We start from the raw sequence: 114,153 nt of genomic DNA on the forward strand, positions 1-114,153 counted from the left end.
CGCGTCATGTCTAGGCTTGGCCGGGTGACGGACTCGGGGGTGGGCCGCGCGCTGCGGGCGCGCGGCAAGGGCTGGCTGCGGGCACTGCGTGACGACCTGTGGACCACCCGGGCCGATCCGCTGCCGCCCTCCGCCTGGCTGCGCTGGCTGCCGCACGGGCTGATGTGCCTGGCCGCATTCGGCATCACGGTCGGCGGCGCGGGCGACATGGGCGGCAACGGCCATCTGGTCCCCAGCCTGGCCTTCCTGATCGCGGTCGCACAGGGCGGAGCCGTGGTGCTGGGGCTGTGGCGGCCGGTCCTGGCGTGGTTGCTGACGATGGGCACCTTCGTCGTGGCCGCCGTCATCCTGCGCACCCGGCTGGGCTTCGACCCGGAGACCTACACCTGGCCGTGGACCGCGGCCGGGATCATCGGCCTGCTGTGCGTGCTGCTGCTGCTCGCTCTGCGGGTGCCCACCCGGGCGGCGGTGGCGGCACTGGCAGTGACCGCACTGGTCACCTTCGCCCTCGAGAGCCTGGTCAGGGGGGTGGCCTACGACGACACGGGGATGATCGCGGTCCCGCTGTCCGCCGTCGTCGTGGTCGTCGGCACCGCCCTGCGCGGTCGCCGCGAGGCCCGCGCGCAACTCGTCGAGCAGACCACGCTCACCGCCGAGGAGCGCACCCGGCGCACCCTGCTGGAAGAGCGCAGCCGCATAGCGCGGGAGCTGCACGACGTGGTGGCCCACCACATGTCGGTCATCTCCATCCAGGCGCAGGTCGCCCCGCACCTGGTCGAGAACCCGCCCGACGAGCTCAAGGAGAACCTCGCGGGCATCCGGCAGAACGCGCTGGACGCGCTGACCGAGCTGCGCCGGGTGCTGGGCGTGCTGCGCTCGGAGCAGGGGCCGGGGGAGCCGTTCACCGACCACGCCCCGCAGCCCACCCTGGACCGGCTCGACGCGCTGGTGGAGAACACCCGGGCCGCCGGCCGCGAGGTCACCGTCGAGATCGACGGCGAGCGGCGCCCGCTGCCGTCCGGCGTGGAGCTGTCGGCGTACCGGATCGTGCAGGAGGCACTGAGCAACGTCCTGCGGCACGCGCCCGGCGCGAGCGCCAAGGTCCGTCTCACGTACCGGCGGGACGGACTGGAGGTGGAGATAGTCAACTCCCGGCCGACCGGCCCCGCACCGCCGTCCAAGGGCGCGGGACACGGACTGCTCGGGATGCGGGAGCGCGTCGCGATGCTCGGTGGCACCATGACGGCCCACCCGTGGCACTGGGACGGCTTCAAGGTCAGCGCCTTCCTCCCGGACACACCACCCGGTGACACACCGGCCGCCGGGACGCCATCGGCCGACGGGCCGGGCACCGACCGCACCACCCACCTCATCTCCTACGACTTCCCCGACTCCGACTTCACCGACCCCGAGGCAGGAACCCCATGACGAGCAGCTCCGGCCGGCCCATCCGGGTTCTCATCGTCGACGACCAGGCGATGGTCCGGCAGGGCTTCACCGTGCTGCTCGGCACCCAGCCCGGCATCGAGGTCGTCGGCGAGGCGAAGGACGGGGAGGGCGGCGTCGCGCGGGCCGCCGAACTCGCCCCGGACGTCGTCCTGATGGACATCCGCATGCCCGGGATGGGCGGCATCGAGGCCACCGAGCGCATCACGGCGGCGCACCCGGACATGAGGGTGCTGGTGCTCACCACCTTCGACCTCGACGAGTACGTGTACGACGCGCTGCGTGCCGGAGCCTCCGGGTTCCTGCTGAAGGACGCCTCCTCGGACCAGCTGGCCGAGGCGGTACGGGTGATCGCGGCGGGGGACGCGCTGCTCGCCCCGGGCATCACCCGCAAGCTGATCGCCGAGTTCTCCCGGCTGGACGACCGGCCCCGCAGCCCGCTCAAGGAACGCATCGGCGACCTGACCGAGCGGGAGACGGAGGTACTCGCCCTGATCGCGCAGGGCCTGTCGAACGCGGAGATCGCCCGGCACCTGTTCGTCGCCGAGCAGACGGTGAAGACCCACGTGGGCCGGATCCTGGTGAAGCTGGGCCTGCGGGACCGGACGCAGGCGGCGGTGTTCGCCTACGAGTCGGGGCTGGTACGTCCGTCGGGGTACTGACTCCGGGCCCCGGGGCCCGCCCCGTAGTACCTGAGAGGGACCCTGAGGGACCCCCCTCCAAGGGGACGACCGGGACCCGGGGGCCCGCTTACCGTTCTGTCCGTGACCGAGACGACTCACATCCAGACCACGCCGCCGGGGCCCGGGACCAAGCCGCGCAGCCCGGAGTACCGGGTGGCCGTGGACTCCCTGCGCCGACTGCGACAGGACCTGATCCACGACGCGTTCGCCTACCGGCCGCTGCCGCGCAGGAGCACGGACGGGCGGATCATCCGGCGGCTGCCCGGCCGCCTGCGGGAGTACGCGACCTGGACGCCGCACGCGCTGATAGCCGTGGCCGCCCTGATCACGCTGCTCATCACCGGCGCCGACACAGACGGCCACGTGCTCCTGGTCGGCCCCGTGACGGTGATCCCCGTCCTGCTGACCATGATCCGTCCGGTCGCGGCGTTCTGGGCGTCCATGGCTTCCACGCCGCTGGCGGTCATGCTCGGCAGCAACTGGGGCGAATGGCCGTGGGCCGCCGGCAGCTTCGTCTGCCATCTGACCGTGCTGACGGTCGTGGCCATGCGCACCAGGCCGCGTACGGCCGGGTGGATGTGGGCGCTGACGGCCCTGTACGCCCTGATCGCGGACAGCGGCGTCGGCCCGACCTACCTCTACGGCTCCAACTCCGCCCCCATGCTGGTCGTCTCGGCCATGATCCTGCTCTGCGTCACCGTCTGGCACATCCGCCGGGACGCCGTACAGGAGGTCACCGCCCAGCAGACGGTCACCGCGCACGAGCGCTCCCGCCGCACGCTGCTGGAGGAGCGCACCACGATCGCCCGCGAGCTGCACGACGTCGTCGCCCACCACATGTCGGTGGTCGCCATCCAGGCGGAGGCCGCGCCCTACCGGGTGGAGAACCCGCCGCCGGAGCTGGAGAAGGCCTTCGCCACCATCCGGGAGAACGCGGTGGCGGCCCTCACCGAGCTGCGCCGTGTGCTGGGCGTGGTCCGCGCCGAGGACTACGAGGTCCCGGACGCCCCGCAGCCGACGCTCGCCGACCTGGACGGGCTGCTGGCCAACGTGCGGGACGCGGGCCTGAGCGTCGAGAAGGTGGCGATCGGCGCGGTGCGTGAGCTGCCGCAGGGCGTGGAGCTGTCGGCGTACCGCATCGTGCAGGAGGCCCTGAGCAACACCCTGCGGCACGCACCGGGCGCGACCGCCCGGGTCGAGATCGGGTACGTGCTCGGCGGCCTGGGGCTGCGCATAGTCAACGGCCCGCCGCCCAACCCCGGCCTCGTCAAGCCCTCACCCGGCGCCGGACACGGCGTCACCGGCATGCGGGAGCGCGTGACGATGCTGAACGGCGAGATGACGGCGGGCCGTACGGACGACGGAGGCTACGAGGTGACGGTGTTCCTGCCGGTCCCCCTGCCGGACGAGGATGCCGCATGACCATTCGCGTACTGATCGCGGACGACCAGATGATGGTGCGCGAGGGCTTCTCGGTCCTGCTGAACGCGATGCCGGACATCGAGGTCGCCGGCGAGGCGGTGAACGGCCGGGAGGCCGTCGCCAAGGTCCGCGAACTCGCCCCGGACGTCGTGCTGATGGACATCCGGATGCCCGAGCTGAACGGCATCGAGGCGACCCGCGAGATCGTCGCCGCCGACGGGGCGGCGAAGGTGCTGGTGCTCACCACCTTCGACCTCGACGAGTACGTGTACCAGGCGCTGCGCGCGGGAGCCTCCGGCTTCCTCCTCAAGGACGCCTCGGCCCGCCAGCTCGCCGACGGCGTGCGCGTGGTGGCCTCCGGGGAGGCGCTCCTGGCGCCCTCGGTGACCAGACGCCTGATCACCGAGTTCTCCAAACTGTCCGAGACGCCGCGCATGATGCCCTCCGCGCAGGCGGCGTACGGCGATCTCACCGAGCGGGAGACGGAGGTGCTGGTCCTCATCGCGCAGGGCCTGTCGAACGCGGAGATCGCCGAGCGGCTGGTGGTCGCCGAGTCGACGATCAAGACGCATGTCAGCCGGATCCTGGTGAAGCTGGGGCTGCGGGACCGGACGCAGGCGGCGGTGTTCGCGTACGAGGCGCGGCTGGTGACACCGGGCTAGCGGGGACGCCCGCCCTCGCCGACCTGTCGTCACCCCTGGTCAGCGAGGGGGGTCTGCGGCTAGCGTCCCGCCATGGCTGCCGCATTCGACCCATGGGACCCGGCCTTCCTCGCCGACCCGTACCCCGCCTACGCCGAGCTGCGTGCCCAGGGCCGCGTGCACTGCTTCGAGCCCACGAACCAGTGGCTCGTCCCGCACCACGCGGACGTCTCGGCGCTGCTGCGCGACCGGCGCCTCGGACGCACCTACCAGCACCGCTTCACACACGAGGAGTTCGGCCGCACCGCGCCCCCGCCGGAGCACGAGCCGTTCCACACGCTCAACGACCACGGGATGCTCGACCTGGAGCCGCCGGACCACACCCGGATCCGCCGCCTGGTGTCCAAGGCGTTCACGCCGCGCACGGTGGAGCGGCTGAAGCCGTACGTGCGGGAGCTGGCGGACGAACTGGTGTCCAAGCTGGTCTCGGCCGGCGGCGGCGACCTGCTGAAGGACGTCGCCGAGCCCCTCCCCGTCGCGGTGATCGCCGAGATGCTCGGCATCCCGGAGTCCGACCGTGCCCCGCTGCGCCCCTGGTCGGCGGACATCTGCGGCATGTACGAGCTGAACCCGTCCGGGGAGACGGCGGCGAAGGCGGTCCGGGCCTCGGTCGAGTTCTCCGAGTACCTGCGCGAACTGATCGCGGCCCGCCGCGAGGAGCCGGGCGAGGACCTCATCTCGGGCCTCATCGCCGCCCACGACGAGGGCGACCGCCTCACCGAGCAGGAGATGATCTCGACGGCGGTCCTCCTGCTGAACGCCGGGCACGAGGCCACGGTGAACGCCACGGTCAACGGCTGGTACGCCCTGTTCCGCAACCCGTCCCAGCTGGACCTGCTGCGCGCGGACCACACGCTCGTCCCCTCCGCGATCGAGGAGCTGATGCGCTACGACACACCGCTGCAGCTCTTCGAGCGCTGGGTCCTTGACGAGATCGAGATCGCCGGAACGACGATCCCGCGCGGCGCGGAGGTCGCCCTGCTCTTCGGCTCCGCCAACCACGACCCGGAGGTCTTCACCGACCCGGACCGCCTCGACCTCACCCGCGTCGGCAACCCCCACATCTCCTTCAGCGCCGGCATCCACTACTGCATCGGCGCCCCCCTGGCCCGTATGGAACTGGCCGCTTCGATGGCGGCGTTGCTGGAGAGGGCGCCGACCCTGCGCCTCGCCGCAGAACCCGAGAGGAAACCGAACTTCGTGATCAGAGGACTGGAGGGACTGGCCGTCGAGGTGGGGTGAGCACTACCCGGACCGAGGTGCGGTCATGTGCCCAGTGCTGCCAGTGCTGCCAGTGCTGCCAGTGCTGTCATGTGCTCAGGTCCCTCCTGCGCAACCCCGCCAGCCCTCCGGCCACCAGCGCCACCGCGAGCCCCGACAGGACCAGCACCGGCCCCCACTCCATCTCCCCTCCGGGCAGCTTCGGCAGATGCCCGAACGGCGAGAGGTCCAGCACCGCCTGCGGAACGTCCAGCGCGGGACCCACCCACCCGATCAGCAGCACCGCCCCCGCGACAGCCCACGCCGCCACCGCCGCCCGGGGCAGGACGCCGTGCAGCAGCACCGCCACCCCGCCGATCACCCACACCGCCGGGAGCTGCACCAGGCAGGCCGCCAGGACCGGGCCGGTCTGCTCGCCGTAGCCGGCGGCGAGGCCCAGGCCGGCCAGCAGCATGATGAGCGCCGAGCCGCCGAAGGCGATCACCAGATGCCCGGCGGCCCACCGCAGCCGCCCCACCGCGCCCGCCAGGACCGGTTCCGCCCGGCCCGAGGTCTCCTCACCGTGCAGCCGGAGCACCGATGCCACGATGTACAGGGCCGCGACCAGGCCGAGCATGCCGGCCATCGACGCCAGGAACGCGTCCGTCAGGCCGGACCGGCCGCCCATGCGCTCGACGATCCGCCGTGCGCCCTCGTTGGCGCCGACCAGGTCGGCCGCGCCCTCCGCCATCCCGCCGTAGACGGCCCCGGCGAGGAGGAAGCCGGCGCTCCAGCCCAGCACACCGCCCCGCTGCAACCGCCAGGCCAGGGCGCCCGCGCCGCGCAGCCGGCCGGTCGCCGGGCCCGGCCGGGTGGGCAGGAAGCTCATGCCGATGTCCCGGTGGCCGGCCAGGGCGTACGCCACCGCGCTCTGGACGGCGACCGCCCCGGCGAGCGGCGTCAGCACCCACCAGCGCTCGTCCGCGTATGGCCGCAGGTTCTCCAGCCACCCCAGCGGGGACAGCCACGTCAGCGGCGACGACCCGTCGTCCGTCGCCGAGTCGCCCGCCGCGCGCAGCACGAACGCGGCGCCCAGCACCGCCGCCGTCAGACCACGGGCCAGCCGCGCGCTCTCCGTCAGCTGCGCGACGATCGCCGCCATCGTGGCGAAGACCATCCCGGTCCCGGCGATCCCGAGCCCCAGCGCCAGCGCCCCGGTCACGCCCTGCCCGGCCAGCCCCGCCGTCACCAGCAGCGCCAGCACCGCGTTCGCGACCGCCGCCGCCAGCAGGGCCGCAGTGAGCGAGGCCCTACGGCCCACCATCCCGGACGCCACCAGCTCCTGACGCCCGCTCTCCTCCTCGTCCCGGGTGTGCCGTACGACGACCAGCAGGCTCATCACGGCGGCCAGCGCGCCCGCGTAGACGCCGGTCCGCCACGCCGTCAGGGCGCCGATCGAGTCGCCGAAGACCGGGCCGACCATCGCGCGCAGCGAGGAGTTGGTCTCCATCTGCCGGATCAGGTCGGCGCGTTCGGCGGGAGAGCCGTACAGGCCCTCCAGGGCGCCCGGCATGGAGAGGACCATGAGCGCGTCGACCGCGATCCACACCGGGACCATCAAACGGTCCCGCCGCAGGGCGAACCGCAACAGCGTGCCGGTACCGGCCAGTGGGCGGGAGCTGCCGGGCCGCGCAGCGAAGGCCGTCATCGGGCCGCCGCCTCGGCGCTCTCGGCGGTGTCGGCGGTGTCATCCTGGTAGTGCCTCAGGAACAGCTCCTCCAGGGTCGGCGGCGTCGACGTCAGCGACCGTACGCCCGACTCGCTCAGCGACCGCAGGACGGCATCCAGCCGGTCGGTGTCGACCTGGAGCCGGACCCGGTGCCCCCGCACGTCGAGGTCGTGGACTCCCGGGAGCCCCGACAACCCGTCGGGCGGTCCGGCGAGTTCGGCGACGACGCTGGTGCGGGTCAGATGCCGCAGGTCGGCCAGTGATCCGCTCTCGACCGTACGGCCCTTGCGGATGATGCTCACCCGGTCGCAGAGTTCCTCGACCTCGCTGAGGATGTGGGAGGAGAGCAGGATGGTGCGGCCCCGGTCGCGTTCCTCGATGACGCAGCGCTGGAAGACCTCCTCCATCAGCGGGTCCAGGCCCGAGGTCGGCTCGTCCAGGATCAGCAGGTCGACGTCCGAGGCGAACGCGGCGACCAGGGCGACCTTCTGCCGGTTGCCCTTGGAATAGGTGCGGCCCTTCTTGGTGGGGTCGAGCTCGAACCGTTCGATCAGCTCCGCCCGGCGCCTCGCGTCGAGTCCTCCGCGCAGCCGGCCGTACAGGTCGATGACCTCGCCGCCGGAGAGGTTGCGCCACAGCGTCACGTCCCCGGGGACGTAGGCGATACGGCGGTGCACCTCCACGGCGTCGGACCAGGGGTCCCGGCCGAGCACCCGAGCGGCGCCCGAGTCGGCGCGCAGCAGGCCGAGCAGGACCCGGATGGCGGTGGACTTGCCGGCACCGTTGGGGCCGAGGAAGCCGTGGACCTCGCCGGTGGCGACCTCCAGAGCCAGCCCGTCGAGCGCGTGCGTCCGTCCGAAGGACTTGTGCAGTCCGGAGACGGTGATGGCCTTCGTCATGCCCGGAACGTACGCTCCTTTCAGAAATTTGTGAAGTTAAGGAAGCGTATAAATCGCGGATAGGATGAATCGCATGACGGAATCAGCCAGGAGCGCGCGGGACGCGGAGGCGGTGTCGAGGTTCGTCGAGTCCTTCGCGGCGCAGCTCGTCGAGGCCGGGATGCAGCGCATGCCCGCCCGGGTCTTCGCCGCGCTGCTCTCCTCCGACGAGGGGGCGATGACCTCCGCCGAACTGGGTGAACAACTGCGGATCAGTCCTGCCGCGGTCTCTGGCGCCGTCCGCTACCTGGCCCAGCAGCACATGGTCTCCCGGGAACGCGAGCCCGGCTCTCGCCGGGAGCGCTACCGGGTGCACAGCAACCAGTGGTACGAGGCCGTCACCAACCGCGAGGCGGTGCTGAAGCGCTGGGAAGGCGCCCTGCGCGAGGGTGTCACGAGCCTCGGCGCCGACACCCCGGCGGGGCGCCGGATGGCCGAGACGCTCGCCTTCTTCGAGTTCGTCGACGGCGAGCTCGCGGCCATGATGGAGCGCTGGCGGGCCCGCCGGGAGCAGCTCTTCGGGAGCACCGGATCCGAGTAAATCCGATTTGTCGGATTAGCTGCCCCTTTTGGTGGTTAGACGGGTGGGCTGTACGCCGAAAAAGTCAGAACGAAGGAGGGTGATCATGATCACCCGGGAGCAGATACCCGTCGTCCTGGACCATCCCGTCTACGACGATCACGGCAACAAGATCGGCGAGGCCAACCACGTCTTCTTCGACGACATCACCGGAGAGCCCGAGTGGGTCAGCGTCAGGACCGGCCTGTTCGGAACCAAGGAGTCGTTCGTCCCGATCCACGACGCGACCGTGGCGGGGGACCACCTCGAGGTTCCCTACGCCAAGGACCAGGTGAAGGACGCCCCGAACGTCGACGTCGATGCCGGCGGTCACCTCTCGGAGAACGAGGAGCACCGCCTCTACGAGCACTACGGCATCGACTGGGACACCGCCTGGCAGCAGGCCGGCGGGCCCACCACCGAGGCGGTGAGCACCGGTGACGACGCGATGACCCGTTCCGAGGAGCGGATGCACGTCGGTGTCGAGCGACGCGCGACCGGCCGGGCCCGGCTGCGCAAGTACGTGGTCACCGAGGAAGTCCAGCAGACCGTCCCCGTGCGCCACGAGGAGGTCGTGGTCGAGCGTGAGCCGATCACCGAGGAGAACCGGGACGAGGCGCTGTCCGGCCCGGACATCGCCGAGGCGGAGCACGAGGTGACCCTGCACGAGGAACGCCCCGTCACCACCACCGAGACCGTCCCGGTCGAACGCGTCCGGCTCGGCACCGAGGAGCGCGTGGAGGAGGCGTCGGTCGAGGGCGAGGTCCGCAAGGAGCGCATCGAGACCGAGATCTCCGGCGAGACGGGCGAGACGGGCGAGACCGGCGAACGCGACCGGTGACCGGGCTCGAGGCAGCCGCGGATCGGTGACCCGCCCCGCGGCTGCCGTGCCCGTCCGCCCTCGCCATCACGGACACGGAAACGGAGAGACCCATGGCCCAGGTAGCCCAGCCCCTCACCGATGACAGCATCAAGGTCCGGCAGCTCACCCACTACCAGTTCAGCTGGGTCGCCGGAGATCCCGGCGCCCCCGGCACCTTCACCCTCCAGTTGGTGCTCGACGAGGGCGCCTGGGAAGAGGTGCTGACCCTAGACGCCGACGACGCCGACGTCCTGCAGGACCTGCTGGCGAACACCGAGACCGTGCACTATGACGTGGGCCGCCGCACCCTGATGTTCGGCGTCACGCCCACCGGCAGCTGAAGAGCACCCCACTCGGCGGCGAGCGCGCGCGTCCCCGCTACGGTGCCGCCCCGGCCGCCCCCGGCGTCGGCACCGTCAGCCCCCACGCCCCTTCCCACACCGTCCAGGTCCGTCTGCGCACCGGCCCGGACACCACCGCGTCCGCCCGGTAGCGGAAGTCCGCGCCCGACACGGTGACGGTCCGGCCCTCCGCCCGCAGCGGCGACGCCTCCGCGCCCACCGACGCCGGTCGCACCTCGACCGCCGCGGCACCGGTGCCCTCCGCCGTCACCGACACCGCCGCCACCGGCTGGTCCAGATCCACCAGCGTCAACCCGTCCACCTCCACCCGCAGCCGGGAGGGCCCGGCACCGGCCACCGGGGCTTCCCGGGCGGGGTGCGGCACCAGCGTCCGCACCAGGGACTGGCAGGTCCGCAGCCAGGGCCGTGCCCAAGCCTCCGGGCCGACCGGCTCGGCCCTCTCCGCGTCCTCCTCCTCGTGCAGCGGCGGTATCCGCAGCGCGTCCAGCACCACCCCGTCGCTGTCGTCGACCATCAGGTCCATCCGCCGCTCGACCCCGTCGAGCACCGTCCGCGCCGCCGCCACCGTCCCCGTCGGCACGCCCAGCGACCGGGCGAGGGACAGCGCGCCCCCGACCGGCACCAGCGACAGCGCGCATCCGGCCAGCTCCCGATGCCGGTGCAGCAGCGACACCGCGCGGAGCAGAGCGCGGTCGTCACCCACCACCACCGGCCGCCGCGAGCCCCGCCGGGACAGTGCCCGCGCGAACTCCTCCGGTCCCTCCGGCAGGCACAGCTTCACGGCCGCACCCCCTCCGAGCACGTCTTTCGCTATCCGTACGGACTCGCCGTCCGACCGACGGGCGACCGGGTCTATGACCACCAGCAGCTGCTCGGACGTCGCGGAACTCGCCACCTCGGCCATGCCTCGCTTCCTCGGGTAGCATCTTTGTGCAAGAGCCCCTTGCGCTATTGCGCCAGGGGCTTCGTCTATTCCGGGGCATCCGGTCCGACGGTTGGCGGCCAACGGCGGTCGCGGTGCACGCGGCGGAGACCTCCGCGTTCGCCCTTGACCATGGACATGCCCCGCCCGGAAGGGGTGTACGCGCGTGCCCGCACTTGTGCTGCTCGGTGCTCAGTGGGGTGACGAAGGCAAGGGAAAGGCCACCGATCTGCTCGGTGGTTCGGTGGACTATGTAGTGCGCTACCAGGGCGGCAACAACGCCGGCCACACGGTGGTCGTGGGTGACCAGAAGTACGCCCTCCACCTGCTCCCTTCCGGAATCCTGTCTCCCGGCTGCACGCCGGTCATCGGTAACGGCGTCGTCGTCGACCCGTCGGTCCTGCTCTCCGAGCTGAGCGGTCTGAACGAGCGTGGTGTCGACACCTCCAAGCTCCTGCTCAGCGGGAACGCGCACATCATCACGCCTTACAACGTCACGGTCGACAAGGTGACCGAACGTTTCCTCGGCAAGCGCAAGATCGGCACGACCGGCCGCGGCATCGGCCCGACCTACGCCGACAAGATCAACCGCGTGGGCATCCGCGTGCAGGACCTGTACGACGAGTCGATCCTGACGCAGAAGGTCGAGGCGGCCCTCGACGTCAAGAACCAGATCCTCACCAAGCTCTACAACCGGCGCGCCATCGCCGTGGACCAGGTGGTCGAGGAACTGCTGGCCTACGCCGACAAGCTCGCGCCGTACGTCGCCGACACCGTCCTGGTCCTCAACCAGGCGCTGGAGGACGACAAGGTCGTCCTGTTCGAGGGCGGCCAGGGCACGCTGCTCGACATCGACCACGGCACGTACCCCTTCGTCACCTCGTCCAACCCGACCGCGGGCGGCGCCTGCACCGGCGCGGGTGTCGGCCCGACGAAGATCAGCCGCGTCATCGGCATCCTCAAGGCCTACACGACCCGCGTCGGCGCCGGCCCGTTCCCGACGGAGCTCTTCGACGAGGACGGCGAGGCGCTGCGCCGCATCGGTGGCGAGCGCGGTGTCACCACCGGCCGTGACCGCCGCTGCGGCTGGTTCGACGCGGTGATCGCCCGCTACGCGACCCGCGTGAACGGCCTGACCGACTTCTTCCTCACCAAGCTCGACGTGCTCACCGGCTGGGAGCAGATCCCGGTCTGCGTGGCGTACGAGATCGACGGCAAGCGCGTCGAGGAGCTCCCGTACTCCCAGACCGACTTCCACCACGCCAAGCCGGTCTACGAGATGCTGCCCGGCTGGAGCGAGGACATCAGCAAGGCCAAGTCCTTCGCCGACCTGCCGAAGAACGCCCAGGCGTACGTGAAGGCACTGGAGGAGATGTCCGGCGCCCCGATCTCCGCGATCGGCGTGGGCCCGGGCCGGGACGAGACGATCGAGATCAACTCGTTCCTGTAGGGCAAGCGTTCGCCGGTGCTCCGGCGGTCGGCCCGCCTCGGAAAACTCTGCCGCCCGACCTGTGTGGCGCCCCGGTCCGCTCGGCGGGCCGGGGCGCTGTCGTTGAGGTGCCGGCGAAACGGGTAAGGGGTGCTCGAGGGACGGGGCGACGGAGGGGAACGGGGAAACCGGGCGTGAACCGCGACGGGGGCGGCACATCGGTACGGAACGAGATCGGCGGGGGGACGTTCAACGGCCCCGTCGTCATGGCGGGCCGTGTCGACCGGCTCGTCCTCCAGGTGGGGGCGCCGCTGCGGATCGTCGGGTGCGGCGCGCTCGCCGTGCTCGGTCTGCTCTGCCTCCTGTACACACCGGATGTGCCGACCCTGCGGCGGCTGGGCATCGGGCCCGTGCCCGCGGGAACGGCCTTGCTGGTGCTGGCGGCCGGGGTGTACGTCGGGCTCAGCTTCCGGGAGGCGGCCGTCCGGCGCCGGGAGGCCGCCTGGCTGTCGGAGCAGAACCTCGCGCGGGCCACCGACGCGCTCGCCCGGGACCTCGCCCTGCTGTACGCCCAGGATGAGCGGCTCACACAGGTCAACGACCCTCATCCGCTCGACGTGGACTGGACGGCGGTCCACGGCGGCGGCCCCGGGCCGGACCGCCGGCTCTCCATCGCCGCGTACTTCACCCGGCTCCCCACCCGCCGCCTCGTGGTGCTCGGCGGGGCGGGCGCCGGAAAGTCCATCCTGGCCCTGCGCCTCGCCGAGGAACTGGTGCGCACCCGCCCGCCCGGCTCGGCCGCTCCGGTCGCCGTCGTCGTTCCGCTGGCCTCCTGGGACCCCCGGCAGGGTCTCGTCGGCTGGGTGGCGGCGCAGATCGCGGCGGCGCACCCCCGCGCCTGTACGCCGGTGCGCGGGGCGCCCGCCACCGACGTGGCCCGCCGCCTGATCGAGACCCAGCGGGTGCTGCCGGTCCTCGACGGCTTCGACGAACTCCCCGCCGAGCTGCGGGCCGACGCCTTCGAGCAGCTCCGGGCGAGTACGGCGGGCCGCCGCCCGTTCGTGCTGACCAGTCGGGAGCCGGAATACCGGCAGCACGTGCCGGACGGCAGCGTCTTCGAGCGCACGGAGATCACACTGCGGCCGCTGAGCACCCTCGCCCTGGACCGCTACCTGAACCCGGCGGGCTCCGCCGAGGCCAAGTGGGCCCCTGTCCTGCGGCGGCTGACGAGCTCCGACGACGACTCGCCCGAGGTACGGCGGTTACGCGGGGTGCTGAGCGTGCCGCTGATGGCGGGCCTGGCCCGGGAGGCGTACGGCGCGCCCGGCACCGACCCGGAGGAACTGCTGGAACGCGGCGCGTTCAGCACCCGGCGGGACATCGAGCGGCATCTGCTGGACGCCTACCTGAGCGTCGCCTACAGCGCCTCGCACGACGTACGGGACCGGCACGGAAGCTGGGACCCGGAGCGAGCGCGGGCCTGGCTGGGGTTCCTTGCGGCGCGGATGAAGGCGGCGGGCGAGCACGAGTTCGCGTGGTGGCGGCTGGTGGAGGACGTGCCGTGGCCGCTGCGGACGGCGACGCTGACACCGGCGTTCGCCCTGTGCTGTATGGCGGTGTCCCACGGGGAGTACGGGACGCCCTGGTGGGACCGGTGGGTGGGGTTGTCGTACGTCGGCGGCTACGTGGTGCTGACGCTGGTGCTGCTCGTCTTCGTCCACGTGTTCCGGCTGGTGCGGCACGACGGGCCGCGGCAGCTGGTACGGCCCGACGGGCAGGAGGTGCGGGCGGCGCTGGGGCGGCGCGGGAACCAGGTGCTCGCCTTCCTCGGCCTGGGCGGGGCCTTCGCCGTGTGGTGGCTCGCCTTGACCCGGGGCACGACGGGACACCGGCAGTTTCTCGCGGTGGTCACCGTGGCCGTCCTGTGGAGCAGGTGCCGGTTGGTGCTGAAACCGCTGTGGCGGCCCGTGGACCCGTCCGTCGCCACGTCCCCGCGGGCCGTGCTGCGGGCGGACCGGCGCGCCGCGATCGGGTTCGGCTGGCTCGCGTACCCCAGGCGCGGCAACTGGATCCAGCCCTCCTCGGCGCTGGCCCTCTCGGCGCCGTTGCTGCTCCTCATCTGGCACGAACACGGCGGCCAGGACATCCTCCGGTTCGAGAACTGGATCTGGACCCTCTCACTCGCGTACCTCGGCTGCGTTCTGGGTTCGCTGGCCGGGTCGGCGTGGGCCGGCTTCGCCTTGGCGAGGGGGTACGTGGCCATGAAGGGCGACCTGCCCCGGCGGCTGATGGCCTTCCTCGACGACGCGCACCGGCGGGGCGTCCTGCGTCAGAGCGGGGGCGTGTACCGGTTCCGCCACGTGGAGCTGCGAAACCGCCTCGCGGCACACGCCACGGCCGAGTCGGTCCGCGCACAGCCCGTGACGCCCGTGGGGGGCGCGTTGAGAGGGCGGGGGTGGGCGTGGTGGGCGGCCGCGGTGTACGTGGTGGTCATGCTGCTCGCCGTCAGCGGTGCCGTGGTGCGGGGGCCCTGGGTGATGGCGGCCCTCCCCGGGCCGAGGACCCGCCTGCCCGCGGTGTGCGACCTGCTGGCACCCGATTTGCCGCGGATCACCGTCGACGCCAGGAAACGGGCGCCCGACCCACAGAGCTGCCAGGCCGCCGAGCAGTCACCGTTCGCGCCGGACGTGCAGGTGGGCGTGTCGTCCGTGCTGCACACCCGTAAAGACCTATGGGGCGGCCGGGATCTGGCGGGGAGCGACTTCCGCAGGCAGGCCTCCCGGTTGCAGATCGAACACGCCGGCGACCAAAATGCGCTGCCGGCCCGCGACGCCGGACTGGGTGACCAGTCGCTCCGCATGGTGTGGCGTCTCGCCAAACCCCCCACGTTCATGGAAACCGCGCCGTACTCCGCCGCGTTCGTGGTGCGCGTGGACAACGTCGTCCTCGTCATCACCTACTCCGAGGAGTTCGCGACCCGGGACAGAACCGTGGAGGTCGCGCGGATCCTCACCCGCAACGCCCTGCGCCGGGCCGGACTGTCCGACGCGGTGCCGAAGACCGGCGAGCGGTCCCTGGCGGACGTGCCCCGCACGCGCGTCCCCAAGACCGACAACCGCTTCGCGGGCTATGCGCGGAACCAGGGCCGTTCCCTGCACGGCGCGGTCTGGGAGGCCGGGGAACGCTCCTATCTCTGGTATCTCCCGTACACGTACTTCGTCTTCCGCGCCCCCAAACACCTCGACTGCGAGCAACGGGTGCGGGGCGAGAAGGACCCCTTGGGCTACACCTGCCGGAGCGTGCCCGAGTTCGAGCGTTCCGGGTGGGTGCCGAAGACGCGTGTGGAGATCAGGTCCTGGTACTGCGGGTCCTCGTGCGACAGCCGTGAGACCGGCGACTTCCTGGCCCGCGTCCCGGACCACGGCCGCACCGAGTGGCGGGAGGCCGAGAAGGACCGCACCTACTACGCGATCGACTCCACCGCCGACGGGACCCGGTACCGGATGTCGATGAAACGGACCTGGGGCTTCAGGGAACTGGAAAAGGGAAAGGACCACGCGTTCCTGCTGTGGGTCCGGGCGGAGGTGCCCGATGACCACGCGTCGCTGGCACAGAAGATCGTGAACGACGTCTACGCCCAGAGCGGGCGGTACGAGTTGAAGGACTGACCGAGGCGCGCACGGTGCCCTACGCTCGGTCCACCGGGTGCACCGCTGGAGTACGGGGGAGCGTGGTTGTGGACCAGATCGCACCGGAACTGCTCATGGCCCTCGCCAGCGGCACGGTGGGTGCCGCCGGGCAGCAGATATGGACATCGCTGCGGGGCCTGGTCGCGCGTACGCCGTCGGGCGAGGAGCCGAGCGCCGAGAACGAGTTGTCGGCGCTCGACGAGGCCGCGGACGACGAGGAGCGGGCCAGGGAACTCGCCGAGGTGCTGGTACGGCGTGCCGAACAGGATCCGGCCTTCGCGCAGGCCCTCGAGACCTGGCGCCGCCGGGCCGAGGTGTGGGACGACGCTCGGACCGGTGCGGGCGACGCGCACAACGAGATCTCCGGGGGGACGTTCCACGGCCCGGTCGTCCAGGCCCGGGACATCACCGGGCCCATGCACTTCGGCGGATAGGCACCGGGCACCCCCCCCGCACGCGCCCGACACCGCCGTCGTCAGGCTCCGGCAACCGGGACACCAGGGCGCTGGCGTCCCGGTCCCGCCCCGGGATCAGCTGAACACGATCATCGACCCCTGCGCCAGACTCCGCGTCACCGCCGCGTGCAGCCCCAGCCACACGTGCCGTTCACGGGCGAAGGGGCTGGGGTCGTACGGGGCGGGGACGGCGGGTTCCTCCAGCTCCGTCGGGGCGAGCGGCGGCTGGGGGGCGGCCGGCGGGTTGGCCGGGTCGATGCCGATGGCGGGGGCGACCACCTCCAGCTCCCGCAGCAGCGCGTGCGAGGAGCCCAGGGGGCCGCCGCCCGCGAGGAGCGCTTCGTCGGCGAGCGGACTGGGGAAGTCGACGGGGACGTAGGCGCCCGCGTGGTCGTAGTGCCAGACCAGGTGCGACTGCTGGGCCGTCGACTCGAACATCTCCAGCAACTGCTCGTAGTCGCCGCCGAGTTCGTCCACGGGCGTCACCGGCAGGCCGCACACCTGGAGCAGGTAGGCGCGGCGCAGGAAGTGCAGCGCGTCGTAGTCGAAGCCGGCGACCGGGGCCACGTCGCCGGACAGGCCCGGCATGTACTGGTACACCGGCACCGGTGGCAGCCCGGCCTCGGCGAGCACCTTGTTGTATTGCGCGAGTTCCTCGGCGAACGGGTTGTCGGGCGTGTGGCACAACACGTCGACGAGCGGTACCAGCCACAGGTCACAGGCCAAAGAAGGCTCCTCGCTCAGCTCGAGTGGTCGGGTGGCACGGTGTCAGGAAGGGTATCGGTGCTCCACGGCGGGGGCTCCCGCCGTGCATGTCCCATACCCATACGGACGGATGCGACGCGGGTCAGCCGGAGGCGAGACGCTCGATCAGGGCGATCGAGTGGGCGTTGTAGCCGGCGATGATCGACCGGGCGGTGTCGGTGTCGCGAGCACCCAGGGCGTCGACCAGTGCGGTGTGGCCTGTCCACAGCTCGCCGCGCAGTTCGGAGAGCCGGCGCAGGTGCTGCACCGCGCACACCCAGGTCTGGACGCGCAGCCGGTGCAGGAAGTCACCCAGGTAGGCGTTGCCGAAGAGGGCGGCGAGTTCGCGCCAGTAGCGCAGGTCGTAGCCGATGAGCACGGTGAGGTCACCGGCCGCGGCGGCCCGCTGGGCCTCCTCGCCGCGCCGCCGGACCCCGGCGAGGGTCGCGGCGACCAGGGGATCGTCGGTGCGTATGGAGGCGCGCTGCCCGGTGATCAGGGCGTGGAACATCCCCTCGATGACCAGGTCGCGGGCCTCGATCATGCCTCGGAAGTCCTCGACGGAGTACTCGTGGACCCTGAAGCCCCGATGTTGGACGGAGTCGAGCAGCCCCTGCGCGGAGAGGTCGACCAGCGCCTCGCGCACCGGCGTGGCGGAGACCCCGTACTGCTCGGCGATCTCCTTGACCGTGAACTCCTGCCCCGGCTGGAGCCGCCCGGCCAGCACCTCGTCACGAAGGGCGTCCGCGATCTGCTGCCGGAGGGTGCTGCGCGTCACGGCGCCGTTGCCGGTGCTGCCGGGCATGGTCAGGGCGTCTCCCTCGTCGCGTTCGGGTGGCGTGCGCGAATGTTTCGCCGTGCACGCATATGTCTACGAGCACGTCACCTTACGCGTTCGAACGCGATGCGAGGGTGTCCGCTACTGACGGGTTTACAGGTGTTTACCGCGTGTATTCGTCCGCTACGGAGAGCGCGGCGTCGAGCACCGCGAGCCCCTCCTTCAGCTCCGCCTCGCCGATGTTGCACGGCGGCACGACGTGGGTCCGGTTCATGTTCACGAACGGCCACAGACCGCCGTCCTTCGCGGCGGCGGCGAAGGCGGCCATCGGCGCGTTCGCCTCCCCGGCCGCGTTGTACGGCACCAGCGGCTCCCGCGTCTCGCGGTCGCGGACCAGCTCCACCGCCCAGAACATGCCGGTGCCGCGCACCTCGCCCACACTCGGGTGCCGCTCGGCGAGCGCCCGCAGCTCCGGCCCGACGACGTCGGCGCCCAGCCGGGCCGCGTTCTCGACGACGCCCTCCTCCGCCATGACGTTGATCGTCGCCACGGCCGCCGCGCAGGCCAGCGGGTGCCCGGAGTACGTCAGACCGCCGGGGTAGGGCCGCTCGCCGAACGTCTGCGCTATCGCGCCCGAGATCGCCACGCCGCCCAGCGGCACGTACCCGCTGTTCACGCCCTTCGCGAAGGTCAGCAGGTCGGGCGTGACGCCGAACAGGTCGGCCGCGAACCACTCGCCGGTCCGGCCGAACCCGGCCATGACCTCGTCCAAGACGAAGACGATCCCGTACTTGTCGCACAGCTCGCGCACACCCGCCAGATAGCCGGGCGGCGGGACCATGATCCCGGCCGTTCCGGGGATGGTCTCCAGGATGATCGCCGCGACGGTCGAGGGCCCCTCGAAGCGGATCGTCGTCTCCAGGTGCTCCAGCGCCCGCGCGCACTCCTGCTCCTCGCTCTCGGCGTAGAAGCGGGAGCGGTACAGGTAGGGCGCCCAGAAGTGCACGACCCCGGCCGTGCCGCTGTCGGAGGCCCAGCGGCGCGGGTCGCCGGTGATGTTCACGGCCTGCTGCGTACCACCGTGGTACGAGCGGTACGCCGAGAGCACCTTGGGGCGGCCGGTGTGCAGGCGCGCCATGCGGATGGCGTGCTCGACGGCGTCGGCGCCGCCGTTGGTGAAGAAGATCTTGTCCAGGTCGCCGGGCGTCCGCTCGGCGATCAGCCGCGCCGCCTCCGACCGGGCCTCGACGGCGAACGCCGGCGCGAAGGTCGTCATCCGCGCGGCCTGCTCCTGGATCGCGGCGACGACCCTGGGGTGCTGGTAGCCGATGTTCGTGTAGACGAGACCGCTGGAGAAGTCGAGGTAGCGCCGGCCCTCGTAGTCCCAGAAGTACGACCCCTGCGCACCGGCGACGGCGAGCGGGTCGATGAGCTCCTGGGCGGACCAGGAGTGGAACACGTGGTCGCGGTCGGCGGCCTTCACGGCGGCACCGGCTTCGGGGTTCGGCTGAGGGGTCATGCCGGGGAGCGTAGGTGCGCGGTGGCGGGCGGTGAAATCGGCGGCCTGTCTGCGGTCGGGACGTTTCCGCGACAGGTTGTCCACGGCGCACACGCCCCATTGACAGCATCCTGTCTAAATGTCAGGCTGCTGTCATAAGCCGTCAGGGGTTCGAGGATTCCAGGAGGAGCCATGAACGCCACCGCAGACCGCAAGCCCGTCCATCTCGCCGTCTACGACACACTCGCCGACTGGGAGACCGGCCACGCCACGGCCCACCTCGCCCGCGCGGGTCACCGGATCCGGACCGTCGGGCCGTCCACGGCCCCGGTCGGCAGCATCGGCGGACTGCGCATCCAGCCCGACCTCGCCCTGGACGACGTACGTCCGCAGGACAGCGCGCTGCTGATCCTCCCGGGCGCCGATCTGTGGGACACCGGCGCGGACCTCGCGCCCTTCGCCCGCAAGGCCCGGGAATTCCTCGACGCGGGCGTGCCGGTCGCCGCGATCTGCGGGGCCACCGCCGGACTCGCCCGCGAGGGCCTGCTCGACGACCGCGACCACACCAGCGCGGTCTCCTTCTACCTGGCCGCGACCGGCTACGCGGGCGGCGCGCGCTACGTCGAGGCCGACGCCGTCACCGACGGCAACCTGGTCACCGCCGGCCCCACCGAGCCCGTCGCCTTCGCCCGGGAGATCCTCCGGCTGCTCGGCGTCCACCAGGGCGAGGTGCTGGACGCCTGGTACCGGCTGTTCCACGACTCCGACGCGGCGGCCTACGGGGTGCTGGAGAAGGCCGGCGCGCTGTGAGCCGGGAGCGTCAGGACCTGTTCAGCCGCAGCGCCCTCGGGACCTTCCGGCTGAACGGCCAGTTCCTCGCCGTGGCGGAGGAGCTGGCCCGGCCCGCCGGACTCACCGCCGCCTGGTGGCAGGTGCTCGGCGCGGTCCTCACAGAGCCGCTGCCCGTGTCCGGTATCGCCCGCGCCATGGGCATCACCCGGCAGAGCGTGCAGCGCATCGCCGATCTGCTGGTGGAGCGGCGGCTCGCGGAGTACCGGCCGAACCCCGCGCACCGCCGCGCCAAGCTCCTCGCGCCGACCGGCGAGGGCCGTGCGGCGATCGCCCGGATCGGCCCCGGGCACGCGGCCTTCGCGGACCGGCTGGCCGAGGCGTTCGGGGAGGCGGAGCTCGCCGAGGCGGTGGGCGTACTGGAACGGCTGTCCAAGGTGCTCGACCAGGTGGGGCCGCCCGCCACACCCCCGCCGCCTGTTACTGAACCGTAGAGATCGCCCGGGCCGCCCCGGCCCGGACCCGCACTATTCTCCATCTGTTGCTCACATGTGGGGGGAAGGCGGCTGAGCGATGGAGAAGCTGGGGCCGGGGGATCCGCAGCGGATCGGCGCGTACCGGCTGCTGGCGCGGCTCGGTGCGGGGGGCATGGGGCACGTCTATCTGGCCCGCTCGGAGCGGGGCCGTACGGTCGCCGTGAAACTCGTCCGGGAGGAACTCGCCGCGCGGGAGGAGTTCCGGGAGCGGTTCCGGCAGGAGGTGCGGGCCGCGCGGCGGGTCGGCGGGTACTGGACGGCGCCGGTGCTGGACGCGGACACCGAGGCGGCCGTGCCGTGGGTGGCCACGGGGTACGTGGCCGGGCCGAGTCTGCAGCAGGTCGTCGGGCACGATCACGGTGCCCTGCCCGAGCGGACGGTCCGCATCCTCGCGGCCGGGCTCGCGCACGCGCTCAAGGACGTCCACGCCGCCGGCATCGTCCACCGCGACCTCAAGCCGTCCAACGTGCTGGTCACCATCGACGGCCCGCGCGTCATCGACTTCGGCATCGCGCGGGCCCTGCAGACCGTGACGGACGGCGGGCTCACCCGCACCGGGGCGCTCGTCGGATCGCCCGGTTTCATGGCCCCCGAGCAGGTGCGGGGCGACCGCATCACCCCGGCGTGCGACGTCTTCTGCCTCGGCTCGGTCCTCGCCTACGCCGCCACCGGCGCCCTGCCCTTCGGCACCGCCGGCAGCGGCGTGCACGCCCTGATGTTCCGCATCGCCCAGGAGGAGCCGGACCTGGAGGGCGTCCCCGAGGGCATCGCCGACCTGGTCCGCGCGTGCCTGCGCAAGGACCCCGCCGCACGGCCGTCCCTCGACCGCGTCCTGCGACTCACCGGCGCCGACGACACCGTCTCCGACGGCCGCGCCCTCGACCCATGGCTCCCGAGCGCCCTGGTCGCCCAACTCGGGCGGCACGCGGTGCGGTTGCTGGACGCGGAGGATCCGGAGCGGGGGGAGCGGGCGGTCGCCGCAGGGCAGTGGTCCGCCGCCCAGGGGGCTTCCGGCCCGCCCGGCGCGGCGCAGGAGCGTGGCGTGGCCGAGAACCCCGCGCCCGGCCCCACCCCCGAACACGCACCCGCCGCCGACGAGTCGTCACCGGGCCCCGTGCCGCCGGCCGCAGCGCCCTCCGTGGTTCCCGGTCTGCCCTCGCCGGGCCAGCCGGGCGCGGCCGGAACACCGTTGAACCACCTGCCCGCCTGGCCCGCGGGCCAGGGCACCGCACCTCCGCCCGGTCCGAGCGCTCCGGCCCCAGCGAGGACGCCCCCGCCCCCGCACCCGGCGTACGGCTACCCCCGGCAGCCTCAGCAGCACCCCCAGCCCGGCACCCAGGGCGCCGCCCCGCCGTACCACCCCGCCCACGGCGGCCTCGGCTCCACCCCGCCCTACGGCTCATCCCCCTACGGCTCACCCCCGTACGGCACGACCCCGCCGTACGGCCCGCCTCAGGAACCGCCGCGCAGGGACGGCCGTTCCACCGCGCTGCTGGTGGCGATCGCTCTGGTCGTCGCGCTGGCCGCCGGCGGTTCGGTGTACGGGCTGATGCAGGGCGGCCACGGCGACCGGGCCGGCGACGACCCCACCCCCTCGCGGAGCACCAGCGCGCCCCCGGCCGCCGGTCCGTCCCCGGCACCATCACCGGAGGGCGACCCGGTCTCCCCGGCCGGCGGCGAGATCCCGGCGGCGTACCTCGGCACCTGGACCACGACCATCGACAGCGCCGACGGACGGCACACCCGACGGCTCACCATCCGGCAGGGCGGGACCGGCGACCCGGTTCTCTCCCTGGTGGCGGACGGCCCCACGGACGGGGGAGGCACCTACCACTGCGTCTTCGAGGGCGACCTGACCGACGCCGCAGGAGGCGACGGCCCGCTGAAGATCGGCCCGTCCACCGTGACCGTCGGGCAGCCCCGCACCGCCTGCACCCCGGGCGCGGCCACCGAGGTCACTCTCCTCCCGGACGGCACGCTGCAGAGAGTGAACACCAGCGGCGGGGAGCGGCTGACCTACACGAGACAGTGACCGACGCGCCGATGACGCCGATGACCAGCGGTGGTTGAACTTCGGGCGAATTCAGGCCGACGAATCACCGATACCCCTCCGCACGCCCGTACGGTGACCGCACGATCGATTTCGTCCGGGCGGCGGGGGCACCGACGATGGAATGGTTGAGCGCGGAGAACGTCGTGGCCGTCGCGACGGCCGCTCTCGGCATCATCGCCTCGGGCGTCATGGTCTGGTACGAGCGCCGGGTACCGCGCCGCAAACGTATCGGCTACCGCGTGCAGATGGACAACCCCATCGGCGACGACGTCCGCTCGGGCCGCGCCAACCGCCGCCTCGGCCTGTTCGACGAGGGCATGGCCGACGCGACCCTGGTCCTGCTGCGCATCGAGAACGACGGCTCGCAGGGCATCGACCGCGATGACTACACCGGGCCCGAAGTCCACGGCCTGACCGCGGTGTTCGCCGGCCGGACCGTACGCGGCGTGTCGGTCACGCAGCCGTCGGACACCGACCACCTCATGGACCACTTCACCGCGGAACGCGGCTTCGCATACGACGGCAACACCCTGCGCATCCCGCGCGTCCCGCTCAACCGCGGCGACCACTTCAAGCTGCTCGTACTGCTGTCCGGCGGCGACGTCGGCGACGAGATAAGGCTGGTCGGCGGAGTGCGCGACGGCGAGGTGCACCCCAACCGCAGTGCCACGCCGGACGACAAGACGCCGCTGTTCAGCCGGGCGGCGCGGCTGATCACCATCGCGCTCACCGCGAGCGTGGTCACTCTCGCCGCGATCGTCGTCGCCCAGGACGACACCCCGCCCCCGATCGGCTGCGCGAGCGGCACGCTCACCCTCACCGGCTCGACCGCCTTCGCGCCCGTTCTTCGCGAGGTGGCCCGGAAGTACGAGCGGGACTGCGGCGGCGACCCGGCCATCGAGGTGGACACGCACGGGTCGACGGCCGGGCTGAGGGAGCTCGCGTCCGCCGGCGCCCGGGCGTCACGGGACGGACAGGGCTCACCGCCGGTGCTGGCCCTGTCGGACGGCCCCAAGCCCGCCGGCCTGCCCCAACTCCGCGAGAACCGGGTGGCGGTGTCGGTCTTCACGCTCGTGGTCAACGACGACGTACGCCTGCGGAACCTGTCCACGGACGACGTACGGCGCCTCTACCGGGGCGAGATCCGCAACTGGCGGCAACTCGGCGGTCCGAACCTGCCCGTGCACCTGGTCAGCCGGGACGCCAACTCCGGGACCAGACAGGTGTTCCAGCGCCGGTTGCTGGGGCGGGGCGAGATCGCCAACTCATCGACCGACTGCGTCCACAAGGACGACCCGACGGCGGCCGTCATCCGCTGCGAGCTCGACTCGACGCAGCAGGTGCTGACCACGGTCGCCGGTCTCCCGGGTGCCATCGGTTACAGCGAACTCAACCTGGCCGCCCGCGCGAAGGGCCTGCACGCGCTGCGCCTGGACGGCGACCCCGCCTCTGTCGACGCCATCGAACACGGCACGAGCGACTATCCGTACCGCGAGATCGAGTACGCCTACACCTACGGCCGGCCTCCGGCCGACTCACTGGCGTCGAGCTTCCTCACGTACCTCTCCCGCGGCAACGGCCAGGACGTCATCCGCACGCACGGCCATGTCCCGTGCTGGACCCCGGAGGGTCTGACGCTCTGCGCGCAGGACGACGCGGACTGACCCCGCGTCACCTGGGCTCCGGCGGCCGCTGCCGGGGCATGTTCGGCCTCGCACCCCCCGGCGGCACGGAGAACCGCCCGTTCACAGCCCCGGCCTCGGCCCCTCGCGCACTCCCCGAGAACACCACCGTCTGCGTCCCCGCGGGCACGGCCCCACCGCGGAACTGGCCGGCCCATTCCGCGGTCTCCCCCCGCACCAGCTCACTCAGGTCCTCGGAGAACCGCCGCAGCACACCGAGACACCGCTCGGCCGCCTCGGCGGCCGTCCCCTCCGTCGGACCCAGAACCTCCCGCACGCTCTCCGCCGCCCAGTCGAACTGGAAGGCCTGCAGCCGCCGCTGCACGGCCTGCGCGGTGGCCATGTCCCGCATCCACCCCGACGTCACCCCGAAGTACCGGTCGACGGCCACACACGCGACCCCCAGCAGCAGCGCCAGACATCCCCAGGGCGCGAGGCCGCCCGCGACCCCGGTCAGATCCAGCAGGGGCAGCGCCACCCCCGTCACCGCCCCCACCGCGGCCCCGCAGCGCAGTGCCCGCGCGCACCGCCGCTTCCACACCCGGTCCACGAGATACCAGGCCGCCGTCCTGAGGGCCCCGTTCTCCACCCACCGGTACAACTCGTCCAGCCGCACCGCCGGCTCGCCCCAGTCCCCGAGCGGAAAGGCCCGCCCGGCCAGATCGCCCGGCCGCAGCCCGGCCGCCCGCTCGCCCCGTTCGTCCTGAGGCGGCCCCTCGGGCTGCATCTCCGGCTGACCCACCCGGCACTCCCAACTGACCACGCTGCGTGACAAACGACACACATGACGTACAGGACGCGTCCCGTGTCCTGCGCGCCGGACCCTTCCTACCCCCCGGCGAGTGGCGAAGATGTAGCTTTCGCCGCTTTTCCGCCCGGAAGTATCTCTTGATCAGATGCCGGGTGCGAGCGGAACTCACTCGAAAGAGTGCCGGGGCATGGGCAGGCGCGAGCACGTAGGCTCGTGCCGAACGGGAAAACCCGTACCGAGCAAGGAGCTGATCGTGATCCCCGGTGGTGGCCAGCCCAACATGCAAGAGCTGCTCCAGCAGGCCCAGAAGATGCAACAGGACCTGGCGCGGGCGCAGGAGGAACTGGCGCAGACGGAGGTCGACGGACAGGCGGGCGGCGGCCTGGTGACCGCGACCGTCACCGGCGCCGGCGAACTGCGCTCCCTGAAGATCGACCCGAAGGCGGTGGACCCGGAGGACACCGAGACCCTCGCCGATCTGGTCGTGGCGGCCGTCCAGGCGGCCAACGAGAACGCGCAGGCGCTCCAGCAGCAGAAGCTGGGCCCGCTCGCCCAGGGCCTGGGCGGGGGCGGCATCCCGGGACTGCCGTTCTGATACGCGTACCGCCTTCCTCCGGGAGGCGGCGGACAACTACCGTACGTACGGGGAGGCCGTACGCAGCGAACGACCTCGAGAAACCGGGAAGGGCAGTCCGTTGTACGAAGGCGTGGTCCAGGACCTGATCGACGAGCTGGGGCGGCTGCCCGGCGTCGGTCCGAAGAGCGCGCAGCGGATCGCCTTCCACATCCTGCAGGCCGAACCCACGGACGTGCGACGGCTCGCCCAGGCCCTCATGGAGGTCAAGGCGAAGGTCCGCTTCTGCGCGACGTGCGGCAACGTGGCGCAGGAGGAGCTGTGCAACATCTGCCGCGACACCCGCCGCGACCCCGCCGTCATCTGCGTGGTGGAGGAGCCGAAGGACGTCGTGGCGATCGAGCGCACCCGTGAATTCCGGGGCCGGTACCACGTGCTGGGCGGCGCGATCAGCCCGATCGACGGGGTGGGCCCGGACGACCTGCGGATCAGGGAACTCCTGGCCCGCCTGGCCGACGGCACGGTCACGGAACTCATTCTGGCCACGGACCCGAATCTCGAGGGCGAGGCGACAGCCACGTACCTCGCCCGCATGATCAAGCCCATGGGCCTGAAGGTCACCCGCCTGGCCAGCGGCCTCCCGGTGGGTGGGGACCTGGAATACGCGGACGAGGTCACGCTCGGCCGCGCCTTCGAGGGGAGACGACTCCTAGATGTCTGACGCCACGCTGCACGCGACCGACCAGAACCCGGACGACTTCGCGGTTCAGATCGCGGACCAGGTCGAGAGTTTCCTGGTCGCGGTCACGGAGGTCGCGAAGGGCGACGAGCCGGAATCGGCGGTTCCCTTCCTCCTCCTGGAGGTCTCCCAACTCCTCCTGGCCGGAGGCCGGCTGGGCGCACACGAGGACATCGTGCCGGATGAGCGCTACGAGCCCGACTCGGGCCCCGAGCCGGACGTCGACGAACTCCGCGAGAACCTGGCCCGCCTGCTCGACCCGATCGACGTCTACTCGGAGGTCTTCGACCCCTACGAGCCCCGCAAGGCCCCCGTCCCGGCCCGTATCTCCGACGACCTCACGGACGTCATCACGGACCTGCGCCACGGCATGTCCCACTACCGCGCCGGCCGTACCACGGAGGCGCTGTGGTGGTGGCAGTTCTCCTACTTCTCCAACTGGGGCTCCACCGCCTCCGCGACCCTCCGCGCTCTCCAGTCGGTCCTCGCCCACGTCCGCCTCAACCAGCCCCTGGCCGAACTCGACGGCCTGGACACGGACCAGGGCATGGGCGACGACACTCTCGAGTTCGAGGCGGGCAAGGTGATGGCCCAGGAGATCGCCGGCCCGCTGGGGATCCGCCCGGCCACGTAGTCGCCTGCGGCAGTCGGAGCGTTCGGGACGCGATCGGCCGGCGGATCGCGGCCGGGCGGGTCCCGGACGCTCCACTTCGCCCGCCCGGCTTGAGGTTGGGGCGGCGTCGGATGCGGCGCCTCTCAGATCCGTACGGCCGTCCCGGTCACGCCGATGCCCGTGTCCGGCTCCGCCGGTACCGTCACCGTGATCGTGCTCGGGCGGCCCATGTCCACTCCCTGGTGGACCGTCAGGGTGGCCGGGACCCGCACGAGGCCCAGTTCCCTCAGGTATCCGCCGAACGCGGCCGCCGCCGCCCCCGTGGCCGGGTCCTCGACCACACCGCCGGGCGGGAACGGGTTGCGGGCGTGGAAGACGGTGGGTGACTCGCGCCAGACCAGGTCGACCGTGGTCCAGTCCCTGCGGGCCATGAGCGCGGTGAGCGCCGGCATGTCGTAGTCCAGGCGGGCCAGCCGGTCCCGGCTCGCGGCGGCGATGACCGGGTGCCACGCTCCGGCGAAGGCCGCCCGGGGCGGCAGCGCCGGGTCCAGGTCCGCCGCGGACCAGCCCAGGATCGCCAGCAGCTCGGCCAGGTCGGCCTCCTCGACCGGGGCCGTACGCGGTGCGACGCTCACCAGGGTCGCCACCAGGGCGCCGTCCGCCGACCGGTCGGTGGTGACGGTGACCGGGCCCGCCGGCGTACGCAGCAGCAGGCGCCCGGTGCCGTGCCGCTCCGCGTGGGCCACGGCCGTCGCGATCGTCGCGTGGCCGCAGAACGGCACCTCGGCGAGCGGGCTGAAGTAGCGCACGTCCAGCCGGCCGTCGCCGGACCGCACCGCGAACGCCGTCTCGGAGTAGCCGACCGAGGCCGCCGTCGCCAGCATCGCCGCCTCGTCGGCACCGGCGGCGTCCAGCACCACACCCGCGGGGTTTCCGCCCGCCGGGTCCGTGCTGAACGCGACGTAGCGCAGGATCTCCATCGGAGGAACATACAGCGCCCCCGCGGCGTCATGACCAGGGAACGAGCGAGTGTGCGATTGTGACGCCGGGCACTTTCCCGCGTGGCCTGTTCCCAGATGGGCATGAGCAGCCTGAGCGAGTACCCCGGAAATCTCACCATGCGATATCTCGGAATTGGTTTTCGGACGCTCGCTAGACTGAGCCGACCGCAGTACGAAGGCGTATGAGCGGATAGAGACGGATTGAGCGAGGAGCGCACGTGGGCCTTGTCGTGCAGAAGTACGGAGGCTCCTCCGTAGCCGATGCCGAGGGCATCAAGCGCGTCGCCAAGCGGATCGTGGAAGCGAAGCAGAACGGCAACCAGGTGGTCGCCGTCGTTTCCGCGATGGGCGACACGACGGACGAGCTGATCGATCTCGCCGAGCAGGTTTCCCCGATGCCTGCCGGACGCGAGCTCGACATGCTGCTGACCGCCGGAGAGCGGATCTCCATGGCACTGCTGGCCATGGCGATCAAAAAGCTGGGCCACGAGGCCCAGTCGTTCACCGGCAGCCAGGCAGGTGTCATCACCGACTCGGTCCACAACAAGGCCCGGATCATCGACGTCACGCCGGGCCGGATCAAGACCTCGGTGGACGAGGGCAACATCGCGATCGTGGCGGGTTTCCAGGGCGTCAGCCAGGACACCAAGGACATCACCACCCTCGGCCGAGGCGGCTCCGACACCACCGCGGTGGCCCTCGCCGCCGCGCTCGACGCGGACGTCTGCGAGATCTACACCGACGTCGACGGCGTGTTCACCGCCGACCCGCGCGTGGTGAAGAAGGCCCGGAAGATCGACTGGATCTCCTTCGAGGACATGCTCGAACTGGCGGCGTCCGGGTCGAAGGTGCTGCTCCACCGCTGCGTGGAGTACGCCCGCCGGTACAACATCCCGATCCACGTCCGGTCCAGCTTCAGCGGACTTCAGGGCACCTGGGTCAGCAGCGAGCCGATCAAGCAAGGGGACAAGCAGGTGGAGCAGGCTCTCATCTCCGGTGTCGCGCACGACACCTCCGAGGCCAAGGTCACTGTCGTCGGTGTGCCGGACAAGCCGGGCGAGGCGGCCTCGATCTTCCGCGCGATCGCCAACGCCGAGATCAACATCGACATGGTCGTGCAGAACGTGTCCGCCGCCTCCACGGGCCTGACGGACATCTCCTTCACGCTGCCGAAGACCGAGGGCCGCAAGGCCATCGACGCGCTGGAGAAGAGCAAGGCGGCCATCGGCTTCGACTCACTGCGCTACGACGACCAGATCGGCAAGATCTCCCTGGTCGGCGCGGGTATGAAGACCAACCCGGGCGTCACGGCCGACTTCTTCACCGCCCTGTCCGACGCGGGCGTGAACATCGAGCTGATCTCGACCTCCGAGATCCGCATCTCGGTCGTCACGCGCGCCGACGACGTCCCCGAGGCCGTCCGCGCCGTGCACTCCGCGTTCGGGCTCGACTCCGACAGCGACGAGGCCGTCGTCTACGGAGGCACCGGCCGCTGATGGCCGACCTCCGACGGGGCGGCCGGACCGGCCGGTCGGACCGGCCCACGCTCGCCGTGGTGGGAGCGACCGGAGCCGTCGGCACGGTCATGCTCCAGATCCTGTCCCAGCGGGCGGACGTCTGGGGCGAGATCCGGCTGATCGCCTCCCCGCGCTCGGCCGGCCGCAAGCTGGCCGTGCGCGGCGAGGAGACCGAGGTCGTGGCGCTCACCGAGGAGGCCTTCGACGGGGTCGACGTCGCCATGTTCGACGTCCCCGACGAGGTCGCCGAGCGGTGGGCGCCCATCGCGGCCGCCAAGGGCGCGGTGGTGGTCGACAACTCCGGCGCGTTCCGGATGGACCCGGACGTGCCGCTCGTCGTGCCCGAGGTCAACCCGCACGCCGTGCGGATGCGGCCCCGCGGGATCATCGCCAACCCGAGCTGCACGACGCTCTGCATGATCGTGGCGCTCGGAGCCCTGCACGCCGAGTTCGGGCTGCGCGAGCTGGTCGTCTCCTCGTACCAGGCGGTCAGCGGCGCCGGCCGCGAGGGCGTGACCACGCTGCGGCAGCAGCTGTCCCTGGTCGCCGGCACGGAGCTGGGGACCAGCCCCGGTGACGTACGGCGGGCCGTGGGCGACAGCACCGGGCCGTTCCCGGAGCCCGTCGCGCTGAACGTCGTGCCGTGGACCGGAACGGCGTGCGAGGACGGCTGGTCCTCCGAGGAGCTGAAGATCCGGGACGAGACCCGCAAGATCCTCGGGCTGCCCGGCCTGCCGGTGGCCGTCACCTGCGTCCGGGTGCCCGTGATCACCACGCACTCGGTGACCGCGCACGCCCGTTTCGAGGGCGAGGTCACCGTCGAGGCGGCCCGTGAGATCCTCGCCACCGCGCCCGGGGTCGTGCTCTTCGACAACCCCGCCGCCGGGGAGTTCCCGACCCCGGCCGACGTGGTCGGCACCGACCCGACCTGGGTCGGGCGGGTGCGCCGCGCGCTGGACGACCCCACGGCCCTGGAACTCTTCGTGTGCGGGGACAACCTGCGCAAGGGCTCCGCGCTCAACACCGCACAGATCGCCGAAGTGGTGGCTTCCGAACTCTCGTGACGTCGTGAACCCTCGTGCAGCCGCAGCGCCGATAAGTCCCGACACGGTGTCGTAGGCGGTTTGTAAGATCTGTGTAGGACATGTGAGCCGATCGATGGCCTGACCACTTGTCCCAGGCGCTTCGGCAGCAAAGAATTGCCTCCCCGCCCTCCGCAACCATGCGGAGGGCGGGGAGCGTCTTTGCGGTCGCCCTTCGGCCGTGGGAGCGCTTCATCAGGCGTGGGGACGCCTGGAACCGGGCGTGGGGACGTCCGTTCACATTTGGATATAAGGGAAGAGCGGGACGCATGAGGGCCTTTGATGCACCATCGGTTGTGCTGCCTGACGCGGGTAGACCGGCGACGGCGACCTTCGGCGTGAAAGTGACGCCCGGCACGTACAACCCTGACGGGGGTAGGCGTGTCCAACAGGCGTGGCAGAGGTACTCGACTTCAGCGCGGCACGCGGCACGGTCCTGCGACCGCCCCGTCCGGCGGCTTTCCGACCCCGCGTGTCCGGTGCGCCCGGTGGCATGCCGGTGATCGCGCCCGTGCCCGCGGCGCGGCCGGCCCGCATACCGAACCAGCGTGACGGCGCCGAGGACGGCGTCGCGGCCGGTACCACCGTCGACCACCTCACCGAGACCTACCGCGTTCACTACCGCTCGCTGCTGGGTCTCGCCGCCCTCCTCCTCGACGACACGGCCTCCTGCGAGGACGTCGTCCAGGAGGCCTTCATCCGTGTCCACTCGGCCCGCAAGCGGGTCCGGGACCCCGAGAAGACCCTGGCGTACCTGCGCCAGACGGTCGTCAACCTCTCGCGCTCCGCGCTGCGCCGCCGCATCCTCGGCCTGAAGCTGCTGTCGAAGCCCATGCCCGACATGGCCAGCGCCGAGGAAGGGGCCTACGACCAGCTGGAACGCGACTCCCTCATCAAGGCGATGAAGGGCCTGCAGCGCCGCCAGCGCGAGGTGCTGGTGCTGCGCTACTTCGCGGACATGACCGAGGCGCAGGTCGCCGAGACGCTCGGCATATCGCTGGGCTCGGTCAAGGCCTACGGCTCCCGCGGCATCGCGGCGCTCCGGCTGGCCATGGAGGCGCCGGCATGAGCGTCGGCGGCGGCGCGGGCCGCGACGGACCCGACCGGCGCGAGCCCGTCGAGGGGCACGCGCCGAAGACACTGCACGCGCACCATCCGAAGCAATCGCACGCTGGGAACGGAACTGTGAACCACGGCCCAGACGACCAGGGCCCCACGGGGCTCGACTCGGACGAGCTGGACCTGCGCACGATGCTGCAGCAGGCGGTACAGGACGTGGAGCCGCGCGACGGCACCCTCGAGTACCTGCGGAAGGCGGTGCCCCAGCGGCGGGCACGCAAGCGGCAGGCCGTCGTCGGCATGGCCGCCGCCGCGTTGTTCATCGGCACCGCCGTCCCCGCTCTCGTACACGTCTCCAACGCCACCGGCCCCGACGCCAACCCGTCGGTCGCCGGCCACGCCTCGCAGACCCAGGGCTCCGTGGGCGAGGGCAAGGGCCCCGACGGTGGTGAGAGCACCTCGGGCGGCACCGCCGGCAAGCCGGAGGACAGCAAGAAGAGCGACAAGAAGGAGAAGGAGAAGGGCAGGAGCACGGGCGGCGCCGCCACCGGCACGTCCCAGGGCGCGGGCCCCTCCGCCAGCACGGCCACCGGCGACCAGGCGTGCACCGCGGCCCAGCTCGGCCCCGCCGCGGCGAGCAGCGCCGCGCCCGACTCCACCGGCGCGGTCTACGGCTCCTTCCGCGTCACCAACGTCTCCGGGGCGAGCTGCACGGTCAGCGCCCCCGGCTCGGTGACCGCGTCGCCGCAGGGCGCGGCCGACCCCACCAGGATCGGCACGGCCCGGCACGCCGCGGGGGACGCCGCGGCCGGCCTGCCCGACCCGTCCCTGGAGGTGGCCCAGCTGGTGCTCCAGCCCGGCGCCGCCTACGACGTGAAGTTCGCCTGGGTCCCCTCCGAGACCTGCCCCCCGGCCGGCGGCGGCAGCGTCGGCGGCACCGAACCCAGCCCCACCCCCACGCCCTCCGAGAACAGCACGGACACCGGCGGCACCACCACCACCGGCGGCGACACGGGCGCGGCCCCGCAGCTGGTCCGGGAGGACGGCACGGTCGACGGGAGCGTGGCGGTGACGTACACCCCGGCGACCGGCTCGGGCGCGGGCTCCGTGACCGTGCCCAACGCGTGCGCGGGGACGGTGTACTGGACGGGTGTACTGGCAGGCGCGTAGACGGCAGCGGGGCGCGGTCAGAGGGCCGGCGCCCGCTGCTCTTCCTCCTGCGGGACCAGGCCCAGTGCCGCGTCCCGCGCGAACTCCACCTCGCGGCGCAGCAACCGGAACCACATGAAGATCACGAAGCCGACGAAGGCGAACCACTCGGCGGTGTAACCGAGGTTCTGGAACGCCTTCAGGTCCAGCCCCGTGTCCGGCGGGGCGCTCGCGGGCACGGCCTTCATGCCCGAGTCGCCCTTGCCGAGCGTGACCCACGCGTCGTACACGTCGTACGGCACCAGGTTGACCAGCGACGCCGCGCTGATCGCCGCGGTCTGCCCGGACGGCAGGCCGCCCTGTGCGCTGACGCCGTTGTCACCCGGGGTCTCGGACGCCTGGAGCGCACCGGTGACGGTCACCTCACCGCCGGGCGGGGCGGGCGCCCGGTCCGCTTCGGCGGCCCCCGGCAGCCAGCCGCGTACCACCGGCAGAGCCTCGCCCGATCCGGTGCGCAGCAGCGTCAGGACGTAGAAGCCCCGCTTGCCGTCGAGTTCCCGGCCGGGCACCAGCAGCTGCTTGCCGTAGCGGCCGGTCGCGGTGACCTGCTTGCCCGACGTGGCCTTCGTCACCGGCAGGAGCTCGGCCAGCGGCCGGGGCGCCTCGTCACGGGCCGCGGAGACCTGCTCGGTCGCGGTGCGGTGGTCCTGCACACGGTCCTCGAACCGGCCCAGCTGCCAGGACCCCATGAAGATGCAGAAGGGGATGGACAACAGTACGAAGACGTTGATCCCCCACCATCGGGGCGTCAGCAGAAACCGGTACACACCCATACGGTACGGGGCCACCGGGCGGCCCCGGCCACGGGGTGGACCCGCCCGGCGGCCCGGGCGCCGTTTCAGTACGCGCTTTCAGCCCCTTCCGGCCCACTGGAAAGGGGGGACCGGTGGAGGTTGTCCACAGGCTGGGGACCTCGCCAGCGCAATGTCGGCCAGGGCGTGCAGACTGGGGCCATGACTGAGAGCAACGGGTCCGACGCACGGGATCTGCGGGACCAGGACGAGCGAGTGGTACAGGCGGGGCAGCAGGAGCGGATGCCGGACTGGGAGAAGCGCTTCCGGGCGCCCCGGGTCTCCCTGCCCGACTGGGCGGAGGACGCGCCCGACCGCTCCCTGTTCGTGTCGAACGCGACGGGGACGTACGAGCTGTACGCCTGGGACCGGTCGACGGGCGAGCAGCGCCAGGTGACCGACCGGCCGAACGGCACGACCGACGGCGTGCTGTCGCCGGACGGCGCCTGGATCTGGTGGTTCGACGACAAGGACGGCGACGAGTTCGGCGTCTGGCGCCGCCAGCCCTTCACGGGCGGCGCGGACGAACTCGCCGCCGAGGGGCTGAACGCCTCCTACCCGGCCGGCCTCGCCCTCGGCCGCGACGGCCGCACGGCGGTGGTGGGCCGCTCGACGGACGAGGACGGCACCACGATCCACCTCGTCCGCACCGGCGAGTCCCCGGTGGAGATCTACCGCCACCGCGAGTCGGCCGGCGTCGGCGACCTCTCCCACGACGGCTCGCTCATCGCCATCGAGCACACCGAGCACGGCGACGCGATGCACTCGGCCCTGCGCGTCCTGCGCCCCGACGGCACGCCGGTCGCCGACCTCGACGACACCGAGGGCGGCACGCGCGAGCTGGGACTCGAGGTGCTCGGCTTCGCCCCGGTCGACGGCGACACCCGCCTCCTCATCGGCCACCAGCGCCGGGGCCGCTGGGAGCCCCTCGTCTGGGACGTCGCCACCGGCGAGGAGTCGGACCTGGCGCTGGAGCTTCCCGGTGACGTCAGCGCCGAGTGGTACCCGGACGGCACCGGTCTGCTCATCGCCCACAGCTTCGAGGCCCGCAGCGAGCTGTTCCGCTACGACCTGGCGAGCCGTGCCCTGGTGGAGATCCCGACCCCGCCCGGCACGGTCTCCGGGGCGACGGCCCGGCCCGACGGCAGCGTGGAGTACCTGTGGTCCTCGGCGGCCGAGCCGTCGGCGGTGCGCTCCACGGCGGGCGGTGTCGTGCTCGACCCGCCCGGCCTGAAGTCACCCGGCTCGGTGCCGGTGGAGGACGTGTGGGTGGAGGGCCCCGGGGGCCGCATCCACGCACTCGTCCAGAAGCCCGCGGGCGCCACCGGCCCGCTCCCCACCGTGTTCGACATCCACGGCGGCCCGACCTGGCACGACAGCGACTCCTTCGCGGCCGGTCCGGCGGCCTGGGTCGACCACGGATACGCGGTGGTCCGCGTGAACTACCGCGGCTCGACGGGCTACGGCCGCGCCTGGACGGACGCCTTGAAACACCGCGTCGGCCTCATCGAACTGGAGGACATCGCCGCGGTCCGCGAATGGGCCGTCACCTCCGGCCTCGCCGACCCCGACCGCCTGGTCCTCACGGGCGGTTCCTGGGGCGGCTACCTGACCCTCCTCGGTCTCGGCGTCCAGCCCGACGCGTGGACGCTCGGCATCGCGGCGGTTCCGGTCGCCGACTACGTCACGGCGTATCACGACGAGATGGAAGCGCTGAAGGCGATGGACCGCACGCTGCTCGGCGGCACGCCCGAGGAGGTGCCCGACCGCTTCGAGGCGTCGTCCCCCATCACGTACGTCGACCAGGTCAAGGCCCCGGTGTACATCTCGGCCGGCATCAACGATCCCCGCTGCCCCATCCGGCAGATCGAGAACTACGTCAAACGCCTCGAGGCGAGGGGAGCGGTTCACGAGGTGTACCGCTACGACGCCGGGCACGGGTCACTGGTCGTGGACGAGCGGATCAAGCAGGTGCGGCTGGAACTGGAGTTCGCGGAGCGGCACCTCAGGGGGCGGGGGAGCGCCCAGTAGCTCGGGGGCCGGGGGTGGCGTGGCGGCTGCGGGCGCGTCGTGCCCGACCGCGCCGTTCCCCGCGCCCCCATCGGCGCTACGCGCCCACTGCCGCGGGCAGCCGTGCCGACGTCACCCGCGGGCGGTCGTGCCGCGTCATCCGCGGGCAGTCGTGCCGCTGGGGCGATGGGGGTCCCCCTGCTCGAGCGAAGCCGAGAGCTTGGGGGAGGGTGGGCGCGGGCTGCACCCCGTAGCGCCGGGTTGCGCGAACGCCCCGGCCTCAGCACCGACGCCGGGTGCCTGACCACGCCGCGGTACGACACCCACCGGCGTCACGCCCCCGCCCGCTCCCGCCCCCTCCGCCCCAGCAACTCCGCAAGCCCCCGCCGAGTCGCCGCCAGCACCACCCGGTCCCCAGCCCCCAGCACATACGTAGGAGGCAGATCCCACACCAGCCCCGCCGCCGCGCCGTCCTCCTCCGCGCTCTCCCCGTCCCCCCGCCGCCCCCCGGAGGGCGCCGTGTTGAGCGCCAGCACCCGCCACGCCCCGGCCCGGAAGGCCTCGCCCACCGTCCGTCCCTCCAACTGCGGATGCCCGGCCACATCCACCTCCGCGAACAGCAGCACCCGCCGCTCCACCGGTATCGCCCCGAGGATCTGCCGCCCCATCATCGCCCCGGCGAACGCCGGCGCGGCCAGGTGGGACACGCTCCGGCTCCGGGTCAGCGCGAACGGGTGCGCGGCCCGCAGCGTCCGGTACACGGCCGTAGCGAAGTCGTCGTCGTACAGCCGCAGCACCACCCGCAGATCGGGCCGTACGGACCTGGCGTACAGCGACGCCTCCAGGTTCGTGGTGTCCGCACTGGTCAGCGCCAGCAGCGCGTGCGCGCGATGGATCTTCGCGGCCTCCAGCACGCCTTCCTGCGTGACGTCCCCGATCACCACCGGCACCCGCAGCCGCCGGGCCGTGGCGATCCCCCGCGCCTCCGGATCGGCCTCCACGCACACCACGGGAGTGTTCAGTTCCCGCAACCGCGTCAGCACCCGCGTCCCGATCTTGCCGAGCCCGAGCAGCACCACGTGCCCGCCCAGCCCCCGGGGCGGCTTCCGCAGCGCCGACGCGCTGCGGAAGGTGCCCAGCGCCTCCAGCACCGCGGCCAGCAGCACCGGCAGCAACAGCAACCCGACCAGCCCGGACAGCAGTTGCAGCACCTGCTCACCCGTCGACTCGTGGAACGCGGGATCGTTGATGCCGAACAGATCGAGCAGTGTCACGTACGTCGCGTACAGCGGATGCTCGCCGGTCACGATCGTCAACGCGACGGCGAGCGCGAGCACACACCCCACCAGCCCCGCCAGCGACCATCGCAGCCGGCGCGAGAACAGCGAGGCGAACGGCGGCACACCGCCCCGCCCCGCGGGCTGGGACGGCCCGGAGTACGACACCTGCTCCAGGACCACCGTCCCGCGCCCGGTCGCCGCCGCCACCGCCGCCTCGTCCGGCAGCAGTCGCGGTCCGTGCTCCCCGCTGCCCTCGGAACCGTCCGCGCCCGCCGGGTCGTTGCTCGTCGCGGACAGCAGCGCCAGGGTGCAGAGCCCGGGGTCGGCCACCTCACCCGGCCGCGGCGGCTGCCGCTCCACGGCCCGCAGGACGAGCCCCTCGGTCTGCACGATCTTGCTGGTGCCGACCAGAGCCGTCGCGGCCAGCGCGGGCGCGGCCGTGTCGGCGTCGGACAGCACGGTCGTCGACGCGTCGAGACCCGAGCCGGGCCCGTCCCCGGCGGCCAACGCCGCCGTCTGGTCGAGCAGCTCCTCGATGTGCTGCCCCAACCGCCGGTTGTACAGCCGCAGTACGAGCCGCAGGCGGGGGTTGAGCCGACGGGCCGTGAGGGCGGCGCGGATGTTGGCCTCGTCGTCGTCGTACACGAGCGCCAGCGCCGCGGCCCGGTGGGCGCCCACGTCGGTGAGCACGGCCTCGGTGACCTCGGCGGCCTCCACCAGCTGCTCGGTCGAGACCGGTTCGGCACCGCCCGCCGCACCGGCCGCGCCCGCCCGGTTGACGGCCGCGCTGACCCGGTCGAGCAGGGCCGCCGAGGCGGCACGGGCCCTCCCCACCACCGGCTGCCGCACCCGGCGCCCCGAGGGCGGCACGACGAGCGTGACCTGTTCGCCGTAGACGCCACGCAGTTCGGCGGCCAGCCGGTGCGCGAGCCCGTCGTCACCGCACACGATCATGTGCGTGGCCGGACTCCCTGGCTGACCTTGGTTCGGAACGCTCCCCACGAGGGAGAAGACTGCCTCACCGGGACGGCCGGTGCCAGAAGGGAACCGCGGCGGCTGAACGCCCGGCGGTGCCAGGCCGTATGGAAGGGGAGGCAATACCCGTGCGCACGACCGGAGGTACCGGGCCCGTGGCCACCACGAAACCCGCCCCGCGGGAAACCGGCGAGACCCCCGGGGAGGAGACCCCCGGGAACGAGACCCCCAGGAATGAGACTCCTGGGAACGAGACCCCCGGGAACACGAAGCCCGCACCGGGCAACGGATTGGGCGCCGGACCGGGCGGCGGACCGGGCGCCGGTCCGGAAGACGGACCGGAAGACGGACCGGAAGACGGCCGGCACCTCAACCCTCCCCTCCTGCTCACCCTCCTGCTGCTCACCGCCGTGATGCTCCAGGACCCGGTCCGTGCCGCCCTGTCCGCACCGGTGATGCAGAGCTGGACTACGGTGTTCGTCGCGGTGATGGTCCAGGCGCTGCCGTTCCTGGTGCTCGGTGTGCTGCTGTCGGCGGCGATCGCGGTGTTCGTACCGCCGTCCTTCTTCGCCAGGGCCCTGCCGAAACGCCCGGCCCTGGCGGTCCCCGTCGCGGGCGCGGCCGGCGCGGTCCTGCCGGGCTGCGAGTGCGCCTCGGTGCCGGTCGCCGGAGCCCTGGTCCGCCGAGGGGTCACCCCCGCCGCGGCCCTGGCCTTCCTGCTCTCCGCACCGGCCATCAACCCGATCGTGCTGACGGCGACAGCCGTGGCCTTCCCCGGCGAGCCCACGATGGTCCTGGCCCGCTTCGTGGCGAGCCTGCTGGTGGCCTGCGCGATGGGCTGGCTCTGGCACCGCCTCGGCCGCATGGACTGGCTGCGGCCCCCGGCCGGCACGTCGTACGAAGGCCAGAGCAGGGCAGCCGCGTTCTGGGGCTCGGTGCGGCACGACGTCATGCACGCGGGCGGATTCCTGGTGGTCGGCGCGATGGCCGCGGCGACGCTGAAGGCGGTGGTACCGGCCGAGTGGCTGCGGGCGGCGGCCGGGAACCCGGTCCTCTCGGTACTGGCCCTCGCGGCGCTCGCCGTCCTGCTGTCGATCTGCTCGGAGGCGGACGCGTTCGTCGCCGCGTCCCTCACCCAGTTCTCCCTGACGGCCCGCCTCACGTTCCTCGTCGTCGGCCCGATGATCGACCTGAAGCTCTTCGCGATGCAGGCGGGCACCTTCGGCCGCGCCTTCGCCCTGCGCTTCGCCCCCGCCACCTTCGCCCTGGCCGTCGTCGTGTCGGCCCTGACCGGAACGGTCCTGCTGTGAACCGCGTGGCCCAGTCGGCCCTCCTGTTCCTGCTCGGCGCGACCCTCCTGCACGCCGGCACCACCGACCTCTACCTGCGCTACGTCAAGGCCGGCCTGCGCCCCCTGGTCCTGCTCGCGGGGGTCGTCCTGATCGCGACGGCCGCGGCGACGCTCTGGTACGACCACCGCCGACCAGGCCCACCACAACCGGAACACCACCACAACGAGCCCCGCATCTCCTGGCTCCTGGCCCTCCCCGTCCTCGCCCTGATCCTGGTCGCCCCGCCGGCCCTCGGCTCCTACAGCGCGTCCCACACGGGCACGGCCCTGACCAAACCCTTCGGCTTCCCCGACCTCCCCGACTCACCCGACGGCCCCCTCCGCCTCGGCGTGGCCGACTACGCCGGACGCGCCGTCTACGACGACGGCCGCTCCCTCCGCGACCGCGAGCTGCAGATCACCGGCTTCGTCACCCTGGACCGCTCCGGCGCCCCCTACCTGGTCCGTATGGGCCTCAACTGCTGCGCGGCCGACGCCCAGCCGGTCAAGATCGCCCTGACCGGCAGCCTCCCCCCGGTCCTCGCCCCGGACACCTGGCTGGAGATCACCGGCCGTTACACGCCCCGCCGCACCAAGGACCCGGTCAACGACGGCCCGATCCCGTACCTCGAGGTCACCAGGGCCAAGCCGGTTCCCGCGCCGCACGACCCGTACGACGAGACGTGGAACGCGTGAAGTCCGGCGTGACACAGCCCTTTTTGGGTACTCGGGAACGCCGCTGATCGGCGAGGAGGAGAGGCAGGGGACGCAATGACGACACTCGAAGGCGAGCGCACGGCGGCGGAACCGAACCGGACGCGCCTGACCGAGGCCCGCGCGGAACTCGCGAAGGCCGACAGCCGGGCCGGACTGACCCTGGCCGTCCTCGGCGCGGCCCTGACCGCCCTCCTCGGCGCGATCACCGTCGGCGTCATCACGCCCGCCCAGTACGCCGCGATCCCCCAGCTCCTCGTCTGGACCGGCTGCGCGGCCTGCGCCCCCTCCCTCGTCCTCCTGAGCCTGGCCGCGAGGCCCGGACCAGCCGCGGGCGACAACACCCGACCGGAGACCCTGTCCCGCACCGCCTGGCTCAAGCACCGCTCCATACGCCGTGCCATGGCCTGGGGCGCCCTCTTCCTCACCCTGACCCTGGCGGGCACACTGGCCGGGCTGCTGTCCTAGCCGCCGGCCAGCTATGGCACGGCGCACGGCCGGATAACCAGGAGCGACGACTCCTCCAACCTCCCCACCATGGCAAAGGGAAATCGGTCGAGCTCAAGACAAAGACCGACGTCATCAGGATGAACCCCTCGACGCACCCCCTCCGCCAGCTCGGCGGCGGCACGCGACCCGCCGGCCCGACGAAGGAACTCAGTCGCATCCACCTCTGCCTCGGTGACCCTCCGAGCGATGTACTGAGCACACGCCAGATCCTCTTCGGCCCGCCCGCCCTCGCCGGTCACCACGAACGTGACACTCTCGCACTCACGCGCCCGCAGGACCCGAGCCGTCGCCCCCGCCACCACGAAGCCGGCGCACAGCACCAGCGACGCCTCCTTCACCGCAAGGGCACCGACCGTCCCCGCCGTGGTCTTGTGCACAACGGTCCGCCCACCGAGGTCGACGGACCGCAGCATCCCCGGCGAGTTGACCATGTCGAACCCGGGCGCCGGCGGCCCGTCCTTCAGCGCCACCCACTCCGGGTGGCGAGCCTTCAGCTCCAGGGCCTCGTCCAGCGACCCAGCGAGAACGATCTCTTCCGCCCCCTGAGCGAAGGCCCAGGCGGCCACCGTGAAAGCACGCATGACATCGACCACGACCGCCACGGACGGGGCCTCGACCAGCTCACCGATGCCGAGGAAACGGGCCTCCATGTCAGAGGTCGTCGTCATCGACGGGTTCGGGCTCGCGGACGTACGCGAGGTCGAGGACGTAACGTTCGGTGACGGGGCAGTTGTCCCAGGCTTCGGTCAACTGGCCGGCCGGGGAGTCGTCGGTGAGCAGGTCGAGGGTCTTGTCGTAGTACTCGGCGGTCGCCTTGCGGCCTTCCCACCAGGTATGGCCTTCGTAGACGCCCGGTCGGGGCAGGGTCATTTCTCCGGCGGGCCCGTACTCAAGTTGGTTGACGACGAGGACGCCGGTCTCGGACTCGATACTCACCGGGGCATGACCTTCCGCTTCGACGGGAGGTGCGGGCGGAGCGTCCCAGACACGGATGGCGACCTCAACGTCTATGTCGGGTTGCAGGCTGAGGATGTACAGGTGGTAGCCGTTGCCGGCCACCACCTGCCTGCGGGCGGCTTCCATGGCGTCGTCGTCGCTGAGGAAGGCGTCGGCGTCGTAGACCTCCACGACGCGTCGGGCCGGTTTGGCCTTGCAGCTGTATTCGGCGAGGAGCGCCATGACTCCGCTGCCCTTCTGCTAGTTGGTGATCTACCTGTAGTAGCTGCCCCTACATGGCTGACGCCGACGCGGACGAGCCCGGTGGACACTCGCAACCGAGCCCGATGACGATCTTGCTGCCGCACTTGTCGCAGCGCTCTACTTCCACTGGCCTCGTACCATCCTCAGGCGGTGCCGGAGTCGACTCGGTAGACGATCTTCCCGTCGAACTCGGCGAAGCCGAGTGACTTGTAGAACGCCCGTGCCCCCGGGTTGTCGCTGTCGGTCATCCATTCCACGCGGCTGCACCCGGGGCGCGCCGCGGCGATGGCACGGAGTTCGTCCATGAGGCGGGCACCAATGCCCTGCCGTCGGACCGTGTCACGGACATACAGCTCTTTGAGGAACAGGGAGTGCGAGGAGCCGGCGGCCGGCCAGAGGAACGAGTAGGCGGCGAGTCCGGTGATGTCCCCGCTCTCATCCTCGACGAGCAGCGCGGAGGCCAGCGGCGGCGAGCCGAACAGCGCCTCTTCGACCTGGGTCCGGCGTTCTTCCAGCGGCTGGATACTCGTGTCGGTCGCGCCGTAGAACCGCTCGATCTCCTCGATCAGCTCGGCCACGGCCGGGACGTCCCGCTTCTCCGCAGGGCGGATCGTCACGCTCATCGGCGCCTCCTGTCGTTCCTCGGTAGCTTCGGTCGCTGCTGCACTCGTTCGTTCCAACGCGTGATCCCCGGTGGCGGTACGGCACACGCGTCTACGACGACGACTGCGCGTAGGGGTCCCAGCCGTGCTGCCGCACGGAGCTCTGGACGTGTCGGATGAGGTACTCCAGGTCCGCGCAGTAGACGGACGGATTCCGGTAGCCCTGAGCTTCGCTGAAGCGGTGTGGGAGGTAGCCACCGCCGCACACGTCCACCAGTGGGCAGGCGCGGCACTGCTCGGCGAGCGCTTCCCTGCCGTGTTGCCTGTGCAGCAGTTTCGGATGGGACAGAGCTTCGTCGAAGGAGTGGCGGAGGACGTCGAGTCCGAGCCAGGTGGCGCCCTCCTCGACCGACCGCAGGGTGTCCACGGCCTCGATGGAGCCGTCGGACTCGATCACGACGCTCGTCGGCGGGGCCAGGCCGAGCGTCTCCACCGAGCTCCGCACGCCAGAGCTGAGGGCCACGATGTCCTCCAGCATCCGGACGGTGTGTCCGTATTCGGGCCGGGCGAGCCAGGCGTCGTACACCCTGCTCATCCACAGCCCGTACTCGGGCACAGTCGGGTCGGAGCGGTGCGGCGGGTCGTCGTGGGTCGCGTGCGGGAGGCCGAAGTCGATCACCGGCGGTTCGAACACCGCCAGGTAGTCGTGGACCTCCACGGGGTCGTTGGCCAGGTCCACGACAGCGAGCAGCCCCGCGAACAGGTGTGGCCGCGACCGCAGGAGTTCGATGCCGCGCACGGCGGAGGCGGCGCTCGACCGCCCGGCGTGCGTCAGCCGGTGCCGGTCATTGGCATGCGGCGGCCCGTCGAGGCTGACGCCGACCGCAACCTCGTACCGTTCGAAGAGGTCCAGCCACGTATCGGAGAGAAGAGTCCCGTTGGTCTGGAGCTCGAAAAGGACCCGGGTCCCGGTCGGCACGCTGTCCCCGACGACCTGCAACAGACCAGCCATGTGTCCGACGCCGACGAGAAGCGGCTCTCCACCGTGCAGGACGACGTGGATGGTCCGAAGTCGGTGTGCGGAGGCGTGTTCACCGATCCGTCGGGCCGCAGCCTGGGCCACAGCGAGGTCCATTCGGGCGGGCAGGCGCCGCGCAGCCTGGTCCTTGGAGTTGAAGACGAAGCAGTAGTCGCAGTCGATGTTGCAGCGGTTGGCGACCTTGAGGATGAACGTCTGGAAAGGAACGGGGCCTTCGGGTTCTGTCATCGAGCGGACGTGCTCACAGCGGCCAGGGCCAGATGAGCGAGGCCGCGTGGGCGCCGTCGCCGACCCGGCTCGTCGCGCCCTCCTCGGCCTCCAGCCGCTGCCGGACACGGGCGGCCACGCGGTCCAGGACGGCCGTGCCGACCGCCGTCGGCTCCGCAGACGCCGGGCCGGCGGGCGTGATGATGCGTGGCTCGGTGACGGACGCGGGTGACGGCATTCAACGCTCCTCGTGAGGTACGTGCCGGAAGTGGCACGGTGCGATGGGGCTTAAGCGACAGATCACCCGGAAACGTAGCATCCTCAACGACCCAGCCAGCACAGGAAATTCGGCCACATGGTCGGCGTCAGCCGGACCGCGACACCAGCAACCGTTCGATGTCGTCCACGGACGCGCTCGCTCCCAACTGCCGGTACACGGTCACGGCGGCTCGCAGCGAGTCCACGCCGTTACCAGGTCCGTGGATCGTCCAGTCGCAGCGGCCGATGCCCTCCAGCGCCCGCGCCTCCTCCAGCGGGCAGCGGATGTCCCGCGCGAGCGTGAGCGCCTGACCAAAGTGCCCACGGGCGGCCGTCGCTTCATCGGAGGTGAGCAGCAGCATCCCCCAGTGGTTGAGTACCTCTGCCTCGCCGCACCGATCGCCCAGGCCCCGCATGATCTCCAAACCGCGCTGCAACGCCTGGACCGCGCCCTCGCGTTCACCGACGATGCCGCGCGCCAAGCCCAACTCGCTCAGCGAGGCGGCCTCACCCCCGCGACTGCCGAGTTCGCGGTAGGCGCCCAGGGCCTCCTCCAGAAGTCGGATCGACTCTGCCGCATCCCCGGTCACACGCTCCACGACGCCAAGGTGACGGATGCTGTTCGCGCGGCCGAACCGTTCACCGAGCTCGGTGAAGTGCGTCAGGGCCTGGCTGTGTGCCGTCCGCGCTCCCTCCGTATCCCCGGTCAGCCGTCGGACGACACCCAACTCGTTCAGCGCGTAAGCCTGGTGCACACGGTCGTCAAGCTCCAGGTAGATGCCGAAAGCTGCCTGGTGGTGCCGCGCGGCCAGGTCGTACGCGCCCATGAGGCAGTGCACGACACCCAGGTCCCGCAGGGAGTTCGCCTCCCCGTACCGGTCACCTAGTTCTCGGTAGATCGCCAGGGCCTCGCTCTGCGCCTCCACCGCCGCCTCGAACTGGCTCATCTGCCGGTGTGTCATGCCGAGATCCGCGAGCGCGTTCGCCTGCCCGAGCCGGTACCCCAGCTCACGGTAGAGGGCGAGGGCATCGGTTTGGGCGCGGGCCGCGTCCTCGTTGTCCGCGGTCAGGTACCAGACGATGCCGAGTTGGTTCAGTGCCTCGGCCTTGCCACGCCGGTCGTCGACCGCTTCGTACGCCGTCACGGCGTCGTTGAGGGCCTCGATCGCCTGTGGGTAGGCCGCCATGAAGCGGCGTACGACACCCAGCTCGGCGAGGGCATCGCCCCGCGCCCGCTGGTCGCCGGTGTGGCGGGCGGCCTCGGCGGCGGTCCGATGGAGCGCGACGGCCTGGTCCCAGGGGCCGGCCTGGCGCAGGAAGGGCGCCATGGCTGCGGCGAGTCGGACCACGAGGTCGTACAGGGCGAGGCCGTTCGCCCGACGGACGCAGGCCAGGATGTTGGCCCGCTCGGTCTCCAGCCAGCTCAGGGCATCCGCCCGCGACTCCAGGACCGGCGTCTCCACCCGCGAGGTGTCGTCCGGCGCCGGTGGCACCGCGGCTCCGCTGCGCACGGTGTGCCCGTTCGCGACGGCGAGAGCGGCCAGGTAGTAGGTGCACACGCGCCGGACGGCCTGTACATGGTCCATGCTGTCTCCCTCGGCGGCGAGACCGCGAGCGTAGTCGCGCAAGAGATCGTGCAGCCGGTAGCGACTTCCCGGTTGCTCGTCGATCAGGTGGTCGTCGTAGAGCGCCTCAAGGTGCCGACGGGCCACCACGACGGAGACCTCAGCAAGAGCCGCACCGACGTGCGGGTCGAGATCGGTGCCGGGGAAGACCCCGAGCTGTCGGAAGAAGCGCTGACGCTCCGGTGCGAGGTCCCGGTAGGAGAGGTCGAACGTCGCGGTGACGGCGCGTTCCCCGGCGCGCAGCTCCCCCAGGCGGTCCCGCGCCGCCACCAGCCGCCCGCGCAGGTCCTCGGCGGTCCAGGACGGATGGTGCCGCAGCCGTGCCGCGAGCAGCGACACCCCCAGCGGCAGACACCCGCACAGCCGCACCAACTCGTCCACCACATTCCGGCCGAGAGCGTCGGCCCGCCGCCCACTGAGCCGCACGAAGAGTTCGACCGCGTGATCCGGCGGCAGTGCGTCCACCGACATGACCACCTCCTCGTTCGCCACCAGCCGCTTGCGACTGGTCACCAACACCAGACACCCGCTCCCACCGGGGAGCAGTGGCTCCAACTGTCGGTAGCTGGCCGCGTTGTCGAGAATCAGCAGCGCCTTCTTGCCCGCGAGCCTGCTCCGCCACATGGCGGCCCGGGCCTCGGTGACCGCTCCGACGTCGTCACCGACGGGAATCTGCTGCGTCGGCACGCCGGCGGCCGCGAGAAGCGAGGCGAGCGCCTCGCCGGCCTGCACCGGAGTACGCCCCGGCGTGTGCCCGTTGAGGTTCACGAAAAGCTGTCCGTCGGGGAAACGCTCGGAGAGCAGGTGGCCTGCGTGCACGGCGAAGGTGGTCTTCCCAACTCCGGGCATGCCGTCGATCACGTGAACGGGCAGCCCCTCACCACGCTCCTGTGAGGCCCGCACCGAGCCCACCAGCCGCTCCAGCTCCGCGGCACGGTCGGTGAACGCGGCGCTGTCACGCGGCAACGAACGCAGCACCTGGGCGGCCCCCGGTGGCCCGGCTCCATCCTCCGGTCGCTCCGGAAGGGCGGGAGGCCGAGTCTCGGAGAGTCCCGCGAGCAGGGCCGTCAGCCCCGCCATCGTCACACCCAACACGACGAACGAGAACCACGCGTGCTCCTGTAACCACCCCAGCCAGCCCGGCCACCGCGACTCATCGGACACGGCGTTCGTGACGAGCCCGACCAGCATGGTGGTCACAGCGCCGCCTCCGGCGACGACGGCGATCGCGATCCCGCGCCGGAGCCTCATACAAAGGCTCCAGCAGCAGTCAGGGGAGCGGCCGATTCACCCCTGGTGCCGCTGACGAGACACCACGCACTGCCAACCGACCTGGTCACGAAGGCAACCCCCGAGTAGAACGCCCCAACTTCCCTAACGGAACAATCCTCGTAGACCTTGGTCAAGGGCGCGTCTGAGCCAGGAGGTGCGCCAGCTGCCGCAAGGCGCGCCCGCCCACGGCCACCGCACCATCAGAAGTCCACTCGGGACCTACTCGGCATCGCGGGTCGTGGCCTCCGATTCAGCCGGTTCGGTAGACCTCCTGCCAGTACTCTCGCCCTTCTCGCCCGCCTCGACGTGGGCGCAGCGCCGCCGTTGCAGCTCATCGCGTTCAACGTCCGGGATCGTCATCGACTCGGCAAGCACGGCGGCGAGCGCGTCCACTTGAGTGTTGTCTACATCGGCGTGGAAGAGCCACCGGATGTTCTCGTCGCGCGTGATGAGGTCGATCGCCAAGCGCGAACTTTTGTCGTGTGTGATCGTTGCTCGGACGTATCGCACGTGGTCAATCGAGATGTCCTGACGGATGTCGGCTTGCTCAAGCAATATATTCGTCTTGGCCGTGATGATGCGGCGATCCGTGACGGCGACCAGTGTCTTTGCCGCAGCCTTGTCCCTCGCTGCCGCCAACTTCTCCTTCGCTCCGCCGACGATCGCAGAAATTGGACCAAGGTCATCGAGCTGGTCGGGGAAGCCGAGGACACGTAGGGTCGTCGCCGTCGTCGAGTCGATGTCCGAGTCGGACGTCGGATCGTCCACAACAGGTAAGTCGGCGGTATTGCTCCGGCCGTTCTCCTCAGGCCCGGCGATCTCCGTCGAGTCCGAAGGGTCCTGCATGCGATCTCCTCCCCCGCGGGCGCGCACAACGGCCGGACCTCGCGTTGACCGCCGAGGTCTACGGCTCAACGCCCTGCGGTTCGGTCCGAATCCGCCGGGCTGATTCCGCACTGGCCGGTGCCGGCTGAGCGCTCCGGGGCTTCGCTCCGGATGAGTGGATCAGCGCAGTCCGGCGAAGAGATCGTTCTCGGGTACGGCGGCGCCGGTGGCGTCCTTGACACGTACGAAGGTCTCCACGCCCATCAGCTCGCCGAACCTCTCCTTGCCCATCCTGAGGAAGAAGATGTTCTCGCCCTGACTGGCGTGCGCGGCCAGCGCGTCGAACTTCTGGCCGCTGAACGCGGTGGTGTCCACCCACGTGGTGATCTCATCGTCAGGGAGGCCGATCTCGGCCATCGCGGCGGCCTCGGCAGGGTCCGGCTCCGGCATGTCCGGATGAAACTCACGGATGATCTCGCCGAACCGCTGCATCATCGAGCGGGGCGCCGTGGTCCAGTACACCTTCGGTGTCAGCGCGGTCATCTCCAGCGCCGCCATCGTGATGCGGTGGGCCTGGATGTGGTCGGGGTGGCCGTAGAAGCCGTTCTCGTCGTAGGTGACGACCACATCAGGTCGGTAGTGCCGCATGAGTTCCGCGAGTCGGGCCGCGCCTTCCTCGACGGGGGTCTGCCAGAACGATCCGGGGGCGTCGTTGCTCGGCCAGCCCATCATCCCGGAGTCGGCGTACTCCAGCATCTCCAGATCGCTGACCTTCAGGACGTCACAACTCGCCTTGAGTTCCTGACGGCGCATCAGTGCGACGGCCGCCGGATCGTGCCCGGGATCGCCCGGCTTGACACCCCCCGGTCCGTCACCGCAACCGCCGTCGGTACACGTCACGAGGACCGTGCGGATGCCTTCCGCCGCGTACCGCGCGAGGACCCCTCCGGTTCCGGTGGCCTCGTCGTCGGGATGAGCGTGCACCGCCATGAGCGTCAGGGGCCGGTCAGTCATCAAGCAGTCCTCCTGCAGAGATACGTCTGGTCCGGTGTGCGGCGTGCGTACCGCGATCTCGGGGCCGGACCCTGCCGGGGCAGACGACCTTGTGGTCCCCGAGTTCCCGCCCGTGCGGCGCCGGTCCCTCTGTCGATGTAACAGTGCCGGCCGGACCCGCTGTTCCCGCGCGCCGCATGTCTCAGCGCCTCTGCACAACGCGTCGACGGTCGTGACCGTGGGTATCGGGGTGCTCGTCTGCTGTGCGGGGTTGCTGGTCATCAACTTGGTGTGGGCGCTCTTCACCCTCAACGGCCAGGTGTACGCCTCCATGGCGAGACGAGGGGATCCGGGCAGCCGCGTATTCCAAGCGTGAACAGGAACGTCGTCGCATGCTTGAGGATGACGGTGATCAGCAGGTGATCAGCAGGTGATCAGAGCCGGAGGTGCCGTCTCTGATCGGTGCTCGCCCTGGCGGGAAATGTGGCTGATTCACACGATAAGCACCTGTTTGGGCTGTAGGTGGGCGGGGACCCGCACCGCACGCCGCCGGAGCACCGAGGTTCTGCCCGGCGGGCCGGGTGAAACGACCGTGAAGCGGCTCGCCTTCCATTCACCTCACCGGACGTGAGGAGCACTGATGACAACAGACACCCGCTCCACCTCCCGCCTGCGAGACGATCCGCTCGTACGTCGCCTCGGCTGGGCCAGTGCGCTCCTGGGCGTGCCCCAGGTCGTCGCCCCGGCGGGCTTCGCGAGGGCCCTGGGCGTGGGCGACGCCCCACGGCACCGATCGGCCACGACAGCCGTCGGTGTGCGCGAACTGGCGGCCGCGACCGGGCTGCTGGGACGGCCGCATCCCGTCTGGCTCTGGGGTCGCGTCGGTGGTGACCTGATGGATCTGACGATGCTCGCCCGGGCCTTGAAGAACCACAACGGTCGCGGCCTCGGACGCACCGTCGCCGCGACGGCCGCGGTCACCGCCGTCACCGCCACAGACGTCTACGCGGCCGTGACCCGCACTCGCAGGAGCACCCCCATGGAACTGACCGCGGCCACCACCGTCACCCGATCCCCGGACGAGGCGTACACCCTCTGGAAGGACCTGGAGCGACTGCCGGACTTCATGGTGCACCTGGACGAGGTGCACGTGACCGGCCCGCGCACCAGCCACTGGCAGGCCAGCGCACCGTTCGGCAGGACAGTCGAATGGGACGCCGAGATCACTCAGGACGTCCCGGGCCAGCTGATCGCGTGGCGGTCGGTGGACGGTGCCGACATCGACAACTCCGGCGAAGCCCGTTTCGTGCCGGCCCCAGGCGGCCAGGGCACGGAGATACGGGTGTCCCTGCGCTACGACCTGCCCGGGGGGCCGCTGGGCAAGGCGGCGGCGCGCTACTTCGGCGAGGAGCCGCACCAGCAGCTGGACGACGACCTACGCCGCTTCAAGCAGATCGCGGAAACCGGTGAGGTCGTCCGCTCCGAGGGCGCACCCGGCGGCAAACGGGCCCGCGGTGAGTTCCCGCAGCACCCGGCCCGGCCGCTGACCGTGGACGAACTGAAGGAGGCCCTGTCATGAAGGCCAACTGCTGGACGGGGCGCAACTCGGTCGAGGTGCAGGACGTCCCCGACCCCTCGATCCTGAACAGCCGCGACGCCATCGTGAAAATCACCTCGACGGCGATCTGCGGCTCCGACCTCCATCTGGTCGACGGCTACGTGCCCACCATGGAGAAGGGCGACATCCTGGGCCATGAGTTCATGGGAGAGGTCGTCGAGGTCGGCCCCGGTATCAGTGACGGCAGACTGCGCGTCGGCGACCGGGTCGTGGTGCCCTTCCCCATCGCCTGCGGCGCTTGTGCGTCCTGCCGCGCGGAGCTGTACTCGTGCTGCGAGAACAGCAACCCCAACGCCGGCATGTTCGGTCATCCCACCTGCGGCATCTACGGGTACTCACATCTCACCGGCGGCTTCGCCGGCGGCCAGGCCGAGTACGCGCGGGTGGTGCTCGCCGACACCAACGCCCTCAAGATCGAGTCGGACCTGACCGACGAGCAGGTGCTCTTCCTGTCCGACATCCTGCCCACCGGCTACATGGGCGCCGACATGTGCGACATCAAGCAAGGTGACGTCGTCGCCGTCTGGGGCGCCGGGCCGGTCGGCCAGTTCGCCATGGACAGCGCCCGGGTCCTGGGCGCGGAAAAGATCATCGCCATCGACAAGGAGACCTACCGCCTCGACATGGCCGCCGCCCAGGGCTACACCACCATCGACTTCGAGGACACCGACGTACGGTCCGCCCTGCTCGAACTCACCGGCGGCCGGGGCCCCGACAAGTGCATCGACGCGGTCGGCATGGAGGCCACACACGGCGCCTCCCACGTCGACCTCTACGACCGGGCCAAGCAGGCGGTCCGCTCCGAGACCGACCGGCCGCACGCCCTGCGCCAGGCCATCATGTCCTGCCGGAGCGGCGGCGTGGTCTCGGTCATCGGCGTCTACGGCGGGATGATCGACAAGTTCCCGGCGGGTGCCTGGATGAACAGGTCACTGACCCTGCGGACCGGCCAGTGCCATGTGCAGAGGTACATGCGACCGCTGCTGGGCATGATCGAGCAGGGCAAGATCGACCCCACCCGGATCATCACCCACCGGCTGCCCCTGACCGAGGCACCGACCGGCTACGACCTGTTCAAGAACAAGAAGGACCACTGCGAGAAGGTCGTCCTCACACCGTGAGGGAAGCGATCGTCGGTGCTGATCCGCAGCGGCCGTAGGGACGCGGGAACCAGTAGTCACGCAGATGGACACGCAGACGAAAAGCAGGTGAGGCACCAACCGAATTCGGTAGGTGCCTCACCTGGTGTTTCTGTCGGGGTGGCGGGATTTGAACCCACGACCTCTTCGTCCCGAACGAAGCGCGCTGCCAAGCTGCGCTACACCCCGATGTCGCTGCTGTCGCGGCGACGACGTTTACTTTAGCCCACCGGTGGCTGGAGACGAAATCCGGTTTTCCAGCGGTGACGGACGAGGTTCGGGCGGGCGTGGTCCAGGGCCACGAGGAGGACCGCCAGGGCGTAGCAGGCGAGGCCCAGGAGGAGGGCGTTGCCGAGGGTCTTCCGGTAGCCGTCATGGTCGACGTCCAGGAAGGGGTAGAGGTAGCGGTCGGGGGTGCCCGGGAGGAGCAGTTCGCCTCGGATGAGGGAGAAGGCCAGGTAGGCCAGGGGGTAGAGGAGCCAGGTGCTGGTCTGGCGCATGCGGAACCGGCCGGGAGTCGTGAGCAGGAGCCAGTCCAGTACGGCCGCGATCGGCGTCGCCGTGTGGAGCGTGTGGTGGGTCACGGCCCGCAGGCCCGCTGGGGCCGCGGCCTCGCCCGTGAGGGCGAAGGGGCTCCCCTGGTTCGCCAGGAGCAGGTGGTGCACGAGGGTCACGATGACGACGTAGAACAGGGTGGCGCCCAGTACGGCCGCTGGGAGAGGGCGACCGGCTGTCCAGGCGCGGCGGGCTGAGAGGGCCATGACCAGCGCGAGAAGGATGTTGGCCTGGATCGCGAAGTAGCCCAGGGCGCGGGACCAGTCACTCAGAAGCAGTTCGAGTGTCACGCCCAGTGCCGCCGCGAGGGCGATCAGCAGGCGGAAGGCCGCGGCCGCCGGGCGGCGGACCGGGGGGACGACGGCCGTGGCGGGGACAGGGGAGGGCTTCAGTGCGGGCTTGCCCGGAATCGCTGGGAGGTCCGGTATGTCCCTGGGTATCGGGGCGGTCATGCCACCCAAGCTGACAGAAGCGGACATACTGGGCTATGTGGGTGGGGCTGTGTGGGTTACTCCGAGGCGTTCCACCTGCCCCGACCCGCCCAGTGGCCCCCGTCGCCCGGGCGACCGCCGCCCCGATTACTCCCGGCCCACCAACGTCAGCAATGTCGCCTCCGGCGGGCACGCGAACCGTACCGGTGTGTAGCGGCTCGTCCCGCAGCCCGCCGACACGTGCAGGTACGACGTACGGCCCTCCGCCGTGTGTGTCGACAGGCCCTTGACGCGGTCCGTGTCCAGGTCGCAGTTGGTGACCAGGGCGCCGTAGAAGGGGATGCACAGCTGGCCGCCGTGGGTGTGACCGGCCAGGATCAGGGGATACGCGTCGGCCGTGAAGGCGTCCAGGGTGCGCAGGTACGGGGCGTGGACGACGCCCATCGAGAAGTCCGCCGAGTCCGACGGGCCGCCGGCCACCTGGTCGTAGCGGTCCCGCTTGATGTGCGGGTCGTCCAGGCCGGTCAGCTCCAGCGAGACGCCCTCGATCTTGAGCGTGCCGCGTGTGTTGGTCAGGTTGAGCCAGCCCGCCGCGTCGAAGGAGTCCCGGATGTCCTCCCACGGGTTGTGCACCGCGCCGACGACCGGCGGGTTGCCGTTCAGGCCGTGACGGCCCTGGACCTTCTCGAGCAGGTAGCGGGCGGGGTTGCGCAGAGTCGGACCGTAGTAGTCGTTCGAGCCGAAGACGTACGCGCCCGGGAACTCCATCAGCGGGCCGAGCGCGTCCAGGACCTCCGGGACGCCCTCCGGGTCGGAGAGGTTGTCGCCCGTGTTGATCACGAAGTCGGGGCGCAGGCCGGCCAGCGAGCGGAGCCAGCGCTGCTTCTTGCGCTGGCCGCTGACCATGTGGATGTCCGAGACCTGGAGCACGCGCAGGGGACGCATCCCCGACGGCAGGACCGGGACGGTCACCCGGCGGAGGCGGAACGAGCGGGCCTCGAAACCCGCCGAGTACAACAGACCGGCGGCGCCAGCCGCCGCGATTCCCAGGGGAACTCCGTATCGCGCGCGCATGCGTCCATCGTGTCAGACCCCGGGCGCTGCCCGTGCCGGGCGATGCCCGAAACTCCCTGCCCGCACCCGGTACCGGAGCCATCGCCCCGCAAATCACGGGCGCCCTTCCGCCCGCACCTGCGACAATCGACCCCATGACCACGCTCAAGTCGAAGCTGCAGGATGACCTCAACGCCGCGATCAAGGAGCGCGACGAGCTCCGCTCCTCGACGCTCCGGCTGACGCTCGCCGCGATCACCAAGGAGGAGGTCGCGGGCAAGGAGAAGCGCGAGCTCTCCGACGACGAGGTGCAGAAGGTGATCACCCGGGAGGCGAAGAAGCGGCGCGAGGCGGCCGAGGCCTTCGCGCAGGGTGGTCGTGCCGAGCAGGCCGAGCGGGAGAAGGCGGAGGGCGAGGTGCTCGCCGGCTACCTGCCCAAGCAGCTGTCGGACGAGGAGCTGCGGCAGATCGTGGCCCAGGCCGTCGAGGAGGCCAGGGCCGCAGGTGCCGAGGGGCCGCGGGCCATGGGTGCCGTCATGAAGATCGTGAACCCGAAGGTGGCCGGGCAGGCCGAGGGCGGCCGCGTCGCCGCGGTGGTGAAGAAGCTGCTGGCGGGCTGACCCAGTCAGCCGGACCAGGACCCAGTCGGCCGGACCAGGGCTGACCCAGTCAGCCGGACCAGCGCTGACCCAGTCAGTCCACCAAGGGCTGACCCAGTCAGCCATACAAGACTGACCCACTCAGTCATACAAGGGCGGCCCCCTCCTCTCCCCGGCCGGGAAGAAGAGGGGGCCGCCCTGTTCGTTCACACAGTCACACCGCCGGGCTCAGCCGAAGCGCCCGCCGCTCCCGTTCCCGCCCCCGTTGCCCTGCCCCCGGAAGAAGCCTTCCGGGATGGAGAACGATGGCGTCGGGAAGGCCTCGCCGCCCCCGCCGCCGTTGTTGTTGCCGCCGACCAGGCCGCCGATGAAGCCGTCGTTGTCGTTGTCGTTGTCGCCCTCGTCGCCGCGGTCCTCGTCGTCGCGGTCCCGGTCGATGCCGTCGGGGATGTGGACGTCGTTGAACTGTTCGACGGGCTTGCCCTCCAGCGCGCCGGACATCATGTCGCGCCAGATCGGGCCGGGGACCTCACCACCGAAGACCTTGCCGTACGGCCGACCGCCGATGGTGATGCCGGACATCTTCCGCTTGTGCGCCGGGTCGCCGACCCACACCGCGCCGGCCATGTTCGGCGTGTAGCCCACGAACCAGGCGGCGTAGCGCTCGTCCGTCGTACCGGTCTTGCCCGCGCTGGGACGGCCGCTGAGGCCCGCCTTCGAACCCGTGCCGTCCTCGACGACGCCCTTCAGCAGCGCGTTGATCGTGTCGGCGGTCTTCTCGGACATGGCGCGCGAGCAGGTCGACTTCGGCACCTCGAGGGACTTCTTCTGGTCGCCGACGCGCTGGCTGACCGACTCGATGGCGACCGGGGTGCAGTACATGCCGCGCGAGGCGAAGGTAGCGTACGCGTTCGCCATGGTCAGCGGGGACATCTCCTGGGTGCCGAGGGCGATGGACGGCGCCTGGTCCATCTTGCGGCCGTCGGCCCGCTCGACGCCCATCTTCTTCGCCATCGTCGTCACCGGGCAGATGCCGATGTCGCTGATCATCTGGACGTAGTAGGTGTTGACCGACTTGGCGGTCGCCTCCTTCATGTCGTACGGGCCGACCTCCGAGTCGTTCTCGTTCTCGAGCTTGGCCGGGTTGGAGCGGTCGTTCACCCACCGCTTGCCGTCACAGGCCGAGACCGGGCTCGGGTAGGCCATCTGATAGGGCGAGGAGTAGACCTTGTTCGCCGGCATGCCGTCCTCGAGGGCCGCGGCGGCCACGATCGGCTTGAACGTCGAACCGGGCTGGTAGCCCATGCCGCCGCCCATCGAGCCGTTGACGGAGAGGTTGAGCTGCGTCTCGTTCTTGCCGAAGCCGTACGGACGCGACTGGCCCATGGCGACGATCTTGCCGGTGCCGGGCTGGACGATGGTCGCGGCGGTCGCCACCTCGTCGCTCTTGTAGACGTGGTTCTTGATGGAGCGCTGTGCCGACCTCTGGGCCTGCGGGTCCATGGTGGTGCGGACGGTGAGGCCGCCCTGGTTCCAGAGCTTGGCCCGCTCCTCCTTGGTCTTGCCGAAGACCGGGTCGGTCAGGAAGACCTCGCGCACGTAGTCACAGAAGAAGCCCGCGCCCTTGACCGCCGTGATGCAGCCGTTCTTGGGCTTCTTGACCTTCAGGCCCAGGGGCGCCTTCATCGCCTCGGCCGCCTGCGCCCGGGAGATGTCTCCGACGTCGGCCATGCGCTGCAGCACGATGTTGCGGCGCTTGGTGGCCTCAGCCTCGTCGTTGACCGGGTCGTACCGGCTGGGCGACTGGACGATGCCGGCCAGGAGGGCCGCCTCCTGCACGTTCAGGTCCTTGGCGGACTTGGAGAAGTAGCGCTGGGCCGCGGCCTCGACGCCGTAGGCCTGCTGACCGAAGAACGTGATGTTCAGGTAGTTCTCGAGGATCTTCTTCTTCCCGAGCTCCTCCTCGACCTGGATCGCGTACTTGAGCTCGCGGATCTTGCGGCCGATGGTCTGCTGGGTGGCCTGCGCGACCTTCGTCGGGTCGTCGCCGGCCTCCTCGACGAAGACGTTCTTCACGTACTGCTGCGTCAGGGTCGAGGCGCCCTCGGAGACCCCGCCGGTCTGCGCGTTCTTGTTGAGGGCGCGCAGGACGCCCTTCAGGTCGACGGCGCCGTGCTGGTAGAAGCGCGAGTCCTCGATCGCGACGATCGCCTTCTGCATGTACGGCGAGACGTCCTTGAGGGGGACCACCGTGCGGTCACGCGAGTAGACCGTGGCGATCCGGCCGCCGTCGGCGTCGAGGATCGAGGTGCGCTGGCTCAGCGGCGGGGTCTTCATGGTGGCCGGGAGCTCGTCGAAGCTCTCGACCGATCCCTTCGCCGCCAGCCCCAGCGCGCCCACCGCGGGCAGCGCGATGCCGGCCAGCACGGCCCCCGCCAGGACACTGACACCGAGGAACTTGGCGGCCTGCTGCGTGGGTGACAGGCCACCGCCCGAGCGCTTCTTTGGCATGAGGGCAGCCTACGTTCTCATTCGCCGGACAGGCGTATAGGCATTGGCCTAAGCTGCTCTCAACTGTCACAGCAGTGAGGCCACGTATCAATACGTCCGGCGACCCCGAATCGTTCTGGGTGTTCCCCAACTTTTTTGTTGGGGTCGTGTCCGAATCCGCCTTGTGTGTCATACGGCGTCCGTTGTGACGCAACTGAACTGCCCCGGTTTGCCGGGAAGGTTACGTATGCCGCCAGCTCACTCCCCCGGGTGATCTGCCGCTTACCCATAGTCCGTTCGGGCCATTCAAGATTGGGCCCGCTGGGGGTGTTGCGCTGTGCCCACCTTCCGTAACGTCCTCAACTGGCAGCGGTGAATATGCCGCTGCCGCCGTGGGGGAGCCTCGATTCGGGAGAGGACGGCGCCGGTATGGGCTGGGTAACCGACTGGAGTGCGCAGGCGGCCTGCCGCACTACCGATCCGGATGAACTGTTCGTTCAAGGAGCAGCGCAGAACAGGGCCAAGGCGGTGTGCACCGGATGCCCGGTGCGCACGGAGTGCCTGGCCGACGCGCTGGACAACCGCGTCGAGTTCGGCGTGTGGGGAGGCATGACGGAGAGGGAGCGCCGCGCACTGCTGCGCAGGCGGCCCACAGTGACCTCCTGGCGCCGGCTGCTGGAGACCGCGCGCTCGGAGTACGAGCGCGGCACGGGCGTCCTGCCCCTCGACGACGACGCGGTCTACGAGAGCTACGCGGCGGTGAGCTGAGGGCTCCCCTCCGGGAGCCCACGGCTGCGAGGGCCTTGCCGGGCCCTTCGTCATCGCCTCGCCGTGGCCGGACTGCCCTCAGGCACTCGCCTCGGGCAGGTCGGGTTCTTCGGCGGGGTCGGGAAGCTCGCGCTCGTTGGCCGCGAGCCGGTCGCCGATGTCGCGCAGTCCCGCGAGGTCGTGCACGTCGCCGGGCAGTGCGGCCACTTCTGTCACGGCCACCTCGGGGTGGAGCGCGGTGAAGCGGTCACGCGTGCGCTGCTCGCGGGAGAGCAGCTGCATACGTTCGGCGTGCAGCCTCAACAGGCCTGCCGTGAGCTGGTCGATGGACCGCTCGGCGTCCGCTGTGTCCGCTGTGTCCGCCGTGTCCAGGGTGTCCTCGATGTCGTCAGCGTCCTCGGCGGGGGAGCCACCATCGGAAGCCGGAGCAGAGGCACGAGCTGGCCTTTCTGGTGTGGGAGAGTCTGAACTGTCGTATACATCGGGGGAGTTACGAAGTCCTTCTTTCCCGCCCTCCTGATCCACAATGCCGGGCTCTTCAAGATTTTCCGCGGCGGCGAGCGCCCGCTCGGCCGACAGGCCGTCGGCGCCGCTGCCATGGACCCGGTTGAGGACCAGCCCGGCGAGCGGCATGTCCTCCGCGGCCAGGCGTTCCACGAAGTAGGCGGCCTCGCGCAGCGCGTCCCGCTCCGGGGCCGCGACCACGAGGAACGCCGTCCCGGGCGCCTGGAGCAGCTTGTACGTCGCGTCCGCCCGCGTACGGAACCCGCCGAAGGTGGTGTCCATCGCGGACACGAACGTCTGGACGTCCTTGAGGAGCTGACCGCCGAGCAGCTTGCCCAGGGTGCCGGTCATCATCGACATCCCGGCGTTCAGGAACTTCATCCCGGCCCGGCCGCCCAGCTTCGCCGGTGCCGTCAGCAGGCGGATCAGCCGGCCGTCCAGGAACGACCCGAGCCGCTTGGGCGCGTCCAGGAAGTCCAGCGCCGAGCGTGAGGGCGGGGTGTCGACGACGATCAGGTCCCACTCGTCCCTGGCCCGCAACTGCCCGAGCTTCTCCATCGCCATGTACTCCTGCGTGCCCGCGAAGCCCGCCGAGAGCGACTGGTAGAAGGGGTTGCCCAGGATGGCCGCCGCCCGCTCGCCGTCCGCGTGCGCCTCGACGATCTCGTCGAAGGTGCGCTTCATGTCGAGCATCATCGCGTGCAGCTCGCCGCCCGCGGAGTCGTCGATGCCCTTCACCCGGCGCGGGGTGTTGTCGAGGGAGTCGATGCCCATGGACTGGGCGAGCCGGCGGGCCGGGTCGATGGTGAGGACCACGACCTTGCGGCCCCGCTCGGCCGCGCGCAGCCCCAGGGCGGCGGCCGTCGTGGTCTTGCCGACGCCGCCGGAGCCGCAGCAGACCACGATCCGGGTCTTCGGGTCCGCCAGCAGCGGATCGACGTCGAGCACCCGCGCGGGGGCCAGACGGCGGGCCGGGTCGTGGGTGTGGGCCGGGTCCGGACGACTCATGACATCCCCTGCTTCCGACTCATGACGGGCCTTGCCTGTGTGCGGTGCCGCGGCCCACGGCGGGCCGGGCTCACGACACGCCCTGCTCGCGCAGCTCACGGGCCAGTTCGTACAGTCCCGCCAGGTCCATGCCCTCGGCGAACAGCGGCAGTTCGTGCAGCGGCAGGCCCAGTTCGGCGAGGACCGCACGCTGATCGTGCTCCAGCCTGTACCGCTCGGCGTACTCCTCGGCCTGGGTGAGCAGCGGGTCCACCAACCGCTCCGCGTGCCCGCCGCGCCGCGCCCCGCCGAGCCCGGCCGACGACAGCGACTTCGCAACCGTGGAACGCGGGACCGACCGCAGGAGTTCCAGGTCGGCCGCGTCCAGCATCTCCGGCCGCACCATGTTCACGATGATCCGCCCCACCGGCAGCCGGGCCGAGCGCAGCTCGGCGATGCCGTCCACGGTCTCCTGGACGGGCATCTCCTCCAGCAGCGTCACCAGGTGCACGGCCGTCTCCGGCGACTTGAGCACCCGCATCACGGCCTGCGCCTGATTGTGTATCGGGCCGATCTTGGCGAGACCGGCGACCTCGTCGTTGACGTTCAGGAACCGCGTGATGCGCCCGGTGGGCGGGGCGTCCATGACGACGTAGTCGTAGGTGAACCGCCCGCTGCGTTCCTTGCGTCGCACCGCCTCGCAGGCCTTGCCGGTGAGGAGTACGTCCCGCAGACCGGGCGCGATGGTGGTGGCGAAGTCGATCGCGCCGAGCTTCTTCAGGGCCCGTCCGGCGCCTCCCAGCTTGTAGAACATCTGGAGATAGTCCAGAAGGGCCAGTTCGGGGTCGATGGCGAGGGCATACACCTCCCCGCCCCCTGGAGCGACGGCGATCTTCCGCTCCTCATAAGGCAACGCTTCCGTCTCGAAGAGCTGCGCGATGCCCTGCCGGCCCTCGACCTCGACGAGAAGCGTCCGCTTCCCCTCCGTGGCGAGGGCCAGCGCTAGGGCGGCGGCCACCGTGGTCTTACCGGTACCGCCCTTGCCGCTGACGACCTGGAGCCTGCTCACGTATTCGAGCCTAACCAGTCCGCGCCCGGGCTACGCGGGAGGCTGTGGACAACCGGGGCCGCGGCCCGCCCGCGGCCGGGCCGTGGTCGGCCGCGAGGCCCCCTGCGGCAGGGGCTAGAGTCGGCCACATGACCAAGTGGGAATACGCAACCGTGCCGCTGCTCGTCCACGCCACGAAGCAGATTCTGGACACCTGGGGCGAGGACGGCTGGGAGCTCGTCCAGGTCGTGCCCGGGCCGAACAACCCCGAGCAGCTCGTGGCCTACCTGAAGCGGGAGAAGCAGTAGTGGGCGCCGTCGAGGCGAAGCTGGCCGAGCTCGGCCTGGCCCTGCCCGACGTGGTCCCGCCGCTCGCGGCCTACCAGCCGGCCGTGCAGTCCGGGCCGTACGTCTACACCGCCGGCCAGCTCCCGATGGTGGACGGCAAGCTTCCGCTCACCGGCAAGGTCGGTGCGGAGGTCACCCCGGAGGAGGCCAGGGAGCTGGCGCGCACCTGTGCGCTGAACGCCCTGGCCGCCGTCAAGTCGGTCGCCGGTGACCTGGACCGCGTCGCGCGTGTCGTGAAGGTCGTGGGCTTCGTCGCGTCGGCCCCGGACTTCACGGGCCAGCCCGCGGTGCTGAACGGCGCGAGCGAGCTGCTCGGGGAGGTCCTCGGCGACAAGGGCGTGCACGCACGCAGCGCGGTGGGCGTCGCGGTGCTGCCGCTGGACGCGCCGGTGGAGGTCGAGATCCAGGTCGAGCTCGCGTAGGTCCCTTCCGGCAGTCCCGGCTGCGGAGTCAGCCCACCGGAGCCACTCGAACATCCGCCCGTCAGCAGATAGCCTCGCGACCATGGCGAACGGTCAGTGGTATCCCCCGGAGTGGCCGGACCGCATCCGCGCACTCGCGGACGGCACGCTCAGCCCGGTCACCCCGAAGCGCGCGGCCACCGTCATGCTCCTGAAGGACACCCGTACCGGTCCCGCCGTCCACATGCTGCGCAGACGCGCCTCCATGGCCTTCGCCGGAGGCGCGTACGCGTACCCGGGCGGCGGCGTCGACCCCCGGGACGACGACCGCCACGTCCGCTGGGCGGGCCCCACGCGCGTGTGGTGGGCGGACCGGCTCGGCGTGGACGAGACGGCCGCCCAGGCGATCGTCTGCGCGGCCGTGCGGGAGACGTACGAGGAGGCGGGCGTACTGCTCGCCGGCGAGACACCCGACTCGGTCGTCGGCGACACCACCGGCGCCGACTGGGAGGCCGACCGCGCCGCCCTGGTCGCCCGGGACCTGTCCTTCGCCGAGTTCCTGGACCGCCGCGGCCTGGTCCTGCGCTCCGACCTGCTCGGCGCCTGGACCCGCTGGATCACCCCGGAGTTCGAGGCCCGCCGCTACGACACCTGGTTCTTCGTGGCCGCCCTCCCCGAGGGGCAGCGCACCCGCAACGCCTCGACGGAGGCGGACCGCACGGTGTGGATCGACCCGGGCGAGGCCGCGGCCGGGTACGACAGGGGCGAGCTGCTGATGATGCCGCCGACCATCGCGACCCTGCGCCAGCTGACCGCGTACGGCAGCGCCGCCCAGGCGCTCGCGGACGCCCCGGGGCGCGACCTCACGCCCGTGCTGGCCACCGCCCGCCTGGTGGACGGCGAGATCGTGCTCTCCTGGCCGGGCCACGACGAGTTCACCAAGCACATCCCGACCGCCCCGACCGGTGGAGCCCCCGCATGACGGACGCAAGCGCCCTTCCCGGCCAGCCCCGTGGCGGGGTCCTGTCGGGTCCCGCCACCGCGCGGGCCGTCAACGTCCTGGCGCCCAACCCGTCGGCGATGACCCTGGACGGCACCAACACCTGGATCGTGGCCGAGCCGGACTCGGACCTGGCCGTCGTGGTCGACCCGGGCCCGCTGGACGACGGGCACCTGCGCCGTGTCGTCGCCACGGCCGAGCAGTCCGGCAGGCGGGTCGCCCTCACCCTGCTGACCCACGGCCATCCGGACCACGCGGCGGGGGCCGCCCGCTTCGCCGAACTGACCGGCACGCGCGTGCGCGCCCTCGATCCGGCGCTGCGGCTGGGCGACGAGGGCCTGGCCGCCGGGGACGTCATCACCACCGGGGGCCTGGAGCTGAGGGTCGTACCGACCCCCGGCCACACCGCCGACTCGCTCTCCTTCCACCTGCCGGCGGACCGGGCGGTCCTGACCGGCGACACGATCCTCGGCCGCGGCACGACGGTCGTGGCCCACCCCGACGGCCGCCTCGGCGACTACCTGGACACCCTGCGGCGCCTGCGCTCCCTCACGGTCGACGACGGTGTCCACACGGTGCTCCCGGGCCACGGCCCGGTCCTGGAGGACGCCCAGGGCGCCGTCGAGTTCTACCTCGCCCACCGCGCCCACCGCCTGGCCCAGGTGGAGACGGCCGTCGAGGACGGTTACCGCACCCCCGCCGACGTCGTGTCCCACGTCTACGCCGACGTGGACCGCTCCCTGTGGCCGGCGGCGGAGCTGTCGGTCCGGGCGCAGCTGGACTATCTGAAGGAGCACGGGCTCATCTGACCGTGTCCGGGTACGACGTCGGGCCCCGTCTCGTGAGGAGACGGGGCCCGACGACGTACGGCAGGGCGTGTGCCCCTCAGCGGGAGCGCTTGGCGAGGCGTTCGACGTCCAGGAGGATCACCGCGCGGGCCTCCAGACGCAGCCAGCCGCGCTGGGCGAAGTCCGCCAGGGCCTTGTTGACCGTTTCACGGGACGCGCCGACCAGCTGGGCCAGCTCCTCCTGCGTGAGGTCGTGGACGACGTGGATGCCCTCCTCGGACTGCACGCCGAAGCGGCGGGAGAGGTCCAGCAGGGCGCGGGCGACACGGCCCGGGACGTCCGAGAAGACGAGATCGGACATCGCGTCGTTGGTCTTGCGCAGCCGGCGGGCGACGGCACGCAGGAGCGCCGTGGCCACCTCGGGGCGGGCGCTCAGCCAGGGCTGGAGGTCGCCGTGGCCGAGGCCGAGCAGCTTGACCTCGGTCAGTGCGGTGGCGGTCGCGGTGCGCGGGCCCGGGTCGAACAGCGACAGCTCGCCGATGAGCTCGCTGGGGCCGACCACGGCCAGCATGTTCTCGCGGCCGTCGGGGGATGTGCGGTGGAGCTTGACCTTGCCCTCGGTGACCACGTACAGGCGGTCGCCGGGGTCGCCCTCATGGAACAGTGAGTCGCCGCGGGCCAGGGTCACCTCACTCATGGAGGCGCGGAGCTCCGCGGCCTGCTCGTCGTCGAGCGCCGCGAAGAGCGGATTGCGCCGCAGAACGTCGTCCACGAGTTTTCTCCTTGTCGACCTGCTCAGGGGATGTTGCTCCCCCGCGTACCAAGGCACCGTGGTGCCCATTCTGCCGGACGGACCAAACAGTGTGATCTGTCACAAGGATGCCGCACACATGTCCCGGGGTACGCGGCAGGGGTCCAATTGGGCGCCGATCTTCAGGGGCCGGGGCGGATGTCGGTGCCTGGGCTTAGGCTGGCCGGGTGTCCAAATCGCCGGTGAGAGCACAGGCCGAGGGGGCTGCGCGGGTGGTTGTACGTCGCGATTCCGCTGTGGGCGAACAGAGCCCTGGCGGTGGCAGGAAAACGGCGAAAGCGACAACGGGGGAGGCGGCTCCCACGCAGACGCCGGAGGCCGGGAAACCGGCCGCCGCGAAGAAGCCGGCCACTGCCAGGAAGGCCGCGTCCGCCACCGGGAAGGCGCCCGGCAGGAAGGCGGCGTCCTCGAAGCGGCCGGGGGCCGCCGCCAAGAAGACGGCGTCCGCCAAGAAGACGGCGTCGTCGAAGCGGGTGGCGTCCGCTGCCGAGGAGGCTTCGGCGCCGGTGCGGAAGGCCGCCGCCGCCAAGAAGGTCACCGTGGCACCCAAGAAGGCCGTCGCCGGTGTCAAAGGAGCCGCCCCGGCCAGGGCCGTCGTCCATCCGCCGGGTGACGAGTCGCGTACCGCGCTGGTCCGCCGCGCCCGCCGTATCAACCGCGAGCTCGCCGAGGTCTACCCGTACGCCCACCCCGAGCTGGACTTCACCAACCCCTTCCAGCTGGTCGTCGCAACGGTCCTGTCCGCCCAGACCACCGACCTGCGCGTGAACCAGACGACACCGGCCCTCTTCGCCAGGTACCCGACCCCCGAGGACCTGGCCGCCGCCAACCCGGAGGAGGTGGAGGAGATCCTCCGCCCGTGCGGCTTCTTCCGGGCCAAGACGAAGTCGGTCATAGGGCTGTCCAAGGCACTGGTGGAGGACTTCGGCGGTGAGGTCCCCGGCCGGCTGGAGGACCTGGTCAAGCTGCCCGGCGTCGGCCGCAAGACCGCGTTCGTCGTGCTCGGCAACGCCTTCGGCCGCCCCGGCATCACGGTGGACACGCACTTCCAGCGCCTGGTGCGCCGCTGGCGGTGGACCGGCGAGACCGACCCCGACAAGATCGAGGCCGCCGTCGGCGCGCTCTTCCCCAAGAGCGACTGGACGGACCTCTCGCACCACGTGATCTGGCACGGCCGCCGCATCTGCCATGCCCGCAAGCCCGCGTGCGGCGCCTGCCCCGTCGCCCCGCTCTGTCCGGCGTACGGCGAGGGCGAGACCGACCCGGAGAAGGCGAAGAAGCTCCTCAAGTACGAGAAGGGCGGCTTCCCCGGCCAGCGCCTGAACCCCCCGCAGGCGTACCTGGACGCGGGCGGCAAGCCGGCGCCGCCGCTGGGGGCCGGATGACCCACGGCGACGGCCGGGCCACTCGCAAGGAGGACCGGATGGGCTTCGGACACAGCAGGACTCGCCTGGCGGAGGGCTCTGTCGACCGTGTGGAGGGCCGGGCCGGTCGTCGGGACCGGCGGGCCGGCGGTCCGGGTGGCCGGGCCGGTGGTGCGCAGGCCCGGGGCGGTGGCCACGACCACCGGACCGGCTGCCGTACCGGCTGGACGACGAGCCGGCACGGCGGGGCGGGCCGCGGGAGCGGCCGGACGACCTGCCGGGGTGGCGGGGCCGGTTGCTGGGACGGCCGGGATGACCGCTCGATCGGTGGATCATCGCGGGTGCCGGAACGATCCCGGACCCCTCGGGCGTTGGAAGCGGCAGGACGACGGGGGTGGCGATGAGGCGGGCGAGCGACACGCGGGGCGGCGGCCGGGTGACCGTGAGCAAGGAGGGGCTGCCCGCCTGGCTGGACCCGGTCGTGCGCGCCGTCGAGACGGTGCGGCCGACGCAGCTGAGCCGCTTCCTGCCGCCGGAGGACGGCGCCGGGCGCCAGTCCGCCGTGCTGGTCCTGTTCGGCGAGGGCGAGCGGGGGCCGGAGCTGCTGCTCATGGAGCGCGCGAGCTCACTGCGCTCACATGCCGGCCAGCCCTCGTTCCCCGGTGGCGCCCTCGACCCGGAGGACGGCGACCCGCGCGGCGACGGCCCGCTGCGGGCCGCCCTGCGGGAGGCGGAGGAGGAGACCGGACTCGATCCCTCGGGCGTGCAGCTCTTCGGCGTCCTGCCCCGGCTGTACATCCCGGTCAGCGGCTTCGTCGTCACCCCGGTACTGGGCTGGTGGCGTGAACCCAGCCCGGTCGGAGTCGTCGATCCGAACGAAACCGCCAGGGTCTTCACCGTCCCCGTGGTGGATCTCACGGATCCCGCCAACCGCGCCACCACCGTCCACCCCAGAGGTCACCGAGGCCCGGCATTTCTGGTCGAATCGGCCCTTGTCTGGGGTTTCACGGCCGGAGTCATCGACCGGTTGCTGTACTACGCGGGCTGGGAGCGGCCCTGGGACCGCGAGAAGCAGGTCCCGCTCGACTGGCGTGCATGACAGGGTGGCCTCCGTGAACGTGCTGGACATCTTGTTGCTGGTCGCCGCCGTGTGGTTCGCGGTCGTCGGGTACCGCCAGGGGTTCGTCGTCGGCATCCTGTCGGTGATCGGCTTCCTGGGCGGTGGCCTCGTCGCGGTCTACGCGCTGCCCGTCATCTGGGACACGCTCACGGACAACGCGGAGGTGAACACGACCGCAGCCGTCGTCGCCGTCGTGGTCGTCATCGTCTGCGCCTCCGTAGGTCAGGCCCTCACCACGCACCTCGGCAACAAGCTGCGCAGGTACATCACTTGGTCCCCGGCCCGGGCCCTCGACGCCACCGGGGGTGCCCTGGTCAACGTCGTGGCGATGCTCCTGGTCGCCTGGCTGATCGGCTCGGCCCTCGCGGGCACCACACTGCCGACGCTCGGCAAGGAGGTCCGCAACTCCAAGGTGCTGCAGGGCGTCTCCCAGACGCTGCCCGACCAGGCCGCCACATGGTTCGCGGACTTCTCCTCCGTTCTCGCGCAGAACGGTTTCCCGCAGGTCTTCAGCCCGTTCGACAACGAGCCGATCACCGACGTCCGGCCCCCGGACCCGGCCCTGGCCGGCAGCCCGGTGGCCACCCGCGCCCAGCGCTCCATCGTCAAGGTCATGGGCACGGCCCCGAGCTGCGGCAAGGTCCTCGAAGGCACCGGCTTCGTCTTCGACGACCGCCGTGTGATGACCAACGCGCACGTGGTGGGCGGCGTCGACGAGCCGACCGTGCAGATAGGCGGCGAAGGCAGGAAGTACGACGCCAGGGTGGTGCTCTACGACTGGCGGCGCGACATCGCCGTACTCGACGTGCCGGATCTCAAGGCGCCCGTGCTGCGGTTCACCACCGAGGACGCGAACAGCGGCGACGGCGCGATCGTCGCGGGCTTCCCGGAGAACGGGGCGTACGACGTGCGTGCCGCACGCGTGCGTGGCCGCATCACGGCCAACGGCCCGGACATCTACCACCGCGGCACGGTCCGCCGCGACGTCTACTCCCTCTACGCGACCGTCCGCCAGGGCAACTCCGGCGGCCCGCTGCTCACGCCGGAGGGCAGGGTCTACGGCGTGGTGTTCGCCAAGTCCCTCGACGACGCCGAGACGGGATACGCGCTCACCGTGGACGAGATCCGGGACGACATCACCAGGGGCCGCACCGCCAACCAGCAGGTGCCCAGCGACAGCTGCGCCCTCTGAGGACCCCTAAGGCCACTTCCGCGGCAGGCCCTTGGAGCGGCCGGGCGGGCAGGTGGTCGGGGCGTCACTCACACGAGTGGCGCCTCAGTCACGTGTGGGGCGCAGACGTACGGAAACCCAGCGGGCCCGGCGGCGGAGGATGCGCGGAATCCCGACCCTGGGATCCGCGGTCACCATCTGCGGTGCGCCGCTTCGCTGGTGGAGGTTCGCACCGCCCGCCGAGCGGCGATTGCGGCTTGCGTCACTGTAGTCGTGCGTCCAGCCCATACCCCGACGTCTGCCCCGGGCCCATGGTCGATAACCGCCCCCGGTGCCTCCAATTGGCCTATGCGCCAGGCAATTGGCCGTTCGTCGGACAAGCGTTCACACGCCGGTACCGGGTGCGCTCACCCGGTCACCGATCGGGCTCGGGATCCTTCAGCCAGTTGATGAGTTCCGAGGAGAACGCGACCGGGTCCTCCTCGTGCGGGAAGTGGCCGAGACCGTCGAACAGGCGCCAGCGGTAGGGCGCTTCGACGTACTCGCCGGAGCCGGCCGCGCTGCGGGTGCGCATGACGGGGTCGAGCGACCCGTGCAGATGGAGCGTCGGCACGCGCACGGGCCGCTTCATCCGGCGGTTGAACTGGATGCCGTCCGGGCGGGCCAGGGAGCGCACCATCCAGCGGTACGGCTCGACCGCGCAGTGCGCCGCGGAGGGGATGCACATGGCGCGGCGGTAGTTCTCCAGCGCGTCATCCTCCGGCGGACGCGGCCCGGACCAGTCCTGGATCAGTTCGGCCACCAGCGCCCCGTCGTCGGCGGTGAGCTGCCGCTCGGGGATCCAGGGCCGCTGGAACCCCCAGATGTGTGAACCGGCGCGGGTCTGCTTGACGTCCCGGAGCATGGCCGAGCGCCAGCGCCGCGGATGCGGCATGGACGCGACCGCGAGCCGCCGCACCAGCTTGGGGCGCATCGCGGCCGCCGTCCACGCCAGGTATCCGCCCAGGTCATGGCCGACCAGTGCGGCGTCCGGCTCACCGAGCGAGCGGATGACGCCGGTGACGTCGAGCGCGAGGTTGGCCGGGTCGTAGCCGCGCGGCGTGCGGTCGCTGCCGCCGACGCCCCGCAGGTCCATGGCGACGGCCCGGAAGCCCGCGTCGGCGAGTGCCACCAGCTGGTGCCGCCAGGTCCACCAGAACTGCGGGAACCCGTGCAGCAGCAGCACCAGCGGCCCGTCGCCCAGCTCGGCGATGTGGAAGCGCGCGCCGTTGGCGGCGACGTCGCGGTGGTTCCACGGGCCGTCCAGGAGTACGGCCGAGGCCGGTTGTGCCGGGGAAGGGGCGGGGTCCGTCATGACGACGAGCGTGCCACAGCCTCGATGGCCTCGGGGACCCGGTCCTGGGCGAGCTCGGGGCGGGGGTGCGGTTTGGCCTTCTGAAGGACGTTCGCGGTCTCCTTCATCGAGGCGGCGACCTTCTGCGGGCCCTTGCTCTTCTTGGCCTTCTTGGCGAACGTCACGCCGATCAGCGCGAGCACGACCGCGACGAGCACGTTCGCCGCGAACGACAGCAGGAAGCAGATCGCCAGGTTCCAGTCGCTCCAGGTGCGGATGCCGTAGGCCAGCGCGAAGTTCAGCATCGGCAGGGAGAAGATCAGCACGGCGCCGGCCGCCGAGAAGGCGCCCCCGCTGGTCGCGCCGCGCTTGACGTCCTGCTTGAGCTGCGCCTTGGCCAGCGCGATCTCGTCGTGCACCAGTGCCGACATTTCCGCCGTCGCCGAGGCGAACAGCTGGCCGATGGTGCGTTCGGCGCCGGCCGGGCTGCCGTCGGGTGCGCTCATCGCGGTCTCCCTCTTCTGCGTACGGTCCGATTGTCCGCGTCTTCTGTCAGGTTCGTACACATTCGTCCCGCTGTGTACGGCCTGGTCGCGTACGGTCCCGTCTTTTGTACCGTCTCGTCAGATCATGCCGGACCGTCGCGGTCATCGCCTGCCCCGCCCGGCACTTCGGCAAGCCCGTGCCGCGCGTCTGCCTTCTCCTGGGCGATCCGGCGGTGCTCGGCGGCCTTGCGCTCGTAGATCTCGGCGAGGCGCAGGTGGTACGCGGGATCGTCCTCCTCGTAGATGTCCGGGACGCCGCTGAGGTCCTCGTCGCGCTCCTCTTCCTCCCACAGCCGGCGGTACTTGGCGTTCCGTACCTTCAGCAGGACCGTCGCGAGTGTCGCGGCGATGAGGGAGCCCAGCAGAACGGCGGCCTTGACCTCGTCCGTCATGGTCCGGTCGCCCTCGAAGGCGAGTTCGCCGATGAGCAGCGAGACGGTGAAGCCGATACCGGCGAGGCTCGCCACCGCGAACACGTCCGCCCAGGCGAGATCGTCACTGAGCGACGCCCTGGTGAAACGGGCCGTCAGCCACGTCCCGCCGAAGATGCCCACCGTCTTGCCGACGACGAGCCCGAGGACGACACCGAGGGTCTCCGGCTTGGTGAACACGTCGGCGAGCGCGCCGCCGGAGATGGTGACACCGGCGCTGAAGAGCGCGAACAGCGGTACGGCCAGGCCCGCCGACAGAGGGCGCACGAGGTGCTCGATGTGCTCGCCGGGGGAGTGGTCCTCGCCCTCGTTCCGGTGGCAGCGCAGCATCAGGCCCATGGCGACACCGGCGACGGTGGCGTGGACACCGCTGTTGTACATCAGCGCCCAGATGACCACGGCGAGCGGCACGTACACGTACCAGCCGCGTACGCCCTTGCGCAGCAGCAGCCAGAAGACGACGAGGCCCGCCGCGGCGCCGCCGAGCGCGGCGAAGTTCAGGTCGGCGGTGAAGAAGACGGCGATGATCAGGATCGCGAAGAGGTCGTCGACGACGGCCAGCGTGAGCAGGAAGGCCCGCAGCGCACTCGGCAGGGAGGTGCCGATGACCGCGAGTACGGCGAGCGCGAACGCGATGTCGGTGGCGGTCGGCACCGCCCAGCCGGCCAGGGAGCCGCCGCCCATGGCGTTCGTGACGGTGTAGACGAGCGCCGGTACCGCCATGCCGCACAGGGCGGCGACGACCGGGAGCGCGGCGGCTTTGGGGTCGCGCAGGTCGCCCGCCACGAGTTCGCGCTTGAGCTCGATCCCGGCGACGAAGAAGAAGATCGCCAGCAGGCCGTCGGCTGCCCAGTGCGCGACCGACAGGTCGAGGCCGAGGGCGGCGGGACCGAAGTGGAATTGGGAGACGCTCTCGTAGCTGTCGTGCAGCGCGGGGATGTTCGCCCAGAGCAGTGCGGCGACCGCGGCGGCGAGCAGCAGCACACCGCCGACGGTCTCGGTGCGCAGCGCGTCCGCCACGAAGGTCCGCTCGGGCAGTGACAGCCGGCCGAGGACCTTGCGGGGTGTGGACGAGGGGGGCGCGGTCACGGGGAGACCTCCGGTTCTGGGCAGGGGGCAGCTACCTGCCGACCAGACTTCCCGGCACCCCTATGAGCTTCGTTTTGTTTAGCCTACCTAAGGGTGCCGCGGGGTGCACCGCGGCGATCTCCACCGGCTGCGCGAAAGGGCACTCGGCGCGCATGGCCGCCGGGTGCCCTTCGTCCGTCGCGCTATGCCGTGCTCAGTCCTCGCTCGGCGCGGCCGGCAGCTTGGCCTGGATGAGGTCCATGACCGTGGAGTCGGTCAGCGTGGTGACGTCTCCGAGCTGGCGGTTCTCGGCGACGTCCCGCAGCAGCCGGCGCATGATCTTGCCGGAGCGGGTCTTGGGCAGCTCGGCCACCGGCAGGATCCGCTTGGGCTTGGCGATCGGGCCGAGGGTGTCGCCCACGTGCGTGCGCAGCTCGGCGACCAGATCCTCGGTCTCGGCGGCCGTACCGCGCAGGATCACGAAGGCGACGATCGCCTGCCCGGTCGTCTCGTCCGCCGCGCCGACCACGGCCGCCTCGGCGACCGACGGGTGGGACACGAGCGCCGACTCGACCTCCGTGGTCGAGATGTTGTGCCCGGAGACGAGCATGACGTCGTCGACCCGGCCGAGCAGCCAGATGTCGCCGTCGTCGTCCTTCTTGGCACCGTCACCGGCGAAGTACTTGCCTTCGAAACGCGACCAGTAGGTGTCGATGAACCGCTGGTCGTCGCCCCAGATGGTGCGCAGCATCGACGGCCACGGCTCGGTCAGCACCAGATAGCCGCCCCCGCCGTTGGGCACCTCGTTCGCCTCGTCGTCGACGACCGTCGCGGAGATGCCGGGCAGCGGCGTCTGCGCCGAGCCGGGCTTGGTGGCGGTCACGCCCGGCAGCGGGGTGATCATCATCGAGCCGGTCTCGGTCTGCCACCAGGTGTCGACGACCGGGGTGCGGTCGCCGCCGATGTTCTTGCGATACCAGATCCACGCCTCGGGGTTGATCGGCTCGCCCACCGAGCCCAGCACCCGCAGGCTGGACAGGTCGAACTTGGCGGGGATGTCGTCGCCCCACTTCATGAACGTACGGATCGCGGTCGGCGCGGTGTAGAGGATCGTCACGCCGTACTTCTGCACGATCTCCCAGAAGCGGCCCTGGTGCGGCGTGTCGGGCGTGCCCTCGTACATGACCTGCGTCGCGCCGTTGGCGAGCGGGCCGTAGACGATGTACGAGTGGCCGGTGACCCAGCCGACGTCGGCGGTGCACCAGTACACGTCGGTCTCCGGCTTGAGGTCGAAGACGGCGTGGTGGGTGTAGGCGGTCTGGGTGAGGTAGCCGCCGGAGGTGTGCAGGATGCCCTTCGGCTTACCCGTGGTGCCGGAGGTGTAGAGGATGAACAGCGGGTGCTCGGCGTTGAACGCCTTGGGGGTGTGCTCCGCGCTCTGCCGGTCCACCACGTCGTGCCACCACACGTCGCGGCCCTCGGTGAAGGCGACCTCCTGGCCCGTGCGGCGCACCACCAGGACGTGCTCGACGTTGCCCGCCTTCTCGACCGCCTCGTCCACGGCCGGCTTGAGCGCGGACGGCTTGCCGCGCCGGTAGCCGCCGTCGGAGGTGATGACCACGCGCGCGTCGGCGTCCTGGATGCGGGTGGCGAGCGCGTCGGAGGAGAAGCCGCCGAAGACGACCGAGTGGGCGGCCCCGATGCGGGCGCAGGCCAGCATCGCGATCGCCGTCTCGGGGATCATCGGCATGTAGACGGCGACCCGGTCTCCGGCCTGAACTCCCAGCTCCAGCAGGGCGTTGGCCGCCTTGGAGACCTCGTCCTTGAGCTCGGCGTAGGTGATGGCGCGGCTGTCGCCGGGCTCGCCCTCGAAGTGGATGGCGACCCGGTCGCCGTGCCCGGCCTCCACATGGCGGTCGACGCAGTTGTAGGCGACGTTGAGCTCGCCGTCCTGGAACCACTTGGCGAACGGCGGGTTCGACCAGTCGAGGGTCTCGGTGGGCTCCTTGGCCCAGGTCAGCCGACGGGCCTGCTCGGCCCAGAAGCCGAGCCTGTCAGCCTTGGCCTGTTCATACGCCTCCGCGGTGACGTTGGCGTTCGCGGCCAGGTCGGCGGGGGGTGCGAACCTGCGCTCTTCCTTGAGCAGGTTGGCCAGGCTTTCGTTGCTCACGGCATCTGCCTTTCCCAGGGTGTCCGTTGTGTCCCAGGCCACAGCTCATCAGACCCGGGGGTGCGATGACAAGGGCCGACCGTCAACTGGTTTAGACCTGTCGGGCGGTGCTGCCGGGGACCGGGGTCATCCGTACCCACGGACGCCGACCAGGGAAAGTTCAGCCTTGTGACCGATCATCGGCCATCACCCAAGGGGGGCCGCGAGCGCCAGGGTGGACACCGCGCCGCCGATCGGGGCGCCCACCCTGGCCGGGTGACCGGCTCACGCCGTGAGGTCCGCCTCCCGGACCCGGTCGAAGACCCGGTCGCCGTCCGCGTCGGTGAGCAGGTACGCCTCGGCCTCGCCCACGTCGAAGTACATGCCGTGCAGTTCCAGCGTGCCCTTCTCCAGGGCCCGGGCCACCGAGTCGTGGGCGCGCAGATGCTCCAGCTGCTGGACCACGTTGGTCAGGCAGAGCCGCTCGACCGCGTCCTCGGGCTCCCGCCCGGCGAGTCCGCCCCACGGCGGGCTGTCAGCGGTCATGCGCTCCAGGCTGGGCACCCCGTGCCGCAGCCACCGCTCCAGCGGTGTCCGGGCGTTGCCGGGCTCGGAGCCCAGCAGCGCCTGCATGGCGCCGCATCCCGAGTGTCCGCACACCGTGATGGACCGCACCCGCAGCACGTCCACGGCATATTCGATCGCGGCCGCCACCGAGTCGTCGCCGCTCTCCTCGCCGGGCCGCGGGACGAGGTTGCCCACGTTGCGCACCACGAACAGGTCGCCCGGACCACTGGAAGTGATCATCGAGGTGACCAGCCGGGAGTCGGCGCAGGTCAGGAAGAGCTGCGAGGGCCGCTGACCTTCGCGAGCCAGCCGGGCCAGCTCGCTGCGCACCAGGGGCGCGGTGTTGCGCTGGAACGCGCTGATGCCACGCGCCAGTTCCTGCCCGCTGGCTCCGCCGGCACCTGTCGGGTCCGGCTCGGAGCGGTCGGTCCCGTCCGGGTCGTTCTCGGGGTGGCGAGCGGACTGGGGGCGTTCGCACTGGTGGTTGCGCCAGGGCGTCCAGGGCCGGCAACGGCAGCCGGCGGAGGCCTGCGGCTCGGAGATGCGCGTGCCGGGGTGCCTGCCGGTGATCTCGACGGTGCCACCCTGCGCGGTGTGCGTCTTCTGCCAGTCCTGCAGGGTCTCGTACGCCGCGTGGTCCATGAACGAACCGTCCAGCTCGACCACCGTGTCGGCGCCGTGGGGTACGAGATGCAGGGCCCGGCTGAGGCGTGGCACCGCGAGGAACGTCAACTGCCCTCTGACGCGTACGTGGTGGACTCCTTTCCTCTCTTCGTGCGTGATGCGGGTGCGGGTGAGGCGGTGCAGGGCGACTGCGACGGCCGTGGCGATGCCGAGTGCCACGCCCTGGAGGACGCCGAGGAAGACGACGCCGAGGGTCGTGACGGCGTACACCCAGACCTCGCGGTGGCGCGTCACCGTGCGGATGTGGTGCAAGGACACCATCTGGATGCCGATGGCCATCACCAGGGCGGCGAGCGAGGCGAGCGGGATGAGCTCCAGGACCGGGACCATCAGCAGCGTGGCGATCACTACGAGAACGCCGTGCAGCATCGTGGAGTTCCGGCTCACCGCACCCGCGTTCACATTCGCCGAACTGCGCACGGCGACACCGGCGACGGGCAGTCCGCCGAGTGAGCCGGAGACGATGTTGGCGGCGCCCTGGCCCAGCAGTTCCCGGTCGAGGTCGGAGCGCCCGACGTGGGTGGACGCGCCCTCCCGGCGTGCGGCCAGCTTGTCCACCGCGACCGCGCCGAGCAGTGACTGCACGCTGCACACCAGGGTGATGGTGAGCACCGCCGCGGCGAGGCCGGGCAGGGAGCCCTCCGGCAGTCCGGCCAGGGCGTGGTTGCTCCAGGACGGCAGGTCGACCTTGGGCAGGCGCAGGCCGGTGAGGGCGGCGGCCGCGGTGGCTCCGGCGACGGCGACGAGCGCGGCCGGGACCCTGCGCAGCAGGCGGCCGGCCTGGCCCGGCACCCGCGGCCAGAGCAGCAGCACCGCCAGGGTCAGCACGCTCACCGACACGGCCTCGGGGCGCATGTGCGCCAACTGGGCGGGCAGGGCGCGCAGATTGTCGGGGACGGAGCTCTGGGGTGTGCCGCCGAGCACGATGTGCAGCTGGGCGACGGCGATGGTGACGCCGATCCCGGCGAGCATGCCGTGCACGATGGCGGGACTGACGGCGAGAGCGCCACGCGCCACACGCAGGCAGCCCAGGCCCAGTTGGGCGATGCCGGCGAGGATGGTGATGGCACAGGTGGCCCGCCAGCCGTAGCGCTGGATGAGGTCGGCGGTGACGACGGTGAGTCCCGCGGCCGGTCCGCTGACCTGGAGCGGGGAGCCGCCGATGCGTCCGGCCACGAGCCCGCCCACGGCGGCGGCCACGAGGCCGGCCTGGAGGGGTGCGCCGGTGGCGAGGGCGATGCCCAGGGACAGGGGCAGGGCGATCAGGAAGACCGCGATCGATGCCGATACATCGGCGCCCGCGATCCTGAACCGGCGGGGCCCGGTCGGCGGCGGGCTGTGGGGTGGGTGGGGGCGCTCGGTCCGGTGCGAATCGGCGGCGCGTGCTGGGACGCAGGCTGACATGGCTTTCCCGTCTCCTCCGGGGCTGCGCGGTCGCGTGAATTGGGGGCTCCCCGCTCGGGGCGGGGTTTTGGTCGCGGCCGTGACTCACGACGTGAATCGGCGGGATCAATCAACGTTCAGTAAACGGATCGTAATGCAGAGTAAAGGAGGGGCATGGACTTTGCGGGCAAATGGGTTAATGAATCACCAGTAAGAGTGAAGCGGCTCTTTGATCGGCTTGTCGTACTAATTCCTTCTTCATCTCGTGCGAACTTGGCGGCGCTGTCGGCACCCGAGACAAGGAAGAAGGTGGGCGACACATGGCCGCCACCCACAGGATCGCCGCAGGTTCCTTGATCGCCGCGATGTGCGCCGCATCGCTCGCCGGCTGCGCGACCGGCACACCCCCGGAAAGAGCCACCGAGCCGCGGAAACCGAAGCCGGCCCAGGCCCCGAAGAGCGCGGTCCGGCTGATCGGAGACGGCTCCACCGCCTACACCGGCGCACAGCCCCGCCTGCCCAGACCCGAGCGGCTGCGGCCCGGCCAGAAGCCGCCGCAGTTCGTCGTCTTCTCCTGGGACGGCGCGGGCGAGGACAGCCAGAAGCTGTTCTCCCACTTCCGCAAGGTCGCCAGGGAGAACGACGCCACCATGACGTACTTCCTGAGCGGCGTGTACATGCTGCCGGACGGCAAGCGCGACCTGTACCGGCCGCCGCAGCACTCTCCCGGGCGCTCCGACATCGGCTTCAACGACCGCCGGGGCGTCGCCGCCACCGCGGAGCAGCTACGCCTGGCCTGGCTGGAGGGCAACGAGATCGGAACCCACTTCAACGGCCACTTCTGCGGCAGCGGCGGCGGGGTCGGCGAGTGGTCCGTGAGGGAATGGAAGGACGAGATCGCCCAGGCCAAGCACTTCGTGAAGACCTGGAAGACCAACACCGGCCTGAAGGACGCGGCGCCGCTGCCGTTCGACTACGACAAGGAGCTCATCGGCGCCCGCACACCCTGCCTGGAGGGCCGGCGGAACTTCATGAGGGCGGCCCGCGACCTGGGTTTCCGCTACGACACCAGCGGCGTCAACGACCAGGTCTGGCCGGGCAGGAAGGGCGGCCTGTGGGACCTGTCGCTGCAGCTCGTGCCGTTCCCCGGCCACTCCTACGAGCAGCTCAGCATGGACTACAACTTCATGGTCAACCAGTCGGGCACCGACACCCAGGGCGACCCCGCCAAGCACGAGTTCTGGGGCGACCAGATGCGCGACGGCCTGCTCATGGGCTTCCGCCGGGCCTACCACGGCAATCGCGCGCCACTGATCATCGGCAACCACTTCGAGTCCTGGAACGGCGGCACCTACATGCGGGCCGTCGAGGAGGTCATCGAAGCGGTGTGCACCAAGGAGGAGGTGCGCTGCGTCTCCTTCCGGCAGCTGGCGGACTGGCTGGACGCCCAGGACCCCAGGACGCTGGAGAAGCTGCGGACGCTGAAGGTCGGCGAGGCGCCGAGGCAGGGGTGGGCGTCCTTCCTCGCGGATCGGCCCGTCCCGGCCCGGAAGGAGGCGCCCGAGGCTCCGGCGGCCAGGGGGTAGCCGCGTGAAGAAGGCCACTTGGCCGTCGTGCGGGCTCCTGGGATGCGTAGGGTCGTACTCATGAGTACAGCAGGCGCGACCGCCGACCCGCTCGCCTCCCTGGGCGAGCTGCCCGGCGTGGCCGAGTCCGTGGAGTCCGTACGCAAGGCCGTGGACCGGGTCTACGGCCACCGGATCATGCGCCGGCGCAGCAACGAGATCACCTCCGAGGCGGCCCTGCGCGGCGCCCGCGGCTCGGCGGCGCTGTCCGGCGCCGACTGGGCGCTCGAGGAAGTGCGCCGGCGTACGGACTTCAGCGGCGACGGCGAGGCCCGCACCGTGGGAGCGGCCCTGCGCCTGACCTCGGAGGCGGGGCAGCTGCTGTCGATCTGGCGGCAGTCCCCCTTGCGGGTGCTGGCCAGGCTGCACCTGGTGGCGGCGGCCGACAAGGCCGACCAGGTGGGGCGGCCCCGGCAGGCGGGCGAGCCGGTCGACGAGCCGCTCATAGGCCTGCCGCTGCCCAGCGCGGCGGAGGCGCACGGCCGGGTGGAGGGGCTGGGCGGGCTGATCATCGCGGGGAGTTCCGCGCCGGCCCTGGTGACGGCCGCCGTCGTGCACGGCGAGCTGCTCGCGCTGCGCCCCTTCACATCCCACAACGGCCTGGTCGCGCGCACGGCCGAACGCATCGTCCTGGTCGGCAGCGGCCTGGACCCGAAGTCGGTCTGTCCGGCCGAGGCAGGCCACGCGGAGCTCGGCCGCGAGGCCTACCTGGAGGCCCTGGACGGGTACGTCTCAGGCACCCCGGAAGGCATGGCCGCCTGGATCGCCCACTGCGGCAGGGCGGTGGAACTGGGGGCCCGCGAATCCACGGCGGTGTGCGAGGCGTTGCAGCGCGGAGCGGCGTGAGAGCCCACCGGAAAAGAGATGCGGCGGTACGAGAACTCGTACCGCCGCTGGCATGAGCACCGGGTTACCAAGCGTCCTCGATATATGCCCATCAGGCCGGGAGCTTTGCCCGTCACCTGGTGCGGCTGGCCCGTAATCGACGGGTCGACGTCGCGTGGGTGCCCGGTGTTCATGCGCGGTCCGTGGGGCCAAATGCGTATTTAAGGTGATCCTCTCGGATGTCCTTGGTCTCGCGGGCCGTTGAGTCCTTTGTACTCCTGACCCGCAGGTAGCGGAAGTCCGGGCCGCACTTCTTTACTTTTGGGTTCAATCGGGACTTCGGGGCGTCCCTGGTCAGGCGACTGCCGCCCGGCGCCGGTTCGCATACCAGACCAGACCGGCGGTGGCCGCGGCCGCGCCTATCGCGGCGACCGCGACCAGGGCCGGACGCGGTGGTACGGAGAAGGACGGGATGCGCTGCTTGAGCCGGACCGGACGGTGGAAGTCCAGGATCGGCCACCCGCGCGCGAGGGCCTCGCGGCGCAGCGCGCGGTCCGGGTTCACGGCATGGGGGTGGCCGACGGCCTCCAGCATGGGCACGTCGGTCGCCGAGTCGCTGTACGCGTAACAGCGGCTGAGGTCGTACCCCTCGGACGCGGCCAGCTCCCTGATGGCCTCGGCCTTGGTCGGGCCGTAGGCGTAGTACTCCACCTCGCCGGTGAAGCATCCGTCGTCGCCCACGACCATACGGGTCGCCACCACGCGGTCCGCGCCGAGCAGCTCGCCGATCGGCTCGACGACCTCCGCGCCCGACGTGGACACGATCACCACGTCGCGGCCGGCGGTGTGGTGCTCCTCGATGAGGGAGGCGGCCTCGTCGTAGATGATCGGGTCGATCAGATCGTGCAGCGTCTCGGCGACGATCTCCTTGACGTGCTGAACGTTCCAGCCCCGGCACAGTGCCGACAGATACGAGCGCATGCGCTCCATCTGCTCGTGATCGGCGCCGCCGGCGAGGAAGACGAACTGGGCATACGCAGTTCGCAAGACAGCCCTTCGGTTGATCAGACCGCCTTGGTAGAACGACTTGCTGAAGGTGAGCGTGCTCGACTTCGCAATGACCGTCTTGTCCAGGTCGAAGAACGCCGCTGTGCGGGGCAACGAGTGGTTTTCCACGCCCCTGAGCATAGGGGCAGCCCATTCGGCGTAAGGTGGGGCGCGTGGGTTTGCCTGAGAGGGCTCTCGGGTACACCATGGAAGTCACGGATCGTTCGCGACCGTGCTAACCCGGCCCGACTCCTCCCCCCCCGAGTCGGCCGTGGGGACGACCCCCGCTCTCCCCCCCGGCGGGGGTCGTCGCATGTCCGGGTGGGTTTTCTTTCTTCTCATGTGATCAAAGCACTGCGGTAGCGCTCCCTTGGGCGAGCACTTGTCATGCGCATGATTCATTACTGTGGGTAGTGGCCGGGCTGCTCTGCGGGGGCCGGCAGGGAGCCGCAGAGGGCCACCGGTATGAGTGACGACGATATTCACAACCATCGGAACGTCCACAGTTATCCACCAAGATCCACATGATTTCCCGGATCGCTGCACCGTGATTCCAGCGCACCCCCGCTCGCGGCGACTTCATGACCGGCCGCGATTCGGGGGACGTTTGGCCGGTTTCCGTCGGCCGTTCATAGGGAGGCCGCCTTGTCGGTTCTTCCCACGTTTGGGAATCGCGGGGCCACAGAAGCCGTGCGAGTCACGCAGCGAAGGGGGATGGAGACCGTGGCCGGAATCGTCACACACGATCCGCCGCCGGCCGCCGGAGGGCGCCAGGGCGGACCGCTCATCGTCACCGAGGACACCGAACTCCTGGACGACCTGCTGCGCCTGTGCGCGGCGGCGGGCGCCACACCCGAGGTGCACCACGGGGTGCCGGAGCGCAGAGGCAGCTGGGAGGCCGCGCCGCTCGTCCTCGTCGGCGACGACGCGGCGCGGCGAGTACGCGGGGCCGTGCGCAGACGGGGCGTCGTCCTCGTCGGAAGGGACCAGGACGACTCCGGGGTGTGGCGGCGGGCCGTCGAGATCGGCGCCGAGCACGTCCTGATGCTGCCCGACGGCGAGCAGTGGCTGGTCGACCGCATCGCCGACGTGGCAGAAGGCGTCGGCCGGCCCGCTCTCACCGTGGGTGTCATCGGCGGCCGGGGCGGTGCCGGAGCGTCCACGCTGGCGTGCGCGCTCGCCGTCACCTCCGCGCGGGAGGGGCTGCGCACGCTCCTCGTGGACGCCGATCCGCTGGGTGGCGGACTCGACGTACTCCTCGGCGGTGAGACGGCCGACGGGCTGCGCTGGCCCGCCTTCGCCTCCTCGCGCGGCCGGGTCGGCGGCGGCGCGCTGGAGGAGTCGCTGCCCGAGCTGCACTCGCTGCGGGTGCTCAGCTGGGACCGGGGCGACCGGATCGCCGTGCCGCCGCAGGCGGTGCGCGCGGTGCTCGCGGCGGCCCGGCGCCGGGGCGGCACCGTCGTGGTCGATCTGCCGCGCCGCATCGACGACGGCGTCGCCGAGGTCCTCACCCAGCTGGACGTCGGCGTGCTGGTGGTGCCCGCCGAACTGCGGGCCGTCGCGGCCGCCGGGCGGGTGGCGTCCGCGGTCGGCATGGTCCTGCGCGATCTGCGGGTGGCGGTCCGCGGACCGTATCCGCCAGGACTCGACGAACGCGAGGTGGCGCGGCTGCTCGGACTTCCCCTCGTCGGTGAGGTGCCGGTCGAGCCGGGGCTGCTGCGCCCGGACCAGGGCACGGCGCCCCCGGGCGGCGTCCCGCGCGGACCGCTCGCCCGGTTCTGCAAGGGGTTCTGGGAGCGGGCGCTGGTCGAGGCGGGTGCCGCGTGAGCGCGGCGGCCGGCACGGTGTCCGGACCGGAAGGCACCGGCCTGCTCGACGGGGTCAGGCGGTGGCTGGCCGAGAGCGGTGCCGAGCCGACACCCGCGCGGGTGGCGCAGGCCCTGCGGGAGCAGGGGCGGGTGCTCGGTGACGCGGAAGTCCTGGGGGCCGCCGCCCAGTTGCGGTCCGAGCTGGTGGGCAGCGGGCCACTGGAGCCGTTGCTCGCCGACCCGTCGGTGACGGATGTGCTGGTGTCGGCCCCGGACCGGGTCTGGGTGGACCGGGGGCGCGGACTGGAGCTCACGCCGGTGCGATTCGCGGACGCGGCGGCGGTGCGGCGGCTCGCCCAGCGCCTCGCCGCGGTGGCCGGGCGCCGTCTGGACGATGCCCGCCCCTGGGCCGACGCCCGGCTGCCCGACGGGACACGGCTGCACGCGGTGCTCCCGCCCGTGGCCGTGGGCTGTGCCTGCCTCTCGCTGCGGGTGGTACGGCCGCGTGCCTTCACACTCGGCGAGCTGGTCACGGCGGGCACGGTGCCACCGGGCGGGGACCGTGTGCTGCGCGCGCTGCTCGACGCCCGGCTGTCCTTCCTCGTCAGCGGGGGCACGGGCACCGGCAAGACGACGCTGCTGAGCGCCCTGCTGGGCCTGGTGGGGGCTGACGAGCGGATCGTCCTCGCCGAGGACTCGGCGGAACTGCGGCCGGACCATCCGCACGTCGTGCGGCTGGAGACCAGACCCGCCAACCAGGAGGGCGCGGGCCTCGTCACGCTCGAGGACCTGGTGCGCCAGGCGCTGCGGATGCGGCCCGACCGGCTGGTCGTGGGTGAGGTGCGCGGACCGGAAGTGGTGCATCTGCTGGCCGCGTTGAACACCGGCCACGAGGGCGGCTGCGGGACGGTGCACGCCAATGCCGCCGCCGACGTACCGGCCCGCCTGGAGGCGCTCGGCACGGCCGCCGGGCTCGACCGGGCCGCGCTGCACAGCCAGGTGGCCGCCGCCCTCTCCGTGGTGCTGCACCTCGTACGCGACCGGGCCGGGCGGCGGCGCATCGCCGAGGTGCACGTACTCGAGCGGGACCCGACGGGACTGGTGCGAACGGTGCCGGCCCTGCGATGGGGAGCGGAGGCCTTCGTACGTGAGCGGGGCTGGGAGCGGCTGCGCGGGCTGTTGCGCGACGACGTGAGCGGGAGCGGGGCGGAGACGGCCGGACGCGCGCCGGTGGAGCGAGCCGGTGATGACGGGGGCAGCGGCGGCCGGGTGGCGGCCGGGCCGGGAGGACCGAGTGAGGGCGGCGGTGGCTGAGATGTCGATGAGTGCGGCGGTGGCGTGTACGGCGGCGGCGGTCTGCCTGCTGGGCGAGCGGAACCCGGCGGCGCGGCGGGCGCGGTTGCTGTTCTCCGGCGCCGGGAGCGCCGGGAGCGGGCCACCCGGGTGGCGGTCGGTGAACCCGGACGCGCTGCGGCGCCTGCGCGGGCGGCTGCGGGCCGAGTGGGCGGCGCCGGTGGCCGGGCTGGTACTGGCGGTACTGGGGGCGTCGGTGCTGCCGGCCGTCCTGGGGGCGGCCGGGGTACCGCTGCTGCGGCGTGTCCGGCTGGCCGGCCGGGCCCGGCGGGACCAGGAGCGCCGGGCGGATGCGGTGATCGCGTTGTGCGGGACGCTCGCGGGGGAGGTGCGGGCCGGACGCCAGCCGGGTGAGGCGCTGATGCGGGCCGCGCGGGACCCCGGCGGCCTCGCGGACGCACAGGCGACGGTGCTGGCGGCGGCGCGGTTCGGCGGCGACGTGCCGGGTGCCCTCGCGACAGCCGCCCGGCGACCGGGGGCGGAGGGACTGCGGGGACTCGCGGCGTGCTGGCGGGTGGCCGTGGACCAGGGCGCGGGGCTCGCGGCGGGACTGGACCGGCTCACCGCCGCACTGCGCGCCGAACGGGATCAACGGGCCGACCTGCGAGCCCAGTTGGCGGGAGCTCGCACCACGGCCGTGATGCTCGCCGGGCTGCCGGCCCTGGGGCTGCTCATCGGAACCGCCCTCGGTGCCGACCCCCTCCATGTCCTGTTGCACACCACGGCGGGCCTGGGCTGTCTCACGGCCGGCGGGGCGCTGGAGGGCCTGGGGCTGTGGTGGGTGCTGCGGATCGTGCGGGGCGCGGAGGCGGCGGCATGAGCGGCGAAGTTTTCCACAGGCTGGGGGTGACCGTGGGGATTTTACTGGGCCTCGGGTGGTCGGTGCGGTGGCTGGTGGAGGCCCGGCGCCACCGGCGGATGCGGCGCCGGCTGGCCGGGCTGTCGGCCCGGGAAGCGACCGCTCCCGTCCAGCGCCTCGCGCTGCGCGGGACAGCGCGCAGATGGCTCCCTCCCCTCGGAGTGGGGTGCGCCGGGTGGGCGTTGGTCGGCGGGCTCGCCGGTGTCGCGGTGGGGCTGGCCAGTGCGGTGGGGATGTGGCGGTGGTGGCAGCGGCAGGAGGCGACCGCGGACGTACGGGCGCCCGACCTCGCCGAGGCGGCACGGCAACTGCCGCTGGCCGCCGACCTGCTGGCGGCCTGCATCGCCTCGGGCGCCGGCCCGGTGATCGCGGCACAGGCGGTGGGCGAGGCCCTGCGCGGCCCCGTGGGCGACGCGCTGGTCCATGGCGCGGCGGAAGTGCGGCTGGGCGGCGAACCGGGTTCCGCCTGGCGGAGACTGGCCGCCCTCCCGGGCGCCGACGGCCTGGCCCGGCTGCTCGAGCGGGCCGCTGTGACCGGAATGCCCGCCGCCACACCGGTGGCACGGCTCGCCGCCGAGGCCCGCGCCGACTGGGGCCGCGCCGCGACAGCCAGGGCACGCCGTGCGGGCGTCATCGTCAGCGCACCGGTCGGGCTGTGCTTCCTGCCCGCGTTCATCGCGGTCGGTGTGCTGCCCGTGGTGGTCGGGCTCGCGGGCGGGGTGCTGGGAGGGGGTGGCGGCTGAAGACGGACACGGATCGGCGAGGCGAGTCAGCGACAACCAGCAGAAGTACGGACTCTTCCCATGGGGGTTGAAATGAATCAGGCGGTACGGGCACGGCTGCGTGCCCTGGTGTGCGGGATGCGCTCGGCGCGGAGGGACGCGGGGATGGTCACCTCCGAGTACGCGGTGGGAATCGTCGCGGCGGTGGCGTTCGCGGTCGTCCTCTACAAGGTGGTCACCAGCGGTGCGGTCGGCGCGGAACTGCAGGGCATCGTGCAGGAAGCCCTCAATGCGCGCATGTGAGCGGGGCGCGGACCGGGGGTTCGTCACGGCGGAGTCGGCGGTCGTGCTGCCCGTGCTGGTGATGTTCGCGATGGCGCTGGTCTGGGGGCTGCTGGCGGTGGCCGCCCAGATCCAGTGCGTCGACGCGGCACGGACGGGCGCCCGCGCGGCGGCCCGCCAGGACCCGCCCGGCGCGGTCGTGCGCATGACCCGTGCGGCGGCGCCGCCCGGCGCGAAGGTCACCGTCAGCCGGGACGAGGAACACGTCCGGGTGGTCGTCGTGGCGGAGCCGCCGGTGTTACGGGGCCTGCCGTTCACCGTGCGCGAGGAGGCGGTGGCGTCGGTTGAGGAGGCCGTGGGGGTGGGCGCATGAGACGACGGGCGGCGGTGCGGGGACGCAGGACACCGCGCCGAGTGCGCGCGGGGGCCGCCTCGGACCAGGGCTCCGCCACGGTCTGGAGCGTCGGGGCGATCGCCGTGCTGTGCGTGGTGTTCGGCGTCGTGCTGGCCCTCGGGCAGGCCGTCGTGGTCCGGCACCGGGCGGCGGGCGGTGCGGATCTCGCGGCGCTCGCGGCGGCGGACCACTGGGCCGAGGGCGCTGCGGCGGCCTGTGCCGACGCGGGCCGGGTGGCCCGGGCACAGGGCGTGCGGCTGGTGCGGTGTGAGGTCACCGGGGAGATCTCGGACGTGACGGCCGCGTCCGGCCGGGGGCCGTTCACAGCGGAGGTCAGGGCGCGTGCGGGCCCTCCGGCGGCCCGGCTGGATCTTCCGTCGGCCGGTCAGCCACTTCACCAGCTGCCTCCTTCGCCTCCGGAGCCCCCTCCAGCAGCACCGTGAGCAGCCGCACCGCCCCCCTTTTGTGCAGCGGATCGTTGCCGTTGCCGCACTTGGGGGACTGGATGCAGGACGGGCAGCCGGCGTCGCACTCACAGGAGGCGATGGCCTGGCGGGTGGCGGTCAGCCAGGTGCGGGCGGTGTGGAAGGCACGCTCCGCGAAGCCCGCGCCACCCGGATGGCCGTCGTAGACGAAGACCGTGGGCAGGAGCGTGTCCGGGTGGAGCGGGATCGACACCCCGCCGATGTCCCAGCGGTCGCAGGTCGCGAAGAGGGGCAGCAGGCCGATCGAGGCGTGCTCGGCGGCGTGCAGGGAGCCGCCGAGGATCTCCGGGCTGATCCGGGCCCGGTCCAGCTGGTCCTCGGTGACGGTCCACCACACCGCCCGGGTGCGCAGCGTACGAGGAGGGAGGTCGAGCTTCGTCTCGCCCAGGACCTCACCGGTGATGAGCCGGCGACGGAGGAAGGAGACGACCTGGTTGGTGACCTCGACGGAGCCGTAGCAGAGGCGGCCGTCACCCCAGGGGACCTCGACGTCGGTCTCCAGGACGGAGATCGACGTGGTGTCCCGGGCGACCGTGGAGTAGGGCGGGGCGGCCTCCTCGACGAGGGCGACGGAGTCCTCCAGGTCGAGGGAGCGCACCAGGTAGGTGCGGCCCTGGTGGAGGTGGACGGCCCCCTCGTGCACCGTGGAGTGGGCGGCGCCCGCGTCGACCGTGCCGAGCAGCCGGCCCGTGCCCTCCTCGACGACCTGGACGGGGCGTCCGCCCTCGCCGCGGATGTCGGTCAGGTCGGCGGCGCGCTCGCGGCGGGTCCAGTGCCAGGCCCTGGTGCGGCGGCGCAGCAGCTTCGCCGCCTCCAGCTGGGGCAGCAGACCCTCGCAGGCCGGGCCGAAGAGATCGAGGTCCTCGTCCGTCAGGGGCAGTTCCGCGGCGGCCGCGCACAGGTGCGGAGCGAGGACGTAGGGGTTGTCCGGGTCGAGGACCGTCGACTCGACGGGCTGGTCGAACAGGGCCTCCGGGTGATGGACGAGGAACGTGTCCAGCGGGTCGTCCCGGGCGACCAGGACGGCGAGGGCGCCCTGCCCGGACCGCCCGGCCCGGCCGGCCTGCTGCCACAGGGAAGCGCGCGTCCCCGGGTAGCCGGCGATGACCACGGCGTCCAGACCGGAGATGTCGATGCCGAGTTCGAGGGCGTTCGTCGCCGCGAGGCCCAGGAGTTCACCCGAATGGATGGCCCGTTCGAGTGCGCGGCGCTCCTCCGGGAGATAGCCGCCCCGGTAGGCCGCCACACGCCGGGCCAGCGACCGGTCGACCTCGGCCAGACGCTCCTGGGAGATGACGGAGATCAGCTCGGCGCCGCGCCGGGACCGTACGAAGGCGACCGAACGCACGCCCTGCACCGTGAGGTCGGTCAGCAGGTCGGCGGCCTCGGCGGTGGCCGTGCGGCGGACCGGGGCGCCCTTCTCGCCGTGCAGTTCGGTCAGCGGCGGCTCCCACAGGGCGAACACCAGTTCACCGCGCGGTGAGGCGTCGTCGGCGACCTCGACGACCGGCAGGCCGGTGAGGCGGCGGGCGGCCACCGCGGGTTCGGCTGCGGTCGCGGAGGCGAGCAGGAACACGGGGGAGGCGCCGTAGCGGGCGCACAGGCGGCGCAGCCGGCGCAGCACCTGGGCGACGTGGGAGCCGAAGACGCCGCGGTAGGTGTGGCACTCGTCGATGACGACGTATCTCAGCGACTTCAGGAAGGAGGACCAGCGGGGGTGGGACGGCAGGATGCCGCGGTGCAGCATGTCCGGGTTGGTCAGCACGTAGTTGGCGTACTGGCGGATCCACTCGCGTTCCTCGAACGGAGTATCGCCGTCGTACACGGCCGGGCGCACCGAATGGCCCAACGGATGTGAAAATTTCTTCACCGAGCGGCACTGGTCCGCCGCGAGGGCCTTGGTGGGGGCCAGGTAGAGGGCTGTCGCGCCGCGGCCGTTCGGGGCCTCGGCGCCCTCCAGAAGGGTGGACAGTACCGGCACGAGGTAGGCCAGGGACTTGCCGGAGGCGGTGCCGGTGGCGACGACGACCGAGTCGCCGTCCAGGGCGTGCTCGGCCGCGTCTGCCTGGTGAGCCCAGGGATGCTCGATGCCCGCGGCCCGCACGGCTGCCACGACCTCGGCGCGGATCCGGTCCGGCCAGACGGCATGCCGGCCCTCGCGCGGGGGCAGGTGCTCCGTATGAGTAATGCGCGAAGCCCTGCTCGGACCGGACGCGAGCCGGTCCAGGACCGCGCCCGGCGCGGGTCGGGAGGCGGGGTCCGTCGGGGGTCGATCGGATCGGTGATTCTTGGCCATCGGCACCGAGTGTGTCACTGGCGTGACGGACAATGGAGTCAAGGCGTCGTGCACGCCTGCCGGTAAGTGATTGAATGCCATCACGGCTGGCGAAGCGTCCAAGGGCTGAAGCCGAGATGCCCCGAGGGCGACCGCTCGATAGCAAGGTGCTGGAGGATCCGTGGACCTCTCCCTGTCGACCGAAACCATGGGCGATCGCACGATCGTCAGGGTCGGTGGCGAAATCGACGTATATACCGCGCCCAAGCTGCGCGAGCAGTTGGTCGAGCTGGTGAACGACGGCAGTTTCCACCTTGTCGTCGACATGGAGGGCGTGGACTTCCTCGACTCCACCGGGCTCGGCGTGCTGGTCGGCGGCCTGAAGCGTGTGCGGGCCCATGAGGGCTCCCTGCGCCTGGTCTGCAACCAGGAGCGCATTCTGAAGATCTTCCGCATCACCGGCCTCACCAAGGTGTTCCCGATTCACACCTCGGTCGAGGAAGCGGTGGCGGCCACCGACTGATGACGGACCCGGGCCCCCGGGCCCGGGCCGGCCGAAGTGCGGACAAGAGTTCGGCAGAAGTGAAGACCGAGGGGGCCCGGGATTTCGGCGGCCCGGAGCCCCTCGACAGCACGCCCGTAGTTGCGAGGGGGATGCATGGCCACCGTTGAGCTCCGCTTCAGCGCGCTGCCCGAGCACGTCAGGACCGCCCGGTTGGTGGCGGCCGCGGTGGCGCGCAGGGCCGGAGTGGACGAGGCCGTCCTCGACGAGGTCAGGCTCGCCGTCGGCGAGGCGTGCAGCCGGGCCGTCGGACTGCACAAGATCGGCGGGATCTCGGCACCGGTGAAGGTGCTGCTGATCGAGGAGGACAAGCAGTTCTCCATCGAGGTCGGCGACGAGGCCCCGCACGCGGTCCCGGGCGAGCGCGCGAACGGCGCCGGGCCCGGCGACCCCGACTCGGAGGCCGAAGAGGACGAGATGGGCCTCGCGGTCATCAGCGGACTCGTCGACGACGTCGAGGTCAGCGCGGGAGAGCACGGCGGGTCGATCAAGATGACCTGGCCGACCACACCGCCGCCGACGATCCTGGTCTGACCGGCCACACCCACAGCTTTTCGACGAAGGGCCCCACCACCCGTGGGGCCCTTCGTCATGTGCGGTTGTCAGTGATCGCCTTTACAGTGGTTCCTGTGTTGTTCAGCGCGTGAATTCGTTCACGATCACTCGTGTGCTCCACGGCCGTCGGAGAATGCTTTCAGGGCATTACTTCAGAAGGCCGATTCCGTTTATCGCGCTCTGTTTTGATCAGGTTCCGGTACCTACAATCCCGTCCACATCTTGAGCTCAGCCCAAGCGTCAAGGAGGACGAATGGCGGGGCTTTCCATCTCACAACAGTCGGGCCAACCCACAGACCTCGCAGCCGCTGTACTGACCGACGGCAACCGAGTCCTCGTCGTGGTCATCGGCGTCGTCGCACTGGCGGCCCTGGTGCTCGCGGGGGTCCTGGTGCGCCAGGTACTCGCGGCCGGCGAGGGCACCGACAGCATGAAGAAGATCGCGGCGGCCGTCCAGGAAGGCGCGAACGCCTATCTGGCACGTCAGTTGCGCACGCTCGCGGTATTCGCGGCGATCGTGTTCTTCCTGCTCATGCTGCTGCCCGCGGACGACTGGAGTCAGCGTGCCGGACGATCGGTGTTCTTCTTGATCGGAGCGGCGTTCTCGGCGGCCACCGGTTATATCGGCATGTGGCTCGCCGTTCGCAGTAATGTGCGCGTCGCCGCGGCGGCGCGTGAGGCGACTCCGGCAGCAGGCGAGCCGGAAAAGGATCTGACCGCCGTCTCGCACAAAGCGATGAAGATCGCATTTCGCACGGGCGGCGTGGTCGGCATGTTCACGGTGGGTCTCGGCCTGCTGGGCGCCTCCTGCGTGGTGCTGGTGTACGCGGCAGACGCGCCGAAGGTGCTCGAGGGCTTCGGCCTCGGTGCCGCGCTGATCGCGATGTTCATGCGAGTCGGCGGCGGCATCTTCACCAAGGCCGCCGACGTCGGCGCCGACCTGGTCGGCAAGGTCGAACAGGGCATTCCGGAGGACGACCCGCGCAATGCCGCGACCATCGCCGACAACGTGGGCGACAACGTCGGCGACTGCGCGGGCATGGCGGCCGACCTCTTCGAGTCCTACGCCGTCACCCTGGTCGCCGCACTGATCCTGGGCTCGGCGGCCTTCGGCGACGCCGGGCTCGGCTTCCCGCTGCTGGTGCCGGCGATCGGTGTGATCACAGCGATGATCGGCATCTTCGCCGTCGCGCCGAGGCGTTCCGACCGCAGCGGCATGAGCGCCATCAACCGCGGGTTCTTCATCTCCGCGGTGATCTCGCTCGTGCTGGTCGCGGTGGCCGTCTTCGTCTACCTGCCAGGGAAGTACTCCGAGCTGGACGGTGTCACCGACGCCGCGATCCAGGGCAAGGACGGCGACCCGCGGATCCTCGCGCTCGTCGCGGTGGCCATCGGCATCGTGCTCGCCGCCCTCATCCAGCAACTGACCGGCTACTTCACCGAGACCACCCGACGGCCGGTCAGGGACATCGGCAAGACCTCGCTCACCGGCCCGGCCACCGTCGTCCTCGCCGGTATCTCGGTCGGTCTCGAATCGGCCGTCTACACGGCCCTGTTGATCGGGCTCGGGGTGTACGGGGCGTTCCTGCTCGGCGGTACGTCGATCATGCTGGCGCTGTTCGCGGTGGCGCTGGCCGGGACCGGCCTGCTCACCACGGTCGGTGTCATCGTCGCGATGGACACCTTCGGGCCGGTCTCCGACAACGCGCAGGGCATCGCGGAGATGTCGGGCGACGTCCAGGGCGCGGGCGCGCAGGTGCTCACCAACCTGGACGCGGTCGGCAACACCACCAAGGCGATCACCAAGGGCATCGCGATCGCCACGGCCGTGCTCGCGGCGGCGGCGCTGTTCGGGTCCTACCGCGACGCGATCATCACCGGAGCGCAGGACGTGGGCGAACGGCTCGGCGGGGAGGGCGCCCCGATGAGCCTGATGATGGACATCTCGCAGCCCAACAACCTCGTGGGTCTCGTCGCGGGCGCCGCGGTCGTCTTCCTCTTCTCGGGGCTGGCGATCAACGCGGTGTCGCGGTCGGCGGGTTCCGTGGTCTTCGAGGTGCGGCGGCAGTTCCGCGAGAAGCCCGGGATCATGAACTACAGCGAGAAACCGGAGTACGGCAAAGTCGTCGACATCTGCACCAAGGACGCGTTGCGTGAACTCGCCACGCCCGGTCTGCTCGCCGTCATGGCACCGATCTTCATCGGGTTCACGCTCGGCGTCGGGCCGCTCGGCGCGTACCTGGCGGGCGCGATCGGCGCGGGCACGCTCATGGCGGTGTTCCTCGCCAACTCCGGAGGCGCGTGGGACAACGCCAAGAAGCTCGTCGAGGACGGCCACCACGGCGGCAAGGGCGGCGAGGCGCACGCGGCGACCGTGATCGGCGACACGGTCGGCGACCCCTTCAAGGACACCGCCGGTCCCGCGATCAACCCGTTGCTGAAGGTCATGAATCTGGTCTCGCTGCTCATCGCGCCCGCGGTGATCAAGTTCTCCTACGGCCCGGACAGGAGCATCGGGGTACGGGTCCTGATCGCGGCCCTCGCGTTCGTCGTGATCGTCGGCGCGGTCTACGTGTCAAAGCGGCGCGGGATCGCGATGGGTGACGAAGGCAACGCCGAACCGAAGCCCAAGTCGGCGGACCCGGCGGTGGTTTCGTAGGGAGGATCCGGAGCCCCAGCTCAAGGTGCGGGCGGACGGCGCGCGTTGACGCGTCGTCCGCCCGTTCCGTGCGGGTACACGTACACGCCGTGAGCCTTCTCTCGCTTGGCGCAAAAGATTACGAAACGGTCTTAATGGATGCTCGGCGTGCGGTTGCCGTGCATCTGGCGTGTATGTTCCGGGGCCGTAGAGCCATGGAAGGGACCAAACCGGTGAACAAGAAGCTCGCGGCCGCACTGTCCGGCGGTGCGGTACTGGTACTGGCGCTGTCGGGGTGTGGCGGCGACGACGGCAACGAGAAGCTGGACTCCTGGGCCAAGGAGGTCTGCGACGCCGTGCAGCCGCAGGCCAAGAAGATCGAGGCGGCCAATGCCTCGATCCAGAAGGAGACCTCGGACAGCAGCAAGCCCGAGGAGGTCCGGAAGACCGACGCGCAGGCCTTCCAGGACATGTCCGACGCGTACAAGGCCATCGGGTCCGCGGTGACCAAGGCCGGGCCGCCGGACGTGGAGAACGGCGAGAAGAAGCAGCAGGACGCGGTCAAGGAGCTCAACTCGATCTCCGCCGCGTACGCCTCCCTGAAGAAGCAGGTCGACGACCTCGACACCAAGGACCAGGGGAAGTTCGCCGACGGCCTCAAGGACATCGCCACCGAGCTGGACAAGCTGGGCAAGAGCGGCAACGACGCGCTGCGGACCCTGGAGGAGGGCGAGGTCGGCCAGGCGATGGCCCGCCAGTCCAGCTGCAAGGCGGCGACGGGGTCGGCCGGGGTCCCCCAGGGCTGAGCGGCCCGAAGCCGGCAACCGGTACGAAGGCGACCGCTGGGCCCGCCGACGGGACGCACGGCACGGGCACGTGCCACCCGGCACCGGCGGCCACAACACGTGCCACCCGGTACCGGCGGCCACAATGGGGGGCGTGATGAACGCCAGCCAGTCACCCCTGCCCCCGCTGCCCTCCTCCGACCGCCCCGAGGCCGCCGCCCGGCTGAGGGAGGCCCTCCTCGGCGCCTCCTTCACGGCCGACGGACTGCTCGAACTGCTCGGCGCCCCCGCGTACGCCGCACTGGCCCGGAGCGAGACCGTGCCCGCGCTCCGGGCGACCCGCGGGGACACGCCGCTGGAGACGCTCGTCCGGCTGTTCCTCCTCCAGCAGCCCGTGCCGCACGCGCGCGTGGCGGACGTCCTGCCCGTCGACGCGTGCCTGCGAAGCGGCTGGCTGACCCGCGCAGGCGGGGACGAGATCGCCGCCACGGTGGACGTGCGTCCGTACGGCGGGCCCGGCGGCGAGGACTGGTTCATCGTGTCGGACCTGGGCTGCGCGGTCGGCGGCGCCGGCGGGATCGGCCGGCGGGACGAGGGAGTCGTCCTGGGAGTCGGCGGCGCCTCCACCACACTCGCCGGCATCACCGTCCGGCGGCCCGCGACCGCGGCGCTCGACCTCGGCACCGGGTCCGGCATCCAGGCGCTGCACGCCACCCGGCACACCACACGCGTGACGGCCACCGACCTCAACCCGCGCGCGCTGCACATCACCGCCCTCACCCTGGCGCTGTCCGGTGCCCCGGCGGCCGACCTGCGCGAGGGCTCCCTCTTCGAACCGGTCCGTGCCGACGAGACCTACGACCTGATCGTCTCCAACCCGCCTTTCGTGATCTCGCCCGGTGCCCGGCTCACCTACCGTGACGGCGGCATGGGCGGGGACGATCTGTGCCGCACGCTCGTGTCCCAAGCGGGCGATCGCCTGAACGAGGGCGGATTCGCCCAGTTCCTCGCCAACTGGCAGCACGTGGAGGGAGAGGACTGGCAGGAGCGGCTCCGCTCCTGGGTGCCTCGCGGCTGCGACGCGTGGATCGTGCAGCGCGAGGTGCAGGACGTCAACCAGTACGCCGAGCTGTGGCTGCGGGACGCCGGCGACCACCGCGAGGACGCCGCGGAGTACCAGGCCCGGTACGACGCATGGCTCGACGAGTTCGAGGCGCGCAAGGTGAAGGCCGTCGGCTTCGGCTGGATCACCCTGCGCAGGACGGGCGCCGCCGTGCCCTCCGTCACGGTGGAGGAGTGGCCGCATCCGGTGGAGCAGCCGCTCGGCGACACCATCCGGGCCCACTTCGACCGGCTCGACTACCTGCGCGACCACGACGACGCCGCCCTGCTCGAAAAGCGCTTCCGGCTCACCGCCGAGGTCGTGCAGGAACAGGTCGGGCTGCCCGGCGCCGAGGACCCCGAGCATGTCGTGCTGCGCCAGAACCGCGGTATGCGCCGGGCCACCCGCGTGGACACGGTCGGCGCGGGCTTCGCGGGTGTGTGCGACGGCTCCATGAGCGCCGGGGTCATCCTGGACGCCATCGCCCAGCTGGTCGGCGAGGACCCGGTCCTGCTGCGCGACCGCACCCCGGCGCAGATCCGGCTTCTCGTCGAGCAGGGGTTCCTGGAGCCGGTCCGCTGAGAGATGCCCGCCAACAAATTCGAGTCGATTTGAACACGCTGTTCCCAGCGGGCTGAGAGAGGCCGGCCGTCCCCGGGCCACGGTCGTGGCGACCCGCCGTTCACCTCCGGTTCGCCTGCCCGCCGCCCACGCGTGTCAGCCTCCCGGGGCTGGAGAGACGCGGACGTGAGAAAAGGGGCGCGGCGGGCATGGAGAACGAACCGGCGATCTTCGCAGGAACCGTGTTCTCCCTGTTCGGAGGGGGACTGCTGGCGTGGACCGCGGCATGCGTGCGCCGGCACCGGCCCGTCGCCCACGGTGTGAGGCCCGTCGCATCGGCGACCCTGGCGAGCGTCGTCGCGGTGCTCGCCCTGACGGCCGGAACCTGGTGCTTCACCCGCCTCTGAGGGCCGGGCCGGGGGCGCTTCCGCGAGTAACCAAGAGGTCGCACTCCGCATAGCAGCGGGTCTTCTCCCGGTACTCCGGGCGGCAGGAATGGTGGTAGTCGGGTTACCGTTCGAGTGGCCGTTGCGGGCTTTTCCCGTTTGACACGGGGGCGGGCTGTACCGTCACACTCCGCAGCGTCACCACGACCCAGCCCCGGGGCGAAGCCTGGGGAGACCCCAGCGTCGACCGGAGAGAAGAGCGAAGTTGTCCCCGACCAGCGAGACCGCACAGGGCGGCCGCCGACTCGTCATCGTCGAGTCGCCTGCCAAGGCGAAGACGATCAAGGGCTACCTCGGCCCCGGCTACGTAGTCGAAGCGAGCGTCGGGCACATCCGCGACCTTCCCAACGGCGCCGCCGAGGTGCCCGAGAAGTACACCGGCGAGGTCCGCCGTCTCGGTGTGGACGTCGAACACGACTTCCAGCCGATCTATGTGGTCAACGCCGACAAGAAGGCACAGGTCAAGAAGCTCAAGGACCTGCTGAAGGACTCCGACGAGCTCTTCCTCGCCACCGATGAGGACCGCGAGGGCGAGGCCATCGCCTGGCACCTCCAGGAGGTCCTCAAGCCCAAGGTCCCGGTCAAGCGGATGGTCTTCCACGAGATCACCAAGGCCGCGATCCAGGCCGCTGTCGCCAACCCGCGCCAGCTCAACCAGAGGCTCGTCGACGCCCAGGAGACCCGCCGCATCCTCGACCGCCTCTACGGCTACGAGGTCTCGCCGGTCCTGTGGAAGAAGGTCATGCCGCGGCTGTCCGCGGGCCGTGTCCAGTCGGTCGCCACCCGGCTCGTCGTCGAGCGGGAACGCGAGCGCATCGCGTTCCGTTCCGCTGAGTACTGGGACCTGACCGGAACCTTCGCGACCGGCCGCGCGGGAGACCCGTCGGACCCGTCGTCGCTGGTCGCGCGGCTGCAGACGGTCGACGGCAGGCGGGTCGCGCAGGGCCGCGACTTCGACTCCCTGGGACAGCTGAAGAGCGCGAACACCCTCCACCTCGACGAGGCGAACGCCCGCGCCCTGGCCGCCGCCCTGGAGCAGACGCGGTTCGCCGTCCGCTCCGTGGAGTCCAAGCCCTACCGCCGCTCGCCGTACGCCCCGTTCCGTACGACGACGCTGCAGCAGGAGGCCAGCCGCAAGCTCGGCTTCGGCGCGAAGGCCACGATGCAGATCGCGCAGAAGCTGTACGAGAACGGCTACATCACGTACATGCGTACGGACTCCACGACGCTGAGCGACACGGCGGTCGCCGCCGCCCGCGCCCAGGTCACGCAGCTGTACGGCGCCGACTACCTGCCGCCGCAGCCGAGGACGTACGCCGGGAAGGTCAAGAACGCGCAGGAGGCCCACGAGGCGATCCGCCCCTCGGGTGATCGTTTCCGCACTCCCGCCGAGACCGGACTGACCGGTGACCAGTTCAAGCTCTATGAGCTGATCTGGAAGCGGACCGTCGCCTCCCAGATGAAGGACGCGACCGGCAACAGCGTCACCGTGAAGATCGGCGGCACCGCTGCCGACGGCCGGGACGTCGAGTTCAGCGCCTCCGGCAAGACGATCACCTTCCACGGCTTCCTCAAGGCCTACGTCGAGGGCGCCGACGACCCGAACGCCGAGCTCGACGACCGCGAGCGGCGGCTGCCCCAGGTCAGCGAGGGCGACGCCCTGAGCGCCGAGGAGATCACGGTCGACGGGCACGCCACCAAGCCGCCGGCCCGCTACACCGAGGCCTCCCTGGTCAAGGAGCTGGAAGAGCGCGAGATCGGCCGTCCGTCGACGTACGCGTCGATCATCGGCACCATCCTGGACCGCGGCTACGTGTTCAAGAAGGGCACGGCCCTGGTGCCGTCCTTCCTCTCCTTCGCCGTCGTCAACCTCCTGGAGAAGCACTTCGGGCGGCTCGTCGACTACGACTTCACCGCCAAGATGGAGGACGACCTCGACCGCATCGCCCGCGGCGAGGCCCAGTCCGTGCCGTGGCTGAAGCGGTTCTACTTCGGCGAGACGGGGGCCGACAGCGGCTCCGCCGCCGACGCGGGCAACGGCGACGGGGACCACCTCGGCGGCCTCAAGGAGCTGGTCACCGACCTCGGCGCGATCGACGCCCGCGAGGTGTCGTCGTTCCCGGTGGGCAACGACATCGTGCTGCGGGTCGGCCGCTACGGCCCGTACATCGAGCGCGGCGAGAAGGACACCGAGCAGCACCAGCGCGCCGACATCCCGGCCGACCTGGCCCCCGACGAGCTCTCCGTCGACCTCGCCGAGGAACTGCTCGCCAAGCCGAGCGGCGACTACGAACTGGGCACCGACCCGGCCACCGGCCACACCATCGTGGCCAAGGACGGCCGCTACGGCCCGTACGTGACGGAGATCCTCCCCGAGGGCACCCCGAAGACGGGCAAGAACGCGGTCAAGCCGCGCACGGCGTCCCTCTTCAAGACGATGTCCCTGGACACGGTCACCCTCGACGACGCCCTGAAGCTGATGTCGCTGCCGCGTGTCGTCGGCACCGACGCCGAGGGCCAGGAGATCACCGCGCAGAACGGCCGCTACGGCCCGTACCTGAAGAAGGGCACCGACTCGCGCTCGCTGCAGTCCGAGGAGCAGCTCTTCACGATCACGCTGGAGGAGGCGCTGGCGATCTACGCCCAGCCGAAGCAGCGTGGCCGGGCCGCCGCCAAGCCGCCGCTCAAGGAGCTGGGCACCGACCCGGTGAGCGAGAAGCCGGTCGTCGTCAAGGACGGGCGCTTCGGGCCGTACGTCACCGACGGCGAGACCAACGCGACCCTGCGCTCCGGTGACAGTGTCGAGACGATCACGCCGGAGCGGGGCTTCGAGCTGCTCGCCGAGAAGCGCGCGAAGGGCCCGGCGAAGAAGACCGCGAAGAAGGCGGCCAAGAAGGCACCGGCGAAGAAGACGGCAACGGCCAAGAAGACCGCCGCGAAGAAGACGACCGCGGCCAAGAAGACGACGGCGAAGAAGACCACGACGGCGAAGAAGACGGCCGCCAAGACCGCGACCGCCGCCAAGTCGGCGGAGGACTGACGCCCCTGAGGGACCTGTTCGGAAACCGGGCGGTCAAGGCCCACGCCTTCGCCCGGGGTTCGGAAAGCGAACGCCCCGGCACCACTTCGGTGTCGGGGTGTGCGCATGCCAGGGCGGGCTCTCGGGGGTGCCGGTGTCTCCCGATAGGCTGAATGCATGACGCGAGCCGAGCACCCCACGGCCCCTCAGCCGGCCCCCGACGACGCCCTGGTCGCGGACTCCCGCGAGCGTGCCGTCCGCGCCCTGCTGCGACGTCCGCAGCTGAAGCGGTTGTGGAGCGCACAACTCGTGGGCGGTGTGGGCGACACCCTCACTCTTTTCGTACTGGTCCTCCTCGCTCTCCAGGCGGCTGTCGCCGCGGGCTCGTTCGGGGGCGGCTACCGGGGCGTGGCGTTCGCAGTGGCGACCGTTTTCGGGGTGCGCATCCTCGCGACGCTCCTGTTCGGCGCCGTGCTCCTCGGCCCGCTCACGGCGCTCACCTCAAAGGACGGTCCGCTCGACCGCCGCTGGACCATGGTCGGCGCGGACGGACTGCGCGCGGCGCTGCTCATCGTCGCGCCGCTGTGGATCGACTGGACGCCCGACGACGCGCTGGCCGTCCTCCTCGTCACGGCCTTCGTGGCCGGGGTCGCCGAGCGGTTCTGGACGGTGTGCCGCGAGAGCGCGGCCCCCGCGCTGCTGCCCGCCCCACCACCGGAAGGCGCGACGGTCCGGCCGCTGCCCGACCACATGGACGCCCTGCGCCGCCTGTCGCTGCGCACCGGCTTCGTCGCGATCCCGCTCGCCGCCGCCGTGCTCCTCATCGCGTCCCTGTTCAACAACCTGCTGGGCGCCGGCATCGACTGGTTCGGCCAGCACCAGGCGGCCCTCGCCTCCTACGTCGCGGCCGGGCTGTTCGCCGCGTCCCTGTCCGTACTGACCTTCCTGGAGCTGCCCGACACGCGCACCCCCCGCGCGCGCTCGCCCCTCGAGGGGCTGCGCCGCCCGAGGACCACCACCGGGGCCGACAAGGGCCGCACCGGCGCGATGCCGCTGCTGGTGCTGGCCTGTGCGGCCGTCGCCACCGCCGTGTCGGCCGCCGTCGCCGTGGCCGTGCTGCACGCCAAGGACCTGGGCGGCGGCCCGGTGCTGTACGGGCTGTTCGTGGGTGCGCTGACCGGCGGCGTCGTCGTCGGCGTCCGCAGGGCGCCCGCCCTGCTGCCCGCCTTCTCGCGCCGCCGGCTGCTCGCGCTGGTCATCGCCTTCACCGGGGTCGCGCTGCTGGCCGCCGGGCTGGTCCCGGACGTCACCACCGTGCTGCTGATCCTCGCGCTGGCCGGCGTCGGCGCGGGCACGGCCGCCAACATCGGGCACACGCTGCTCGACCAGGAGACCGAGGAGTACCGGCGGTCCCGTACGACGGAGCACCTGCACGCGGTCGTGCGGGTCTGCGTGGCGCTCGCCGCGGTGGCCGCCCCGCTGATCGCGGCGGGGATCGGGCCGCACCGGCTGGAGAGCGGCAAGTTCGTCTTCGCGCACGGCGGCGCGGCCTTCACGCTGATGCTGGCCGGCGCGCTGCTGCTGCCGGTGGCCGCCCTGGTGCTGGCCAAGGTCGACGACCGTTCCGGTGTCCCGCTGCGGCAGGACCTGCGCGACGCGCTGCTCGGCGGCGACGACCCCGAGCAGGCGCCCGCGGCGTCCGGCTTCTTCATCGCCCTGGAGGGTGGCGACGGGGCCGGGAAGTCCACGCAGGCCGAGGCGCTCGCCGAGTGGATCCGCGGCAAGGGCCACGAGGTCGTGCTGACGCGCGAGCCGGGGGCGACCCCGGTGGGCAAGCGGCTGCGGTCGATCCTGCTGGACGTGTCGAGCGAGGGCCTGTCGCACCGCTCGGAGGCGCTGCTGTACGCGGCCGACCGGGCCGAGCACATCGACACCGTCGTACGGCCCGCCCTGGAGCGCGGCGCGGTCGTCATCTCCGACCGGTACATCGACTCGTCCGTCGCCTACCAGGGGGCGGGCCGGGACCTGTCGCCGACCGAGATCGCCCGGATCAACCGCTGGGCCACGAACGGACTCGTGCCGCATCTGACCGTCCTGCTGGACGTCGCGCCGGAGACCGCGCGCGAACGGTTCACCGAGGCGCCGGACCGGCTGGAGTCGGAGCCCGCCGAGTTCCACGCGCGGGTGCGGGCCGGTTTCCTCACCCTGGCCGCGGCCGACGCCGGGCGGTATCTGGTGGTCGACGCGGGCCAGGAGCCCGAGGCCGTCACGACCGTCATCCGGCACCGGCTCGACCAGGTGCTGCCGCTGTCCGAGGCCGAGATCAAGGCCCAGGAGGAGGCACGGAGGAAGGCCGAGGAGGAGGCCCGCCGCAAGGCCGAGGAAGAGGCCGCCCGCAAGGCCGAGGAGGAGCGCCTGGAGCGCGAGCGCCAGGAGCAGCTGGCCAAGCTGCGCGCCGAGGAGGAGGAGCGCAAGCGGCGCGAGCTGGAGGAGGCGCAGCGCCGCGAGGCCGAACGGCAGGCGGAGGAGGCCCGGCGGCGCGCCGAGGAGGCCCGCAGGAAGGCCGAGGAGGAGCGGGCGCGGCTGCTCGCGGAGGAGAAGGCACGCGCGGAGGAGGAGGCCCGGCGCAAGGCCGAGGAGGAGCGGCGCCGCAAGCAGGCCGAGGAGGAGACCCGGCTGCGTGCCGAGGCCGAGGCGCTCCGCCTGGAGAAGCAGCGCAAGGCCGAGGAGGCCCTGATGCGGGCCGAGGAGGCGCGGCGTCTGGCGGAGGCGGCGGCCGCGGCGGCGGAGGCCGGACCGAAGAACTTGGCCCCGAAGGGCGCCTCCGGTCCGGCGCCCGGACAGGACGCGGTGACCGTCCCGACACCCGTGGTCAACCTGGAGAAGGCCCCGGACCGGTCCCCGTCCTGGTCCGACGCCGAACGGACCGCCGAGCTGCCGAAGCCGCCGGTGCCGCCGGGGCCGGGGGAAGAGACCGAGGTGCTGCCTTCGGTCCCTGCCCGGGCGGGCGACGAGACCGAGGTGCTGTCCGCGACCCGTCCCGAAGACGACGACAGGACCGAGATGCTGCCCGCCGTTCCTCCCGGCGCGGCGGACGACACGGCCGTGCTGCCTCCCGTCCGTCCGGGGGACGCCGACGAGACGGCCGTCCTGCCGCGGGTGCCCGGAGACGAACCGTCGGACCGGGTCCCGCCCGGGTACTTCCGCAAGGACGACGCCCCGGCCGCCCGGCCCGACGGCACCGAGGACCGTACGCGTGAGCTGCCCCAGCTGGACGCCGAGGGCCGGCCGCGCCGGCGGTCCGACTGGGCCGAGGAGACACCGCTCGACGATCTGCCCTCGCTGGCGGACGAGCTGCTGGGACCGCACGAGGACGAGCCGGACGAGGGACGGGGCCGCCGGGGGAGGGGCCGGGGCCGCTGAGGCCCCTGCCCGTTGTCGGTGGTCGCGCTGTCGGTGGTCCCCGTTGTCGGTGGTCCGCGTTGTCAGTGGCCGCCCGCACAATGGACATCGCAGCGGCAGTACGGTCCGGCGAACGCGGACATGACGGAAGGGCGGCGTGACCCATGACCGTGTGGGACGACCTCGTCGGGCAGGAGCGGGTGAGCGAGCAGCTGGACGCCGCCGCCCGGGACGCCGACGCCCTGGTCACCGCGGCCGCCGCCGGCGCCCCACCGCCCGAGGCGTCGAAGATGACGCACGCGTGGCTGTTCACGGGCCCGCCCGGGGCCGGACGCAACCAGGCGGCGCGGGCGTTCGCGGCGGCACTGCAGTGCGTCAGCCCCGACCGGGCGCTCGGCGGAGCCCCGGGCTGCGGCTTCTGCGACGGATGCCACACGGCGCTGGTCGGCACGCACGCCGACGTCACGACCGTCGCCGCGGTCGGCACACAGATCCTCGCCGACGACATGCGCGACACGGTCCGCAAGTCGTTCACGTCGCCGGCGAACGGCCGCTGGCAGGTCATCCTCGTCGAGGACGCCGAGCGGCTGAACGAGAAGTCGGCCAACGCCGTCCTGAAAGCCGTGGAGGAACCCGCCCCGCGCACGGTCTGGCTGCTGTGCGCGCCCTCCATCGAGGACGTCCTGCCGACCATCCGCTCCCGCTGCCGCCACCTGAACCTGAGCACGCCCTCGGTCGACGCCGTCGCCGACATGCTGGTGCGCCGTGAGGGCATCGAGCCGGACGTCGCCGTCGCGGCGGCCCGCGCGACCCAGGGCCACGTCGACCGGGCGCGCCGGCTGGCCGTCGACCCGGCCGCGCGCGAGCGCCGTGCCGCAGTGCTGCGGCTGCCGCTGCGCGTCGAGGACGTCGGCGGCGCGCTCAAGGCCGCGCAGGAGCTCGTCGACGCGGCCGCCGAGGACGCCAAGCAGCTCGCGGAGGCGACCGACGCCAAGGAGACCGAGGAGCTGAAGGCCGCCCTCGGCGCGGCCCAGGGCGGCCGGATGCCACGCGGCACGGCAGGCGTGATCAAGGACCTGGAGGACAAGCAGAAGCGCCGCAGAACGCGCACCCAGCGCGACAGCCTCGACCTCGCCCTGACCGACCTCACGGCCTTCTACCGCGACGTGCTCGCCCTCCAGCTCGGTTCACGCGTGGCCATCGCCAACGCGGACGCCGAGGACGCTCTGGAGCGTCTCGCCCGGGGCAGCTCGCCGGAGTCCACGCTCCGCCGCATCGAGGCCATCAGCGCGTGCCGCGACGCCCTCGACCGCAACGTGGCACCGCTGCTTGCGGTGGAGGCCATGACGATGGCACTCAGAGCCGGCTGAGGTGACCTGGCGGCCCGGCCACGCCCGGACCGCAGGCGCACTCGGGTTGACCTCGTCACCCGTACGAGGCACGACACGCACGCACGGCATCCATCCCGTCGCTCAGGGTTACGCTCGCTGGATGGACACAAGGCGCACCTTCCGCACCGCCTCCGATCCCGGCCCTGCCGCCTCCATCCGCGCCCACCGCGGGATCCACCGTGGCGCGAGGACCGCGTTCGGTCTCCTCGCCACGGCCGCGCTGCTGGTCTCCGCGTGCTCCGCCGGGAGCTCGTCGACCTCTGCCAACGCGGCGGAGGCGGCGGCCCTGGGCGCGTTGCCGCGGTCCACACCGGCGGCGCTCACCCGGTACTACGACCAGAAGCCGGCCTGGCGCGGCTGCGGCGTCCCCGGTTACCAGTGCGCCACCCTCAGGGCGCCCATCGACTACGCCAAGCCGACCGAGGGCGACATCCGGCTCGCCCTCACCCGGAAGAAGGCCACCGGCCCGGGCAAGCGGCTGGGCTCGCTGCTCGTGAACCCCGGCGGGCCGGGCGGCTCGGCGATCAGCTACATGCAGTCGTACGCCGGCATCGGCTACCCGGCCGAGGTCCGCGCCCGCTACGACATGGTGGCGGTCGATCCGCGTGGCGTGGCCCGCAGCGAGCCCGTCAAGTGCCTGAGCGGGCCGGACATGGACAGGTACACGCAGACGGACCTCACGCCCGATGACCGCAGAGAGACGAACGGGCTGGTCAAGGCGTACCGGACGTTCGCCGAGGGCTGCGGCGCGGACTCGCCCGGGCTGCTGCGCCATGTGTCCACGGTGGAGACCGCCCGGGACATGGACATCGTGCGGGCGGTGCTCGGCGACGAGAAGCTGAACTACGTCGGCGCCTCCTACGGCACCTTCCTCGGGGCGACCTACGCCGGGCTGTTCCCGGGCCGGGCGGGCCGGCTGGTCCTGGACGGCGCGATGGACCCGTCGCTGCCCGCGCGGCGGCTGAACCTCGAACAGACCGCCGGGTTCGACACGGCGTTCCGGTCCTTCGCGAAGGACTGCGTGCGACGGGCCGGCTGCCCCCTGGGCGGGGCGGGCACCACGCCCGAGCGGGCCGGCCGGAACCTCAAGGCGTACTTCGAGAAGCTCGACGCGCGTCCGGCGCCCACGGGCGACTCCCACGGCCGCCGCCTCACCGAGTCCCTCGCCACCACCGGCGTGATCGCGGCCATGTACGACGAGGGCGCCTGGCAGCACCTGCGCGAGGCACTGACGTCCGCGATGAGGGAGAACGACGGCGCCGGGCTCCTCGCCCTCTCGGACAGCTACTACGAGCGGGACGCCGACGGCGGCTACAGCAACCTGATGTTCGCCAACGCCGCGGTCAACTGCCTGGACCTGCCGCCCGCCTTCGCCACCCCGGGCGAGGTGCGCAAGGCCCTCCCCGCGTTCGAGAAGGCGTCCCCGGTATTCGGCGAGGGCCTGGCCTGGGCCTCCCTGAACTGCGCGTACTGGCCGGTGCACGCCACGGGCAAGCCGCAGCGCATCGAGGCGAAGGGAGCGGCGCCCATCGTCGTGGTCGGCACCACCCGCGACCCCGCGACGCCGTACCGCTGGGCGCGGGCCATGGCCGGCCAGCTCTCCTCGGCCCGCCTCCTCACCTACGACGGCGACGGCCACACGGCCTACGGCCGCGGCAGCGCCTGCATCGACCGCACGATCAACGCCTACCTCCTCCGCGGCACCCCGCCCCGGGACGGAAAGCGCTGCTCATAACCCTGAACCCAGCCCCGGAGGGCCGGCCTCCGGGGCTGGTGCGGAGCACCACCGGAAACTGTGTAGACTTACCGTCGTTGCTGATCGCACCATGGTGCGGACAGCGCGCCGCCTTAGCTCAGATGGCCAGAGCAACGCACTCGTAATGCGTAGGTCTCGGGTTCGAATCCCGAAGGCGGCTCCATCCGAAGCCCAGCTCAGATGCATCTGAGCTGGGCTTCTTGGTGCCCGGGTTCCCGGTCGCTCAGTGGGCGGCCTCCCGCTCCACCGGCAGCCACAGTTCGGCGTCCGCCCGCGTTCCGTCCGCCGACAGGTCGGTCCGCAGGATCTCCGGGCCGGGGCGGCTGCGGTACGGGTTCGACGGGAACCACTCGGTGAACACGTCCCGCCACAGCTCCTGGACGGCCTGCGGTGCGGGGCCGGAGGTGGTGAAGACGGCCCAGGTGCCGGGTGGGACGGGCAGGGCGGTGGAGCCCACGGGGGCGTTCGGGAGGCCGTCGGAGGGGACGGGCCCGGCGGTGATGACCGCCTGGTAGTAGTCGAGCTCGGTGCCCTCGGCCCGGCTCGGGTCCAGGTCGTCGCAGACCGAGACGAGGCCGTGCGGCTCCTGGCCGGACATCGCCTTCAGACGTTCCAGGGCCTGTGGGTCGATGCCCCGGACGAAGTCGATGATCGCCTGGTTCGGCCCCGAGTGCACCAAGGGGACCCGGGTCTTGAAACCGGTGACGGTGAACGCCGGCCGGTCCACCACGCGGTAGTGCATGCTGCTGCTCCCTTCGACGGTGAGGCGGAAGGTCAGCCGGGCCTGCGAGACGAGCGCCGCGCCGGAGCGCCGGGCCTCGCCGGGACCGACACCGTGCATCGCGCGGAACGCCCGTGCGAACGCCTCGCCCGAGCCGTAGCCGTAGCGCATGGCGATCTCCAGCAGCGTGGCGTCGCTCGCCAGTACCTCCGCACCCGCGACGGTCAGCCGCCGGCGGCGGATGTACTCCGACAGGGGCAGGCCTGCCAGCGCCGAGAACATCCGGCGCAGGTGGTACTCCGAGGTGCACGCCGTACGAGCCAGGTCCGCCGCGTCGAGGGGCTGGTCGAGGTGGCGTTCGATGTGCGCCATCGCCTCGTTGAGTCGGTCCAGCACGCCCGGACTCCCTTCCTTTCGATGCCCTCACGCTAGGCAGCGCGCGCACTCCGGCACCCGACATCCTGTGCCCGGTCCGGTCGGGTGCGGCCTCCCCCGGACGGCGTAGCCGAGACGTCGTCCCGGGGAGGCGTATGTGAGGGGTCCTCACCGTGAACGGATAGCATCGCCCGTCAATCCTTCAGATGCCGACCGGGAGAGGTGAGGACATGGGGGCGCCCAGGATCGCCGTCGCCGTGGTGACCATGGGCAACCGGCCCGAGGAGGTCGACGCCCTGCTGCGGTCGGTGGCCAAGCAGGACGTGCCGCCCGAGCGGATCGTGATCGTCGGCAACGGCTGTCCGCTGCCCGAGTTCGCCCGGCGTCTGTCCCTGCCCGGTGAGGTCACTCCGGTCGAGCTCGACGAGAACCTGGGATGCCCCGGTGGGCGCAACGCGGCCCTCGCGCGGTTGCGGGAGTTCGGCGACATCGACGTCGTCGTCGACCTGGACGACGACGGGCTGCTCGTCGACGCCGACGTGCTGCGCCGGGTGCGGGAGCTGTACGCCGCCGACGAGCGGCTCGGCATCGTCGGGTTCCGTATCGCCGACGAACTCGGGGAGACGCAGCAGCGGCACGTGCCCCGGCTCGGCAAGTCGGACCCGCTGCGCGGTGGGTACGTCACCGGGTTCCTCGGGGGCGGGCACGCGCTGCGGATGGCGATGCTCGACGAAGTCGGAGACTGGCCCGCCGAGTTCTTCTTCGCGCACGAGGAGACCGATCTCGCGTGGCGCGCGGCCGACGCGGGCTGGCGGATCCTCTACGCGCCCGAGTTGCTGCTCCAGCACCCCAAGACCTCGCCCGCCCGGCACGCCATCTACTACCGCGTGAACGCCCGCAACCGGGTGTGGCTGGCCCGCCGCCGGCTGCCGGTCGCGCTGATGCCGGTGCATCTGGGCGTGTGGGTGCTGCTCACCCTCCTGCGGAACCGGTCGGGTGCCGGGCTGCGCGCGTGGTTCGGCGGATTCGTGGAGGGCGTACGGGAGCCGGCGGGGGAGCGGCGGCCCATGAGCTGGCGCACGGTGTGGCGGCTCACGCGGCTGGGGCGGCCACCTGTCATCTGATGTCCCGGACGACGTCCCCGAGAGGCTGCGGGGGCCCGGTCACTTCGCGTCGGCATAGCACTCCACCACGGCCGTCGTGAAAGGGAACCGCACCGGCGTCTCCCCGAAGGTCAGTCGTCCGGCCAGGGCCGCCGCCTCGTGGATCGCCGTCACGACCGCCGCCGTCTCCTCCTCGGGGCAGTGCACGATCACCTCGTCGTGCTGGAAGAAGACCAGCTCGGCCGCAAGGTCCGCGCAGGTCCTGCGCAGCGCGGCGAGCAGCAGCAGCGCCCAGTCGGCGGCGCTGCCCTGGACGACGAAGTTGCGGGCGAATCGGCCGCGGGCGCGGGCGTTGGTGGAGGCGTAGCCGGGGACCCACTGCGTGGTGTCGTCGTCGGAGAGGGGGATGCCCGCCTCTTCCGGGGTCTCGTCCGTGCCCCGGGCCGCCGGCGGGCAGGTGCGGCCGAGCCAGGTCCGCACCAGCCGGCCCTCCTCGCCGGCGCGCGCCGCCTCGTCGACGTACGCCACCGCCCGGGGGAAGCGGCGTCTGAGCGCGGCGAGGTTCTTCAGGCCGTCGCCCGAGGTCTGGCCGTAGACCGCGCCGAGCACGGCGAGTTTGGCCTGGGCGCGGTCGCCGGAGAAGGCGCGGTCGGAGACGGCCTGGTACAGGTCGGTCTCCCGGCCGGCCACCTCCATCAGGCCGGGGTCGCGGGAGATGGCGGCGAGCACGCGCGGTTCCATCTGGTCGGCGTCGGCGACGACGAGCCGCCAGCCGGGGTCGGCGACCACGGCTCGCCGGATCACCTTGGGGATCTGGAGCCCGCCCCCGCCGTTGGTCACCCAGCGTCCGGTCACCGTCCCGCCCGCGAGGAACTCGGGTCTGAACCGCCCTTCGCGCACCCAGTCCTGGAGCCAGGACCAGCCGTGGGCGACCCAGACCCGGTACAGCTTCTTGTATTCGAGGAGCGGTTTCACCGCCGGGTGGTCGAGTGACTCGATCTCCCACCTGCGGGTCGAGGAGACCTTGATGCCGGCCTGCGCGAAGGCCTTGACCACGTCGGCGGGCAGGTCGGGGCGGACCCGGCGGCCGAAGGCGGTGGACACCTCGTCGGCGAGTTCGGCCAGGCGGCGCGGCTCACCGCCGCCCGCGTACCGTTCGCCCAGCAGGTCGTGCAGCACCGCGCGGTGCACGTCGGCACGCCAGGGCAGCCCGGCCCGGTTCATCTCGGCGGCCACCAGCATGCCCGCCGACTCCGCGGCCGTCAGCAGGCGCATCCGGCCGGGGTGTTCGGCCCGCTCGTGCCGCCGCTGCTGTTCGGCGTAGACGGCGAGGAGGTCCGGCAGGGGCAGTTGGACGCCCCGCGGTTCGAACAGCGAGGACTGCGAGCCCGGTTCGGCGGACCGCTGGGGCGGATCGGGCGGGACCGGGCCGCCCCGCAGCCGGGCCAGGGCGGCCGCTGCCGAGCGTGGCTGCCCGTACCGCCCCTCGTGGCCGAGCAGGAGCGTCTCGGCGGCCTCGATGTCGTAGCACCGCTCTGCCCGCACCCCCGTGGCGAGCAGGCGCGGGTAGACCTCGGCGGTGGAGCGCCACACCCACCGCGTGACGCCGGGACGGCTGCGCACGGCCTCGGCCGGGTCCGCCTCCCGCCGCACCGGCCCGGCGGGCAGCCCGTCCGGACCGAGGGGGGCGACGTCCACGCCACCGTCCTCGGCCGGAGCGAGCGCCCACCGGTCGGCCATGCCGCGAGTCTGCCAGTGGGGTCTGACATCGGCCCCTGCCGCCGCAGACGGGTGTCACTGACGGGTGTCCCTGACGGGTGTCAGGACTCGTCCGGCACGTCCTTCTGTGCCTGCGTGATCTTCTCCAGCGCCTGGGCGACGTACCGCTCGGTCCGCTCCTTGCGGATGCCGAGGCCGCTGAGCACGCCCTCGCCGTTCTCGTGCTCCAGCAGGGCGAGCAGGATGTGCTCGGTGCCGATGTAGTTGTGGCCGAGGCGCAGGGCCTCGCGGAAGGTGAGCTCCAGGACCTTCTTGGCGGCCTGGCCGTACGGCACGAGCTCCGGGGCCTCCCGGGCGGCGGGCGGGAGCGCCGCCGTCGCCGCCTCGCGCACCGCGTCGAGGGTGACGCCCTGCTCGGTGATCGCCTTCGCGGCGAGACCCTCGGGTTCGGCCAGCAGACCGAGAACGAGGTGTTCGGGCAGGCCCTCGGCGTTGTGCGCGGCCTTGGCGGCGCTGTGCGCGGCCATCACCGTGTTGCGGGCGCGGGGCGTGTAGCGGCTGAAGCCCTGGCTCGGGTCGAGGTCGGCCGACTCCTTGGGTACGAAGCGCTTCTGCGCCGCCTGCCGGGTGACCCCCATGCTCTTGCCGATGTCCGTCCAGGAGGCGCCGGAGCGCCGGGCCTGGTCCACGAAGTGGCCGATCAGGTGGTCGGCCACCTCGCCGAGGTGATCGGCGGCGATCACCGCGTCCTGGAGCTGCTCGAGGGGTTCCTGGTGGACCTTCTTGATCGCCGCGATCAGGTCGTCGAGGCGCACGGATGACGTGATTCCTGGGTTCGTCGTCATGGTGTCAACCGTAGGTTGCGCCCTCAGTAACTGTCAACCATCGGTTGACAAGGGGCGGCGTGGCACGATCGGCCCGTGAGTACGTCCAGCACCGTCGACCGCGCCTTCGAGGTGGCCCTCTACGAGACCGGCGAGACAGCCCTCGACACCGGCGCGTCCCTCCTCGCCTCCGACCCGGCGGCGGACGCCGAACTCGCCAGGCGAGGACAGGAGTTCGTCGCGGCGGCCTGGCGGCGCGGCTGGCAGCCGGCCGACGTCGTCCGGATCGTGCGACGCGAGTTGGACGACGTCCACGTACGCCTCGCGGCGGAGCTGATCCGCGCACAGCGGGCGCACGACGGCCCACGCGGCCCGCGCTGGAGCGCGCAGCTCGCCGGACTCCCCGCCGACGCCCCGCCCCGCACCGACCGCTTCTCGCACGCCACCGCCGTGCTTGAGCTGTACCGCCTGCTGCTCCGCCTGCCCGCGCTCGAGGCCCTCGACGCCCTCGACGAGCCGTCCCGGGGGCCGAAGTCCGAGTCCCGGATGCTCACCCGTATCCGCGCCCTGCTCGCCAAGGCGGAGGCGACCGGGTTTCCGGAGGAGGCGGAGGCGCTGACCGCCAAGGCGCAGGAGCTGATGGCCCGGCACAGTGTCGACGAAGCGCTGCTCGCGGCGGGCGCGCCGTCGCCCGGGACACCCGGTGCCTGCCGGATCGGTGTCGAGCCACCGTACGAACAGGCCAAGGCGGTGCTGCTGGACGCCGTCGCCACCGTCAACCACTGCCGGGCGGTGTGGAACGAGCCGCTGGGCTTCTCGACCGTCGTCGGCTTCGAGACCGACCTAGAGGCGGTCGAACTCCTCTACACCTCACTCCTGGTGCAGGCCACGACCGCCATGACGAAGGCGGAGGCGGCGCAGCGGGCGGGCGGCCGCAAACGCACCAAGACGTTCCGGCAGTCCTTCCTCGCCGCCTACGCCCACCGCATCGGCAGCCGCCTCGCCGCGGCCGCCGGGACGCAGGTGACCGACGACCTGCTGCCGGTCCTCGCCTCCCGCGAGGTGGCCGTCGCGGGGCGGCTGGACCGGATGTTCCCGGAGACCACCACGACCCGGCTGCGCGGAGTACGCGACGCGGCGGGCTGGACGGAGGGCGCGCAGGCGGCGGACCGGGCCCAGGTGGAGCACCGGCCGCCGCTGGGCTGATCTCCCGTCAGTCGCCCGAGGACTCGAAGCCGCTCACCGAGGCCTCCACCGCGCCGCCCCCGCCCTTCCGGGCGACATCGCCGTACGACCACGTCAGGTCGTGCGTGTCCTCGGGGGCGCCGGGCAGGGCGAACGACGCCTTCCGCACGGCGAGGCTCTTCGCGGAGCCGGCCTCGCCCCGTACGTAGGTGATCGTGAAGGACGTGGTGGCGCCCTTCCCGAGCGTGAGCGGCTGGGCCTTCGCGCCCGGCTCCGGGGACACGGACGTCGTGCCGTCCCCGGCCACGAGGTTGACGGCGGGGAAGCCCTCCAGGGTGCACGGCGTGCCCTGGTTGGTGAGGGTGACGGTGACGTTGCCGGTGTCCCCGGCGGCGGGGGCGGCACCGGCACCGACCTGCACGCCCAGGTCGCCGATCGCGCAGGCCGAACCGGCCTTCCGGTCCGTCTTCTTGGCGTCGCCGTCCGTGGTGCCGCCGTCGTCGCAGGCGGTCAGCAGGAGCGCCGCGGCGAGGGTGCTTGCCAGGGCGAGGGGAGCAAGGGTGCGCATGGGGACCTCTGGTGCGTGATGGCGAAGAGCGTTCCGACGTCTGGATCATCCCGGATCCGACGTCTGGATCATCCCGGATCCGACGTCTGGATCATCCCGGATACGAGGACCCGTTCGCACCCGGGCAGGCCGGAGCCGCCCGTCCCCTCGCGGCACGGGTCCCGGGCATGCCGTTCGGATCACGCCGCAGAGGCTGGGTCCGGCGCGCACATCTGCCGTTGTCGTCCGTCGCCTCGCGGCCGCACGCACCGGGCCCCGCTCACCGGCATGGGCAAGCGCCGCCGACCGCGTACGCCATGATCCGGACGATGTGGACCTAGGGGGTGTTTCGAAAGAGCCGCACAGCACCCACGGCGCCCGGCACGCACTCTCGCCGCACCGGCCGCAAGCCCGAGTACGTCCAGTACGAGGGCTTGCGTCCGGCACGCCGAGAGCACGCACCGGACACCGCGGGCACCGCACAGGACTTTCGAGACACCCCCTAGCCGAGGCCCCCGGTGGGCAGCCCGGTCGGCAGCTTCCCGCCCTCGGCCCGCGTGAACGTCTCGGCGCCGAGGCCGCCCTCCCAGGTGACCTTCAGGCTGCTCTCGTTCACGGAGTCGACCATGCCGGTCGTCCGGTCCTTGCTGCCGTCCGTGCACTTCAGGCGGATCATCCGCATCCCGGACTCCTGACCCGCGGTGCCGGTGCACACGCTGCCACCGGTGGCGAAGAGCGCGGCCTGCTTGCCGGTGACCACCAGGGCCACGGCCTTGCCGCCGGTCGTGGCGAGCCAGCTGCCCACGAGCCCGCCGGAGGCCGACTCCCCGGAGCCGGAACCCGAGCCGGGTTTCGAGCCACCCCCGGTTCCGGCGGACGCCGCCGGGGACGAGGCCGGGGCGGACGCCGAGTCGTCCGCGGAGCCGCCGTCACCGTCACCGCTGCACGCGGTCAGCGCGAGCGCGCCCACCAGGCCCGCTGCCGCCGCCGCGACCCGCAGCCGCCGACACGCTCCCGGGCGACGCGAGAAGATCACCGAAGTCACTTGGCCCCCAAGCTGTAGTCGGCCGGCCGGCCCGGGCCGGGCCCGCCGGCCCGTGCCGGAACGACCGCAGCAAGCTATCAGGGCCGGTCAAGAGGCCCAGGGCCTCCTCGTTCGGGGGGCAGGGCACCCGGAGACGGACTCCGGCTGCTCAGCCCCCGGGGCCTCTCACCAGGACGACTTCCGCACCCCCGGCAGATACCCCGCGTGCGCCTGCCCCCGCAGACTCACCCGGGACAGCCCGAACGCCCGGAAGTAACCCCGGGGCCGCCCGTCCGTCTGGTCCCGGTTGCGCACCCGCGTGGCGCTCGCGTCGCGGGGCTGCCTGCGCAGTTCGGCCTGCGCGGCCAGCCGCTCGGCGTCGGTGGACGACGGCCTCCGGATGATCTCCTTCAGTTCGGCCCGCCGGGCGGCGTACCGGGCGACGATCTCCTGCCGCTTGTCGTTCTTCGCGATCTTGCTCTTCTTCGCCATCAGACCTTCGCTCCCCGGGCCCGGATCCTGGCGACGGCCGCCTCGACCCCGATCGTGTCGACGGTCCTGATCGCCCTGGCGCTCAGCCTGAGCCGTACGTACCGGCCCTCGCTCGGCAGCCAGTAGCGCTTGGTCTGGATGTTGGGGTCGAAGCGGCGGCTGGTGCGCCGGTGGGAGTGCGAGATGCGGTTGCCGAAGCCCGGCTGGGTCCCGGTCAGCATGCAGTGCGCGGACATGGTGGTGACGTACCTCTCTGCCTAAGCAATGGAAATGGGATTCATTTTCAGTATCATAGCGGCATGGCACGCAACGAACTCCGGCCGGTCATCAAGCTCCGGTCCACGGCCGGGACCGGCTTCACCTACGTGACCCGCAAGAACCGCCGCAACGACCCGGACCGACTGACCCTGCGCAAGTTCGACCCGGTCGTCGGCCGCCACGTCGACTTCCGAGAGGAGCGCTGATCATGCGCGAGGGAATCCACCCGGAGTACGGCCCCGTCGTCTTCCGCGACCGTGCCGCGGACTACGCCTTCCTCACCCGCTCGACGATGACGAGCGAGAAGACGGTCGAGTGGGAGGACGGCAACACCTACCCCGTCGTCGACGTCGAGATCTCCGACGTCAGCCACCCCTTCTACACCGGCACGGCCCGGGTCCTGGACACCGCGGGCCGCGTGGAGCGCTTCGAGCGCCGGTACGGAAAGAAGGGCTGATTCCGTGGCTGTCCCTCCTGGGCTCCCCGTCGTGATCGTCGGCGGGCTGCACGCCGACGCCCGCAGGGCGGCCGTGGCGCGGCTGCTCGCCGACGTGCCCGGCAGTGTCGTCCTCCATCACGACCTGGCCACGGCCGCGGCCGGCACGGTCGTACGGACCGTCCGGGACGCCGGCGGCGTCCTGGACGCGGCGGAGGTGCCACTCGTCAACGACTGTGCCTGCTGCGCCCTGCGCGAGGACCTGGTGCCGGAGCTGGAGCGGCTCGCCGATGCCGGGAGCACGCCCCTGGCCGTCGTCGAGCTGTGGGACTCCGTCGAGCCCAAGGCCATGGCCGAGGTCGTCACGGCCGGCGGGCTCACCGTCACCGGCGTGATCACCGCCGTCGACCCGGCCCTGGTCCTGCCGTACCTCGGCAACGGCGACGACCTGGCCGACGGCGGTCTGGCCGCCGCCGCCACCGACCAGCGCACGGTCGCCGACACCTTCGCCCGCCAGCTGGAGTACGCCCCCGTCCTCGCGATCGCCGAGTCCCCGGAGGCCGACGACGAGGACCGGGCGCTGCTCGCCCAGCTCCATCCGACGGCCCGCCAGGTCCTGATCGGCCGAGAAGACGCGGCGGACCCGGCCGGCGACGGTCTGACGGCGCCGCCCCCGCGCCGGCGCCCGCTCCCGCCCCTGGCCCGGGCCGCCCTGGCCGGCTTCGACGTGGAGGCGGCCGCGGCCGCCCAGCACCCGGCCTGCGCGCTGCTGCCCGCCGAGGCCGACGCGCACGGCGTCTCCACCCTGGTGTGGCATCAGCGCCGCCCCTTCCACCCCGAGCGGCTCTACACCGCCCTGGAGGACCTGACCTGCGCGGCCGCCCGCAGCCGGGGCCGGTTCTGGCTCGCCGACAAGCCCGACACGCTCTTCCACTGGGACGCGGCGGGCGGTGCCCTGTGCGTGGAGAGCGCGGGGCCCTGGCTGGCCTCCCTGCCGGACGCGGCCTGGGAGATGGTCCCGCCGGTGCGCCGCGCCGCCGCCGCGCTGGACTGGCATCCCGAGCACGGCGACCGCTGCCAGCACCTGGTCTTCACCTCGCCCGGCCTCGACCGGGACGGCCTGGCGCACCTGCTCCAGTCCTGCCTGCTCACCGACGCCGAGTACGCCGCCGGGCGGGACGCCTGGCAGCGGCTGCCGCACGCCTTCGACGCCCTCCTGGAGGTCTGACCGAGATGCCCCGCAAGATCGACCGCAAGCCCGTGAGGAACCGGCCCAACCCGCTGGACCAGGCCGGGATCACCTACATCGACTACAAGGACACCGACCTGCTGCGGAAGTTCATCTCCGACCGCGGCAAGATCCGCAGCCGCCGCGTCACCCGGGTGTCGGCCCAGCAGCAGCGGCAGCTGGCCCGGGCGATCAAGAACGCACGGGAGATGGCGCTCCTGCCCTACTCCAGCCGTTGAACCGGCCCATCCCGGGTGAGGTTCCCCACGCTTGACGCGAGGGGAACCTCATGCGCGTGGCACGACCGGCCGACGGGCCTGCCGACCTGCCGCTTGGCACGGTTGACCGCCCGTCAGGGGGCGGGACGGCCGACCGGCCCTCCGGCGATGGTGCGACGCGGGCACCGCACTCGTGGACGACCTCGCCATCCCCCGTATGCACCATTTCCCCCTGTCACCGGCCACCGCCCCGCCCCTCGCCCCCGGCCTTCCGCATCGGCGCGGGTGGGGCCCGCCGGCCGTCCTCCCCCACACCTCCCCAGCTCCCGCTTTCTCCGGCACCGGCGCCCAGCCGCGCGGCCGTGCCGGATGCTCCGCCTCCGGCGGATCCGCGCCGGTACCGGCGCCTTCGCTCTCGGTCCCGGGGAACGCGGGACGGTGCAGGGCCGTCAAACAGGCAAGAGCTTTCGGTGAAGCGGTCGTCGCGGCTGTAACCGCGGGACCACCGCGCGTGCACGTGCATCTGCCCATGCATCTGCACATGAACAGGGCTATGATCCGGGTCAGTTGACCACTGCATCAATGGCCACATCAGCCACTGCACCACCGGGGAGCGACCTGTGGACCACGACGCGTACAACGGGATGGCCGCCACCACGCTGCACGGTGTGGCCTGGCAGAAGAGCCGGCACAGCAACTCGCAGGGCTCGTGCGTGGAGTTCGCCCGGCTGCCGGGCGGCGATGTGGCCGTCCGCAACTCGCGCTTCCCCGACGGCCCCGCGCTGGTCTACACCCGTGCGGAGATCGAGGCCATGCTGCTGGGGGTGAAGGACGGCGAGTTCGACCACCTCGTGGTCGGCTGACAGCCGCACGGGTTCGGCGGACGGCTCCCCGGGCAAGCCAGGGGGCAATCACGGCGATTCAGGATTTGGCGCGCCGTAACGCGCGTAGAACCGCGGCACGAGGAAGCGCCGCGGTCACTCATTCCGGGTGCGGACCCGAACCGGGCCGGGGCAGCCGGAACAGCGCCCAGACCACCTTGCCGCTCAGCGCGCCGGCGAGCGGGTGCCAGCCCCAGCTGTCGCTGAAGGAGTCGACGAGGAACAGCCCGCGGCCCGACTCGC

104 protein-coding genes, 2 tRNA genes and 1 pseudogene (2 of these 107 cut by a window edge) are annotated in these 114,153 nt (G+C 71.7%); 66 read left to right on the forward strand and 41 right to left on the reverse strand.

Annotated features, from left to right (window positions below):
• From IE212_RS14375 to IE212_RS14400, 6 genes are all read left to right on the forward strand, one after another.
• A protein-coding gene (locus IE212_RS14375) for an acyltransferase family protein (protein WP_190198195.1) crosses the window boundary here: on the forward strand, window positions 1-14 show its 3' end. It extends 1,195 nt beyond the left edge of the window; 14 of the gene's 1,209 nt are visible here — the last part of the coding sequence; its start codon lies beyond the left edge, outside the window; its stop codon occupies window positions 12-14.
• Window positions 7-1,428 (forward strand): sensor histidine kinase, encoded by a 1,422-nt coding sequence (locus tag IE212_RS14380; RefSeq protein WP_190198196.1) that lies wholly within the window; start codon window positions 7-9, stop codon window positions 1,426-1,428. The genes IE212_RS14375 and IE212_RS14380 overlap by 8 nt, the downstream gene beginning before the upstream one ends.
• A complete protein-coding gene (locus tag IE212_RS14385) occupies window positions 1,425-2,108 on the forward strand; it encodes a response regulator (protein WP_190198197.1) in 684 nt (227 codons plus the stop codon). The genes IE212_RS14380 and IE212_RS14385 overlap by 4 nt, the downstream gene beginning before the upstream one ends.
• A gap of 102 nt (window positions 2,109-2,210) precedes the next feature.
• Window positions 2,211-3,551 (forward strand): sensor histidine kinase, encoded by a 1,341-nt coding sequence (locus IE212_RS14390; RefSeq protein WP_190198198.1) that lies wholly within the window; start codon window positions 2,211-2,213, stop codon window positions 3,549-3,551.
• Window positions 3,548-4,213 carry a response regulator gene (locus IE212_RS14395; RefSeq protein ID WP_190198199.1) on the forward strand — a complete coding sequence of 222 codons (666 nt, stop codon included), beginning with the start codon at window positions 3,548-3,550 and terminating at the stop codon, window positions 4,211-4,213. The genes IE212_RS14390 and IE212_RS14395 overlap by 4 nt, the downstream gene beginning before the upstream one ends.
• A 72-nt stretch (window positions 4,214-4,285) precedes the next feature.
• The gene (locus tag IE212_RS14400) at window positions 4,286-5,494 is read left to right on the forward strand and encodes a cytochrome P450 (protein ID WP_190198200.1); all 1,209 of its coding nucleotides are present in this window, start codon (window positions 4,286-4,288) and stop codon (window positions 5,492-5,494) included.
• A gap of 67 nt (window positions 5,495-5,561) precedes the next feature.
• On the opposite strand, the gene IE212_RS14405 is transcribed toward IE212_RS14400, so the two are convergent.
• Together IE212_RS14405 and IE212_RS14410 are read right to left on the reverse strand one after the other, a co-directional pair.
• Window positions 5,562-7,160 carry an ABC transporter permease gene (locus IE212_RS14405; RefSeq protein ID WP_190198201.1) on the reverse strand — a complete coding sequence of 533 codons (1,599 nt, stop codon included), beginning with the start codon at window positions 7,158-7,160 and terminating at the stop codon, window positions 5,562-5,564.
• Window positions 7,157-8,080, reverse strand: coding sequence for an ABC transporter ATP-binding protein (locus IE212_RS14410; RefSeq protein ID WP_190198202.1), 924 nt, complete (start codon window positions 8,078-8,080; stop codon window positions 7,157-7,159). Before IE212_RS14410 ends, IE212_RS14405 begins: the two co-directional genes overlap by 4 nt.
• Before the next feature lie 73 nt (window positions 8,081-8,153).
• Here IE212_RS14410 and IE212_RS14415 point away from each other — a divergent pair, with 73 nt between their 5' ends.
• The 3 genes from IE212_RS14415 (at window position 8,154) to IE212_RS14425 (ending at window position 9,881) form a co-directional block, all read left to right on the forward strand.
• On the forward strand, window positions 8,154-8,660 hold the full coding sequence (locus tag IE212_RS14415; RefSeq protein ID WP_190198203.1) for a GbsR/MarR family transcriptional regulator: 507 nt from the start codon (window positions 8,154-8,156) through the stop codon (window positions 8,658-8,660).
• A gap of 85 nt (window positions 8,661-8,745) precedes the next feature.
• Window positions 8,746-9,519, forward strand: a complete 774-nt coding sequence (locus tag IE212_RS14420) for a DUF2382 domain-containing protein (protein WP_190198204.1) — start codon at window positions 8,746-8,748, stop codon at window positions 9,517-9,519.
• 92 nt (window positions 9,520-9,611) lie between these two features.
• Window positions 9,612-9,881: a hypothetical protein gene (locus tag IE212_RS14425; RefSeq protein WP_190198205.1), complete on the forward strand. Its 270-nt coding sequence runs from the start codon at window positions 9,612-9,614 to the stop codon at window positions 9,879-9,881.
• A 37-nt stretch (window positions 9,882-9,918) separates the two neighbouring features.
• Here IE212_RS14425 and IE212_RS14430 read toward each other — a convergent pair whose 3' ends face one another.
• The gene (locus IE212_RS14430) at window positions 9,919-10,806 is read right to left on the reverse strand and encodes a diacylglycerol kinase family protein (protein WP_190198206.1); all 888 of its coding nucleotides are present in this window, start codon (window positions 10,804-10,806) and stop codon (window positions 9,919-9,921) included.
• A 184-nt stretch (window positions 10,807-10,990) separates the two neighbouring features.
• Here IE212_RS14430 and IE212_RS14435 point away from each other — a divergent pair, with 184 nt between their 5' ends.
• The 3 genes from IE212_RS14435 (at window position 10,991) to IE212_RS14445 (ending at window position 16,376) form a co-directional block, all read left to right on the forward strand.
• Entirely contained in the window at window positions 10,991-12,274 is a 1,284-nt protein-coding gene (locus IE212_RS14435; RefSeq protein WP_190198207.1) for an adenylosuccinate synthase, read from the forward strand.
• A gap of 173 nt (window positions 12,275-12,447) precedes the next feature.
• Complete coding sequence (locus IE212_RS14440; RefSeq protein WP_190198208.1) at window positions 12,448-15,921, forward strand: NACHT domain-containing protein; 3,474 nt, start codon at window positions 12,448-12,450, stop codon at window positions 15,919-15,921.
• Window positions 15,922-15,989: 68 nt separating this feature from the next.
• Window positions 15,990-16,376: a hypothetical protein gene (locus IE212_RS14445; RefSeq protein ID WP_190198209.1), complete on the forward strand. Its 387-nt coding sequence runs from the start codon at window positions 15,990-15,992 to the stop codon at window positions 16,374-16,376.
• Window positions 16,377-16,472: 96 nt separating this feature from the next.
• Here IE212_RS14445 and IE212_RS14450 read toward each other — a convergent pair whose 3' ends face one another.
• The 3 genes from IE212_RS14450 to IE212_RS14460 form a co-directional block, all read right to left on the reverse strand.
• Window positions 16,473-17,123: a putative DNA-mimic protein gene (locus tag IE212_RS14450; protein ID WP_190198210.1), complete on the reverse strand. Its 651-nt coding sequence runs from the start codon at window positions 17,121-17,123 to the stop codon at window positions 16,473-16,475.
• Window positions 17,124-17,244: 121 nt separating this feature from the next.
• Complete coding sequence (locus tag IE212_RS14455; RefSeq protein WP_190198211.1) at window positions 17,245-17,946, reverse strand: GntR family transcriptional regulator; 702 nt, start codon at window positions 17,944-17,946, stop codon at window positions 17,245-17,247.
• A gap of 136 nt (window positions 17,947-18,082) precedes the next feature.
• Window positions 18,083-19,438, reverse strand: coding sequence for an aspartate aminotransferase family protein (locus tag IE212_RS14460; protein WP_190198212.1), 1,356 nt, complete (start codon window positions 19,436-19,438; stop codon window positions 18,083-18,085).
• Between the two features lie 171 nt (window positions 19,439-19,609).
• Between IE212_RS14460 and IE212_RS14465 the strand changes: the two genes are divergently transcribed.
• From IE212_RS14465 to IE212_RS14480, 4 genes are all read left to right on the forward strand, one after another.
• Window positions 19,610-20,227, forward strand: coding sequence for a type 1 glutamine amidotransferase family protein (locus tag IE212_RS14465; protein ID WP_190198213.1), 618 nt, complete (start codon window positions 19,610-19,612; stop codon window positions 20,225-20,227).
• A complete protein-coding gene (locus IE212_RS14470; protein WP_190198214.1) occupies window positions 20,224-20,700 on the forward strand; it encodes a MarR family winged helix-turn-helix transcriptional regulator in 477 nt (158 codons plus the stop codon). Before IE212_RS14465 ends, IE212_RS14470 begins: the two co-directional genes overlap by 4 nt.
• Window positions 20,701-20,779: 79 nt before the next feature.
• Window positions 20,780-22,774 (forward strand): serine/threonine-protein kinase, encoded by a 1,995-nt coding sequence (locus IE212_RS14475; RefSeq protein WP_190198215.1) that lies wholly within the window; start codon window positions 20,780-20,782, stop codon window positions 22,772-22,774.
• Between the two features lie 137 nt (window positions 22,775-22,911).
• The gene (locus tag IE212_RS14480; RefSeq protein WP_190198216.1) at window positions 22,912-24,459 is read left to right on the forward strand and encodes a substrate-binding domain-containing protein; all 1,548 of its coding nucleotides are present in this window, start codon (window positions 22,912-22,914) and stop codon (window positions 24,457-24,459) included.
• Between the two features lie 7 nt (window positions 24,460-24,466).
• On the opposite strand, the gene IE212_RS14485 is transcribed toward IE212_RS14480, so the two are convergent.
• Window positions 24,467-25,219 (reverse strand): SLATT domain-containing protein, encoded by a 753-nt coding sequence (locus tag IE212_RS14485; RefSeq protein ID WP_190198217.1) that lies wholly within the window; start codon window positions 25,217-25,219, stop codon window positions 24,467-24,469.
• A gap of 262 nt (window positions 25,220-25,481) precedes the next feature.
• On the opposite strand from IE212_RS14485, the gene IE212_RS14490 reads away from it, so the two are divergent.
• The 3 genes from IE212_RS14490 to IE212_RS14500 all read left to right on the forward strand — a co-directional run bounded on the left by IE212_RS14490 (window position 25,482) and on the right by IE212_RS14500 (window position 27,175).
• Entirely contained in the window at window positions 25,482-25,823 is a 342-nt protein-coding gene (locus tag IE212_RS14490) for a YbaB/EbfC family nucleoid-associated protein (protein WP_190198218.1), read from the forward strand.
• Window positions 25,824-25,923: 100 nt separating this feature from the next.
• A complete protein-coding gene (gene recR, locus IE212_RS14495; protein WP_003991835.1) occupies window positions 25,924-26,523 on the forward strand; it encodes a recombination mediator RecR in 600 nt (199 codons plus the stop codon).
• The gene (locus IE212_RS14500) at window positions 26,516-27,175 is read left to right on the forward strand and encodes a DUF5063 domain-containing protein (protein WP_190198219.1); all 660 of its coding nucleotides are present in this window, start codon (window positions 26,516-26,518) and stop codon (window positions 27,173-27,175) included. Before recR ends, IE212_RS14500 begins: the two co-directional genes overlap by 8 nt.
• Before the next feature lie 122 nt (window positions 27,176-27,297).
• Here IE212_RS14500 and IE212_RS14505 read toward each other — a convergent pair whose 3' ends face one another.
• Window positions 27,298-28,134, reverse strand: coding sequence for a PhzF family phenazine biosynthesis protein (locus IE212_RS14505; RefSeq protein WP_190198220.1), 837 nt, complete (start codon window positions 28,132-28,134; stop codon window positions 27,298-27,300).
• 239 nt (window positions 28,135-28,373) lie between these two features.
• Between IE212_RS14505 and IE212_RS14510 the strand changes: the two genes are divergently transcribed.
• The 4 genes from IE212_RS14510 to IE212_RS14525 all read left to right on the forward strand — a co-directional run bounded on the left by IE212_RS14510 (window position 28,374) and on the right by IE212_RS14525 (window position 32,983).
• Entirely contained in the window at window positions 28,374-29,651 is a 1,278-nt protein-coding gene (locus tag IE212_RS14510) for an aspartate kinase (RefSeq protein ID WP_190198221.1), read from the forward strand.
• Window positions 29,651-30,736, forward strand: coding sequence for an aspartate-semialdehyde dehydrogenase (locus tag IE212_RS14515; protein WP_190198222.1), 1,086 nt, complete (start codon window positions 29,651-29,653; stop codon window positions 30,734-30,736). The genes IE212_RS14510 and IE212_RS14515 overlap by 1 nt, the downstream gene beginning before the upstream one ends.
• A gap of 511 nt (window positions 30,737-31,247) precedes the next feature.
• A complete protein-coding gene (locus IE212_RS14520; RefSeq protein WP_190198338.1) occupies window positions 31,248-31,823 on the forward strand; it encodes a SigE family RNA polymerase sigma factor in 576 nt (191 codons plus the stop codon).
• Between the two features lie 116 nt (window positions 31,824-31,939).
• Complete coding sequence (locus IE212_RS14525) at window positions 31,940-32,983, forward strand: hypothetical protein (RefSeq protein ID WP_190198223.1); 1,044 nt, start codon at window positions 31,940-31,942, stop codon at window positions 32,981-32,983.
• Between the two features lie 17 nt (window positions 32,984-33,000).
• Here IE212_RS14525 and IE212_RS14530 read toward each other — a convergent pair whose 3' ends face one another.
• Entirely contained in the window at window positions 33,001-33,789 is a 789-nt protein-coding gene (locus IE212_RS14530) for an SURF1 family protein (protein WP_190198224.1), read from the reverse strand.
• 186 nt (window positions 33,790-33,975) lie between these two features.
• Between IE212_RS14530 and IE212_RS14535 the strand changes: the two genes are divergently transcribed.
• Complete coding sequence (locus IE212_RS14535) at window positions 33,976-35,844, forward strand: S9 family peptidase (protein WP_190198225.1); 1,869 nt, start codon at window positions 33,976-33,978, stop codon at window positions 35,842-35,844.
• Window positions 35,845-36,155: 311 nt separating this feature from the next.
• On the opposite strand, the gene IE212_RS14540 is transcribed toward IE212_RS14535, so the two are convergent.
• Window positions 36,156-38,057 (reverse strand): potassium channel family protein, encoded by a 1,902-nt coding sequence (locus IE212_RS14540; protein WP_190198226.1) that lies wholly within the window; start codon window positions 38,055-38,057, stop codon window positions 36,156-36,158.
• A 176-nt stretch (window positions 38,058-38,233) separates the two neighbouring features.
• On the opposite strand from IE212_RS14540, the gene IE212_RS14545 reads away from it, so the two are divergent.
• The 3 genes from IE212_RS14545 (at window position 38,234) to IE212_RS14555 (ending at window position 40,590) form a co-directional block, all read left to right on the forward strand.
• Window positions 38,234-39,388 carry a permease gene (locus IE212_RS14545; RefSeq protein WP_190198227.1) on the forward strand — a complete coding sequence of 385 codons (1,155 nt, stop codon included), beginning with the start codon at window positions 38,234-38,236 and terminating at the stop codon, window positions 39,386-39,388.
• A complete protein-coding gene (locus IE212_RS14550) occupies window positions 39,385-40,104 on the forward strand; it encodes a TIGR03943 family putative permease subunit (protein WP_190198228.1) in 720 nt (239 codons plus the stop codon). The genes IE212_RS14545 and IE212_RS14550 overlap by 4 nt, the downstream gene beginning before the upstream one ends.
• 75 nt (window positions 40,105-40,179) lie before the next feature.
• Window positions 40,180-40,590 (forward strand): Pycsar system effector family protein, encoded by a 411-nt coding sequence (locus IE212_RS14555; protein ID WP_190198229.1) that lies wholly within the window; start codon window positions 40,180-40,182, stop codon window positions 40,588-40,590.
• 11 nt (window positions 40,591-40,601) lie between these two features.
• Here IE212_RS14555 and IE212_RS14560 read toward each other — a convergent pair whose 3' ends face one another.
• The 8 genes from IE212_RS14560 to IE212_RS14595 all read right to left on the reverse strand — a co-directional run bounded on the left by IE212_RS14560 (window position 40,602) and on the right by IE212_RS14595 (window position 48,674).
• Entirely contained in the window at window positions 40,602-41,282 is a 681-nt protein-coding gene (locus IE212_RS14560) for a 2-phosphosulfolactate phosphatase (protein WP_190198230.1), read from the reverse strand.
• A gap of 1 nt (window position 41,283) precedes the next feature.
• On the reverse strand, window positions 41,284-41,811 hold the full coding sequence (locus tag IE212_RS14565) for a hypothetical protein (RefSeq protein WP_190198231.1): 528 nt from the start codon (window positions 41,809-41,811) through the stop codon (window positions 41,284-41,286).
• Between the two features lie 164 nt (window positions 41,812-41,975).
• Window positions 41,976-42,455, reverse strand: coding sequence for a cyclophane-containing RiPP N-acetyltransferase HaaN (haaN, locus tag IE212_RS14570; protein WP_190198232.1), 480 nt, complete (start codon window positions 42,453-42,455; stop codon window positions 41,976-41,978).
• A 91-nt stretch (window positions 42,456-42,546) separates the two neighbouring features.
• A complete protein-coding gene (locus IE212_RS14575; RefSeq protein ID WP_190198233.1) occupies window positions 42,547-43,701 on the reverse strand; it encodes an FxsB family cyclophane-forming radical SAM/SPASM peptide maturase in 1,155 nt (384 codons plus the stop codon).
• A 13-nt stretch (window positions 43,702-43,714) separates the two neighbouring features.
• Window positions 43,715-43,918: a HaaA family cyclophane-containing RiPP peptide gene (gene haaA / locus IE212_RS14580; protein WP_190198234.1), complete on the reverse strand. Its 204-nt coding sequence runs from the start codon at window positions 43,916-43,918 to the stop codon at window positions 43,715-43,717.
• 127 nt (window positions 43,919-44,045) lie between these two features.
• Window positions 44,046-46,814 (reverse strand): cyclophane-containing RiPP biosynthesis TPR protein HaaT, encoded by a 2,769-nt coding sequence (haaT, locus tag IE212_RS14585; RefSeq protein ID WP_190198235.1) that lies wholly within the window; start codon window positions 46,812-46,814, stop codon window positions 44,046-44,048.
• Between the two features lie 240 nt (window positions 46,815-47,054).
• Window positions 47,055-47,681: a hypothetical protein gene (locus tag IE212_RS14590; protein WP_229864305.1), complete on the reverse strand. Its 627-nt coding sequence runs from the start codon at window positions 47,679-47,681 to the stop codon at window positions 47,055-47,057.
• Between the two features lie 159 nt (window positions 47,682-47,840).
• Window positions 47,841-48,674 (reverse strand): PIG-L family deacetylase, encoded by an 834-nt coding sequence (locus IE212_RS14595; RefSeq protein WP_190198236.1) that lies wholly within the window; start codon window positions 48,672-48,674, stop codon window positions 47,841-47,843.
• A 184-nt stretch (window positions 48,675-48,858) separates the two neighbouring features.
• Here IE212_RS14595 and IE212_RS14600 point away from each other — a divergent pair.
• From IE212_RS14600 to IE212_RS14610, 3 genes and pseudogenes are all read left to right on the forward strand, one after another.
• A pseudogene (locus tag IE212_RS14600) lies at window positions 48,859-49,087 on the forward strand (hypothetical protein); the annotation flags it as partial.
• A 206-nt stretch (window positions 49,088-49,293) separates the two neighbouring features.
• Window positions 49,294-50,232 (forward strand): SRPBCC family protein, encoded by a 939-nt coding sequence (locus IE212_RS14605; RefSeq protein WP_190198237.1) that lies wholly within the window; start codon window positions 49,294-49,296, stop codon window positions 50,230-50,232.
• A complete protein-coding gene (locus IE212_RS14610) occupies window positions 50,229-51,392 on the forward strand; it encodes a zinc-dependent alcohol dehydrogenase (RefSeq protein WP_190198238.1) in 1,164 nt (387 codons plus the stop codon). The genes IE212_RS14605 and IE212_RS14610 overlap by 4 nt, the downstream gene beginning before the upstream one ends.
• Before the next feature lie 133 nt (window positions 51,393-51,525).
• Here IE212_RS14610 and IE212_RS14615 read toward each other — a convergent pair.
• The 3 genes from IE212_RS14615 to IE212_RS14625 form a co-directional block, all read right to left on the reverse strand.
• Window positions 51,526-51,599: transfer RNA gene (locus IE212_RS14615), tRNA-Pro, on the reverse strand.
• A 32-nt stretch (window positions 51,600-51,631) separates the two neighbouring features.
• The gene (locus IE212_RS14620; protein ID WP_190198239.1) at window positions 51,632-52,417 is read right to left on the reverse strand and encodes a Pr6Pr family membrane protein; all 786 of its coding nucleotides are present in this window, start codon (window positions 52,415-52,417) and stop codon (window positions 51,632-51,634) included.
• Window positions 52,418-52,543: 126 nt separating this feature from the next.
• Window positions 52,544-53,470, reverse strand: a complete 927-nt coding sequence (locus tag IE212_RS14625; RefSeq protein WP_190198240.1) for a metallophosphoesterase — start codon at window positions 53,468-53,470, stop codon at window positions 52,544-52,546.
• A 134-nt stretch (window positions 53,471-53,604) separates the two neighbouring features.
• Here IE212_RS14625 and IE212_RS14630 point away from each other — a divergent pair, with 134 nt between their 5' ends.
• On the forward strand, window positions 53,605-54,069 hold the full coding sequence (locus IE212_RS14630) for a GatB/YqeY domain-containing protein (RefSeq protein WP_190198241.1): 465 nt from the start codon (window positions 53,605-53,607) through the stop codon (window positions 54,067-54,069).
• Between the two features lie 207 nt (window positions 54,070-54,276).
• Here the strand turns inward: IE212_RS14630 and IE212_RS14635 are convergent, their stop codons facing one another.
• Complete coding sequence (locus tag IE212_RS14635; protein ID WP_190198242.1) at window positions 54,277-56,559, reverse strand: transglycosylase domain-containing protein; 2,283 nt, start codon at window positions 56,557-56,559, stop codon at window positions 54,277-54,279.
• Window positions 56,560-56,967: 408 nt separating this feature from the next.
• Between IE212_RS14635 and wblA the strand changes: the two genes are divergently transcribed.
• Window positions 56,968-57,306 carry a transcriptional regulator WblA gene (gene wblA, locus IE212_RS14640; protein ID WP_190198243.1) on the forward strand — a complete coding sequence of 113 codons (339 nt, stop codon included), beginning with the start codon at window positions 56,968-56,970 and terminating at the stop codon, window positions 57,304-57,306.
• A 78-nt stretch (window positions 57,307-57,384) separates the two neighbouring features.
• On the opposite strand, the gene bagB is transcribed toward wblA, so the two are convergent.
• Entirely contained in the window at window positions 57,385-58,818 is a 1,434-nt protein-coding gene (bagB, locus tag IE212_RS14645; RefSeq protein ID WP_190198244.1) for an ATPase BagB, read from the reverse strand.
• Between the two features lie 70 nt (window positions 58,819-58,888).
• Window positions 58,889-59,866 (reverse strand): ATPase BagA, encoded by a 978-nt coding sequence (gene bagA, locus IE212_RS14650; RefSeq protein WP_190198245.1) that lies wholly within the window; start codon window positions 59,864-59,866, stop codon window positions 58,889-58,891.
• 128 nt (window positions 59,867-59,994) lie between these two features.
• Between bagA and sp36 the strand changes: the two genes are divergently transcribed.
• The 4 genes from sp36 (at window position 59,995) to IE212_RS14670 (ending at window position 62,402) form a co-directional block, all read left to right on the forward strand.
• Window positions 59,995-60,153: a Sp36 family protein gene (gene sp36, locus IE212_RS14655; protein ID WP_003991873.1), complete on the forward strand. Its 159-nt coding sequence runs from the start codon at window positions 59,995-59,997 to the stop codon at window positions 60,151-60,153.
• On the forward strand, window positions 60,153-60,614 hold the full coding sequence (locus tag IE212_RS14660) for a RidA family protein (RefSeq protein ID WP_190198246.1): 462 nt from the start codon (window positions 60,153-60,155) through the stop codon (window positions 60,612-60,614). The genes sp36 and IE212_RS14660 overlap by 1 nt, the downstream gene beginning before the upstream one ends.
• 82 nt (window positions 60,615-60,696) lie before the next feature.
• Window positions 60,697-61,575, forward strand: coding sequence for an NUDIX hydrolase (locus IE212_RS14665; protein ID WP_190198247.1), 879 nt, complete (start codon window positions 60,697-60,699; stop codon window positions 61,573-61,575).
• Window positions 61,572-62,402 (forward strand): MBL fold metallo-hydrolase, encoded by an 831-nt coding sequence (locus IE212_RS14670; RefSeq protein ID WP_190198248.1) that lies wholly within the window; start codon window positions 61,572-61,574, stop codon window positions 62,400-62,402. The genes IE212_RS14665 and IE212_RS14670 overlap by 4 nt, the downstream gene beginning before the upstream one ends.
• 76 nt (window positions 62,403-62,478) lie before the next feature.
• Here IE212_RS14670 and IE212_RS14675 read toward each other — a convergent pair whose 3' ends face one another.
• The gene (locus IE212_RS14675; RefSeq protein ID WP_030235771.1) at window positions 62,479-63,153 is read right to left on the reverse strand and encodes a Crp/Fnr family transcriptional regulator; all 675 of its coding nucleotides are present in this window, start codon (window positions 63,151-63,153) and stop codon (window positions 62,479-62,481) included.
• Window positions 63,154-63,428: 275 nt separating this feature from the next.
• Here IE212_RS14675 and nth point away from each other — a divergent pair, with 275 nt between their 5' ends.
• The 3 genes from nth (at window position 63,429) to IE212_RS14690 (ending at window position 66,868) form a co-directional block, all read left to right on the forward strand.
• Window positions 63,429-64,577, forward strand: coding sequence for an endonuclease III (gene nth / locus IE212_RS14680; RefSeq protein WP_229864307.1), 1,149 nt, complete (start codon window positions 63,429-63,431; stop codon window positions 64,575-64,577).
• Between the two features lie 379 nt (window positions 64,578-64,956).
• A complete protein-coding gene (locus IE212_RS14685; protein WP_190198249.1) occupies window positions 64,957-65,655 on the forward strand; it encodes an NUDIX hydrolase in 699 nt (232 codons plus the stop codon).
• Window positions 65,656-65,668: 13 nt separating this feature from the next.
• On the forward strand, window positions 65,669-66,868 hold the full coding sequence (locus tag IE212_RS14690; protein ID WP_190198250.1) for a MarP family serine protease: 1,200 nt from the start codon (window positions 65,669-65,671) through the stop codon (window positions 66,866-66,868).
• 84 nt (window positions 66,869-66,952) lie between these two features.
• Here the strand turns inward: IE212_RS14690 and IE212_RS34940 are convergent, their stop codons facing one another.
• From IE212_RS34940 to IE212_RS14715, 6 genes are all read right to left on the reverse strand, one after another.
• Window positions 66,953-67,135, reverse strand: a complete 183-nt coding sequence (locus tag IE212_RS34940; RefSeq protein WP_229864309.1) for a hypothetical protein — start codon at window positions 67,133-67,135, stop codon at window positions 66,953-66,955.
• A 127-nt stretch (window positions 67,136-67,262) separates the two neighbouring features.
• The gene (locus IE212_RS14695; protein ID WP_190198251.1) at window positions 67,263-68,201 is read right to left on the reverse strand and encodes an alpha/beta fold hydrolase; all 939 of its coding nucleotides are present in this window, start codon (window positions 68,199-68,201) and stop codon (window positions 67,263-67,265) included.
• Window positions 68,198-68,686, reverse strand: a complete 489-nt coding sequence (locus IE212_RS14700) for a phage holin family protein (RefSeq protein WP_190198252.1) — start codon at window positions 68,684-68,686, stop codon at window positions 68,198-68,200. The genes IE212_RS14695 and IE212_RS14700 overlap by 4 nt, the downstream gene beginning before the upstream one ends.
• 122 nt (window positions 68,687-68,808) lie before the next feature.
• Entirely contained in the window at window positions 68,809-70,245 is a 1,437-nt protein-coding gene (nhaA, locus tag IE212_RS14705) for a Na+/H+ antiporter NhaA (RefSeq protein WP_190198253.1), read from the reverse strand.
• 193 nt (window positions 70,246-70,438) lie between these two features.
• A complete protein-coding gene (gene acs / locus IE212_RS14710; protein WP_190198254.1) occupies window positions 70,439-72,394 on the reverse strand; it encodes an acetate--CoA ligase in 1,956 nt (651 codons plus the stop codon).
• A 264-nt stretch (window positions 72,395-72,658) separates the two neighbouring features.
• Window positions 72,659-75,028 (reverse strand): bifunctional SulP family inorganic anion transporter/carbonic anhydrase, encoded by a 2,370-nt coding sequence (locus IE212_RS14715; protein ID WP_190198255.1) that lies wholly within the window; start codon window positions 75,026-75,028, stop codon window positions 72,659-72,661.
• A 299-nt stretch (window positions 75,029-75,327) separates the two neighbouring features.
• On the opposite strand from IE212_RS14715, the gene IE212_RS14720 reads away from it, so the two are divergent.
• Both IE212_RS14720 and IE212_RS14725 read left to right on the forward strand, forming a co-directional pair.
• Window positions 75,328-76,593 carry a polysaccharide deacetylase family protein gene (locus IE212_RS14720; protein WP_190198256.1) on the forward strand — a complete coding sequence of 422 codons (1,266 nt, stop codon included), beginning with the start codon at window positions 75,328-75,330 and terminating at the stop codon, window positions 76,591-76,593.
• A 60-nt stretch (window positions 76,594-76,653) separates the two neighbouring features.
• Window positions 76,654-77,478 carry a Fic family protein gene (locus IE212_RS14725; RefSeq protein WP_190198257.1) on the forward strand — a complete coding sequence of 275 codons (825 nt, stop codon included), beginning with the start codon at window positions 76,654-76,656 and terminating at the stop codon, window positions 77,476-77,478.
• A 333-nt stretch (window positions 77,479-77,811) separates the two neighbouring features.
• On the opposite strand, the gene IE212_RS14730 is transcribed toward IE212_RS14725, so the two are convergent.
• Window positions 77,812-78,645 carry an HAD family hydrolase gene (locus IE212_RS14730; protein ID WP_190198258.1) on the reverse strand — a complete coding sequence of 278 codons (834 nt, stop codon included), beginning with the start codon at window positions 78,643-78,645 and terminating at the stop codon, window positions 77,812-77,814.
• A 573-nt stretch (window positions 78,646-79,218) separates the two neighbouring features.
• On the opposite strand from IE212_RS14730, the gene ssd reads away from it, so the two are divergent.
• The 7 genes from ssd to IE212_RS14765 all read left to right on the forward strand — a co-directional run bounded on the left by ssd (window position 79,219) and on the right by IE212_RS14765 (window position 84,365).
• A complete protein-coding gene (gene ssd / locus IE212_RS14735; RefSeq protein WP_190198259.1) occupies window positions 79,219-80,331 on the forward strand; it encodes a septum site-determining protein Ssd in 1,113 nt (370 codons plus the stop codon).
• Window positions 80,328-81,626, forward strand: a complete 1,299-nt coding sequence (locus IE212_RS14740) for a TadA family conjugal transfer-associated ATPase (protein ID WP_190198260.1) — start codon at window positions 80,328-80,330, stop codon at window positions 81,624-81,626. Before ssd ends, IE212_RS14740 begins: the two co-directional genes overlap by 4 nt.
• A gap of 1 nt (window position 81,627) precedes the next feature.
• Window positions 81,628-82,485, forward strand: a complete 858-nt coding sequence (locus IE212_RS14745) for a type II secretion system F family protein (protein ID WP_229864326.1) — start codon at window positions 81,628-81,630, stop codon at window positions 82,483-82,485.
• Window positions 82,482-83,267: a type II secretion system F family protein gene (locus IE212_RS14750; protein WP_190198261.1), complete on the forward strand. Its 786-nt coding sequence runs from the start codon at window positions 82,482-82,484 to the stop codon at window positions 83,265-83,267. Before IE212_RS14745 ends, IE212_RS14750 begins: the two co-directional genes overlap by 4 nt.
• A gap of 72 nt (window positions 83,268-83,339) precedes the next feature.
• Window positions 83,340-83,549, forward strand: a complete 210-nt coding sequence (locus tag IE212_RS14755; RefSeq protein WP_190198262.1) for a DUF4244 domain-containing protein — start codon at window positions 83,340-83,342, stop codon at window positions 83,547-83,549.
• Window positions 83,536-83,901, forward strand: coding sequence for a TadE family type IV pilus minor pilin (locus IE212_RS14760; RefSeq protein WP_190198263.1), 366 nt, complete (start codon window positions 83,536-83,538; stop codon window positions 83,899-83,901). The genes IE212_RS14755 and IE212_RS14760 overlap by 14 nt, the downstream gene beginning before the upstream one ends.
• Window positions 83,898-84,365, forward strand: coding sequence for an Rv3654c family TadE-like protein (locus IE212_RS14765; RefSeq protein WP_190198264.1), 468 nt, complete (start codon window positions 83,898-83,900; stop codon window positions 84,363-84,365). The genes IE212_RS14760 and IE212_RS14765 overlap by 4 nt, the downstream gene beginning before the upstream one ends.
• On the opposite strand, the gene sftH is transcribed toward IE212_RS14765, so the two are convergent.
• On the reverse strand, window positions 84,256-86,784 hold the full coding sequence (sftH, locus tag IE212_RS14770; protein WP_229864329.1) for a DEAD/DEAH box helicase: 2,529 nt from the start codon (window positions 86,782-86,784) through the stop codon (window positions 84,256-84,258). The genes IE212_RS14765 and sftH overlap by 110 nt on opposite strands.
• Before the next feature lie 79 nt (window positions 86,785-86,863).
• On the opposite strand from sftH, the gene bldG reads away from it, so the two are divergent.
• From bldG to IE212_RS14825, 11 genes are all read left to right on the forward strand, one after another.
• Window positions 86,864-87,205: an anti-sigma factor antagonist BldG gene (bldG, locus tag IE212_RS14775; protein ID WP_003991900.1), complete on the forward strand. Its 342-nt coding sequence runs from the start codon at window positions 86,864-86,866 to the stop codon at window positions 87,203-87,205.
• Between the two features lie 135 nt (window positions 87,206-87,340).
• Entirely contained in the window at window positions 87,341-87,778 is a 438-nt protein-coding gene (locus tag IE212_RS14780; protein WP_190198266.1) for an ATP-binding protein, read from the forward strand.
• Window positions 87,779-88,052: 274 nt separating this feature from the next.
• Entirely contained in the window at window positions 88,053-90,458 is a 2,406-nt protein-coding gene (locus IE212_RS14785; RefSeq protein ID WP_190198267.1) for a sodium-translocating pyrophosphatase, read from the forward strand.
• 194 nt (window positions 90,459-90,652) lie between these two features.
• Window positions 90,653-91,243 carry a small secreted protein gene (locus tag IE212_RS14790; protein WP_190198268.1) on the forward strand — a complete coding sequence of 197 codons (591 nt, stop codon included), beginning with the start codon at window positions 90,653-90,655 and terminating at the stop codon, window positions 91,241-91,243.
• A gap of 124 nt (window positions 91,244-91,367) precedes the next feature.
• Window positions 91,368-92,906, forward strand: a complete 1,539-nt coding sequence (locus IE212_RS14795) for a N5-glutamine methyltransferase family protein (protein WP_190198269.1) — start codon at window positions 91,368-91,370, stop codon at window positions 92,904-92,906.
• Between the two features lie 188 nt (window positions 92,907-93,094).
• On the forward strand, window positions 93,095-93,292 hold the full coding sequence (locus tag IE212_RS14800) for a hypothetical protein (protein ID WP_190198270.1): 198 nt from the start codon (window positions 93,095-93,097) through the stop codon (window positions 93,290-93,292).
• A gap of 244 nt (window positions 93,293-93,536) precedes the next feature.
• Window positions 93,537-96,371, forward strand: coding sequence for a type I DNA topoisomerase (gene topA, locus IE212_RS14805; RefSeq protein WP_190198271.1), 2,835 nt, complete (start codon window positions 93,537-93,539; stop codon window positions 96,369-96,371).
• 156 nt (window positions 96,372-96,527) lie between these two features.
• Window positions 96,528-99,773, forward strand: a complete 3,246-nt coding sequence (gene tmk, locus IE212_RS14810) for a dTMP kinase (protein WP_190198272.1) — start codon at window positions 96,528-96,530, stop codon at window positions 99,771-99,773.
• Window positions 99,774-99,916: 143 nt separating this feature from the next.
• Window positions 99,917-101,122, forward strand: a complete 1,206-nt coding sequence (locus IE212_RS14815) for a DNA polymerase III subunit delta' (RefSeq protein ID WP_190198273.1) — start codon at window positions 99,917-99,919, stop codon at window positions 101,120-101,122.
• Window positions 101,123-101,243: 121 nt separating this feature from the next.
• Window positions 101,244-102,878, forward strand: a complete 1,635-nt coding sequence (locus tag IE212_RS14820) for an alpha/beta hydrolase (RefSeq protein WP_190198274.1) — start codon at window positions 101,244-101,246, stop codon at window positions 102,876-102,878.
• A 107-nt stretch (window positions 102,879-102,985) separates the two neighbouring features.
• A tRNA-Thr gene (locus IE212_RS14825) sits at window positions 102,986-103,062 on the forward strand.
• A 60-nt stretch (window positions 103,063-103,122) separates the two neighbouring features.
• Here IE212_RS14825 and IE212_RS14830 read toward each other — a convergent pair.
• Window positions 103,123-104,016 carry an AraC family transcriptional regulator gene (locus tag IE212_RS14830; protein ID WP_190198275.1) on the reverse strand — a complete coding sequence of 298 codons (894 nt, stop codon included), beginning with the start codon at window positions 104,014-104,016 and terminating at the stop codon, window positions 103,123-103,125.
• 209 nt (window positions 104,017-104,225) lie between these two features.
• On the opposite strand from IE212_RS14830, the gene IE212_RS14835 reads away from it, so the two are divergent.
• Window positions 104,226-105,119, forward strand: a complete 894-nt coding sequence (locus tag IE212_RS14835) for a glycosyltransferase family 2 protein (protein ID WP_190198276.1) — start codon at window positions 104,226-104,228, stop codon at window positions 105,117-105,119.
• Window positions 105,120-105,158: 39 nt separating this feature from the next.
• On the opposite strand, the gene IE212_RS14840 is transcribed toward IE212_RS14835, so the two are convergent.
• Complete coding sequence (locus IE212_RS14840; protein ID WP_190198277.1) at window positions 105,159-106,838, reverse strand: bifunctional 3'-5' exonuclease/DNA polymerase; 1,680 nt, start codon at window positions 106,836-106,838, stop codon at window positions 105,159-105,161.
• Window positions 106,839-106,918: 80 nt separating this feature from the next.
• The gene (locus IE212_RS14845) at window positions 106,919-107,662 is read right to left on the reverse strand and encodes a Clp protease N-terminal domain-containing protein (protein ID WP_190198278.1); all 744 of its coding nucleotides are present in this window, start codon (window positions 107,660-107,662) and stop codon (window positions 106,919-106,921) included.
• 75 nt (window positions 107,663-107,737) lie between these two features.
• Between IE212_RS14845 and IE212_RS14850 the strand changes: the two genes are divergently transcribed.
• Window positions 107,738-108,847 carry a DUF2786 domain-containing protein gene (locus tag IE212_RS14850; protein WP_190198279.1) on the forward strand — a complete coding sequence of 370 codons (1,110 nt, stop codon included), beginning with the start codon at window positions 107,738-107,740 and terminating at the stop codon, window positions 108,845-108,847.
• Window positions 108,848-108,854: 7 nt separating this feature from the next.
• Here IE212_RS14850 and IE212_RS14855 read toward each other — a convergent pair whose 3' ends face one another.
• From IE212_RS14855 to rpmB, 4 genes are all read right to left on the reverse strand, one after another.
• A complete protein-coding gene (locus IE212_RS14855; protein ID WP_190198280.1) occupies window positions 108,855-109,394 on the reverse strand; it encodes a DUF4232 domain-containing protein in 540 nt (179 codons plus the stop codon).
• Between the two features lie 481 nt (window positions 109,395-109,875).
• Entirely contained in the window at window positions 109,876-110,418 is a 543-nt protein-coding gene (locus tag IE212_RS14860; RefSeq protein WP_229864311.1) for a hypothetical protein, read from the reverse strand.
• A 165-nt stretch (window positions 110,419-110,583) separates the two neighbouring features.
• Complete coding sequence (gene rpsN / locus IE212_RS14865; RefSeq protein WP_190198281.1) at window positions 110,584-110,889, reverse strand: 30S ribosomal protein S14; 306 nt, start codon at window positions 110,887-110,889, stop codon at window positions 110,584-110,586.
• Window positions 110,889-111,125: a 50S ribosomal protein L28 gene (gene rpmB / locus IE212_RS14870; protein ID WP_190198282.1), complete on the reverse strand. Its 237-nt coding sequence runs from the start codon at window positions 111,123-111,125 to the stop codon at window positions 110,889-110,891. The genes rpsN and rpmB overlap by 1 nt, the downstream gene beginning before the upstream one ends.
• A 63-nt stretch (window positions 111,126-111,188) precedes the next feature.
• Between rpmB and rpmG the strand changes: the two genes are divergently transcribed.
• The 5 genes from rpmG to IE212_RS14895 all read left to right on the forward strand — a co-directional run bounded on the left by rpmG (window position 111,189) and on the right by IE212_RS14895 (window position 113,892).
• Entirely contained in the window at window positions 111,189-111,353 is a 165-nt protein-coding gene (rpmG, locus tag IE212_RS14875) for a 50S ribosomal protein L33 (protein ID WP_030235952.1), read from the forward strand.
• A 2-nt stretch (window positions 111,354-111,355) separates the two neighbouring features.
• Window positions 111,356-111,604 (forward strand): type B 50S ribosomal protein L31, encoded by a 249-nt coding sequence (locus IE212_RS14880; RefSeq protein ID WP_190198283.1) that lies wholly within the window; start codon window positions 111,356-111,358, stop codon window positions 111,602-111,604.
• A 4-nt stretch (window positions 111,605-111,608) separates the two neighbouring features.
• On the forward strand, window positions 111,609-112,811 hold the full coding sequence (locus IE212_RS14885) for a CobW family GTP-binding protein (protein WP_190198284.1): 1,203 nt from the start codon (window positions 111,609-111,611) through the stop codon (window positions 112,809-112,811).
• A gap of 5 nt (window positions 112,812-112,816) precedes the next feature.
• Complete coding sequence (gene rpsR, locus IE212_RS14890; RefSeq protein ID WP_190198285.1) at window positions 112,817-113,050, forward strand: 30S ribosomal protein S18; 234 nt, start codon at window positions 112,817-112,819, stop codon at window positions 113,048-113,050.
• Window positions 113,051-113,673: 623 nt separating this feature from the next.
• Complete coding sequence (locus IE212_RS14895) at window positions 113,674-113,892, forward strand: DUF397 domain-containing protein (protein WP_190198342.1); 219 nt, start codon at window positions 113,674-113,676, stop codon at window positions 113,890-113,892.
• A 118-nt stretch (window positions 113,893-114,010) separates the two neighbouring features.
• Here IE212_RS14895 and IE212_RS14900 read toward each other — a convergent pair whose 3' ends face one another.
• A protein-coding gene (locus IE212_RS14900; RefSeq protein WP_229864313.1) for an ATP-binding protein crosses the window boundary here: on the reverse strand, window positions 114,011-114,153 show its 3' portion. The gene runs 352 nt beyond the window's last position; the window shows 143 of its 495 coding nt (coding positions 353-495); the start codon falls outside the window, past its right edge — the gene reads right to left on this strand; it ends in the stop codon at window positions 114,011-114,013.

This window comes from Streptomyces djakartensis (assembly GCF_014651075.1).
Taxonomy (GTDB): Bacteria; Actinomycetota; Actinomycetes; order Streptomycetales; family Streptomycetaceae; genus Streptomyces; species Streptomyces djakartensis.

Coding starts and splice junctions, on each gene's coding strand:
- IE212_RS14555 (WP_190198229.1), top strand. CDS start 40,180: ATGACGACACTCGAAGGCGAGCGCACGGCGGCGGAACCGAACCGGACG.
- IE212_RS14750 (WP_190198261.1), top strand. CDS start 82,482: ATGAGCGGCGAAGTTTTCCACAGGCTGGGGGTGACCGTGGGGATTTTA.
- IE212_RS14430 (WP_190198206.1), bottom strand. CDS start 10,806: ATGGCCGAGGTGGCGAGTTCCGCGACGTCCGAGCAGCTGCTGGTGGTC.
- IE212_RS14720 (WP_190198256.1), top strand. CDS start 75,328: ATGGCCGCCACCCACAGGATCGCCGCAGGTTCCTTGATCGCCGCGATG.
- haaA (WP_190198234.1), bottom strand. CDS start 43,918: ATGCCGTCACCCGCGTCCGTCACCGAGCCACGCATCATCACGCCCGCC.
- IE212_RS14605 (WP_190198237.1), top strand. CDS start 49,294: ATGACAACAGACACCCGCTCCACCTCCCGCCTGCGAGACGATCCGCTC.
- IE212_RS14505 (WP_190198220.1), bottom strand. CDS start 28,134: ATGGAGATCCTGCGCTACGTCGCGTTCAGCACGGACCCGGCGGGCGGA.
- IE212_RS14540 (WP_190198226.1), bottom strand. CDS start 38,057: ATGATCGTGTGCGGTGACGACGGGCTCGCGCACCGGCTGGCCGCCGAA.
- IE212_RS14475 (WP_190198215.1), top strand. CDS start 20,780: ATGGAGAAGCTGGGGCCGGGGGATCCGCAGCGGATCGGCGCGTACCGG.
- IE212_RS14765 (WP_190198264.1), top strand. CDS start 83,898: ATGAGACGACGGGCGGCGGTGCGGGGACGCAGGACACCGCGCCGAGTG.
- IE212_RS14715 (WP_190198255.1), bottom strand. CDS start 75,028: ATGTCAGCCTGCGTCCCAGCACGCGCCGCCGATTCGCACCGGACCGAG.
- IE212_RS14520 (WP_190198338.1), top strand. CDS start 31,248: ATGCCGGTGATCGCGCCCGTGCCCGCGGCGCGGCCGGCCCGCATACCG.
- IE212_RS14795 (WP_190198269.1), top strand. CDS start 91,368: ATGGGGGGCGTGATGAACGCCAGCCAGTCACCCCTGCCCCCGCTGCCC.
- IE212_RS14420 (WP_190198204.1), top strand. CDS start 8,746: ATGATCACCCGGGAGCAGATACCCGTCGTCCTGGACCATCCCGTCTAC.
- IE212_RS14415 (WP_190198203.1), top strand. CDS start 8,154: ATGACGGAATCAGCCAGGAGCGCGCGGGACGCGGAGGCGGTGTCGAGG.
- IE212_RS14845 (WP_190198278.1), bottom strand. CDS start 107,662: ATGACGACGAACCCAGGAATCACGTCATCCGTGCGCCTCGACGACCTG.
- sftH (WP_229864329.1), bottom strand. CDS start 86,784: ATGGCATTCAATCACTTACCGGCAGGCGTGCACGACGCCTTGACTCCA.
- IE212_RS14535 (WP_190198225.1), top strand. CDS start 33,976: ATGACTGAGAGCAACGGGTCCGACGCACGGGATCTGCGGGACCAGGAC.
- IE212_RS14620 (WP_190198239.1), bottom strand. CDS start 52,417: ATGACCGCCCCGATACCCAGGGACATACCGGACCTCCCAGCGATTCCG.
- IE212_RS14755 (WP_190198262.1), top strand. CDS start 83,340: ATGAATCAGGCGGTACGGGCACGGCTGCGTGCCCTGGTGTGCGGGATG.
- IE212_RS14780 (WP_190198266.1), top strand. CDS start 87,341: ATGGCCACCGTTGAGCTCCGCTTCAGCGCGCTGCCCGAGCACGTCAGG.
- IE212_RS14515 (WP_190198222.1), top strand. CDS start 29,651: ATGGCCGACCTCCGACGGGGCGGCCGGACCGGCCGGTCGGACCGGCCC.
- IE212_RS14835 (WP_190198276.1), top strand. CDS start 104,226: ATGGGGGCGCCCAGGATCGCCGTCGCCGTGGTGACCATGGGCAACCGG.
- IE212_RS14465 (WP_190198213.1), top strand. CDS start 19,610: ATGAACGCCACCGCAGACCGCAAGCCCGTCCATCTCGCCGTCTACGAC.
- IE212_RS14630 (WP_190198241.1), top strand. CDS start 53,605: ATGACCACGCTCAAGTCGAAGCTGCAGGATGACCTCAACGCCGCGATC.
- rpsR (WP_190198285.1), top strand. CDS start 112,817: ATGCCCCGCAAGATCGACCGCAAGCCCGTGAGGAACCGGCCCAACCCG.
- IE212_RS14820 (WP_190198274.1), top strand. CDS start 101,244: ATGGACACAAGGCGCACCTTCCGCACCGCCTCCGATCCCGGCCCTGCC.
- IE212_RS14610 (WP_190198238.1), top strand. CDS start 50,229: ATGAAGGCCAACTGCTGGACGGGGCGCAACTCGGTCGAGGTGCAGGAC.
- IE212_RS14410 (WP_190198202.1), bottom strand. CDS start 8,080: ATGACGAAGGCCATCACCGTCTCCGGACTGCACAAGTCCTTCGGACGG.
- IE212_RS14665 (WP_190198247.1), top strand. CDS start 60,697: ATGGCGAACGGTCAGTGGTATCCCCCGGAGTGGCCGGACCGCATCCGC.
- IE212_RS14725 (WP_190198257.1), top strand. CDS start 76,654: ATGAGTACAGCAGGCGCGACCGCCGACCCGCTCGCCTCCCTGGGCGAG.
- IE212_RS14460 (WP_190198212.1), bottom strand. CDS start 19,438: ATGACCCCTCAGCCGAACCCCGAAGCCGGTGCCGCCGTGAAGGCCGCC.
- IE212_RS14745 (WP_229864326.1), top strand. CDS start 81,628: ATGTCGATGAGTGCGGCGGTGGCGTGTACGGCGGCGGCGGTCTGCCTG.
- IE212_RS14695 (WP_190198251.1), bottom strand. CDS start 68,201: ATGACGGACCCCGCCCCTTCCCCGGCACAACCGGCCTCGGCCGTACTC.
- IE212_RS14790 (WP_190198268.1), top strand. CDS start 90,653: ATGGAAGGGACCAAACCGGTGAACAAGAAGCTCGCGGCCGCACTGTCC.
- IE212_RS14785 (WP_190198267.1), top strand. CDS start 88,053: ATGGCGGGGCTTTCCATCTCACAACAGTCGGGCCAACCCACAGACCTC.
- IE212_RS14385 (WP_190198197.1), top strand. CDS start 1,425: ATGACGAGCAGCTCCGGCCGGCCCATCCGGGTTCTCATCGTCGACGAC.
- IE212_RS14400 (WP_190198200.1), top strand. CDS start 4,286: ATGGCTGCCGCATTCGACCCATGGGACCCGGCCTTCCTCGCCGACCCG.
- IE212_RS14840 (WP_190198277.1), bottom strand. CDS start 106,838: ATGGCCGACCGGTGGGCGCTCGCTCCGGCCGAGGACGGTGGCGTGGAC.
- IE212_RS14380 (WP_190198196.1), top strand. CDS start 7: ATGTCTAGGCTTGGCCGGGTGACGGACTCGGGGGTGGGCCGCGCGCTG.
- haaT (WP_190198235.1), bottom strand. CDS start 46,814: ATGAGGCTCCGGCGCGGGATCGCGATCGCCGTCGTCGCCGGAGGCGGC.
- IE212_RS14880 (WP_190198283.1), top strand. CDS start 111,356: ATGCGCGAGGGAATCCACCCGGAGTACGGCCCCGTCGTCTTCCGCGAC.
- rpmB (WP_190198282.1), bottom strand. CDS start 111,125: ATGTCCGCGCACTGCATGCTGACCGGGACCCAGCCGGGCTTCGGCAAC.
- IE212_RS14405 (WP_190198201.1), bottom strand. CDS start 7,160: ATGACGGCCTTCGCTGCGCGGCCCGGCAGCTCCCGCCCACTGGCCGGT.
- IE212_RS14625 (WP_190198240.1), bottom strand. CDS start 53,470: ATGCGCGCGCGATACGGAGTTCCCCTGGGAATCGCGGCGGCTGGCGCC.
- IE212_RS14760 (WP_190198263.1), top strand. CDS start 83,536: ATGCGCGCATGTGAGCGGGGCGCGGACCGGGGGTTCGTCACGGCGGAG.
- ssd (WP_190198259.1), top strand. CDS start 79,219: ATGGAGACCGTGGCCGGAATCGTCACACACGATCCGCCGCCGGCCGCC.
- IE212_RS14700 (WP_190198252.1), bottom strand. CDS start 68,686: ATGAGCGCACCCGACGGCAGCCCGGCCGGCGCCGAACGCACCATCGGC.
- IE212_RS14595 (WP_190198236.1), bottom strand. CDS start 48,674: ATGACTGACCGGCCCCTGACGCTCATGGCGGTGCACGCTCATCCCGAC.
- IE212_RS14590 (WP_229864305.1), bottom strand. CDS start 47,681: ATGCAGGACCCTTCGGACTCGACGGAGATCGCCGGGCCTGAGGAGAAC.
- IE212_RS14670 (WP_190198248.1), top strand. CDS start 61,572: ATGACGGACGCAAGCGCCCTTCCCGGCCAGCCCCGTGGCGGGGTCCTG.
- IE212_RS34940 (WP_229864309.1), bottom strand. CDS start 67,135: ATGGGCTGGACGCACGACTACAGTGACGCAAGCCGCAATCGCCGCTCG.
- wblA (WP_190198243.1), top strand. CDS start 56,968: ATGGGCTGGGTAACCGACTGGAGTGCGCAGGCGGCCTGCCGCACTACC.
- IE212_RS14730 (WP_190198258.1), bottom strand. CDS start 78,645: ATGCTCAGGGGCGTGGAAAACCACTCGTTGCCCCGCACAGCGGCGTTC.
- IE212_RS14455 (WP_190198211.1), bottom strand. CDS start 17,946: ATGCCCGGCAGCACCGGCAACGGCGCCGTGACGCGCAGCACCCTCCGG.
- IE212_RS14855 (WP_190198280.1), bottom strand. CDS start 109,394: ATGCGCACCCTTGCTCCCCTCGCCCTGGCAAGCACCCTCGCCGCGGCG.
- IE212_RS14815 (WP_190198273.1), top strand. CDS start 99,917: ATGACCGTGTGGGACGACCTCGTCGGGCAGGAGCGGGTGAGCGAGCAG.
- IE212_RS14575 (WP_190198233.1), bottom strand. CDS start 43,701: ATGACAGAACCCGAAGGCCCCGTTCCTTTCCAGACGTTCATCCTCAAG.
- sp36 (WP_003991873.1), top strand. CDS start 59,995: ATGACCAAGTGGGAATACGCAACCGTGCCGCTGCTCGTCCACGCCACG.
- IE212_RS14685 (WP_190198249.1), top strand. CDS start 64,957: ATGAGGCGGGCGAGCGACACGCGGGGCGGCGGCCGGGTGACCGTGAGC.
- IE212_RS14895 (WP_190198342.1), top strand. CDS start 113,674: ATGGCCGCCACCACGCTGCACGGTGTGGCCTGGCAGAAGAGCCGGCAC.
- IE212_RS14425 (WP_190198205.1), top strand. CDS start 9,612: ATGGCCCAGGTAGCCCAGCCCCTCACCGATGACAGCATCAAGGTCCGG.
- IE212_RS14395 (WP_190198199.1), top strand. CDS start 3,548: ATGACCATTCGCGTACTGATCGCGGACGACCAGATGATGGTGCGCGAG.
- IE212_RS14500 (WP_190198219.1), top strand. CDS start 26,516: ATGTCTGACGCCACGCTGCACGCGACCGACCAGAACCCGGACGACTTC.
- haaN (WP_190198232.1), bottom strand. CDS start 42,455: ATGAGCGTGACGATCCGCCCTGCGGAGAAGCGGGACGTCCCGGCCGTG.
- IE212_RS14635 (WP_190198242.1), bottom strand. CDS start 56,559: ATGCCAAAGAAGCGCTCGGGCGGTGGCCTGTCACCCACGCAGCAGGCC.
- IE212_RS14560 (WP_190198230.1), bottom strand. CDS start 41,282: ATGGAGGCCCGTTTCCTCGGCATCGGTGAGCTGGTCGAGGCCCCGTCC.
- rpsN (WP_190198281.1), bottom strand. CDS start 110,889: ATGGCGAAGAAGAGCAAGATCGCGAAGAACGACAAGCGGCAGGAGATC.
- IE212_RS14565 (WP_190198231.1), bottom strand. CDS start 41,811: ATGGCGCTCCTCGCCGAATACAGCTGCAAGGCCAAACCGGCCCGACGC.
- IE212_RS14480 (WP_190198216.1), top strand. CDS start 22,912: ATGGAATGGTTGAGCGCGGAGAACGTCGTGGCCGTCGCGACGGCCGCT.
- rpmG (WP_030235952.1), top strand. CDS start 111,189: ATGGCACGCAACGAACTCCGGCCGGTCATCAAGCTCCGGTCCACGGCC.
- IE212_RS14800 (WP_190198270.1), top strand. CDS start 93,095: ATGGAGAACGAACCGGCGATCTTCGCAGGAACCGTGTTCTCCCTGTTC.
- bagB (WP_190198244.1), bottom strand. CDS start 58,818: ATGAGTCGTCCGGACCCGGCCCACACCCACGACCCGGCCCGCCGTCTG.
- tmk (WP_190198272.1), top strand. CDS start 96,528: ATGACGCGAGCCGAGCACCCCACGGCCCCTCAGCCGGCCCCCGACGAC.